Source organism: Bradyrhizobium sp. Kon56 (assembly GCF_055807635.1).
In genome coordinates, this window is record NZ_JBVVOU010000008.1 from 56,219 (window position 1) to 165,029 (window position 108,811).

122 protein-coding genes, 2 tRNA genes and 2 pseudogenes (1 of these 126 only partly in view) are annotated in these 108,811 nt (G+C 63.4%); 55 read left to right on the plus strand and 71 right to left on the minus strand.

Annotated elements, in window-relative coordinates:
- Nucleotides 1–12: 12 nt before the first annotated feature.
- Nucleotides 13–591, plus strand: coding sequence for a hypothetical protein (locus AC0L3B_RS15060; protein WP_473380654.1), 579 nt, complete (start codon nt 13–15; stop codon nt 589–591).
- A 227-nt stretch (nt 592–818) separates the two neighbouring features.
- Here the strand turns inward: AC0L3B_RS15060 and AC0L3B_RS15065 are convergent, their stop codons facing one another.
- The 7 genes from AC0L3B_RS15065 to AC0L3B_RS15095 form a co-directional block, all read right to left on the minus strand.
- Entirely contained in the window at nt 819–1,178 is a 360-nt protein-coding gene (locus AC0L3B_RS15065) for a hypothetical protein (RefSeq protein ID WP_473380655.1), read from the minus strand.
- A 131-nt stretch (nt 1,179–1,309) separates the two neighbouring features.
- Nucleotides 1,310–2,743 (minus strand): SEFIR domain-containing protein, encoded by a 1,434-nt coding sequence (locus AC0L3B_RS15070; RefSeq protein ID WP_473380656.1) that lies wholly within the window; start codon nt 2,741–2,743, stop codon nt 1,310–1,312.
- Nucleotides 2,744–2,913: 170 nt separating this feature from the next.
- Nucleotides 2,914–3,249, minus strand: coding sequence for a hypothetical protein (locus tag AC0L3B_RS15075; RefSeq protein ID WP_473380657.1), 336 nt, complete (start codon nt 3,247–3,249; stop codon nt 2,914–2,916).
- A gap of 638 nt (nt 3,250–3,887) precedes the next feature.
- Nucleotides 3,888–3,964, minus strand: a tRNA-Pro gene (locus tag AC0L3B_RS15080).
- A gap of 111 nt (nt 3,965–4,075) precedes the next feature.
- Complete coding sequence (locus AC0L3B_RS15085; RefSeq protein WP_018457758.1) at nt 4,076–4,561, minus strand: DUF192 domain-containing protein; 486 nt, start codon at nt 4,559–4,561, stop codon at nt 4,076–4,078.
- Nucleotides 4,562–4,672: 111 nt separating this feature from the next.
- Nucleotides 4,673–5,305 (minus strand): cold-shock protein, encoded by a 633-nt coding sequence (locus tag AC0L3B_RS15090; protein ID WP_018457757.1) that lies wholly within the window; start codon nt 5,303–5,305, stop codon nt 4,673–4,675.
- A 198-nt stretch (nt 5,306–5,503) separates the two neighbouring features.
- On the minus strand, nt 5,504–6,265 hold the full coding sequence (locus AC0L3B_RS15095; protein WP_018457756.1) for an SIR2 family NAD-dependent protein deacylase: 762 nt from the start codon (nt 6,263–6,265) through the stop codon (nt 5,504–5,506).
- A gap of 274 nt (nt 6,266–6,539) precedes the next feature.
- On the opposite strand from AC0L3B_RS15095, the gene AC0L3B_RS15100 reads away from it, so the two are divergent.
- A complete protein-coding gene (locus AC0L3B_RS15100) occupies nt 6,540–6,704 on the plus strand; it encodes a hypothetical protein (RefSeq protein WP_018457755.1) in 165 nt (54 codons plus the stop codon).
- Between the two features lie 67 nt (nt 6,705–6,771).
- Here the strand turns inward: AC0L3B_RS15100 and AC0L3B_RS15105 are convergent, their stop codons facing one another.
- Complete coding sequence (locus tag AC0L3B_RS15105) at nt 6,772–7,065, minus strand: hypothetical protein (protein WP_026233439.1); 294 nt, start codon at nt 7,063–7,065, stop codon at nt 6,772–6,774.
- A gap of 278 nt (nt 7,066–7,343) precedes the next feature.
- Between AC0L3B_RS15105 and AC0L3B_RS15110 the strand changes: the two genes are divergently transcribed.
- Complete coding sequence (locus AC0L3B_RS15110; protein WP_026233438.1) at nt 7,344–7,574, plus strand: hypothetical protein; 231 nt, start codon at nt 7,344–7,346, stop codon at nt 7,572–7,574.
- 78 nt (nt 7,575–7,652) lie between these two features.
- Nucleotides 7,653–7,778, plus strand: coding sequence for a hypothetical protein (locus AC0L3B_RS15115; protein WP_256464728.1), 126 nt, complete (start codon nt 7,653–7,655; stop codon nt 7,776–7,778).
- Here the strand turns inward: AC0L3B_RS15115 and AC0L3B_RS15120 are convergent.
- From AC0L3B_RS15120 to AC0L3B_RS15135, 4 genes are all read right to left on the minus strand, one after another.
- On the minus strand, nt 7,775–7,972 hold the full coding sequence (locus AC0L3B_RS15120; RefSeq protein ID WP_247296834.1) for a hypothetical protein: 198 nt from the start codon (nt 7,970–7,972) through the stop codon (nt 7,775–7,777). The two genes, AC0L3B_RS15115 and AC0L3B_RS15120, sit on opposite strands and share 4 nt — an antisense overlap.
- Before the next feature lie 210 nt (nt 7,973–8,182).
- A complete protein-coding gene (locus tag AC0L3B_RS15125; protein ID WP_368508061.1) occupies nt 8,183–8,563 on the minus strand; it encodes a GrlR family regulatory protein in 381 nt (126 codons plus the stop codon).
- 185 nt (nt 8,564–8,748) lie between these two features.
- Nucleotides 8,749–8,877 (minus strand): hypothetical protein, encoded by a 129-nt coding sequence (locus AC0L3B_RS15130; RefSeq protein WP_446480309.1) that lies wholly within the window; start codon nt 8,875–8,877, stop codon nt 8,749–8,751.
- Nucleotides 8,878–9,120: 243 nt separating this feature from the next.
- Nucleotides 9,121–9,270, minus strand: a complete 150-nt coding sequence (locus AC0L3B_RS15135; protein ID WP_018454370.1) for a hypothetical protein — start codon at nt 9,268–9,270, stop codon at nt 9,121–9,123.
- Between the two features lie 287 nt (nt 9,271–9,557).
- Between AC0L3B_RS15135 and AC0L3B_RS15140 the strand changes: the two genes are divergently transcribed.
- Entirely contained in the window at nt 9,558–9,785 is a 228-nt protein-coding gene (locus AC0L3B_RS15140; protein ID WP_473380658.1) for a hypothetical protein, read from the plus strand.
- A gap of 252 nt (nt 9,786–10,037) precedes the next feature.
- On the opposite strand, the gene AC0L3B_RS15145 is transcribed toward AC0L3B_RS15140, so the two are convergent.
- Both AC0L3B_RS15145 and AC0L3B_RS15150 read right to left on the minus strand, forming a co-directional pair.
- Complete coding sequence (locus tag AC0L3B_RS15145) at nt 10,038–10,214, minus strand: DUF2934 domain-containing protein (protein ID WP_018454372.1); 177 nt, start codon at nt 10,212–10,214, stop codon at nt 10,038–10,040.
- Nucleotides 10,215–10,350: 136 nt separating this feature from the next.
- The gene (locus AC0L3B_RS15150; protein WP_007591377.1) at nt 10,351–10,647 is read right to left on the minus strand and encodes an HU family DNA-binding protein; all 297 of its coding nucleotides are present in this window, start codon (nt 10,645–10,647) and stop codon (nt 10,351–10,353) included.
- Nucleotides 10,648–11,054: 407 nt separating this feature from the next.
- Here AC0L3B_RS15150 and AC0L3B_RS15155 point away from each other — a divergent pair, with 407 nt between their 5' ends.
- The 5 genes from AC0L3B_RS15155 to AC0L3B_RS15175 all read left to right on the plus strand — a co-directional run bounded on the left by AC0L3B_RS15155 (nt 11,055) and on the right by AC0L3B_RS15175 (nt 13,311).
- On the plus strand, nt 11,055–11,240 hold the full coding sequence (locus AC0L3B_RS15155; RefSeq protein WP_007591378.1) for a hypothetical protein: 186 nt from the start codon (nt 11,055–11,057) through the stop codon (nt 11,238–11,240).
- A gap of 245 nt (nt 11,241–11,485) precedes the next feature.
- Nucleotides 11,486–11,788, plus strand: coding sequence for a hypothetical protein (locus tag AC0L3B_RS15160; RefSeq protein WP_018454373.1), 303 nt, complete (start codon nt 11,486–11,488; stop codon nt 11,786–11,788).
- Between the two features lie 175 nt (nt 11,789–11,963).
- Entirely contained in the window at nt 11,964–12,236 is a 273-nt protein-coding gene (locus tag AC0L3B_RS15165) for a hypothetical protein (RefSeq protein WP_247368482.1), read from the plus strand.
- Nucleotides 12,237–12,404: 168 nt separating this feature from the next.
- Entirely contained in the window at nt 12,405–12,581 is a 177-nt protein-coding gene (locus AC0L3B_RS15170) for a hypothetical protein (RefSeq protein WP_007610124.1), read from the plus strand.
- Between the two features lie 220 nt (nt 12,582–12,801).
- Nucleotides 12,802–13,311 (plus strand): hypothetical protein, encoded by a 510-nt coding sequence (locus tag AC0L3B_RS15175; RefSeq protein WP_446480308.1) that lies wholly within the window; start codon nt 12,802–12,804, stop codon nt 13,309–13,311.
- A gap of 22 nt (nt 13,312–13,333) precedes the next feature.
- On the opposite strand, the gene AC0L3B_RS15180 is transcribed toward AC0L3B_RS15175, so the two are convergent.
- Together AC0L3B_RS15180 and AC0L3B_RS15185 are read right to left on the minus strand one after the other, a co-directional pair.
- Nucleotides 13,334–13,714 (minus strand): hypothetical protein, encoded by a 381-nt coding sequence (locus tag AC0L3B_RS15180; RefSeq protein ID WP_018454376.1) that lies wholly within the window; start codon nt 13,712–13,714, stop codon nt 13,334–13,336.
- A 168-nt stretch (nt 13,715–13,882) separates the two neighbouring features.
- Nucleotides 13,883–14,098: a hypothetical protein gene (locus AC0L3B_RS15185; RefSeq protein ID WP_018454377.1), complete on the minus strand. Its 216-nt coding sequence runs from the start codon at nt 14,096–14,098 to the stop codon at nt 13,883–13,885.
- Nucleotides 14,099–14,258: 160 nt separating this feature from the next.
- Here AC0L3B_RS15185 and AC0L3B_RS15190 point away from each other — a divergent pair, with 160 nt between their 5' ends.
- Nucleotides 14,259–14,474: a DUF3072 domain-containing protein gene (locus tag AC0L3B_RS15190; RefSeq protein ID WP_026232720.1), complete on the plus strand. Its 216-nt coding sequence runs from the start codon at nt 14,259–14,261 to the stop codon at nt 14,472–14,474.
- Between the two features lie 628 nt (nt 14,475–15,102).
- On the opposite strand, the gene AC0L3B_RS15195 is transcribed toward AC0L3B_RS15190, so the two are convergent.
- On the minus strand, nt 15,103–15,372 hold the full coding sequence (locus AC0L3B_RS15195) for a hypothetical protein (protein WP_018454380.1): 270 nt from the start codon (nt 15,370–15,372) through the stop codon (nt 15,103–15,105).
- 5 nt (nt 15,373–15,377) lie between these two features.
- Nucleotides 15,378–15,620, minus strand: coding sequence for a hypothetical protein (locus AC0L3B_RS15200; protein ID WP_245288382.1), 243 nt, complete (start codon nt 15,618–15,620; stop codon nt 15,378–15,380).
- A 246-nt stretch (nt 15,621–15,866) separates the two neighbouring features.
- On the opposite strand from AC0L3B_RS15200, the gene AC0L3B_RS15205 reads away from it, so the two are divergent.
- From AC0L3B_RS15205 to AC0L3B_RS15215, 3 genes are all read left to right on the plus strand, one after another.
- On the plus strand, nt 15,867–16,265 hold the full coding sequence (locus tag AC0L3B_RS15205; RefSeq protein WP_446480307.1) for a VOC family protein: 399 nt from the start codon (nt 15,867–15,869) through the stop codon (nt 16,263–16,265).
- Nucleotides 16,266–16,493: 228 nt separating this feature from the next.
- A complete protein-coding gene (locus AC0L3B_RS15210) occupies nt 16,494–16,946 on the plus strand; it encodes a VOC family protein (RefSeq protein WP_473380659.1) in 453 nt (150 codons plus the stop codon).
- 308 nt (nt 16,947–17,254) lie between these two features.
- Nucleotides 17,255–17,893, plus strand: coding sequence for a glutathione S-transferase family protein (locus AC0L3B_RS15215; RefSeq protein ID WP_085353458.1), 639 nt, complete (start codon nt 17,255–17,257; stop codon nt 17,891–17,893).
- A gap of 109 nt (nt 17,894–18,002) precedes the next feature.
- Here the strand turns inward: AC0L3B_RS15215 and AC0L3B_RS15220 are convergent, their stop codons facing one another.
- Genes AC0L3B_RS15220 through AC0L3B_RS15230 form a run of 3 tightly spaced genes read right to left on the minus strand, consistent with a single transcriptional unit; the run spans nt 18,003 to nt 18,735 of the window.
- Nucleotides 18,003–18,170 (minus strand): hypothetical protein, encoded by a 168-nt coding sequence (locus tag AC0L3B_RS15220; RefSeq protein ID WP_018454385.1) that lies wholly within the window; start codon nt 18,168–18,170, stop codon nt 18,003–18,005.
- A gap of 6 nt (nt 18,171–18,176) precedes the next feature.
- Complete coding sequence (locus tag AC0L3B_RS15225; protein WP_204511122.1) at nt 18,177–18,422, minus strand: hypothetical protein; 246 nt, start codon at nt 18,420–18,422, stop codon at nt 18,177–18,179.
- A 58-nt stretch (nt 18,423–18,480) separates the two neighbouring features.
- Nucleotides 18,481–18,735, minus strand: coding sequence for a PilZ domain-containing protein (locus tag AC0L3B_RS15230; RefSeq protein ID WP_007591415.1), 255 nt, complete (start codon nt 18,733–18,735; stop codon nt 18,481–18,483).
- 224 nt (nt 18,736–18,959) lie between these two features.
- Here AC0L3B_RS15230 and AC0L3B_RS15235 point away from each other — a divergent pair.
- From AC0L3B_RS15235 to AC0L3B_RS15265, 7 genes are all read left to right on the plus strand, one after another.
- A tRNA-Glu gene (locus tag AC0L3B_RS15235) sits at nt 18,960–19,034 on the plus strand.
- A 98-nt stretch (nt 19,035–19,132) separates the two neighbouring features.
- Nucleotides 19,133–19,780, plus strand: coding sequence for a hypothetical protein (locus tag AC0L3B_RS15240; protein ID WP_446480306.1), 648 nt, complete (start codon nt 19,133–19,135; stop codon nt 19,778–19,780).
- A gap of 165 nt (nt 19,781–19,945) precedes the next feature.
- Nucleotides 19,946–20,572: a pilus assembly protein PilZ gene (locus AC0L3B_RS15245; protein ID WP_018454388.1), complete on the plus strand. Its 627-nt coding sequence runs from the start codon at nt 19,946–19,948 to the stop codon at nt 20,570–20,572.
- A 104-nt stretch (nt 20,573–20,676) separates the two neighbouring features.
- The gene (locus AC0L3B_RS15250; protein WP_247297369.1) at nt 20,677–20,949 is read left to right on the plus strand and encodes a hypothetical protein; all 273 of its coding nucleotides are present in this window, start codon (nt 20,677–20,679) and stop codon (nt 20,947–20,949) included.
- A gap of 582 nt (nt 20,950–21,531) precedes the next feature.
- Nucleotides 21,532–22,572, plus strand: coding sequence for a PrsW family glutamic-type intramembrane protease (locus AC0L3B_RS15255; RefSeq protein ID WP_018454391.1), 1,041 nt, complete (start codon nt 21,532–21,534; stop codon nt 22,570–22,572).
- Between the two features lie 74 nt (nt 22,573–22,646).
- A complete protein-coding gene (locus tag AC0L3B_RS15260) occupies nt 22,647–23,225 on the plus strand; it encodes an HdeD family acid-resistance protein (protein ID WP_473380660.1) in 579 nt (192 codons plus the stop codon).
- 234 nt (nt 23,226–23,459) lie between these two features.
- Entirely contained in the window at nt 23,460–24,545 is a 1,086-nt protein-coding gene (locus AC0L3B_RS15265; RefSeq protein ID WP_473380661.1) for a 3-deoxy-7-phosphoheptulonate synthase, read from the plus strand.
- Nucleotides 24,546–24,599: 54 nt separating this feature from the next.
- On the opposite strand, the gene AC0L3B_RS15270 is transcribed toward AC0L3B_RS15265, so the two are convergent.
- Genes AC0L3B_RS15270 through epmA form a run of 3 tightly spaced genes read right to left on the minus strand, consistent with a single transcriptional unit; the run spans nt 24,600 to nt 27,050 of the window.
- Nucleotides 24,600–24,851 (minus strand): hypothetical protein, encoded by a 252-nt coding sequence (locus AC0L3B_RS15270; RefSeq protein WP_473380662.1) that lies wholly within the window; start codon nt 24,849–24,851, stop codon nt 24,600–24,602.
- A gap of 43 nt (nt 24,852–24,894) precedes the next feature.
- The gene (locus AC0L3B_RS15275; protein WP_473380663.1) at nt 24,895–25,989 is read right to left on the minus strand and encodes a lysine-2,3-aminomutase-like protein; all 1,095 of its coding nucleotides are present in this window, start codon (nt 25,987–25,989) and stop codon (nt 24,895–24,897) included.
- On the minus strand, nt 25,986–27,050 hold the full coding sequence (epmA, locus tag AC0L3B_RS15280; RefSeq protein WP_247390569.1) for an EF-P lysine aminoacylase EpmA: 1,065 nt from the start codon (nt 27,048–27,050) through the stop codon (nt 25,986–25,988). Before epmA ends, AC0L3B_RS15275 begins: the two co-directional genes overlap by 4 nt.
- A 162-nt stretch (nt 27,051–27,212) precedes the next feature.
- On the opposite strand from epmA, the gene efp reads away from it, so the two are divergent.
- The 3 genes from efp (at nt 27,213) to AC0L3B_RS15295 (ending at nt 30,493) form a co-directional block, all read left to right on the plus strand.
- On the plus strand, nt 27,213–27,779 hold the full coding sequence (gene efp, locus AC0L3B_RS15285; protein WP_473380664.1) for an elongation factor P: 567 nt from the start codon (nt 27,213–27,215) through the stop codon (nt 27,777–27,779).
- 43 nt (nt 27,780–27,822) lie between these two features.
- Entirely contained in the window at nt 27,823–29,424 is a 1,602-nt protein-coding gene (locus AC0L3B_RS15290) for a M23 family metallopeptidase (protein WP_473380665.1), read from the plus strand.
- An 82-nt stretch (nt 29,425–29,506) separates the two neighbouring features.
- On the plus strand, nt 29,507–30,493 hold the full coding sequence (locus AC0L3B_RS15295; RefSeq protein WP_473380724.1) for a DUF808 domain-containing protein: 987 nt from the start codon (nt 29,507–29,509) through the stop codon (nt 30,491–30,493).
- A 30-nt stretch (nt 30,494–30,523) separates the two neighbouring features.
- Here the strand turns inward: AC0L3B_RS15295 and AC0L3B_RS15300 are convergent, their stop codons facing one another.
- Nucleotides 30,524–31,021, minus strand: a complete 498-nt coding sequence (locus tag AC0L3B_RS15300; protein ID WP_204511119.1) for a cupin domain-containing protein — start codon at nt 31,019–31,021, stop codon at nt 30,524–30,526.
- A 21-nt stretch (nt 31,022–31,042) separates the two neighbouring features.
- Complete coding sequence (locus tag AC0L3B_RS15305) at nt 31,043–31,522, minus strand: carboxymuconolactone decarboxylase family protein (protein WP_018454401.1); 480 nt, start codon at nt 31,520–31,522, stop codon at nt 31,043–31,045.
- A gap of 54 nt (nt 31,523–31,576) precedes the next feature.
- On the opposite strand from AC0L3B_RS15305, the gene AC0L3B_RS15310 reads away from it, so the two are divergent.
- On the plus strand, nt 31,577–32,098 hold the full coding sequence (locus AC0L3B_RS15310) for a MarR family winged helix-turn-helix transcriptional regulator (protein WP_473380666.1): 522 nt from the start codon (nt 31,577–31,579) through the stop codon (nt 32,096–32,098).
- Nucleotides 32,099–32,168: 70 nt separating this feature from the next.
- Here the strand turns inward: AC0L3B_RS15310 and AC0L3B_RS15315 are convergent, their stop codons facing one another.
- The 3 genes from AC0L3B_RS15315 to AC0L3B_RS15325 all read right to left on the minus strand — a co-directional run bounded on the left by AC0L3B_RS15315 (nt 32,169) and on the right by AC0L3B_RS15325 (nt 32,947).
- On the minus strand, nt 32,169–32,291 hold the full coding sequence (locus AC0L3B_RS15315; protein WP_473380727.1) for a hypothetical protein: 123 nt from the start codon (nt 32,289–32,291) through the stop codon (nt 32,169–32,171).
- A gap of 85 nt (nt 32,292–32,376) precedes the next feature.
- A complete protein-coding gene (locus AC0L3B_RS15320) occupies nt 32,377–32,628 on the minus strand; it encodes a hypothetical protein (protein WP_018454404.1) in 252 nt (83 codons plus the stop codon).
- Nucleotides 32,629–32,686: 58 nt separating this feature from the next.
- Entirely contained in the window at nt 32,687–32,947 is a 261-nt protein-coding gene (locus AC0L3B_RS15325) for a hypothetical protein (RefSeq protein WP_007591459.1), read from the minus strand.
- Nucleotides 32,948–33,076: 129 nt separating this feature from the next.
- On the opposite strand from AC0L3B_RS15325, the gene AC0L3B_RS15330 reads away from it, so the two are divergent.
- On the plus strand, nt 33,077–34,297 hold the full coding sequence (locus AC0L3B_RS15330) for a lytic murein transglycosylase (protein ID WP_018454406.1): 1,221 nt from the start codon (nt 33,077–33,079) through the stop codon (nt 34,295–34,297).
- Between the two features lie 6 nt (nt 34,298–34,303).
- Here the strand turns inward: AC0L3B_RS15330 and AC0L3B_RS15335 are convergent, their stop codons facing one another.
- The 3 genes from AC0L3B_RS15335 to recJ form a co-directional block, all read right to left on the minus strand.
- Nucleotides 34,304–35,101 carry an aldolase gene (locus AC0L3B_RS15335; RefSeq protein WP_018454407.1) on the minus strand — a complete coding sequence of 266 codons (798 nt, stop codon included), beginning with the start codon at nt 35,099–35,101 and terminating at the stop codon, nt 34,304–34,306.
- A gap of 109 nt (nt 35,102–35,210) precedes the next feature.
- On the minus strand, nt 35,211–36,020 hold the full coding sequence (locus AC0L3B_RS15340) for an SDR family NAD(P)-dependent oxidoreductase (protein ID WP_247390562.1): 810 nt from the start codon (nt 36,018–36,020) through the stop codon (nt 35,211–35,213).
- Nucleotides 36,021–36,065: 45 nt separating this feature from the next.
- A complete protein-coding gene (gene recJ, locus AC0L3B_RS15345) occupies nt 36,066–37,907 on the minus strand; it encodes a single-stranded-DNA-specific exonuclease RecJ (RefSeq protein WP_247297386.1) in 1,842 nt (613 codons plus the stop codon).
- A 277-nt stretch (nt 37,908–38,184) separates the two neighbouring features.
- Between recJ and AC0L3B_RS15350 the strand changes: the two genes are divergently transcribed.
- Nucleotides 38,185–39,261 (plus strand): methyl-accepting chemotaxis protein, encoded by a 1,077-nt coding sequence (locus AC0L3B_RS15350; protein WP_085385271.1) that lies wholly within the window; start codon nt 38,185–38,187, stop codon nt 39,259–39,261.
- Between the two features lie 126 nt (nt 39,262–39,387).
- Here AC0L3B_RS15350 and AC0L3B_RS15355 read toward each other — a convergent pair whose 3' ends face one another.
- The gene (locus AC0L3B_RS15355) at nt 39,388–40,407 is read right to left on the minus strand and encodes a helix-turn-helix domain-containing protein (protein ID WP_247371072.1); all 1,020 of its coding nucleotides are present in this window, start codon (nt 40,405–40,407) and stop codon (nt 39,388–39,390) included.
- 381 nt (nt 40,408–40,788) lie between these two features.
- Between AC0L3B_RS15355 and AC0L3B_RS15360 the strand changes: the two genes are divergently transcribed.
- The 3 genes from AC0L3B_RS15360 (at nt 40,789) to AC0L3B_RS15370 (ending at nt 43,186) form a co-directional block, all read left to right on the plus strand.
- Complete coding sequence (locus AC0L3B_RS15360) at nt 40,789–41,781, plus strand: formylglycine-generating enzyme family protein (RefSeq protein WP_256465054.1); 993 nt, start codon at nt 40,789–40,791, stop codon at nt 41,779–41,781.
- A 234-nt stretch (nt 41,782–42,015) separates the two neighbouring features.
- Nucleotides 42,016–42,759 carry an SDR family oxidoreductase gene (locus tag AC0L3B_RS15365; protein ID WP_085353473.1) on the plus strand — a complete coding sequence of 248 codons (744 nt, stop codon included), beginning with the start codon at nt 42,016–42,018 and terminating at the stop codon, nt 42,757–42,759.
- A 10-nt stretch (nt 42,760–42,769) separates the two neighbouring features.
- Nucleotides 42,770–43,186, plus strand: coding sequence for a cupin domain-containing protein (locus tag AC0L3B_RS15370; protein ID WP_085353474.1), 417 nt, complete (start codon nt 42,770–42,772; stop codon nt 43,184–43,186).
- Between the two features lie 42 nt (nt 43,187–43,228).
- Here AC0L3B_RS15370 and AC0L3B_RS15375 read toward each other — a convergent pair whose 3' ends face one another.
- From AC0L3B_RS15375 to AC0L3B_RS15420, 10 genes are all read right to left on the minus strand, one after another.
- The gene (locus AC0L3B_RS15375) at nt 43,229–44,227 is read right to left on the minus strand and encodes a L,D-transpeptidase family protein (protein WP_085353475.1); all 999 of its coding nucleotides are present in this window, start codon (nt 44,225–44,227) and stop codon (nt 43,229–43,231) included.
- A gap of 12 nt (nt 44,228–44,239) precedes the next feature.
- Nucleotides 44,240–45,301 carry a glycosyltransferase family 4 protein gene (locus AC0L3B_RS15380; RefSeq protein WP_085353476.1) on the minus strand — a complete coding sequence of 354 codons (1,062 nt, stop codon included), beginning with the start codon at nt 45,299–45,301 and terminating at the stop codon, nt 44,240–44,242.
- Nucleotides 45,302–45,314: 13 nt separating this feature from the next.
- The gene (locus AC0L3B_RS15385; RefSeq protein WP_018454416.1) at nt 45,315–45,443 is read right to left on the minus strand and encodes a hypothetical protein; all 129 of its coding nucleotides are present in this window, start codon (nt 45,441–45,443) and stop codon (nt 45,315–45,317) included.
- Entirely contained in the window at nt 45,437–45,646 is a 210-nt protein-coding gene (locus AC0L3B_RS15390; protein WP_083926364.1) for a hypothetical protein, read from the minus strand. The genes AC0L3B_RS15385 and AC0L3B_RS15390 overlap by 7 nt, the downstream gene beginning before the upstream one ends.
- A gap of 130 nt (nt 45,647–45,776) precedes the next feature.
- Nucleotides 45,777–46,781: a 4-hydroxythreonine-4-phosphate dehydrogenase PdxA gene (locus tag AC0L3B_RS15395; protein ID WP_018454417.1), complete on the minus strand. Its 1,005-nt coding sequence runs from the start codon at nt 46,779–46,781 to the stop codon at nt 45,777–45,779.
- Nucleotides 46,778–48,364, minus strand: a complete 1,587-nt coding sequence (locus AC0L3B_RS15400; protein WP_473380667.1) for a tripartite tricarboxylate transporter permease — start codon at nt 48,362–48,364, stop codon at nt 46,778–46,780. The genes AC0L3B_RS15395 and AC0L3B_RS15400 overlap by 4 nt, the downstream gene beginning before the upstream one ends.
- 11 nt (nt 48,365–48,375) lie before the next feature.
- Nucleotides 48,376–48,858, minus strand: coding sequence for a tripartite tricarboxylate transporter TctB family protein (locus AC0L3B_RS15405; RefSeq protein WP_085353478.1), 483 nt, complete (start codon nt 48,856–48,858; stop codon nt 48,376–48,378).
- Nucleotides 48,859–48,959: 101 nt separating this feature from the next.
- Nucleotides 48,960–49,952, minus strand: a complete 993-nt coding sequence (locus AC0L3B_RS15410; protein ID WP_085353479.1) for a Bug family tripartite tricarboxylate transporter substrate binding protein — start codon at nt 49,950–49,952, stop codon at nt 48,960–48,962.
- Nucleotides 49,953–50,004: 52 nt separating this feature from the next.
- The gene (locus AC0L3B_RS15415; RefSeq protein WP_204511108.1) at nt 50,005–51,264 is read right to left on the minus strand and encodes a CaiB/BaiF CoA transferase family protein; all 1,260 of its coding nucleotides are present in this window, start codon (nt 51,262–51,264) and stop codon (nt 50,005–50,007) included.
- A 9-nt stretch (nt 51,265–51,273) separates the two neighbouring features.
- Complete coding sequence (locus tag AC0L3B_RS15420) at nt 51,274–52,068, minus strand: enoyl-CoA hydratase/isomerase family protein (RefSeq protein ID WP_018454422.1); 795 nt, start codon at nt 52,066–52,068, stop codon at nt 51,274–51,276.
- Nucleotides 52,069–52,186: 118 nt separating this feature from the next.
- Here AC0L3B_RS15420 and AC0L3B_RS15425 point away from each other — a divergent pair, with 118 nt between their 5' ends.
- The 4 genes from AC0L3B_RS15425 (at nt 52,187) to AC0L3B_RS15440 (ending at nt 56,125) form a co-directional block, all read left to right on the plus strand.
- Entirely contained in the window at nt 52,187–52,852 is a 666-nt protein-coding gene (locus AC0L3B_RS15425) for a GntR family transcriptional regulator (protein WP_473380668.1), read from the plus strand.
- A gap of 309 nt (nt 52,853–53,161) precedes the next feature.
- Complete coding sequence (locus AC0L3B_RS15430) at nt 53,162–54,133, plus strand: MBL fold metallo-hydrolase (RefSeq protein WP_085353482.1); 972 nt, start codon at nt 53,162–53,164, stop codon at nt 54,131–54,133.
- 172 nt (nt 54,134–54,305) lie between these two features.
- Nucleotides 54,306–54,812, plus strand: coding sequence for a peroxidase family protein (locus AC0L3B_RS15435; protein WP_473380669.1), 507 nt, complete (start codon nt 54,306–54,308; stop codon nt 54,810–54,812).
- Between the two features lie 44 nt (nt 54,813–54,856).
- Nucleotides 54,857–56,125 (plus strand): peroxidase family protein, encoded by a 1,269-nt coding sequence (locus tag AC0L3B_RS15440; protein WP_473380670.1) that lies wholly within the window; start codon nt 54,857–54,859, stop codon nt 56,123–56,125.
- Between the two features lie 60 nt (nt 56,126–56,185).
- Here AC0L3B_RS15440 and AC0L3B_RS15445 read toward each other — a convergent pair whose 3' ends face one another.
- From AC0L3B_RS15445 to AC0L3B_RS15465, 5 genes are all read right to left on the minus strand, one after another.
- Entirely contained in the window at nt 56,186–56,905 is a 720-nt protein-coding gene (locus AC0L3B_RS15445) for a haloacid dehalogenase type II (RefSeq protein ID WP_473380671.1), read from the minus strand.
- 87 nt (nt 56,906–56,992) lie between these two features.
- A complete protein-coding gene (gene glpX, locus AC0L3B_RS15450) occupies nt 56,993–57,994 on the minus strand; it encodes a class II fructose-bisphosphatase (protein ID WP_018454427.1) in 1,002 nt (333 codons plus the stop codon).
- Nucleotides 57,995–58,074: 80 nt separating this feature from the next.
- On the minus strand, nt 58,075–59,391 hold the full coding sequence (locus tag AC0L3B_RS15455) for a homoserine dehydrogenase (RefSeq protein WP_204511104.1): 1,317 nt from the start codon (nt 59,389–59,391) through the stop codon (nt 58,075–58,077).
- A gap of 29 nt (nt 59,392–59,420) precedes the next feature.
- Nucleotides 59,421–60,641 (minus strand): LL-diaminopimelate aminotransferase, encoded by a 1,221-nt coding sequence (locus tag AC0L3B_RS15460; protein WP_018454429.1) that lies wholly within the window; start codon nt 60,639–60,641, stop codon nt 59,421–59,423.
- Nucleotides 60,642–60,855: 214 nt separating this feature from the next.
- Nucleotides 60,856–61,131 carry a hypothetical protein gene (locus AC0L3B_RS15465; protein ID WP_085353486.1) on the minus strand — a complete coding sequence of 92 codons (276 nt, stop codon included), beginning with the start codon at nt 61,129–61,131 and terminating at the stop codon, nt 60,856–60,858.
- Between the two features lie 253 nt (nt 61,132–61,384).
- Here AC0L3B_RS15465 and AC0L3B_RS15470 point away from each other — a divergent pair, with 253 nt between their 5' ends.
- From AC0L3B_RS15470 to AC0L3B_RS15480, 3 genes are all read left to right on the plus strand, one after another.
- On the plus strand, nt 61,385–63,193 hold the full coding sequence (locus AC0L3B_RS15470; RefSeq protein ID WP_473380672.1) for a PHA/PHB synthase family protein: 1,809 nt from the start codon (nt 61,385–61,387) through the stop codon (nt 63,191–63,193).
- A gap of 65 nt (nt 63,194–63,258) precedes the next feature.
- Nucleotides 63,259–63,657, plus strand: a complete 399-nt coding sequence (locus tag AC0L3B_RS15475; protein ID WP_018454432.1) for an MAPEG family protein — start codon at nt 63,259–63,261, stop codon at nt 63,655–63,657.
- Between the two features lie 182 nt (nt 63,658–63,839).
- Nucleotides 63,840–64,607 (plus strand): outer membrane protein, encoded by a 768-nt coding sequence (locus AC0L3B_RS15480; RefSeq protein ID WP_473380673.1) that lies wholly within the window; start codon nt 63,840–63,842, stop codon nt 64,605–64,607.
- Nucleotides 64,608–64,672: 65 nt separating this feature from the next.
- Here the strand turns inward: AC0L3B_RS15480 and argC are convergent, their stop codons facing one another.
- The 3 genes from argC to AC0L3B_RS15495 form a co-directional block, all read right to left on the minus strand.
- Nucleotides 64,673–65,656, minus strand: coding sequence for an N-acetyl-gamma-glutamyl-phosphate reductase (gene argC, locus AC0L3B_RS15485; RefSeq protein WP_473380674.1), 984 nt, complete (start codon nt 65,654–65,656; stop codon nt 64,673–64,675).
- Nucleotides 65,653–66,321, minus strand: a complete 669-nt coding sequence (locus AC0L3B_RS15490; protein WP_473380675.1) for an FMN-binding negative transcriptional regulator — start codon at nt 66,319–66,321, stop codon at nt 65,653–65,655. The genes argC and AC0L3B_RS15490 overlap by 4 nt, the downstream gene beginning before the upstream one ends.
- Before the next feature lie 223 nt (nt 66,322–66,544).
- Nucleotides 66,545–67,075, minus strand: a complete 531-nt coding sequence (locus tag AC0L3B_RS15495; protein ID WP_018454436.1) for a DedA family protein — start codon at nt 67,073–67,075, stop codon at nt 66,545–66,547.
- 272 nt (nt 67,076–67,347) lie between these two features.
- On the opposite strand from AC0L3B_RS15495, the gene parE reads away from it, so the two are divergent.
- The 4 genes from parE to AC0L3B_RS15515 all read left to right on the plus strand — a co-directional run bounded on the left by parE (nt 67,348) and on the right by AC0L3B_RS15515 (nt 71,827).
- Entirely contained in the window at nt 67,348–69,390 is a 2,043-nt protein-coding gene (gene parE / locus AC0L3B_RS15500) for a DNA topoisomerase IV subunit B (protein ID WP_018454437.1), read from the plus strand.
- Between the two features lie 455 nt (nt 69,391–69,845).
- On the plus strand, nt 69,846–70,628 hold the full coding sequence (locus AC0L3B_RS15505) for an outer membrane protein (protein WP_247368531.1): 783 nt from the start codon (nt 69,846–69,848) through the stop codon (nt 70,626–70,628).
- 221 nt (nt 70,629–70,849) lie between these two features.
- Nucleotides 70,850–71,035, plus strand: coding sequence for a hypothetical protein (locus AC0L3B_RS15510; RefSeq protein ID WP_007591540.1), 186 nt, complete (start codon nt 70,850–70,852; stop codon nt 71,033–71,035).
- A 21-nt stretch (nt 71,036–71,056) separates the two neighbouring features.
- The gene (locus AC0L3B_RS15515) at nt 71,057–71,827 is read left to right on the plus strand and encodes an SDR family NAD(P)-dependent oxidoreductase (protein ID WP_247368534.1); all 771 of its coding nucleotides are present in this window, start codon (nt 71,057–71,059) and stop codon (nt 71,825–71,827) included.
- A 108-nt stretch (nt 71,828–71,935) separates the two neighbouring features.
- Here AC0L3B_RS15515 and AC0L3B_RS15520 read toward each other — a convergent pair whose 3' ends face one another.
- Together AC0L3B_RS15520 and AC0L3B_RS15525 are read right to left on the minus strand one after the other, a co-directional pair.
- Nucleotides 71,936–72,706, minus strand: a complete 771-nt coding sequence (locus AC0L3B_RS15520) for an outer membrane protein (RefSeq protein WP_204511099.1) — start codon at nt 72,704–72,706, stop codon at nt 71,936–71,938.
- 179 nt (nt 72,707–72,885) lie between these two features.
- Nucleotides 72,886–74,142, minus strand: coding sequence for an FAD-dependent oxidoreductase (locus AC0L3B_RS15525; RefSeq protein WP_247297404.1), 1,257 nt, complete (start codon nt 74,140–74,142; stop codon nt 72,886–72,888).
- A gap of 119 nt (nt 74,143–74,261) precedes the next feature.
- On the opposite strand from AC0L3B_RS15525, the gene AC0L3B_RS15530 reads away from it, so the two are divergent.
- A complete protein-coding gene (locus AC0L3B_RS15530) occupies nt 74,262–74,396 on the plus strand; it encodes a hypothetical protein (RefSeq protein WP_007591544.1) in 135 nt (44 codons plus the stop codon).
- 156 nt (nt 74,397–74,552) lie between these two features.
- Here AC0L3B_RS15530 and AC0L3B_RS15535 read toward each other — a convergent pair whose 3' ends face one another.
- Nucleotides 74,553–76,067, minus strand: a complete 1,515-nt coding sequence (locus tag AC0L3B_RS15535) for a caspase family protein (protein ID WP_473380676.1) — start codon at nt 76,065–76,067, stop codon at nt 74,553–74,555.
- A gap of 210 nt (nt 76,068–76,277) precedes the next feature.
- Here AC0L3B_RS15535 and AC0L3B_RS15540 point away from each other — a divergent pair, with 210 nt between their 5' ends.
- The 4 genes from AC0L3B_RS15540 (at nt 76,278) to fabA (ending at nt 80,971) form a co-directional block, all read left to right on the plus strand.
- A complete protein-coding gene (locus tag AC0L3B_RS15540; RefSeq protein WP_473380677.1) occupies nt 76,278–77,243 on the plus strand; it encodes a helix-turn-helix transcriptional regulator in 966 nt (321 codons plus the stop codon).
- A gap of 271 nt (nt 77,244–77,514) precedes the next feature.
- Nucleotides 77,515–79,101: a DEAD/DEAH box helicase gene (locus AC0L3B_RS15545; RefSeq protein WP_473380678.1), complete on the plus strand. Its 1,587-nt coding sequence runs from the start codon at nt 77,515–77,517 to the stop codon at nt 79,099–79,101.
- Between the two features lie 166 nt (nt 79,102–79,267).
- Nucleotides 79,268–80,335, plus strand: coding sequence for a GGDEF domain-containing protein (locus tag AC0L3B_RS15550; protein ID WP_446480288.1), 1,068 nt, complete (start codon nt 79,268–79,270; stop codon nt 80,333–80,335).
- Between the two features lie 105 nt (nt 80,336–80,440).
- Entirely contained in the window at nt 80,441–80,971 is a 531-nt protein-coding gene (fabA, locus tag AC0L3B_RS15555; protein WP_085353496.1) for a bifunctional 3-hydroxydecanoyl-ACP dehydratase/trans-2-decenoyl-ACP isomerase, read from the plus strand.
- A 60-nt stretch (nt 80,972–81,031) separates the two neighbouring features.
- Here the strand turns inward: fabA and AC0L3B_RS15560 are convergent, their stop codons facing one another.
- From AC0L3B_RS15560 to AC0L3B_RS15595, 8 genes are all read right to left on the minus strand, one after another.
- Entirely contained in the window at nt 81,032–81,472 is a 441-nt protein-coding gene (locus tag AC0L3B_RS15560; protein ID WP_204511095.1) for a TfoX/Sxy family protein, read from the minus strand.
- Between the two features lie 181 nt (nt 81,473–81,653).
- Entirely contained in the window at nt 81,654–82,064 is a 411-nt protein-coding gene (locus AC0L3B_RS15565; protein ID WP_007609828.1) for a HesB/IscA family protein, read from the minus strand.
- 74 nt (nt 82,065–82,138) lie between these two features.
- Nucleotides 82,139–82,510, minus strand: a complete 372-nt coding sequence (locus AC0L3B_RS15570; RefSeq protein ID WP_007591551.1) for an SUF system Fe-S cluster assembly protein — start codon at nt 82,508–82,510, stop codon at nt 82,139–82,141.
- A complete protein-coding gene (locus tag AC0L3B_RS15575) occupies nt 82,507–83,754 on the minus strand; it encodes a cysteine desulfurase (protein WP_473380679.1) in 1,248 nt (415 codons plus the stop codon). The genes AC0L3B_RS15570 and AC0L3B_RS15575 overlap by 4 nt, the downstream gene beginning before the upstream one ends.
- The gene (gene sufD, locus AC0L3B_RS15580) at nt 83,751–85,055 is read right to left on the minus strand and encodes a Fe-S cluster assembly protein SufD (protein WP_018454452.1); all 1,305 of its coding nucleotides are present in this window, start codon (nt 85,053–85,055) and stop codon (nt 83,751–83,753) included. The genes AC0L3B_RS15575 and sufD overlap by 4 nt, the downstream gene beginning before the upstream one ends.
- Before the next feature lie 11 nt (nt 85,056–85,066).
- Nucleotides 85,067–85,819 carry a Fe-S cluster assembly ATPase SufC gene (gene sufC / locus AC0L3B_RS15585; protein WP_007609807.1) on the minus strand — a complete coding sequence of 251 codons (753 nt, stop codon included), beginning with the start codon at nt 85,817–85,819 and terminating at the stop codon, nt 85,067–85,069.
- A gap of 62 nt (nt 85,820–85,881) precedes the next feature.
- Entirely contained in the window at nt 85,882–87,378 is a 1,497-nt protein-coding gene (gene sufB, locus AC0L3B_RS15590; protein WP_007609805.1) for a Fe-S cluster assembly protein SufB, read from the minus strand.
- A gap of 116 nt (nt 87,379–87,494) precedes the next feature.
- Nucleotides 87,495–88,634, minus strand: coding sequence for a cysteine desulfurase family protein (locus tag AC0L3B_RS15595; RefSeq protein ID WP_204511092.1), 1,140 nt, complete (start codon nt 88,632–88,634; stop codon nt 87,495–87,497).
- Between the two features lie 344 nt (nt 88,635–88,978).
- Here AC0L3B_RS15595 and AC0L3B_RS15600 point away from each other — a divergent pair, with 344 nt between their 5' ends.
- Together AC0L3B_RS15600 and AC0L3B_RS15605 are read left to right on the plus strand one after the other, a co-directional pair.
- Entirely contained in the window at nt 88,979–89,626 is a 648-nt protein-coding gene (locus tag AC0L3B_RS15600) for an alpha/beta hydrolase (protein WP_007591562.1), read from the plus strand.
- Between the two features lie 7 nt (nt 89,627–89,633).
- A pseudogene (locus tag AC0L3B_RS15605) lies at nt 89,634–90,144 on the plus strand (DUF1697 domain-containing protein).
- On the opposite strand, the gene AC0L3B_RS15610 reads toward AC0L3B_RS15605, so the two are convergent.
- From AC0L3B_RS15610 to AC0L3B_RS15620, 3 genes are all read right to left on the minus strand, one after another.
- Entirely contained in the window at nt 90,141–90,464 is a 324-nt protein-coding gene (locus AC0L3B_RS15610) for a DMT family transporter (protein ID WP_039799056.1), read from the minus strand. The pseudogene AC0L3B_RS15605 and the gene AC0L3B_RS15610 overlap by 4 nt on opposite strands.
- Nucleotides 90,465–90,474: 10 nt before the next feature.
- Nucleotides 90,475–91,152, minus strand: coding sequence for a glutathione S-transferase family protein (locus AC0L3B_RS15615; protein WP_018454457.1), 678 nt, complete (start codon nt 91,150–91,152; stop codon nt 90,475–90,477).
- Nucleotides 91,153–91,250: 98 nt separating this feature from the next.
- Nucleotides 91,251–92,354, minus strand: coding sequence for an anhydro-N-acetylmuramic acid kinase (locus AC0L3B_RS15620; RefSeq protein ID WP_368508141.1), 1,104 nt, complete (start codon nt 92,352–92,354; stop codon nt 91,251–91,253).
- Between the two features lie 164 nt (nt 92,355–92,518).
- On the opposite strand from AC0L3B_RS15620, the gene tyrS reads away from it, so the two are divergent.
- The 4 genes from tyrS (at nt 92,519) to AC0L3B_RS15640 (ending at nt 97,803) form a co-directional block, all read left to right on the plus strand.
- The gene (tyrS, locus tag AC0L3B_RS15625) at nt 92,519–93,772 is read left to right on the plus strand and encodes a tyrosine--tRNA ligase (RefSeq protein ID WP_473380680.1); all 1,254 of its coding nucleotides are present in this window, start codon (nt 92,519–92,521) and stop codon (nt 93,770–93,772) included.
- Nucleotides 93,773–93,829: 57 nt separating this feature from the next.
- Nucleotides 93,830–95,101, plus strand: coding sequence for an MFS transporter (locus AC0L3B_RS15630; protein WP_085353503.1), 1,272 nt, complete (start codon nt 93,830–93,832; stop codon nt 95,099–95,101).
- Nucleotides 95,102–95,320: 219 nt separating this feature from the next.
- Nucleotides 95,321–95,725 (plus strand): DoxX family protein, encoded by a 405-nt coding sequence (locus tag AC0L3B_RS15635; protein ID WP_018454461.1) that lies wholly within the window; start codon nt 95,321–95,323, stop codon nt 95,723–95,725.
- 383 nt (nt 95,726–96,108) lie between these two features.
- Nucleotides 96,109–97,803: a methyl-accepting chemotaxis protein gene (locus tag AC0L3B_RS15640; RefSeq protein WP_473380681.1), complete on the plus strand. Its 1,695-nt coding sequence runs from the start codon at nt 96,109–96,111 to the stop codon at nt 97,801–97,803.
- 32 nt (nt 97,804–97,835) lie between these two features.
- Here the strand turns inward: AC0L3B_RS15640 and AC0L3B_RS15645 are convergent, their stop codons facing one another.
- Entirely contained in the window at nt 97,836–101,633 is a 3,798-nt protein-coding gene (locus AC0L3B_RS15645) for a YhdP family protein (protein WP_085385291.1), read from the minus strand.
- A gap of 204 nt (nt 101,634–101,837) precedes the next feature.
- Between AC0L3B_RS15645 and AC0L3B_RS15650 the strand changes: the two genes are divergently transcribed.
- The 3 genes from AC0L3B_RS15650 (at nt 101,838) to AC0L3B_RS15660 (ending at nt 104,584) form a co-directional block, all read left to right on the plus strand.
- Nucleotides 101,838–102,530: a peroxiredoxin gene (locus tag AC0L3B_RS15650; protein WP_446480282.1), complete on the plus strand. Its 693-nt coding sequence runs from the start codon at nt 101,838–101,840 to the stop codon at nt 102,528–102,530.
- Between the two features lie 110 nt (nt 102,531–102,640).
- On the plus strand, nt 102,641–103,999 hold the full coding sequence (locus tag AC0L3B_RS15655; protein WP_198957644.1) for a M23 family metallopeptidase: 1,359 nt from the start codon (nt 102,641–102,643) through the stop codon (nt 103,997–103,999).
- Nucleotides 104,000–104,098: 99 nt separating this feature from the next.
- Nucleotides 104,099–104,584: a low affinity iron permease family protein gene (locus tag AC0L3B_RS15660; RefSeq protein ID WP_473380682.1), complete on the plus strand. Its 486-nt coding sequence runs from the start codon at nt 104,099–104,101 to the stop codon at nt 104,582–104,584.
- A 117-nt stretch (nt 104,585–104,701) separates the two neighbouring features.
- Here AC0L3B_RS15660 and AC0L3B_RS15665 read toward each other — a convergent pair whose 3' ends face one another.
- The 5 genes and pseudogenes from AC0L3B_RS15665 to prfB all read right to left on the minus strand — a co-directional run.
- Nucleotides 104,702–105,937 (minus strand): ABC transporter substrate-binding protein, encoded by a 1,236-nt coding sequence (locus AC0L3B_RS15665; RefSeq protein ID WP_018454467.1) that lies wholly within the window; start codon nt 105,935–105,937, stop codon nt 104,702–104,704.
- Between the two features lie 106 nt (nt 105,938–106,043).
- Nucleotides 106,044–106,955: a DMT family transporter gene (locus AC0L3B_RS15670; RefSeq protein ID WP_473380683.1), complete on the minus strand. Its 912-nt coding sequence runs from the start codon at nt 106,953–106,955 to the stop codon at nt 106,044–106,046.
- 80 nt (nt 106,956–107,035) lie between these two features.
- Nucleotides 107,036–107,911: a DMT family transporter gene (locus AC0L3B_RS15675; protein ID WP_204511085.1), complete on the minus strand. Its 876-nt coding sequence runs from the start codon at nt 107,909–107,911 to the stop codon at nt 107,036–107,038.
- 13 nt (nt 107,912–107,924) lie between these two features.
- Nucleotides 107,925–108,805, minus strand: a pseudogene (locus AC0L3B_RS15680) (NAD(P)-dependent oxidoreductase).
- The gene (gene prfB / locus AC0L3B_RS15685) for a peptide chain release factor 2 (RefSeq protein WP_143273426.1) occupies nt 108,805–108,811 on the minus strand; it runs 1,125 nt beyond the window's last position. Within the gene, nt 108,805–108,811 belong to an annotated coding region that runs on past the window's edge; the region does not span the whole gene. The pseudogene AC0L3B_RS15680 and the gene prfB overlap by 1 nt, the downstream one beginning before the upstream one ends.

The following is a 108,811-nucleotide window of genomic DNA, read 5'->3' on the forward strand; positions in this document are numbered from 1 at the left end:
CGAGAGACCATTATGAAACCCACCCTAGAACGGCCAGCGGACTCCGCTGGTGAGCTTTGCCGTCGGACCGGCTGCAACGTCATCCAGTTGTCCGCCCGCCGTCCACCGCGCGCGCTGCCTCCTCAGAACGTGTCCGAAGTCGAACTGACGCCGGGGGAGATACGAAGGCAATTGCGCCTGCAGCAAGAGCCGCAAACCGAAACCGGCAGGAATGCGAAGCTGCGCCTTCAGCGCCGTGAGGCATGGTGGCAAGCCGAGCGGCAGGTCGAATACTGGAAGGCGTGCATGAAAATGCATAGTGCCATCTACTCCGTTCAACGGGCAGAATTGCCCGAGGGCGCAAACCACCAAAAGGCCGAGCACCGGCATTGGCATCCGATTGTCGAGAGTTACCGAGCAGCAATCGCCAGGCTGCTCTTGACCCCCGCTCACAGGTCCTCGGACATCACATGGAAGCAAAAGGCGCTGGCGGCCGGAGAGCACAAGTACACCGGTCTCACATCCGAGCACATTGAGTTGGCTATCTCTCAGGATCGAGCGTTTCTGGCGTCGCATCCGGTGCGCCGGGTGCGCGAGGAGCGCGAAGCATGAAGCGCCGGCGCAAGATCCACCGAAAGCGCGACCGGCAGCGGCTGATGACGCATCGCCGGCGCCTGAGAGGGTGACCTGCGACTCTGCTAACCCGATCCTGTGATCGGTGCCCGCCGATGCCAATATCTCAGTCTCAACTCCCCGCCGGCTCCCAGGTCGGCGGGCTTCTTTTCTTCACGCTCCATTGCGAAGGTTAGAAGCTCTGGAGCTTCATCCAAAGCGACAGGTTAGCCTTTGGGACTTCCCAGAAGTGGTTGACAGACTTGGGCACCGGTTTGACAAACCTTGCTCTCTCGTCTTTCTGCGAGCGCGCCGACGCCGTTAGCAAGGCCCTGTAGCAAGACCACGATCGCCGTCGCAACGGCAGCGAGCTTGTTTAGGCGCGCTCCCTCCGCCATCGTCCCTACAAGATCGATCGGCTTGCCCATCTTTATTGACCAGGGATGTTTCATGCCCAGCAAATACCCGCCCAGAGCCTTCGGGTCGCCCTCGCACACCGCTACTTTGGATGCCCAATACCAAAGGAGTGCCGATAAAAATCCAACCGGCACTGAAAGCCAAGTGAGAACTGTTTGCGCGATCATCATCGGTCTCAAATTCCTAAATTGAGCTTGCGCGGGTGCTGCGCGTCTGGGTCGGGGAAAAGCAGATCGACGGTTCACAATGGCGGGCCTTACCGTTTCCCGCGCAGCCCCGTGTTGCGCTTATGCTCGCACCATTATGGCTGTGTTGCCAACTTTGCTAGGTTTGACAGCGCGGGGATATTTAAAGACTCGAATTGCCATCGGGGCAAGGGCTGCGCTCCATCATTCTTGAATCCCTCTACCATGGTCTCCAACGGACGCTTGTCTGCGATCCCCAGCACGGGACAAAACTGGTTGAAGTAAGCGGTCGATTCCGATCGCGCAAAAGGCTCGAAGGGGGGCCGAAAGCGGAAGGTCGTGTAGAGTAGAGTGTCGGGAAACCACCGAGCACCCTCTATGGATGCTCGCAGGAAGAGTACGAAGTCAGCTAGCATCACATCAGCGAACCTAATCATACTGATGACGTGGCTCCGCTCCTCCAGGAGATCAGCCCGTAGCGATAACCGACGCAGTTCCTGTTCTTTGGCTGCAAGGCTGCGCATGTAGCGCCGAATGATCTGGAAATTTTTCATCGGCTCGTCTCGGCGATCATCAGGAACGTAGAAGCGCTGCCCAATGAAATTCGAGGCGTCAGCGAACCGCTCATACTTCAGCAACGCTGCGAGCGTATACAAGAACAGCTCGTGCACGATGAAGAGATAGTTGTCGAAATCCCACTCCCGCCAAGAATGCACGTCTTCCGGTTTGTCCATGAGTGGGATGATGCGCTCGAAGAAACGTTGTAACGTCCTGATCAGATCCGGATCTGACTTGGGTGCCGCGGACGCAATGAACTCGATGTATTCATTGCGATACGGCAGGAATCGCTCGATATTGTCGAGAACGGCCTGCGGAAAAACATCCGGAGCACCCGGTGCCAACTTGAAGTCGGCCTTCAACACGTCGACCAGCGTGTCTAGGTAGCTGTTCATGGAGGCGGATGGATTGGCTACTGATCGGCGGATGATTTCAATCGACTGCCGCGCCTTGGATCGCGTTGGACTGGAAGAGCTGTCCTCCGCCAGAAAAGCAGGCATCTCCCCGAGCGATGGCTTCACGTACAGCGGTTTGTCGTAGATCCAACGGAGCAGTTGCTCGAAGTTTGTCCCGTAGAGTTCCGGCGTCATTTCAATGTAGAGACGCGATCCAAGAAACTTCGGCAGGTACGGCTCCCCATTCTCATCCACTTCAGAGACGATTGCCGTAAACTTGGTCTGATCGGCCTTTTTGTAGATCTCCGGGGACATGATTTGCGACTCTGCCCCGACGCCGCCCTTCCGTCCGTCCGCCTTTTCGGCGTACCTCTTGTCACAAACAATGATGACCTTTTTGACTGCAGGGTCGGTGACCATCAATTCCATGAACTGATATGCGTCGTTTCCCTCCCTCAAATTCCATTTGTCCAGGACGACGTCGACGCCGCCCTCAACCAACTGAGTGGCAAGATCCATCACCCATCGCTCGTGCTCCGGTGAGGACCAACTGTAAGAAACGAACGCGCGGGGCGCGGAAGGCTTGTCGCTGGTCAAGGGGCGCTCCGAAAACTGCCGAATCGGGATCACCAATGGTGACACGAAGCTTGGCAACCTACTTGTGATTGTGGAGGTTCGTCCCGCTATTCACAGATCAAGCCGGCCCGGTCATCCGCGAGAGCGAACTGCGCGAGCTACTGCGCCTCGTGGGTGTGAGGATGGTTAGCCTACTCGTCGTCCTCGCCTGCAAGGAAGCTGTCGACAGCGCGAGCCACTTCGGCCCGAGGTACGGGCGGCCGTGCCATTTTCTTTCGAGACCACACTAACGCCTGGTATGTGCCACCTTCCGCTTTCGCTTGTTCAATGTTCAGCGAAAGGAAGCGGTCAACGGAGAAGTGGTCCCAATGGTGTTGATCGCTTTTGTCCTGAAGAAATATTGGCTTCTTTTGATCGATGGAAATGGCTAGGTGCACGAGTGGCAGCTGCTCGACCTCCTTGAGCATGAAGTGAAGCTCAAGCGCACGTCGATCGGCGTCCCGAACCGGCACGAAGCGTGTCCCCATGTCTGGCCTCCCCGAAATAAACAGTGCCGCCAGTATACCGGGACCGGTCGGGCTTGACGATGCAATCCCTCGGAGCCTCATCAGATCGGGGCGCGACATCAGCACAAAACCCACCGCGTGAAGCCTCACGGGTGGTGATCAGGTCGGCGCCGTTTCCTGCGATGCAGGGGGCATCTATCGGATCGTTTCCCTTGCGGGGGATCCTCGCCTTCCAGGCCCTTATCCTCGCGGAGGGCCAACAACATCCAGGCTTTCCCGACAAGCGGAGGCTGGTACTGGATGCTCAGGGGCGTGTCCCTTGCGGGAGCCTTGTCCGAGCAAATCGGGTCTAGAGGCGTCGCCTCTGCTTCGCAAGAAGCCTTGACGGACATCCCCTAGCCGGAGTCTGATCCGCCGCATGGGGCAGCATCAGCAGGACATCGACGAACTCGCACGCATGGAGCGCATCTGCCGGGATTTGGCCGGCGAAAGCACCCTGCCCCTCGAACGCGCCGCCCTGATCGAGATGGCCGGCCGCTACAGCGCCGCGGCTGGCGAGCGCGCGCAGCAGCTATGCGTTCGACCTTCCCATGACCTTCCCAATCAGAATTCCTGGGAAGGAAAGACGCTGCTTTTGTGCGGTAAGTGCTTGAAAAAACTGGTCGGGGCAGCTGGATTCGAACCAACGACCTGCAGTACCCAAAACTGCCGCGCTACCAGGCTGCGCTATACCCCGAATGTCCGGCGAGCCCCGTCGATACACGCTTCCCAAAGCGCCAGCAAGCCTTCCAAAGGCGCGAGCAAGCTTCCCAAAAGACCGCCAGGACGGGGCAATAAGCCCTCCCGCCTACTTGCTGCCGAACAGCGGGTGGCCCACGCGGTCGCCGGCGCGGATGCCATATTTCTGCGCCGTGCCTGCCACCACCTCCAGAACAGCCCGCGCGGGCCCCCTGGATGAGATGATCTTTGTCGACATCGGCTCGGTATTTTCGGCGATGCGCAGAATTCGGCCGTCGGCGCGAATGAAGATCATGTCGAGCGAGACGTAGGTGTTCTTCATCCACATCGACACCTCCTGCTCGGGATTAAAGTCGAACAGCATGCCTTTGCCGTCCGCCAGTTCCTTACGGTACATCAGGCCAGTCTGCTTCTCTTCCTCCGTCGTCGCGACCTCGACCGAGAACACCTGCACGCCGTTCCTGGTGACGATCTCGAGGGGCTGGAAGCTGGCGGCGCGCACGGGTGCGCTCGCGACGGCACAGCCGGCGATGACAAGGATGGCGGCAAGCCAGCCCTTCGCAAGGGCGAAGACGGCCTTTCGATCGAAATTCATGGATGGCTCTCGAGGCGTGGGACTGGACCAGTCCTTACGTGGCGGTCACCGGAAAAGCCAGAGGCGCGCCGGCCAGCCAGCGCGCCTCTGCTCACGATCGCGGGAATGGAATTAGTGGGACGAAACCGGCGATCCCGTCTCGGGATGGATCTCGGCCGCCATCATGCCCTTGGAGCCGGGCCCGAACCGGACCAGGACATACTGGCCGGGCCGCAACTCGGTCATGCCGAAGCGGCGCAGCGTCTCCATGTGCACGAAGATGTCGGGGGTGCCCTCGCCGCAGGTCAGGAAACCGAAACCGCGCAGCCGGTTGAACCATTTGACCTGAGCCCGCTCCAGCCCGCTGGTCGCCGTCACCGTGACATGGGTGCGCGGCGGCAGCATCTGCGCCGGATGGATCGCAGTCGACTCGTCCATCGAGACCACGCGGAACGCCTGGTAGCCCTTGGCGCGCTGGATGCACTCGACGACGATGCGGGCGCCCTCGTAGGCGGTCTGGAAGCCGTCGCGCCTAAGCACGGTGACGTGCAGGAGCACGTCGGGCCAGCCATTGTCGGGAACGATGAAGCCGTAGCCTTTTGAGGCGTCGAACCATTTGATGACGCCGTGAACCTCGACGAGGTTGGCGCTGCTCTCACCAAGTCCGGTGAACGGACTGAGTGCACTGTCGCGACCGCCACCGCCGTGTTCGCCCACCGCGGGAACTCCGACCTTCTTGGACTCAAATCCGTCCGACGACCCCATAACCCCGGACCCCACACATGCCATGCAACCCGCCTGAATGGCGGCGCCGAATCACGCGTCTTTAGAGAATCTTCTCAACTCGACGCGACGCGAATCTTTCGACTCAAAAGATAACACTCCCGGTTGCGACGCATAGACAAAAAAGAGATTCGGCGGAACCTATGAACAGCTTGCACAGCCGCGAATCAAATTGCTGCCTCAATTACCGACAAAGGGCCCCAGCGTTTCGCCGATGTCGTGGCGGATCACAAGGTCGGCGATGTCGTCCTGCTCGGTTGGCTCGCGATTGACGATCACCAGGCGTGCACCTGATTCCTTCGCCATCATCGGAAAGCCCGCGGCCGGCCATACCACCAGCGAGGAACCGATCGCGATGAAGAGATCGCAGGCTTGCGACAGCGCCGTCGCGCGCTGCATCTCGTCCTCGGGCATTGTCTGGCCGAAGGAGATCGTGGCGGTCTTCACCGGCTCGTCGCACACGGTACAGTTGGGCGCGGCGCCCTCCTCGTCGAAGCGGCGCTTCACCCAATCAAGCGGATAGGCCTGCCCGCATCCAATGCAGCGCGCATACGTGGTGTTGCCGTGAAGTTCGATCACGTGATCGCTTGCGACGCCGGAGGCCTGATGCAGATTGTCGATGTTCTGGGTGATGATCGCGGGAACCTTGCCGGCGCGGTAGAGTGAGGCGAGCGCGCGATGGCCGCGGCCGGGCTTGGCCGCCGCAAAGACCTCCTTCATGGCGAAGCGCCGGCGCCAAGATTCGTCGCGCGCCTCCTGGCTGGCGACGAACTCGTCGAACGGGATCGGGCGGTTGCGCGTCCAAATTCCGCCCGGCGAGCGAAAGTCGGGGATGCCGCATTCGGTCGAGATGCCGGCGCCGGTGAACGGCACGATCCGTTTGGCTTCGGCGATCATGTCGCCAAGACGCTCGACGCCGCTGCGAAGATCCGATGCAATCAACGCCGCCTCCCGTTTTGCTTTTGTTTTACTGATTTGTTTTTGCGCTAGCTGCAACATGCGCAAGCGACAAGATTATTGACGCTGTTCTCCACCGCCACGCAAGACATGGTCGGCAATTTTTTCCGACCCTCGCTTATCACAATCCTGCAATGCCTCCTCCCCATTGACGCCCCAATCAGAAGCGCCAATGCATATGTTGACGCGACTCAACGTGATTGCGGCGGCAGTGCTTGGGTTCAGTAGGACACATACTCACGTGCAGAGGGGATTTAACATGACCGAGGACGAACAACGCAAAATCCGCGAACGCGAAGAGATCGCCGCCCGTGTCGCCGCCTTCCGTGCCACCCAGGAAAAATTCAAGCGCGAACGTGAAGAGTATTTCGTGTCGACGCTCGACAACGCGCGCAAGGCGGAACGGCCCTCGCTCTGGCCGTAACGACACCGGATCACCGAGCATGAAAAAAGCCCGGAGCATTGCTCCGGGCTTTTCGTTTGTTCAGCCGTTACCAGTGACGGTAATAATGGTGGCGGCGGTAGTATGGTCCATCACCGTAATAAGCGTAGGGACCAGGGCCGTAGGCATAAGCGGGGCCGCCATAGTAGCCATACCGCGGGCCGTAGCCATAGCCGTAAGGATGCGACGCGGCGACGGCGCCCGCGGTGATGGCGCCGGCGGCAAGACCGAACGCGAGGCCCGGACCGATGCCGCGGCCGCGCGCCTCGGCAGGCGAAGGCGCCGCGACCGCGGTCACGCCAACGGCCGCGACGGTAGCCAGAACTGCCAGTGTCTTCCTCATCATGAATCTCCTCCTTCGTATCTCGCACAGAAAACGCCGGCGCGTTGCTATGGTTGCGCGCAAGCCTGTGGAACCGAGTTCGGAATAAATCCGGCCACGCATGGAACGGGCACGCGTTCCGCGAATTGTTTGCTCAAGTGCGGAAGCCTCCGCCGTCCGGTTGAGGCAACAGCACGAAGACCCCGTCAGCATCACCGATGCTGGCGGGGTTTTCAGTTCCACGCACAGCATTGGCAATGCGCCACAATTGCTGCCAGCGGGGAGCCGAGGAGGATAAAGTGCCGATATCCACGTTGCTGGCCCGTATCCGCAGGCTCGTTCCCAGATCCGGAGATCAGCATTACGACGAGATCGTCCGCAGTTTCGGTGTCGGTACGCTGCGCCCGCCGCCGACCCCGATGAGCGACGGCGAACTGGCGCGGGCGATTGCCGAGTTCCTTAAGGAACAGCCGTCGAGCGAGTCCGTAGGCGCCCTCGGCCGGCGGCTCGACCCCACCACCCCACTTTGAGGCGCCGGTCCGCCTTTGTCCGGGAACATGCGCTTCGCGCGCACGTTGGCGTAGCCTTCAAGGAGAAAGGAGGCCGACATGCCCGTTTGGCTCGAAATCCTGCTCAACCTGTCCGGCTATGCCGGCTTCGTGGCGCTCGCCTCACACGGCACCGCGTGCCCAAGCAATTGCGCCGACCATCAGACCTCCACCGACGACCGTTAATTCGTGTGCGGTAGCTGGCCCGCCGTACGCATCAGCCTGTCGGCTTTGACCGCGACACGCGTGTCCTCGAGCTGTGGCCGCAGCGAGACGCTGATCACCACGAAAGCCAGACAAAAGAGCGTGCCGACGATGGCGATGCGCCGGTAGGTGTGGCGGTCGCCCTGATAAAAGGACGGTTCTGAAAAAGGTGTCATGAATTCGTTCTTGGCAAAATTGCTTGTTGGCCAAAGTCGCTTGTTGGCCAAAGTCGGATCGCGTCTTCGCCAGACACCTATCGCAAGTGGCGGCAAGTGCAACGCGATTGCGCTTTTAACCTAACCGAATAGGGTTATCGGCTTCGCGGCAAGCTTCCGTTAGGAGTTCGCCAAGCCTCTTCAGAACAAGCGTCTTCAGAACACGCGTCTTCAGAACTCGGCGAGCCGCTTCAGGCTCGCGCGAAAACCGAGGCTGCGATGGCCTGCGACCAGCACGGTGCCGAACACCTCGGCCGTGTCGTCGCTGAACGTCCCGGAGAAGCCGCTCGTTGCCTCCACTCCGCCGAACAGCGGCCGGGCGAAGCCATCCGCAAACGGCGTGTGCTGGTTGGTGACAAGCTCGCCCTTCCAGGTCCCGTGTTTCGAAGGGCCGTTGTTCGAATTGCCGTTCCGGATCGTGTAGGCGCCGCGCGACCAGAAATACGGCCCGCCGCCGAGCAGAACGCCGTCACGCAGAATCAGCACGCCGCTGTCGCGGCCCTTCACGCCGTCGAGCATGTGGATGTGGATGGAATAAAGCCCGTTCTTCATGTTGCGTCCGCCGGGGCAACGATAGCGCCGGAGACGGAGAGCGTCGAGAGAGTGAAGCGAAGGTGTGGTGATCCGTCGTCCGGCATTGTTCCAGCTTCGCCTGCCTTTCGTTCTAGGAGAACGAATCGGAATCGCAGAAATCGGCAGTCGCATGCAAACGAGCGCCGTCGCCAACGATCGCGCGCTCACATGGCGTCTTCGGACTTCGACCGCGGTGGCACCTGCGACACCGAGGGCCTGTCGTTGCGCAAGCGCGGGTGCCGGTCGTACCAAAACACTTTTGCGATCTCGGCGAACATCTCGAGCAACAGCACGCATCCATGTCGCGTCTCCCTCGCCTCACTCGTAGCGAGGACAGGCGAACGGGACTGTGCGAAGCATCACGCCGGCTTGGTCAGGAAAGGCGTGTCCCGGATCGACACAGAAGCCACGACTTGTTCTGGATCCGACTCCATTTCGTTCGCAAGGAACGAATCGGAGTCGAGAAATCCAGCGCAAAACGATCCCTAACGATCGGTGAAGGCGCGCGCGATTGCATCGAGATAGTGCGATGCTCATCACGCCGCTCGCTTCGCCGTATCCTTCGATAGAGCCTTCTCCGAAAAGCATTCGAGGATCTGGATGCGGAGTTCTTCCGCGGCCGGACCATCAAGCTTCCTGAGCTGATTCCAGAGCCTGATCACTTCGCGTTGTTTCTCGACAGTCATGGGCACCTCCAAAGAATGTCGCTGCCAAAAGAGATGCCTCACTAGAACAAAATGGGAACAACAAGTCCAGCCCCTCCCGTGAAATTCGCCGGGCACATCGCCTTGAGCCTTCCGCGCGCCGACGGTTGCTTTTTAGGTTTTCAACCTTAAGTTCGAGCCACGGCGCGGCGGCTAGGCGCTGAAATCCCTTCCCCGCCAGCCAAGAAGGCCCCGTGCGAAAGCGCGGGGTTTTTCTTTTGGGGAACGCGCCACCGCCCTCCCCGTTAGTCATTCCGGAGCTAGGGATCGTGACCAGAAAATACTACGCCGTCGAAGTGGTGCGTCAGATCGAAGAGACCGTGGAGATCATGGTCGAAGCGCCGGATCAGACCTCCGCACATGATGCAGCGCTCGCGCACCTGAAGGCGCGCGGCTCCGAATATCAGTGGCTCAATCCCAAATGCGATCTCATCGTCTGGCGCGAGCGCCAGGTCGATACGCCGGCGATCATCGACGTGTCCGTATCGCCGGACTAGCGGCCGGAACGAGTTTTCCCGCCCCGCGTTGTCAGGTCGAATTCGGTGGTGCTGGCGGCATGTCGCAACGCGGCCGACCAGCTTGAAGAGCCCCGGTCCCCAAGACCGGGGTTTTTCTTTGAGGCGGCCGCACGGAGGCGACTCGATTCGAACGAGGGCCCGAACAGCAAAGCAGCCACCCGGGTGTTATGCCGGGTGGCTGCTTTGAGAACTGTCGACGCTCGCCCCTGTCCGCCTGTTAGACCAGCAAAGTCAGACCGACAAATTGTCGGTCATGCCGGGTGGGACTTCGCCTTGCTTGGTCCGCTCGGCGAGAAGCTCCTTTTCGGCCTCATACCAGAAGGTGTCCATCGTGCCTGCGGGCTCGCCAGCCTCCTTCCAGAGGTGATAGGCCCGATTTCGAATCTCTTCTTCGCTGAGACCAGTCATGTGATTTCTCCCTTTCGGAAGCAAAGCCTGACGACGCCCTAGAGTTCCTTAAGAGAGTTCCTTATTGGTTCAGCACAAGCAAGCAATCATTGCAGCGCTCCGCGAAAAGAAGCCTCCGCAACGAAAACGCGAGCCCTTAGACGGAGTCTTTGGCCACCTTCAGCGGCGAGGCCTTCACCGACTTGCTCGCCGGCTTCGCGGCGAACTGCATCGGCTCCTTGGTGAAGGGATTGACGCCCATGCGAGCTTCGGTCGCCGGCTTGTTCACCACCGACATCTTCACGAAGCCGGGAATGACGAACTCGCCGGACTCGTTGAGCTCCTTGTAGCCGACCGTCGCCATGTACTCGATGACCGACTTCACGTCGTTCTTCGACAGCTGCGTGCCCTCGGCAATTGCATCGATCAACTGAGTCTTGGTCATCTTCGCCATGTCTGAATTTCCTTCTGTGCGCGCGAGCAGGCTTTGCTCAAGACGCGGTCCGACCGCGCAACGCGCTTCTGTTTCATGCCAACTTTCATGAAGTGACGGGGCTTAGAACCCATCGACGCCCAAAACGCAAGCAGGGGTTCTGCGGAGGGCCGGACGCCCCGGCAAAGATGCCGCAGCTTGCGCCGTTTTCGCGTTGAACCATTTTCTCCCTGAGCCGTCTAACTCTTTGAAGTCCCCAAGCTTCACCCCCATCAGAGAGCCCCGCTTCCCCCAGGCGGGGCTTTCGTCTTTGCCTGGACCCGGCCCCGCACTGCCGATCAGGCTGGCCCCCGAGGTCTGCGCCCGGCCACCCCGGTGACCGTCACAAGGCAGGTTCTCTTTTTCGGCCATCTCCTGCATAATGCGGCATGGCAAAAACAAAAGTGACCTTCAAAACCGTCCGCATTGCAGACAACGACTGGAAAATCCTGGCGGATTACCCGGACAGCGAACAGCGCGAAATCAAGGGCTTCACCAGCAAGGCAGACGCCGACGACTGGATCAATGGCGACCGCAAGATCGCGTGGCTCCGCTCCCAGGGATACGCCAAGTAAACCGCACATGAGTCACGCGCGTATCGCGTGACACCCGTATGGGTATGAGGCGCGCTTCGTCCCTCCCGCTCCATAGGTTCTTTCCGTGCCGGCGCCTTGCCGAGCAAGCGGCAACGCCCGCGCGTCCTATCGGCTGGACGGGAGCGCCTGGTCGATAAACCTTTGGCTGGGCATGCGCCGTTGAGACTTCAGTAACCTAACGCCTCCAAACTCCTCTTAGTATCGTTGCGTTGGAGTACCCCACAGTGCTGGATTTTAACGAGCTGCGTGAACTCGCGGCCGATGTTCGCGTGTTCGTCGACATTGCCGAAGACAAGGCCGAAGCGCTTCGCGCCGTCATCACAGCCTATGACGTGGTGCTCGCGATCTTCCCGTCGGGAGAGGGCATGGGTCTCCACGTCATCAAGGGCGGCGAGATCCTGGACAGGATTGCAAACTCACGAACCAATACGAGCTACAGCCACACGGCCATTGCGGTTCCCGACCTGGAGCACGCGGAAGTGCTCAAGCACCTGACGGGCCCGGCCGATCAGCGGCTTGCGGCTTAGAGCGTTTTCAAGTTCGCGCGACGAAAACGCGTCACAACAATCTGGAGCGGTTCTGATTCAAGCAGAACCGACAACGCCTCGTTGCAGACGAGAATTTTTGCACTCCGGAACGCCTTGTTTTAGGAACACGGTTTCTGCGCTCCCGTTGGCCCACACAACCAACCAGGAGTTTGAGATGAAGAAGCTCGTCATTGCGACCGCCGCCCTCGGCCTCATGTGCGGCTCTGCCTTGGCCCAGACCCAGACCGGCCCCGCCGCGCAGTCCGACAACATGCAGAAGCCCGGCATGACCAACACGGACAAGGGCACGATGAGCAGCGGCACGACCGGCGTGAGCCATGACGGCATGAGCAAGGGCGGAATGGTGAGGCCCGACGCCTCCGGCCAGGGCGGCTCCGGCCCGGGCAGCGACCAGGGCGGTACCAAGACCCGCAGCAACAAGAAGTAAGCCGGTTTCCTGTACGGCTCGCTTCCCGGCCGCGTCGCTTCCACAAGCGGCGCGGCCATTTCATGAGAAGGGTCTTTGGAACCTGTCGAATGCACTCCTCACAATCGTGCGCGCACCGGAACGGTCAGGTCTTGCCGCGAGTTGCCCATCTCCAGCAAGGAGATCGTCATGAGCGTTGAAGGTAAAGTGAAGGAAGGCGCCGGATTCATCAAAGAAGAGATGAACGAACACGGCAAGTCCCCCGAGAGCCAGAAGAAGGCCCAGGAAGGTCGCGACTTGCGCAACGAAGGCCGGATCGAAGACGGCAAGCCGCCGAAGACGACGAAGCCGGGCACCGGTCACTAGATCGCGTTCGAAACCCCGTTTGGTGAAAGCCGCCCCTGGTCATGTCAGGGGCGGTTTTTCACGTTCATGACCAGCCGATACGTGCCCATGCGATCTTCCGAAGCTGTGATCCTCCGAAGGTGCAGTCCTACAAAAATAGCCGGAGGCTCGAAGCATGCAGGGCGATGGCTGGTAGAACGCTCCGGCTGTTGTATGGTCGAACGTTTCTTGTGAGGGGCTGATGAAGATTGCCATTGTTGTCGCCGGCTTGATCGTTGTTGTTGCCGCCGTTCTCGTGGCGGTACAGCCCGGCTTTCTAAAGCCTGCGTCTATGGCGCTCGTGAAGAAGTCCGACATCCTCGGCTTTTCGCCATGGATGACATTCGACGAAACCAACAAGCTCGTCACGCAACGTCGCTACCGCTGCCGTCAGATTCGCGATTCCTACGTCCTGGAGTGCGCAGTCGACGGCGCCAAGGTCACGATCTTTGCCGACGACGTTGACCCTGGGAATCCCGATCCCAAACATCCCATCTGGCGCGTCATTGCGGAGTTGAACAATCCGGGTCCCCAAGACGCTGCCGTCAAATCGATCTCCGACCAGTTCAACGCCCAGCCAACCAGGGACGCCCGGGACGGATGGATATGGACTGTCGGCCGTGGGCTCAAGCTGAGCTACGACGGCGCCGCCTTGAAGCTGGTGGACGAGGCTGAGGAAATCAGGCGTGGCAAGCAGGAAGGAAAGCGCTAGGGAGCGCGACGCCGGGTGCCCTTCAGTGACGAAACCGGTTGACGGCCAACAGCGGCAGCCATGATCCCAGCACCATGCAGATCGCAATGGCTGCGACTAGGACGTATTTCAGGGGATGTTGCGAGGACGCGAGCGAACCTTCGAGGTGAAGGTATGGCAGCATCGCCTCCACGGCCATCCCGATCAGGGCAACCGCAACCAGCCCGCCAACCGCCGAAGCGAACAGGTTGACGATCCATCCGATCGCGCCGCGCTCGTTCGACCAAGCCTCGTAGATCGCGACAGCCAGCATCACGAGCACAAAGACCAGCATGAAGCTCATCGAGCCGCCGACGCTCGCCTTCGACCCGAAGATTTCCACCAGCAGCATGGCCGCCACCGCGAGCAGTGTGATCGCCTTCACGACTTTCCTCTTTGGTGTCTCAGCACATAGGCCGCGAAGCCAATTCCGATGCCGAGCAGGCTTTGCAGCATGGCGGTTGGTCGCGCCGGGCTTCGCCGGGGTTCAACAAATTGCACTCGGAGAACTGCAGGACCGCCGCGCAGTGACGACCGAAGGCCGGGGACCGATCTATGCAGCTTGCCTATTGGAAAGCCGCTCGAACGCCGTGATGGCCCGGTTGGCCAGCATGAGGCGTCTGTGCTCGCCCTTGCGGACCATCTCTTCGACGGCGGCCGAGAGAAAGCGGCTGGTGAACGGCGCGTCGCTGACTTGTCCGGTGCGCTCCAGATAATCCCAGGCGATCTGCACGGAATGTTCGATGAGATGGGACAGGTTCTCGCTCATGCAGAACCTACGCTTGGCGGGAGCGCTTGTTCCGCGCTGGCCAGTAGGTCGGTTCTTCATGGCAGATCTCGAGACGTTCAATTTCCGCACGTTTTCGACTGACGAACAAATGAGGAACGACAAGCGCGCGCCGACGTTAGGTGGAAAAGGAGAGATCGCGATGGCTGACAAGACAGCTGACAACACCGGGGACAACACACAAAAGGATCCGAAGGATTGGGTTTCCGGCGACGACCCGATGACCGGCGCCCAGGAATCCTACCTCAAGACCCTCGCCGAGCAGGCGCACAAGCCCCTCCCCAAGAAGGATCTGACCAAGGCAGAGGCGTCAGAGCTGATCGACACGATGCGGCAAAAGGCCGGGCTCGAGAAGTAGACAGCGGGCATGTACGCCCCGCCCCTGCGAGACGGAAGAACATGACTCACCGATGATCAGCAGTGTCGCGGGAAGGTTGCAGGCGTTCGGCCAACGCTGCATTCACAAACGTTGAGCGCGCTGCATTTCGTCGGGCACAGACAGCGTCGATTGAGCGCACGATCCCGCAATGTCGATTCCACAACTTCAATGCCGGGATCGCGGCCTGTCGCTTTGCGAGCCGGGCACTCATCCTGCTTTGCCTTGCTTCACGTCATGTACGATGTCACCGATGGTGCTTCCCACGACAATCGCGGCAACAACAGGCCAACCGGCGGCTACCATAAGGATGGCCCCGTAGCGCATGTCTTCGCCGGGCCGTTTGTAACTGTCTCGGCCCGAGAACAGGAGCACCGCGATCAGGCAGCCAACTGCGTATCGTCTAAACCATTTCACGACGAGAGACCTTCGTTTACGGGCATTCGTCGCCTCGAACTCCGTCGTGGTTCATGATGTCGGCCGTCCGGCCGCTCGCCGGCAGGCGAAATTTCAGACGATCATGCAAGGCGCGTCAGGCGCCTTGCATGACCTGCTGCCGCTCATTTTCTTGAGCGCGCTGAGCATCGGCTCCGCGCCGAGCTCAGTTCTGTCACTTCGGCAGATCGCGGATTGCCAGCTTGATGACTGTAAGGACAACGAAAGCGGGCGCCCCGTAAACGATGGCGTTCACGGCCCAAGTGATGGCGACGCCCAAGAAAACGGAACTGCCGACAGCTCCCCAGAAAAGGTAAGCTGCGGATATACCCGGCATCTCCCATGCCATCACAGGGGTGGAGTAGTCGGTTAGCTGCTCCATGACGAGCAGCACCGTCGAGACGAGGGCCCCGATTGCCAGTGCGACGGTGAGAACGGATTTCATTGTCTTCAAAGGCCCAACAGCGCCATCACGATCGGAATCATAAAAAAGGCTGCCAGGCCGAGGAGGCCTCCTACGGCAATCTTCACCCAACGCCGTTGAATTTTCGGCTCGAGCCATGTCGCCAGTTTGACCCAGAGCGCATACGCCCATCCGGCAACAATCGAGCGGATAAGTGCAAACAGAAGCTCGCCTAGAATATTGGCCATAGCGGTTAGTCGCGTCAGTTCCGCGGGGAGTTCATCTGCCAACGGCTAAACAACCCCGTGTCCCCCGTGAGTGAGGTGGCCCAGTTCTGCGATTTGCGTCACGTTCTGAGGACCCGGTTAGCGCTGTGGGGCTTCGTGAAGGGCTCGTTTTCTAGCGCTTGAGCAATGCCATCGCCATTCACGGCGCGCTCGGCGCGGCATCGTGACTGCTGACATCAGGGTGGCAGCAGCGGTGTGCGACGAGCCCCGCGATGCCGCTCAAATCTGCGGTCAACCAAAGGACATGCCATGAAGTTCGCCTCCACTCGCCTGATCGCTACTGACATCAAAATCATGGTTTCGTTCTACGAAATGGTGACCGGATGTTCCGCCGAATGGCTCGCGCCGGTGTTCGCCAAGATCGTGACGCCGGGCGCCAACCTCGCAATCGGCGCAGCCGAGACGGTCACGCTCTGGAAAGAAAACAGTGCCGAGCCCGGCGCGAACCGCACCGCCGTGATCGAGTTTCAGGTTGAAGACATCGATGCGGATTATCAGCGCCTGAAAGACAAGGTTACGCTGGTGCACGAGTTGAAAACGATGCCATGGGGCAACAGGACGTTCCAGTTTCGCGACCCCGAAGGCACGGCGGTATCGCTCCTCATGCCGCCGATCGAGCAGGCCGGACACCGCCTCGCGGCGCAATAGGTCGCGGCAGCAGACCGCCCCGCACACACAGCCAATGGCGCGTGTGCGGCACTGGATTTTCGGTGAGAGTGCATTGAAATTTCGCCGGCTGATTTACTTCATCAGCCGGCTTCACCCTCATGCACATGTGCACCCGCCCCCTGCCCCTCCCCGGATTTTCCTGCTATCTCCTACTCCCTTCGGCTCGGCCGAACCAAAAACCCTCCATCCACCCAGGGAGCAACAACCATGCGATACCTCCACACCATGCTGCGCGTGCGCAATCTCGATGTCGCGCTGAAGTTTTACCAGGAAGCGCTGGGGCTGAAGGAGGTTCGGCGGATCGAGAACGACAAGGGGCGTTTCACGCTGGTGTTCCTGTGCTCGTCGGACGATCTCGAGGCGCTGAAGAAGCAGCCGCAGACGCGCGGCGCGCCGCTGGTCGAGCTCACCTGGAATTGGGACGAGGAAAAATACGGCGAGGATCGCTTCTTCGGCCATCTCGCCTATGAAGTCGACGACATCTACGCGACCTGCGAGAAGCTGATGAAGGCCGACGTCACCATCAACCGTCCGCCGCGCGACGGCAACATGGCCTTCGTCCGCTCGCCGGATTTGCACTCGATCGAGCTGTTGCAGAAGGGCGATCCGAAGCCGCCGCAGGAGCCGTGGTCGTCGATGCCCAACATCGGCCATTGGTAGGCCTTTTTGCCGGAACCAGCCCCTCTCCTAAGCGTTCTCTCTTCGACAATGCAATTGGAGGAGGACGCGATGGGACGCGGAATTTTGTTGTGGATGCTGGGCGTGCCGATCCCGGTGATCATCTTGCTGTGGCTGTTCTTCGGCCGCTGATCGCCTGACCAGGCTTTGCCTTGCAATGAAAGCTCCGCCTCGGGCGGAGCTTTTTGCATGCGGACCTTTTGCATGAGAGGATCGGCGCAATCGCCCGTCGCTCGCCGCAGTGAATTCCGCTATTACCCGCGCCGAAAGAAGCGCCGCGGGAGGATGATGTGCCGGACCAAAAACTGACGATCTGGGGCCGCGCCAATTCGGTCAACGTGCAAAAGGTGCTGTGGTGCCTCACCGAGCTCGGCTTGGCTTACGAGCGCATCGACGCCGGCATGGCGTTCGGCAAGACCCGCGACGCCGACTATCTCGCGATGAATCCCAATGCGCGGATCCCGACGCTGGTTGAGGGCGACTTCACGCTGTGGGAATCCAATTCGATCATGCGCTATCTCTGCCTCGCGCATGGGCGCGGCACGCCGATCTATCCCGAGGCGCCGAGGCTGCGCGCCAGCGTCGACCGCTGGCTCGACTGGACGCTGTCGATGGTGCAGCCGGTCGACCGCCCGGTGTTCTGGGGCATCGTGCGCACGCCGCCCGCCGAGCGCGAGATGATCCAGGTGCAAAAGGATGCCGATGCCGCCGCCGAGGTCTGGGCCATCGCGGACCGCCTGCTCTCCACGCGTCCGTTCATGGACGGCGATGCGTTCACGCTCGCCGACATCGCGGTTGGCGCCTATGCGCGGCGCTGGCTCGGCGTCGAGGGCATCACCCGGCCCGCGCAGCCGCATCTGACGCGCTGGCTCGCCGAACTCGGCAAACGGCCCGGTTTTGCGCAATTTGTGGCACCGCCGATGTCGTGAGCGGTGGCGCGGCTTAAAGTCCGTTACGAGCACGATGAATCGGCATTTTGCCGCGCGGCGCCGGGAGATGGCGGCTACTGTGCATGGGGTTGTTTTCGCGTCTTTTTGTTTAGGGCCAGCCGCGCTCGAACAGCAGCACGCAGAAAATCAGCACGAGCGTGACCGCCGCGGTGCCCAGCCGCGCAGTCCAGCTCAGGCCGCGGCCGACCCACCACAGCAGCGCGCAATACATCACGAACGGGACGATGATCTCGGGCCGCATGATGTCCGGCGGCATGGGGGCTCAGCGCCTGACCGTGGTCTCGACGCTGATCGAGCCGCCGATCTTGACGCAGGTGCCGGTGCTCTCGACCAGATGGAAGCCGCGGCCATAGGCGGCGCAGGAGCCCGCTTTCGCGCTCCCGCCGGCACCCTTCAGCGGCAAGGCCTTGCCAGCCTGTGGGCGCTCCGGAGGCGGCAGACGCAAGGCTTCCGCCGCGGCCGCGGACGTCGTCAGCAACGAGATCAGGATGAGGAGCGGCGCACGCATGCAGGCCGTTCTAGCCCGGACCGGCGTCGCGCGCCATCGGGGTCGCTTTGCCCGGGGATCAGATGAACTTGATGCCGGCCGATTTGCCGCGGCGCCACACCACCTGGCAGCTCCGCCCGGTCCGCGCATCGCGCGCGAACGCCATCCGGATCACGCCCGGGAGCTGGCTCGCATCCTCGTCCAGCGTGATCTTGGCGCCCGTGGCGGAGATGTCCTGGACCAGGCATTGCCGCGCTGCGAATCCGCCGTCGAGCGTGATCCAGGCATGCTGCGACAGCGACTTGCGGGCTGCGCGCTTCTTGGGCGGTGGCATCGGCTTAAATTCTCCCAGTCCAGCGCTAGCTCAGGGAACCTAAGAAACCGTTGAATTCGGCCGACCGATCCTTGGGTGGGATGCTATCCACCGGTGCCAAAAGACCGTTCCCGAACCGCTTGCCCAGGGCGCCAAAGGCCATTATAGGTTCGCCCGCTGCAGCCGCCGGGCATGACTCGGGCGGCCAGCGGCCGTGCCGCGAAAAGCGGCGGGGCCCTGGGTTTGCTCCCTTCGTCTATCGGTTAGGACGCCACCCTTTCACGGTGGAGAGAGCGGTTCGATTCCGCTAGGGAGCGCCATCATCCGGCGTTAGATGACAGGGCGAATCTGCCGCCCCGCATGAACCTCCCTGCCCCTCGCCTCCGACCAATGTCCAGACTGAACCGGATGCAGGCCGATGGCGCAGCACAAATCTCCCTCGGACGACCAGGCCGGGATTGCCTCGCCGGCGCTGCCGCCATGGATCCACCGCACGGCAGCCTACGTGCCGGAGCGGCGCGCCAGAATGCTGGAGCACATGGCGCGCGCCAGGTCGCTGCCTCGGGCAACGCCTGCGTCGGAGCCGTCGCATACGGCCGGCACGAACATTCTCGGGGACGCCTGCGGCTACGCCGTCCTGTTCGGCATCATCGCGCTGCTGTTTCAGTCGCGCGTTCCTCTCTACCTCGGCGCCTTTCTCTTCTTCACCGATGGCGAGCGCATCGAACTCGCTCTTGCAAAGATCGGCATCCGTCTCGAGCTTGGTACGATCGGGCCCGACATCATCAAGGGCTTCGTATCCCTGTTCGGATGGTTCGCGCTGCTGGCATCGCTGAAAGCGTCCGTCCCCGCCTGGCTCGCGACATGGATGCTTCCAGACACATCGTGGTCCTTGCTCGCCGGAATCGCTCTTTTGTTCGCCATCGTCGAAGCATTCGCAACGCGCGCGATGCAGCATGCATTGCCGTGGTTCGGATTTGAGAGGCGACCGAGCGGCCTGGCCTGCGCGACGATCAAGCTCGCTATGGCCCTTGGCGTGCTGGCTCTGCTGGTGCTGCTCGGATGACGCGATCGTGAGGTCACGGGCCTGACAATCGCGGCGCTATGCCGCCCGCCCCGATCTGCGCATTTACCGGAAATTTACCCCTGCTCGTGAGCGCCGGTATCATTTGCTTAGAATTTGATTGCTACCGTGGAATTACGGAAAACCTCCGAAACACGATTGGCGCCCATGTCCGTCGCAGAGTTCCTCAGACAGCGTGCCGTGCATGTCACCGTGAGTGGCAGCTACTCGCTGCCGCGTTGGTACGATTGCGAGGGCAAGCTCCGTACCTTCGCCTGCCGCACCAGCCGCGTTTCACCGTTCCGCATGATGGTCGACGTTCCCGTAGTCGGAAAGGTCGGCGAGCGCGTGACCTCCTACTTCCAGGATTTTGGCGAATTCCAATGCACCATCAGCGCGACGCTGAAATCGGGCTTCCTGATGGAGCTCGACATGACGCGGGCCCGGCGCGCCTGGATGTCGGAAAAGCTGACCTGGCTCGAGAAGAAGCAAAAGGACGCCAGCGTCCAGGAGCTGCGGAATGACGCGCGCTTCGTTCCGCAGGTCGCGCACACCTTCCTGACGCTCGCCGACGGCAGCACCCATGCCTGCTTCATCATCGACGTCTCCACGGCCGGTGTCGCGATATCCTGCGAATACGATCCGCCAGTGGGAACCCCGCTTGCGGTCGGCGCTTGCGTCGGGCGCGTGATCCGCAAATTCGAAAACGGCTTTGCTGTCAAATTCGCCGAAAAGCAGTCGCGGGACGACGTCGTCCGGCTGATCGTCCGCACGGCCATGCTGCAATCGGCCTGATCCTCCGGCCGCGCTGCCCTATCGCAGCCCTATTTCGAGATAAGCTTTTGAAGGTCCGCGCCTCGTTCCGGACGTCATTTGCAGACTTGCGATCGGGGGACCGAATGGCAGTCGAGAAAATTACAGTCGATAAGGTCAGAGTCGACAAGATCACCTGGGACAGGGTCGGCCGGGTCACCGAGCCCGGACGCTACATGTACACGTTCGGCTGGCTCACCATCACCGCCGACGATCTCGATATCTGGAAGCAATACCCGCAGGCCGCGTTCACGCTGATGGCGCAGCATTCCGAGCCGGACGCGTCCACCGGCGAGGAATTCCATCTCGGCGCCTTCGACGTGGCGCCCGACGCGCCGCCGCCGTTCACCACGCATTGAGACAGTCAAAGCGGGCTACGATCGGCGGCCATTGCAGATGGAGCAAGCCGCGGCAGGGCGCGTGGCGGGAACGCGTGGCAGGCCTGTTGCTTTATCATTGCCATGACTCACATCCCCGCCTTCGATCAGGCCTTTCTGCTGTTGCTCATCGTGCTCTGCCTTGGTACGTGCCTTATCCGCGCCTTCTGGGAGGTGGAGCAACTCCGGGGCCGCCGCACCGCGTCGCCATCCCGCGCGACCAGGCGTGACTAGACAGGCTCGGCCGGCCGTGCGTAGCCCGGACGAGGCAATTCCGGCTCTGGACTTGCCGCGGCGACACGTGCATCGTCAATCGAAGAAACCTGCACATTGCCTTGATCTGACTTACCAATCGCGATCCGATGACGGGCGCGCGACCGTTGTCATGGGATGACGAGGTGGTTCTGTCATGCAATTGATTGCGCTCGTTATTCTGCACCTCGGCGACTGTCCTGATGAATGCAGGCTGTCACGCTTGTTAAGAGACGCGACAGCAAGCGCATGACACAAGGTCGCATCGGTGAATGTAGATAAGCGGATCAAGGGAACCTATTTTCGGCGCCGATGTACCTGATTGAAGCGTTGCCCACCGTCATCGGAACGGCCGCCATTGCCCCGGCGCTGCTGATGCTGTGGCTCGTCATTGCCGCCGAGGAACGCCCCGGACCGCCGGCCCAGGTCTGGACCGCGTTCCTGCTCGGCGCGGCCAGCATTTCGCTGCTGGGCCTGGCCCGCGCCCCTTTCGCCAAGATGGTTGCGGCCCCGGACAACCCGTGGGCGGCACTGGCCATGCATTCGATCTTCGGCGTCGCGCTGCCGGAGGAAGCGGTCAAGGTGATCGCGATCGTGCTGGTCGCCTCGACCAAGCGGCGGACCTTCGCCAATCCGATGGACACCGTGGTCTATGGCGCCGCGGTTGGCCTGGGCTTCGCCGCCTACGAGAACCTCGCCTATCTCGTCCAGCACGCCGAGATGTGGCGCTCGCTGGCCGCCTTGCGCAGCGTGCTGACCGTGCCGTTCCACGGCGCGCTCGGCATCATCGCCGGCGCCTATCTGACCATCGCGCGCGCCGGCACGGCGCTGGGTGCCAACCGCCATCATCGCGACTGGGCTCGTCTCTCCAGCCGGCTGCTGATCTTCGCAGGTCCGCTCGCCCTGCATTCGGCCTTCGACTTCCCCCTGCTCACGCTTCAGCGCATGCCGGATCTCGATCCGGCGCTGCGGATGTGGTTGGGCGGCGCGAGCCTGCTGATCGGCTTCAGCTCGATCGCCTTCGCTATCCGCCTGGTACGGCGCGTCGCGCGCCATCACGCGCCCCGAACCGACGTCGCGCGCGAGCGCCTCAGCCAGCTCCGCCGGATGTGGGCGCTGCTGCTTGCCGGTGGCGGCGTCGGCTTTCTCGGGCTCGCCTTCGTGCTGACCTCGATCCATCACTGGCTCATCAATCCCGAGCGCAATCTGACGCTGGCCCTGATCCCGATCGGCCTGGTCTCAATCCTGCTCGGCCTCGCACTTCTGATCGTCACAACCGCGATCTATGTTCTCGGCCGCAACCGCATCCGCACCAGCGGCGAAGGTTTTTCGTCGGCGCACGGCGGCGGCTGAACCGCGGGATGGCAAGCGCGGTGTGCACGTACTAGACTAGATTGAGCACACGCCTCTCGATCCGGAGCTTGCCCATGACATCGCCTGAGGATTTTTCCCGGCTGCAATCCGCCATGGGGCGGACGGTCAAGGCACATTGGAAGGCCTTCCTGTTCGAAGGCATCCTGCTTGCGGTGCTCGGCGTCGCCGCGCTGATCCTGCCGCCGCTCGCAAGCCTCGCCATTGCGATCTTCCTCGGCTGGATGTTCCTGATCAGCGGCATCGGCGGATTGATCGCCACCTATTGGGCGCGCAGCACGCCGGGCTTCTGGTGGTCGCTGATCTCGGCCGCGCTGGCCGTTCTTGCAGGCATGCTGCTGCTGGCGCGGCCGATGCAGGCCGTGCTGACGCTGACCATCGTGCTCGGCGCCTATTTCCTCGCCGAGGGCGTCGCCACCATCATGTACGCGCTGGAGCATCGCCGCGAGCCGGGCGGCCGCTGGTCGTGGCTCCTGATCTCGGGCCTCGTCGACATCGCGATCTCGTTCATGGTGATCACGGGATTGCCGAGCTCGGCGGAATGGGCGATCGGCATCCTCGTCGGCATCAACCTGCTGTTCGGCGGCGCCACCCTGATCGGCATGGCGCTGGCGGCACGCAAAAGCAACAGTTGAGGCGCCGCGTGGCCGTCACGTCTATTGGGGGGTGACAAGCCGCCGATCGCACGCTATATGACGGGCCATGATCACCCTCGTCACCAGCTATTTTTGGTACTTTAGCTACGACAGCTCGCTGGCGGCAGGAGGATCGCGCTCAATCTGAAACATTGCAGCAAACGTCCGAACAAGCCGCCAGACCTGGCGGCTTTTTTATTGGCCGGCAGGGTCTCAAAATGACAGGAGCCCGCCGTGCTGAGCACGACCGACGATCTTCGTATCCGCGAACTGAAAGAGCTGAACACGCCCGAAGAGGTGATGCGGGAAGTCCCGCGCACGCTCACCGCGACCCGCGTGGTGATGGCCGCACGCAACGCCATCCATGCGATCCTGAATGGCCAGGACGACCGGCTTCTGGTCGTGGTCGGCCCCTGCTCGGTGCATGATCCCAGGGCCGCGCTCGAATACGCCGAGCGCCTCGCGAGCTTGCGCGAAGAGCTTGCCGACCAACTCGAGATCGTGATGCGGGTCTATTTCGAGAAGCCGCGCACCACGGTCGGCTGGAAGGGCCTGATCAACGATCCTGATCTGGACGGCAGCTTCGACATCAACAAGGGCCTGCGGCTGGCGCGCAACGTGCTCTCGGCGGTGAATAATCTCGGCCTGCCCGCCGGCACCGAATTCCTCGACATGACGACGCCGCAATACATTGCGGACCTCGTGTCCTGGGCCGCAATCGGCGCGCGCACGACCGAAAGCCAGATCCATCGCGAGTTGGCCTCGGGGCTGTCCTGCCCGGTCGGGTTCAAGAACGGCACCGACGGCAATGTGCAAATTGCGGCGGACGCTGTGAAGTCGGCCTCGAATCCGCATCATTTCATGGCGGTGACCAAGCTCGGCCGCTCGGCGATCGCCTCAACCGCGGGCAACGAGGATTGTCACATCATCCTGCGCGGCGGCAGCACGCCGAACTACGATGCGGCAAGCGTCGCAGCGGCCTGCAACGATCTGGCGAAAGCAAGCGTCGCACCGCTCGTGATGGTCGATGCGAGCCACGCTAATTCGAGCAAGAAGCCGGAAAACCAGCCGCTGGTGACGGCCGACATCGCCGGGCAGATTTCTGGCGGCGAGAACCGCATCATGGGGGTGATGGTCGAGAGCAATCTCGTCGCCGGACGCCAGGACGTGGTGCCGGGCAAGCCGCTCACCTATGGCCAGAGCATCACCGACGGCTGCATCGACTGGGCGACCACGGCAACCGTGCTCAAGCAGCTCGCTGACGCGGTCGAGATCCGGCGCAACATCAAGCGCGCAGGGCTGCACGAGCGCTCCGCCTGACCAAACGATTGCGGGCGGAGTGGGGCTGTCGCACCCTGCCCGCTTTCCCGGCGCCTAGCAGCCGCGGCAGATGCTCTTGATCTTCTTGTCGAGCGCCTGATTTTCCTTGCTGAGGGGATCGTTCGGGTCGCTCAGGTTCTTCTCACTTGGCACGTCGCCAGCGCGCGGCTGCCGATGACCGACGGGCGCAGGCGGCAAAGAACCCGCCGATTGTCCCGAGGTCGTCGATCCCTTGCTTCCCGTTTGCGCGAAGCCGGCGCTGCCGAACACCGTCAGAAGCGACAGTGCCAGGATGATCCTTCTCATTTTGCTTCTCCATTCCTCGGGCCAGCATCTCCATCACGACCAATCAGGTCTCGGGCGGATAGAGGTGAACGTCGCCGCAATAATCCACGATACGATAGCGCGTTTCCGATGCCGCATCACCCGCATCAGGTGCGGTATTTTGCATCGGCAACACGTAATTCGGTCCCACCGGCGACTTGCCGGCGCCGCCGGGAATGTCGATGACATAGTCGGGCTGACACAGTCCTGACAGCCGTCCGCGCAGCTGCCGCATCAAATGCTGCCCCTCGGCGAGTGTCGTTCGCAGATGCGCCGTGCCCGGCGCGAGATCACCGTGATGCAGATAATAGGGCTTGATCCGGCATTCGACGAAAGCTCGCATCAAATCCGACAGAGCGGTCGCGTTGTCATTGACCCCGCGCAAAAGCACGGACTGGCTTACCATGGGAATTCCGGCATCGATCAGCCGCGCGCAGGCGGCACGCGCCGGCCCCGTCAGTTCGCGCGCATGGTTGGCATGCAGCGCCACCCAGGTGGTGGCGCCTTCGGCCTTGAGCGCAGCCACCATCTCGTCGCTGATGCGCGCGGGATCGGCCGCCGGCACGCGGGTGTGAAGGCGGATGATCTTGACGTGATCGATTCCGGCCAGATCGGCCATGATCTCGCCCATCCGCCGCGGCGACAACATCAGGGGATCGCCCCCGGTCAGGATCACCTCCCAGATCTCGCTGTGCGAACGGATATAGTCGACCGCCGCGCGATAGGCGGCGTCCGAGAGCGCGTTCTCCTTGCCGGGACCGACCATCTCGCGGCGGAAGCAGAAGCGGCAATAGACCGCGCAGACGTGAACGAGCTTGAACAGCACGCGGTCGGGATAACGATGCACGATCCCGGGAACCGGCGAGTGCGCATGATCGCCGATCGGATCTGCATTCTCGCCCGGCTGCATCTCCAGCTCTGCGGCAGTTGGAACGAATTGGCGCGCAATGGGATCGTCGGGATCGGACCTGTCGATCAGATCGACCAGCGCCGGCGTGATCGCAACCGCATAGCGTGCGGCAATGCGATCGAGCACCGGCAGCGCTGTGGCTGACACCAGCTGCTCGGCCACAAGTTCGGCCGGCTCGCGCAATGTGCGCGCAAGATTGCTCTTCATCATGTCTCGCTCAACGTTTCATTTGCAGGCGGCGTCCACACCACCTGATCAATTCGCGATGCGCCGCTCGCCAGCATTACCAGGCGGTCGAATCCGAGCGCGACGCCGCTCGCCTCCGGCATCGCCGCGACCGCGGCCAGAAAGTCCTCGTCCAGCGGATAGGCTTCGCAGTAGCGGCGTTGCTTCTCTGCCATGGATTGCGTGAAGCGCTTGCGCTGCTCCTCGGCGTCGGTCAGTTCGCCAAAACCGTTGGCGAGCTCGACACCGCAGGCATAGACCTCGAACCGCTCGGCGACTCGGGGATCGCCCGCCTTCACGCGCGCCAGTGCCGCCTCTGGAGATGGGTATTCGAACAGAATGGTCAAACGGCCCTGCCCCAGATGCGGCTCGACATGCTCGACCAGAACCTTGCTGAAGATGTCGGACCAGGTGTCATCCTCGGCCACGCGGACCTTGCCGGCAGCTGACCGCGCGAGCGCGGCGCGGTCGCCCTCGCCGCCGGAAATGGTCGCAAGCAGGTCGATTCCCGCAAACTGCTCGAAGGCGCTGGCAACCGTCACAAGCTCCGGCTCGGCGAAAGGATCTGCGGTCCGGCCGCGGAAGGTGAAGGCGCCGATACCGGTCGCCTGGGCCGCGCGGGCGATGAGGACGACGCAGTCGGCCATGATGGCGTCATAGGGCGCGCCTGCCCGGTACCATTCCAGCATGGTGAATTCGGGCAAATGCAGGTCGCCGCGCTCACGGTCCCGGAACACCCGGGCGAACTCGAAAATCCGGGTCTCCCCGGCCGCCAGCAGCTTCTTGCAGGCGAATTCCGGCGAGGTCCGCAAATATCGGCTCACACGGCTGCCGTCGGGCCGCATGATCTCGGTCCGGGGGGCGTGCAGGTGGGTCTCGTTGCCCGGGGAGACCTGGAGAACGGAGGTTTCGACCTCGACGAAGCCCTGCTCGACGAAAAATCCCCGTAGAGCCCCAGTGATGGCTCCCCTGGCCTGCAAGAAGGGCCGGCGGTCGAGATGCCGCGAGGGGGACCAGAACGGCGACATCGGCTTGTCCCCAGCCATTAACCGGCTGTCCCGCAGGCCAGCAAAATGCTGGCATCCAACGGCAAAACCAGTATGTTGCGGCCCGAAACGGGTGCCGCGGTCTGATTTGGGGCCCCAGGTCCCCCATCAATTTGACCACGTCCTGGCCCGAGCCGGGCCAAGCAAGCAGGAAATACAGCTTTGAGAGTCATCGCCAGTTCTATTCGCAAGGGCAACGTGATCGAGCAAGACGGCAAGCTATATGTCGTCGTGACCGCCGAGAACATCCATCCCGGCAAGGGCACCCCGGTCAGCCAGATCGAAATGCGCCGAATCTCGGACGGGGTAAAGATCTCCGAGCGCTACAAGACCACCGATCAGGTCGAGAAGGCCACAATCGAAGAGCGCAACTACACCTTCCTGTATGAAGATGGTGACGGCTATCACTTCATGAACCCGGAGACCTATGACCAGGTCCAGGTGTCCAAGGATGTGATCGGCGATGCGGCGGCCTTTCTTCAGGAGAGCATGACGGTCAAGCTATCGCTGCACGGTTCCAACCCGGTATCGATCGCCCTGCCGCAGCGCGTGACGCTGGAAGTGATCGAGACCGAGCCCGTGACCAAGGGGCAGACCGCCTCCTCGTCCTACAAGCCCGCCGTGCTCTCGAATGGCGTTCGCACCACGGTGCCGCCGCACATCGCCGTCGGCACCCGAATCGTCGTGATGACCGAAGACGGCTCCTACTCCGAGCGTGCCAAGGACTGACGGGACCAAAGCGAGCGCAACAGGTGCCGCCGGGGGCGAGACAGTGGTTGGGAAAAGTTTCCGCTTCGTCTCGCAACTTCTGGCGTCGCTTTCGCTCCTCATTGCCTCTCCACTTGCTGCGGATGAGTTCCGCAGCCCCTCACTCACGGCGCTGCGCGTCGATTGGCGCGCGGCGCTTGACCAGCTCCGCACCGAAATCAACGTCCATCCCCGGGCCGCGGAAGACTTCATCTTCGCACCCCGTCGTTCGGTGCCGCGCTACGATCCGCGCGCGATGCCGGCGCTGGTGCAGCTCAACGCGATCTCCTCGCAATTCTTCACCGGCATCGCCCGCAGCTCCGTGCCCGTGCTGCTGCCGTTCGACGCTGCCGCGTATCTCGAAGCTCGGCGCAATGGCGCGCCGGCGACCGTCGCGCTGTCGCGCTACCAGGCTGACTTCAATTCCGTCGACCTGTTCGATGCCGGTCCCGCCGGCTACAGCGCGACCTTTTCGTTCGAGCCTGGTACCGGAGACGGCATGCCGAGCCGGGTCTTCGCAAGGCCGGTCGAGGTGCAGATCACGGGCTCGGCGCTGGTCTATGACATTGCCGATCCCTCGGGCGGCAAGGGCGAGCCGGTCAAACCGCTCGCGGCGCTCTACCCGGACCTGCGCAAGTTCATCCGGGAAGGCTATATGCGCTACGCTTTCACCCGTTTCGGCGTCGCCTATGTGGTGTCGATCCAATGCCTCGACAGCGTTGCCAAGCCGCGGCGGCTTGCCTGCAAGGAGGCCTATCCGATCGCCGAGCGCTTCCTGAAGGCGCTGCGCGTGGCGGGCGGCCAGCGCATGCGGCCGCTCACGGACATCGCTTCCAACATTCTCGATCGTCCCAGGGCACGTTCCCCGGACTTCACCTACCGGCCGAGCGGCGACATCATCCCGAACACCGGCTATCGCAAGCAGGGCGGCCATCCCGACGTGATGGCCTACGCACAGATCCGGTTTCCTCTCGAGAAGGCGCCCGCGTTCGTACACTCGCAATCCTATGCCAAGCGCGACAAGATGGAGAGCACGACCGCTTACCCCTGGCGCGACAATTTCTGCGAATCCCGCAGTTTCGAGGTCTGGCAATGCGGCGGCGGTTATGGCCATCAGGGCGAGGACATCCGCGCGGCTGAGTGCCCATCGCCTGGTGAAGGCCGCCACGCCTGCGATCCAAAGCAGCGCGCCGTCGTCGCCGTGCGCGATGCGAGGGTCATACGCGCTGCCAAGGATCAGGCCGTGACGCTGCAAATCAACAGCCGGACCGAGCACATCCGTTTCCGCTACATGCATATGAACCCGCAGGCGCTGAACGCCGACGGCCTGCTCAACGGCCGCATCGTATCGGAGGGCGAGAAGATCGGCGTGGTCTCGAATTATCTCGACCATCCCGCCGGCACCTCGATGCACCTGCATTTCGACGTGCAGGTGTTCACCCGCGACGGCTGGATCTGGGTCAGTCCTTACGTCACGCTGGTCTCGGCCTATGAGCGCCTGATCCGCGCCCGCGGCCGCGAGGTCGGCCCGGAGATCGCCGGCACGCCACAGCCCGTGGCGCATGCGCTGCCGGAGGACGTGCTCAAGCCGGACCTGCGCGAGGGATCGGGCGGCGACGAGAACTGACGGCTTGCTCTTTCCAATGCCAGGCAGCGCAAAAGCGTGTTGCCGCACACACGGCCCACTGAAGGCAGAAGGAACTGGGTTGATGAGTGCCGGACTGATTGGTCTCCTCGATGATATCGCCGCGATTGCAAAGGTGGCGGCAGCCTCGCTCGACGATGTCGCGGGCCAGACGGCCAAGGCGGGAGCAAAGGCGGCTGGCGTGGTCATCGATGATGCAGCCGTCACTCCGAATTACGTGATCGGCTTTGCCTCGAAACGCGAACTGCCGATCGTAGGCAAGATTGCGGTTGGGTCGCTGCGCAATAAATTGCTGATCCTGCTGCCCATTGCCCTGTTGCTTGGTTATTTCCTTCCCGCCGCGGTCACGCCGCTGCTCATGCTGGGCGGCGCCTTTCTGTGCTATGAGGGCACCGAGAAGGTGCTCGAAGCCGCGATGCCGCATGATGCGCGCCACCACGAAGCCCAGCCCCAGCCAATTGCATTGAACGCGCGGTCGGTCGAGGACGAGAAAGTCGCAAGCGCCATCAAAACGGATTTCATCCTGTCGGCGGAGATCATGGCGATCACGCTGGCGGCCGTCCCGGCGGGCAGCATCTGGACCCAGGCGCTCGTGCTCGCACTCGTCGCCATTTTCATCACTGTTGGAGTCTACGGCGTGGTCGCCTTGATCGTGAAGGCGGACGATGTCGGCCTGGCCCTTGCGCGGTATGACAGCGCCTCGCTTGTTGGCGGCGCAATCCGATTGCTTGGACGTGCGCTGGTCCGCGGCATGCCTGTCTTCCTGGCGGTGCTGAGCACCATCGGCACCGCCGCGATGATCTGGGTCGGTGGCGGCATCATCCTGCACGGCATCGAACAATACGGCCCACCGGTAGTCGGCCATACGGTTCATGCCGCGACCGAGGCTGCCGCGCACCGCCTTCCCTCCATTGCCGGCACCGTCGGATGGGCGGTCGAGGCAGCCATTTCAGGCGTTATTGGGCTCCTTGTCGGCGCAGTTGCGATACCGGCCGTCACATACGGTCTTTCACCGCTATGGAAACGTCTGAAGCGATCGCAGCCGACCTGAACAAAAGCGGCTGCAGATTGCGGGTGCCGGCTACTCCAGCAACGTCGTGAGTTGCGCGCCCTCGTCCGCCACGAACACGGCAATCAATTCCGCCGGCTCCGTGGTGCTGGCATTGGCCGAGACCAGATGCGTCGAGCCGGGCGGCTCGAAGAAGGACTGGCCGACGCCGAACGTCTCGACCGGGCCGCCGCCGAGTTGGGAGCGGATCTTGCCCTTGGTTATGTAGGCGGTGACGGATCCTGCGTGACGATGCGGCCGCGAGAACCCGCCAGGGCCGTAGAACACGCGCACGATGGTGACGCGCTTGCCCGGCACGTTCGGCAGCGCGTAGGAGTCGATCGGCTCGACCTTGTCCAGCGGCGAGCTTTCGGCGGCGGTGGCGCAGAGCGGCGCGAGTGCGCCGGAAATGGTGTCCATCGTCACCGGCAACGCCTTGCCGATCGCAAGCGCGCACGCAAGCCCGCCGACGACGGCGATCGCCATCGAACGCGATGGCGCCAATGTGGTGGGCAAACTTACTACCGTCATCACGATCTCCCTTCGTTGCAATCAGGATGCCGCCGCATTCGCTGCGACCGGTCGCTTCGCCGGTGTCCAGCGAAACGCCGCACCGAAACGATTCCAGACGTTGATCGAGGCAACCGCAGAGGTCAGGTACGTCAGTTCGGTCTCGGAGAATTCACGGCTCGCCTCGGCATACACGCCCTCGCCGACTCCGTCGGGCAGGCAGGTCAGCGCCTCGGTCCAGGCCAGCGCGGCACGTTCGCGCGCGGAAAAGATCGGCGCCTCGCGCCAGACCACGACCAAATTGAGCTTGTCGACGGGCACGCCGATCCGCTCCGAAAGCAGGATGTGATGCTGCACGCAGAAGGCGCAGCCGTTGATCTGCGATGCCCGGAGCTTGACCAGTTCGAGAAGCTGCTTGTCGAGACCGGCCTTGGCCGCCACCTGGCCGAGCGCCAGCACCAGCTCATACGCATCCGGCGCGATCTTCTTGAAATCCTCGTATTCGCTGCGGGCGTGTGACATTGCCGTTCACCTCGTGGTATTGTAAGACCGCTTACATCTTATAAGAGCACTTACATGTTTCGCAAGTCGCCCAGTATCACGAGATCGAAATCCCGGCGCAAGACTGCCAAGCCTGACGCCGTGCGCGTGCCAGCCCCAGGGGAAGGCAAGCGCGGCGAGCAAGGCTATCTCGGCTATCTCTTGCGCCAGGCCCACGCCGCAGTCCGTCTGACGATGGAGCGGTCGCTCGCCGATCTCGGTGTCACCTCACCGCAATTCGCGGTGCTGACCATGCTCAACGCCTATCCGGGCCTCTCGGGCGCCGACGTTGCCCGCCTCACCTTTCTGACGCCCCAGACCGTCGGCGTCATCATCCGCAATCTCGAGCGTGACGGCGCGATTGTGATGACGCCGCATCCCGTCCACGGCCGCATCCAGCAATGGACGCTGACGCCGCGCGGCACGGCGCTTTTGAAAGCGTGCCGGGAAAGGGTGATTGCGTTGGAGAAGCGGCTGGCCGCCGGGCTCGATGTCAAGGCCGAGGCAAGCATTCGCCGCTGGCTCGCAGGCATCGCGGCCGATTTGCAGGAGGACTAGGCGAAGCGCGCTTGCCGCTGGCGGGACCTAGTCGCCGCCTCCGCCGTCGCCACCGTCCGAATCCGGGAAGTCACTGACGGCGCCGTGGAATACCGCGCCCAAAGTTCTCCGCGAGGATCATCAGGACGACGACGAACAACCCGGCGCCGAACGGCCAGGGATTGGCGCGGATGATGTCGAACAGCTCCTGCATTCACGCATTGTGCGCAGACGGAAGCGAATCGACCGTAAAGTGACAGGCTCAAAATTGGGGATATCCGACCCGTTGCAGGCGCGCCCTACCCGCCCTTCAACACTTTCTTAACCTCGCCATCGGGCCAGGTCTCGCCCGCTGCGATCACCCGCACGCGGCTTTGATCGGCGTCGTTCACCAGCTCATGCGAACTCACCCGCTCGCCGCTTCGCTCCAGGTGCAGATCGGTTTCGGGCTTCCAGCTCAGTGTGGTGGCGAGATCGCCAGGGAAAATCTGCCATTGTGATCCGTCGTCGAGCTCGACGACGTGGCTCTCTGCATGCGCGCGTATCTTCATTCGACCCCGAATTCTCGACGGAAGGCGGGCCCCGACCATCGGCCGGGGCCCCGCTCCGTTAGTCGTTGTCGTGATGAATCACGGTCTTTTCGCGGTTACCGAATTCATCTTCCTTCTTGATGACGGTGGTGCGGTCGGCAGGCTCGCGCTCCTTGATCACGGTGGTGCGATCACGATCGCGGTCACGCTCTCGATATTCCGGGGACTGTCCGACGGTCACGCCGGCGCCGACCGGACCAACATGAACACCGACTTCGTCGGCGAATGCGGGGGCTGCGATAGCGGTGACCATGGCGGCCGCAAACAGATATTTCCTCATCTCGTCCTCCTCGATTGCATGCGGAGGGAATGCGTGAGTGCGACAATTTGTTCCGGAAGGAACAGGACGGACGTCCCGACCCTCCAGGAACCGACTCACAGGAGCCGCATTTCCCGCTACAATAAGTCGATGAAACACGCTGATTCCTCGATCCATCATACCCGCCGCGCCTTCACGATCGGCGCCGCCACCCTGCTCGCTTTCCCGACGCATGTCTTCGCCGCACCTCCAGGCTTCGACGAATGGCGTGAGGGTTTTCGCGCTCGTGCCATGGCCAAGGGCATCTCGGCTGCGACATGGCAGCGTGCGATGGCGCGGGTCGAGCCCGACATGAGCGTGTTCAAGCAGATGCGGAACCAGCCCGAATTTCATGAGCAGGTCTGGCAATACATCAACCGTCGCGTCTCCGACTGGCGCATCATCAACGGCAAGATCGCGCTGAAGAACAACGAGGCGCTGCTCGCGCGCATCGAGCGCGATTTCGGCGTCGAGCGCGGCACGCTGCTGGCGCTGTGGGGCGTCGAGTCCGCCTATGGCGATCCGCTGGTGCAGCAGAACCACATGACGCCGGTGTTTCCCTCGCTCGCCGCCCTCGCCTGGAACGAACCGCGACGCAAGGCCTATTGGGAAACCGAGCTGATCAACGCGCTACGCATCGTCGACAAGGGCTGGAGCACGCCGGAGCAGATGCAGGGATCCTGGGCCGGCGCGATGGGGCATTCGCAATGGATGCCGGAAGTCTGGCTCAATGTCGGCATCGACTATGATGGCGACGGCAAGGTGTCGCCGTTCGGCAAGCCCGACGACGCGCTGGGCTCGACGGCAAAATATCTCGTCAATCGCGGCAAGTGGCACCGCGGCGAGCATTGGGGCTACGAGGTGCGCACGCCCGGTGAGATGAGCGGCAGCCGGACCTATGCGGCTTGGCAGGCGGCCGGCGTCACCCGCGCCGACGGCCAGCCATTCCCGCAAGCCTCCGCATCCGCGCAGATGTGGACGCCGGTTGCGGGCGGGCCGACGTTTCTGCTGGGACCGAATTTCAACGCGGTGAAGAGCTACAATCCCTCGATGAACTATGCCCTGGCGATCTGCCATCTCGGCGACCGCTGCCTCGGCGCCCCGCCTTTCATCCAGCCGTTCCCCGGCTCCGAGCGCGCGCTGACACTCGCCGAGGTGCAGGAGATGCAGACGCGCCTGACCAAGGCGGGCTTCGACACCGGCGGCACCGACGGCCGCGTCGGCAACGACACGATGAAGGCAATCAAGGATTTTCAGCAGAGGGCCGGTATCGTGCCTGCGGACGGCTATGGCGGGCTGAAGGTGCTGGCGAAGCTACGCCAGGGGTCTTAGGCCGGCTCAATGCCGGTATTGCGGCTCCTCCGCATCGAGCTGCCGCCGGATCGCCGCAAGATGCAGCCGTGCAGATTCGGAATCGCCCTCGCGCATCTGCCTGTAGGTCTCGGCTGCAATCGCGGGATCGACCGGCAGCATCTGTCGCCCGGTCGACATCGCCAGCACCTGCACCTCGGCGGCGCGTTCGAGATAGTAGAGATCGTCCCAGGCTTCCGCGATGGTCGGTGCCAACACCATCACGCCGTGATGCTTCATGAAGATGATATCGGCATCCCCAACGGCGGATGCGATGCGCGCACCTTCGCGGTTGTCGAGCGCAAGGCCATTGTAGTCGCGGTCCACGGCCGTGCGACCATAGAACTTCAGCGCGGTCTGGCCGGCCCAGATCAGCGGATCGCCTTCGGTCATCGACAGCGCCGTGGCGTAGGGCATGTGGGTGTGGAAGGCGACCTTGGCGCGCGGCAGGCGCTTGTGCATCTCGGCATGGATGTAGAACGCGGTCGCCTCGGGTACGCCCTCGCCGTCGAGCACGCTGCCGTGGAAATCGCAGATCAGCAGCTTTGACGCGGTCAGCTCGCGGAAGGCGTAGCCGTAAGGGTTGACCAGGAAGAGATCGTCATGGCCCGGCACCACGGCCGAGAAGTGGTTGCAGATGCCCTCCTCAAAGCCGTTGCGCGCAGCCATCCGAAAGCAGGCGGCAAGATCCTCGCGCGCGCTGCGGATCGCGTCGGTGACGAGGTCCGGACGGTTCGAGCGGAACGTTGCCGGCGTGGAGGACGAAGAGTGAAGGCTGTGCGCCATGGCGGAAGGACACCTCTGTCGTTCGGAAGACGCCCGCGTTGTACAGGTCCGACGCCTGCGCGTCAGCCCCCGCGCGCGCCACCCTGCCCTTCGCAGCCCGCGAGGCGGTCTATTGCCGCCGCGGCACGCCGCCGGCATTCATGCCGCCGTCGATGACGAGCTCGCTGCCGGTGACGTAGCGCGAGGCATCGGAGGCCAGATACAGCACGCCGGAGGCAATTTCAGAAGCATGGCCGGCGCGGCCGAGCGGCGTGACGAGGCGCGCACGCTCCTCGGGATCGATCGGTGCATTGCCCTGGTTGCCGGTCGCGCCGGTCGGGATCTTGCCCCAGATCGGGGTGTCGATGATGCCGGGATGGACGGAGTTGACGCGGATGCCGTCGCCGGCGGCCGCGCACTCCATCGCGATCGACTTCGCGAACAGCCGCACGCCGCCCTTGGTCGCCGAATAGGCCGACAGCCCAGGCGCGCCGCGCAGGCCCGCGAGCGAGGACATCATGACGATCGAGCCGCCGCCGGTCTTGCGCATCAAGGGCAGGCAATGCTTGACCGAGAGGAAGACGCCGTCGAGGTTGATCGCGTTCTGCTTGCGCCAGTCGCTGAGCGTCATGTCGACGATCGAGGGCACGGCGATGCCGATGCCGGCGTTGGAGACGAGAATATCAAGCCGGCCAAAGCGCTTCGCGATCTCGGCTGTGATCTCGATCCAGCGCTCTTCGCTGGTGACGTCCTGCTCCAGGAAAATCGCCTTGCCGTCGGCCTTGGTGATGCGATTGGCGAGCTCGGGGCCGCGCAGCTCGTCGATGTCGGTGGCAATGACGGTGGCGCCCTCGCGCGCGAATAGCTCGACGACGGCTTCGCCGATGCCGGAGGCGCCGCCCGTCACCAGCGCCACTTTACCCTCAACCTGCCCTGCCATGTTCACTCCCAGTTTTGCTGTTAGCTTTTTTGTTGTTTGCCGGGCCTATCTAATCATGGATGGTCCCTGATCGGGTAGCGCGACGTCGATGACGCGGAATTGCACACGCTCGGCGCCCTGATAGCGATCGACCGACAATGATCCCGCGACATGCAATTGCTGGCCGCGATTGGCAACGAGCGCGTTGCCGAGCTTCTGTCCGATCGAACGGAACGCGATGCCGTTGACGATGGCGCCGTCGCCCGACTTGAAGCGTAGCCTCAAATGTGCCTGTCCCACCTCGTCGGCATAGACGAGCTGGTGCGCCGGCAGCGCCAACACGACTTCCGGATTGCCGCTGCCGAAGGGACCCGCGCGGTTGAGCGTCGCTGCAAGCTCGGTCGTCACCGCGCGCGCGGAGACCGCGCCGTCGATGTAGAGCTCGTTGACGTGGCGCGCCTCGGCAACGTCGCGCCCCAACGCATTCTCGAGGTAGGCGCGAAACTCGGCGAGTTTTTCCTTCCGTAGCGTGACCCCCGCAGCCATCGCGTGGCCGCCCCCCTTCAGCAGAATGCCATCGGCGACCGCCTGCCGCACGGCCTTGCCGATATCGACGCCGGCAATCGAACGGCCGGAGCCGGTGCCGATGCCGCCGGGCTCCAGCGCGATCGCAAAGGCGGGCCGCGAGAACTTCTCCTTCAACCGGGACGCAACGAGACCGACCACGCCGGGATGCCAGCCTTCGGAGGCCGTGACGATCACGCCGATCTTGTCCTCGAGCCCGATCGAGGCGAGCGCCTCGGCTTCGGCCTGCGCTTCGGCCGCCTGCTCGATGACCCGGCGCTCGCTGTTGAGGCGGTCGAGTTCGGCGGCGATCCGCGCGGCCTCGACGCTGTCACCCTCCAAAAGCAGGCGCACGCCGAGATCGGCGCGGCCGATGCGACCGCCGGCATTGATGCGCGGCCCCAGCATGAAGCCGAGATGCCAGGCCTCCGGCGGGCCGTTGAGCCGCGCCACGTCCATCAGCGCTGTGTGGCCGACATGGTCGCGCCGCCGCATCGCGATCAGGCCCTTGGCGACGAACGCGCGGTTGAGACCGATCAGCGGCGCGACATCAGCAACCGTGCCGAGCGCGACGTGATGCAGCATGCCGAGCAGATCCGGCTCGGGCATCTCCGCATTCCAGAAGCCGCGCTGGCGTAATTCACGATTGACCGCGACCAGCGTCACCAGCACGAGGCCGACGGCGGCGAGATGGCCGAGGCCGGAGAGATCGTCGAGCCGGTTCGGATTGACCAGCGCGTCGACCTCCGGCAGCTCCGTGCCGGCCTGATGATGGTCGATCACGACGACGGACATGCCGATACGTTTTGCTTCGGCGAGCGGCTCGATGCTGGTGGTGCCGCAATCGACGGTGACGAGCAGCGTGGCGCCCTTTTCGGCCAGCGCGCGCACGGCTTCCGTGTTGGGCCCGTAGCCCTCGAAGATGCGGTCGGGAATGTGGATCAGCGGATCGAGCCCGCAATGCCGCAGATGCCAGGTCAGCAGCGCCGCCGAGGTCGCGCCGTCGACATCGTAGTCTCCGAAGATCGCGACCTTCTCGCCGTTCGCTGCGGCATCCGCGATCCGCTTCGCGGCGGCCTCCATCTCCGTCACCGTGAACGGGTCCGGCAGAAGCTTGCGGATGGTGGGATCGAGGAAATCTGCGACGGCGTCGCTGTCGACGCCGCGGCCTGCCAGCACCCGCGCCAGGAGCTCGGGCAGTTGGTGGCGCTGCACGATGGCAAGCGCTTTCGCCGCCCCGCGGGCATCCAGCCGGTCGCGCCAAAGCTTGTCGGTGAGCGAGCGCGCCACTCCCAGGAACGCCTGGGGCGCTTCGACGGGCAAGGCGGTAGCGGGCGGCGTCATGAACAGCTGTCGGTTTGAGGAACCTGGGAGCCGGAGGGATTGCATCGTCCGGCCGACGGACGATTGGCCCGCAATCCCTCGGGATTTGCAACGTCTGCGCGGCACAAAGCGGTGGATTGCCGCTTTGCTACCCGGACTGACTATCATTTGAGCATTCCGCAAAACAGCAAATTAAGCAGGCGTTAGGCGGAATCTTCGAAAAAGAATCGTATTCGATCTGTCAGTGATTGTTCCGGGTTCGTTGCAGATCAGACCTCATTGCCAAGGGAAGCCCCCGATGTCTGCTGCGCTGGGTCTCAAAGCCAAGCCGATCGCAAATGAACCCGCTAATGATGATTCCGACATCTCCGCGCTGATCAACCGCCTCACGGCGGAGGTCAACCAGATCGCGGTCGACAAGACCAAGGCGATCCAGCAGATCACCAACCAGATGAAGATGCTGGCGCTGAACGCGTTGATCGAAAGCTCGCGCGCCGGCGCGCAGGGCGCGGGCTTCGCGGTGGTGGCGCAGGAGGTCCGCGGCGTCGGCCAGCAGGTCGAGACTATCGCCCGCGAACTCGAAAGCCAGCTGACCAAGCGCACCGGCGACCTCGTCGCCTCGATCGACCGCATGAGCCAGCGCTCGCGCGGCGAGCGCATGGTCGACCTCTCGCTCAACGCCATCGAGCTGATCGACCGCAACCTCTATGAACGGACCTGCGACGTGCGCTGGTGGGCGACCGATTCCGCGCTGGTCGATTGCGCGGCCTCGCCCGACGCCGCGGCCGTGTCCCATGCCTCGCAGCGTCTCGGTGTGATCCTAGGAGCCTACACCGTCTATCTCGACCTCTGGCTCTGCGATCTCGACGGCAACGTCATCGCCAACGGCCGCGCCGACCGCTTTCGCGCTGTCGGCCAGAACGTCGCCCACACCAAATGGTTTCGCGAGGCCAAGACCCTGCGCTCCGGCGACGACTATGTCGCCGGCGACGTCGAGAACCAGCCGCTGCTCGGCAATGCCCAGGTCGCGACCTATTGCGCCAGCGTCCGCGCGGGCGGCCAGGCCAACGGCGCGCCGATCGGGGTGCTCGCCATCCATTTCGACTGGGAGGCGCAGGCCCGCGCCATCGTGCAAGGCGTGCGCGTTGGCGACAGCGACAAGGCGCGCGTGCTGCTGGTCGACTCCAATCTTCGCGTGATCGCCGCTTCCGACGGACAAGGCATTCTCAGCGAACGCATCTCGCTGTCGCTCAACGGCCAGCGTTCCGGCTTCTACCAGGACGGCTCGGGCACGCTGGTCGCGTTCCATGCGACGCCCGGCTACGAGACCTATCGCGGCCTGGGCTGGTACGGCGTGATCGTCTGCGGGGCCTGAAGCTGGAGGCGGCTCGCCTATCCAACTCAAAACCGTGAAAACAACCCCATACACGGTAGCCATCCGGTTGTTTTCATGACAGTTTTTTCGCCGTTTGACGCCTGCAAAACACTGGCATGCATGCCATCATGGCGTCGTTCGCGGTCCAGGCTCAAAGCGCGAGGCTCTGGCGATCTCGTCTTCGGCGGCCTGCACCGCCGCGATTCCGAGCGTTTGCGACGGACGCTCTCCGAACATTGCCAGGTAGTATTGCGAGAACCGGCCGAGTTCGTAAAAGCCCTGCTGCATGGCGACCGCTGTCACGGTGGTCGAGCCGGGTGCGCTCTGGTGCAGGATCGAATGAACAGCGCAAAGACGCTTGTGCCTGAGGAAGCTGACCGGGCCGAGACCGAATACCTCCTGAAACGCGCGGTGTAGGGTGCGCCGCGATACGCCGAGCGCCGCGCAAATTTCCGACACGTGCATCGGACGGGTGCCGGCGTCGTCGAGAAACTCCTCGACCTTGCGGATCAGCCGTCGCGCGGAAGGGAGCCAGCCATTGCCGTCGGGTGGCAGCGACGACGCGACGTTGGCAGCCATGCATTCGGCGATCGATCGTTTCCAGAAATCGGCTGTTGATGGCGTCAGTCCGTATTTGTTGTCGCGCAGGTGCGACATGATCCGGACCAGGCGGCGCGAGGCGATCGCGCCGCTCTCGATGTCCGCGCGGAAATGACCGCGGCTGCGCCAGGTGTCAGGATCACTCAGCCGTGCTTTTCCGGCGAACAGCGTCGCGACCTCGTTGAGGTCGAACCGCATGGCGGCGTAAGCGGAGCCGCCGTGAAAAACACCGTCATGTTCGAGCAGCGGCGGAATGACGAGCACATCGTTGAGCTGCATGTCGAACGACCAGTGGGCGACGCGCTCTTCGGCCGCGAGCAGCATCCCGATGATCAGCTTGTCGTCGCTGGAAACCCGCTGCGTGCGCATGCCGACGTTGAACGCACCAATGCTGAGCGAGAAGTCGCCGATGCCGACATGGGACAACGTTCCGCGCAACCGACCGCGGCCGAGTTGCATCACATCGACATGCGAGCCGTGGACGGCCTGCTGAAGTCCTTCGAAACCGTCCAGCTTGCGCGAATCAACCAGGAGGACTTGCCCCATGGCTGTACCGTGTTACTGAAGCGCGACAATTCTGCGGCACGCGAGGCCTCACCAACTCCCCCGCAGACTGGCACAAACTGCACATCACAGCCGTCCAATCTTCGGGTACCGTTTGCAACCTTAGCGATATTGAGCGGACGCGCTTTGGGGATGGCAGAGCGCACGCGGCATGGATTTGCCGCGTGGTCGAAAACGTGCGTGCAAAAGAAAGAGATGTTGACGCAGCGTCCTTCTCTCCCCGAGTGCCAAAAAAATGGGGCTAGACAATGCGTCTAATGGGCCGGGCAGAGAGCTATCGTCGAAGTCTGCCAGGTTGGCGCAGTAGCATCAGGTGGACTACGAGCATCGGAGCTTCCACCATGTTGCGAGCAGATCTGCGAGATGGTCTTCATTCCCGGCGGAACCTTTCGCATGGGATCCGACCATCATTATCCCGAGGAAGCGCCGAGCCATCGCGTTGCTGTCGACGGCTTCTGGATAGACCGCACGCCCGTGCGCCGGTCTTCAAATCATCCGGCAACCACTCGCAGTGATCCAGACCGGCAGTTCAAGCAGTTCGTCGACGCAACCGGCCATGTCACCGAGGCGCAGATCGTTCCCGATCCGAAGGACTATCCGGGCGCGCTGGCAGAGATGCTCTACGCGGGATCGCGGGTGTTCTCACCGCTGCCGCGCATCACCGATCTCACCGACTGGAGCCAGTGGTGGACATTCCTGCGCGGCGCCAACTGGCGTCATCCCTATGGTCCTGGCAGCAACATCGAGGATCTCGACGATCATCCCGTCGTCCACGTCTCCTTTAGCGATGCGGCAGCCTATGCCCACTGGGCCGGCAAGGGCCTGCCGACGGAGGCGGAATGGGAATTTGCGGCGCGTGGCGGCCTCGAGGCGGAGGAATACGCCTGGGGCGATGCGCTGATGCCGGGCGGCAAACACATGGCCAATATCTGGCAGGGCAACTTCCCCGTCCAGAATCTCGGCGAGGATGGGTACGAGCGTACCTCGCCGGTCATGGCCTTCCCGCCGAACGGCTACGGCCTCTACGACATGATCGGCAATGTCTGGGAGTGGACCTCCGACTGGTGGTCGTCAAAACACGCCGCCGACGCCGCAAAACCCTGCTGCATCCCCAAAAATCCCCGCGGCGGCGGTGAGCACACAAGCTACGACCCTCGCCTCCCCGACATCCAGATTCCGCTCAAGGTCCTCAAGGGCGGCTCGCACCTCTGCGCGCCGAACTATTGCCGCCGATACCGCCCGGCCGCGCGGCACGCCGAGCCGGTCGATACCTCGACCAGCCATGTCGGGTTCCGCTGCGTAGTGCGATTGCCGTCTGTAACCGAACGCCGACACGAAGGACGTGCTGCAATCTAGCGCGCGCCGCTGGTGGTGGCTGGCGCCAGCGGTGCGCTCCGCGCGTCGGGCTATTTCGATATGCAACTTATCTATCGGCGATCGATAAACATCTTCATCATTTTTGGACAAGGCGGGCCGGTTACAGGCAAGAGCCTGCCCCATTTCCCCGGTAAGAGTCGCCTCATCGCATCGCGACGCGCGCGCCGTCGACCCTGAAACGCTCGCGCCCGCAACGTGCCGAGGAGATAGGCCATGAAGATCGTCGTGATCGGCGGGACCGGATTGATCGGATCCAAGCTGGTGGCGAAGCTCAAGCAGCAAGGCCACGACGCGGTCGCGGCTTCGCCGAAGTCGGGCGTGAACGCGGTGACCGGGGAAGGTCTCGCAGCAGTGCTGGCGGGCACCGATGTCGTCGTCGACGTTGCCAACGCGCCGTCCTGGGAGCCCGCGGCCGTGCTGGAATTCTTCGAGCGTTCGAGCAAAAACCTCGCTGCGACTGAGGCCGCAGCGGCCGTGAAGCATCATGTGGCGCTCTCGATCGTCGGAACCGAGCGCTCGCCCGATAACTCCTATTTTCGCGCCAAGCTGGCGCAGGAGACTATCATCAAGTCTTCGCCGGTCCCCTACTCGATCGTCCGCGCCACCCAGTTCTTCGAATTCCTCAGCGCCATTGCCGAGATGGGTGCGGCCGAGGGTGGGATCGTTGTTCCCTCGGCATTGTTTCAGCCCATCGCGGCCGAGGACGTGGCCGATCGCCTCGCAGAAGTCGCGATTAGCCCGCCGCTTAACGGCACGATCGATATCGCAGGACCTGAGAAGGCGCCCTTTAATGAATTCATCGCACGCCGCCTGAAGGCGTCCGGCGACCCCCGACCGGTGGTGGGAGACCCAAAGGCGCCGTACTACGGCGCTCCCATCGACGACACATCGCTGAACCCTCTTGGCGAGGCGCGGCTTGGCACGACGCCGCTCGCAACATGGCTCGCGAGACTTTGAGGAGACCCCCATGCGCAGATTGCTGATCGCAACCGCTGTTTATGCCGCATCATTCCTGACAGCCCATGCCGCCGAGACGGCGACGCCCACGGCCAAGGTGACGGTCGTGTTCGACCAGGCGCTGCCCAATGTCCCGGGCAAGAGCATGAAGGGCGTGCTGGTCGAGTATGGTCCCGGAGGCTCCTCGCCGGCCCACATCCACGCGCCCTCGGCTTTCATCTACGCCACCGTCCTGGAAGGAGCGATCCGCAGTCAGGTCAATGACGGCCCGGTCAAGGTCTTTCACAAGGGCGAGAACTTCTCCGAAAAGCCCGGCGACCGCCATGCCGTCAGCGCCAATGCCAGCGAGACCGAACCCGCAAAATTGCTGGCCGTCTTCGTGGTGGATACGGCCGACAAGGAGCTGACTATGCCGATCCCGAAATAGCGCACAATCGGCGAGCGGCATTGCCACCTCGAGGCGTTGATTTCATCCGGGGCTGCCTACGAATGCCACCGGCGTGCCTTTCGAGACACGCCCGGCGACGCGCTCGGCATCCCAATTGGTCAGACGCACGCAGCCGTGAGATTCCGCCTTGGAAATCTTCTCCGGCGAGGGCGTGCCGTGAATGCCGTAGCCCTCGGCAGACAGGTTGATCCAGACCGTGCCGACCGGATTGTTCGGGCCGGGCTTGATGGTGAAGGGCTTGCGGGAATGGACGCCCTTGAAGCGATAAGCGGGATTGTAGCGATAGTACGGATTTCGGCTGACTTCCGTGACCTTGAGCGTGCCTGAGGGCGACGGCTTCTCCTCGCTGCCGACCGTCGCGGGATAAAATCCGATCAGCGCATTCGTTTTGTCGAACAGTTTTACGGTCTGCCTGACCTTGTCGACCTCGATCCTCTCGGCCTTGGTGGGGATGCCCTCGCCTGCGCCTGATGTGTCCACCACGACGATGGTGTCGCCGGCGCGATCGAAATGGCGCCCGGAGTTGAGCGCGGCCAGGAGCTGCTCGCTCATGTGAAATTTCTCGGCCAGGGCCTCGCGCGCACTGGTGAAGCCGAGCTTTGTAAGCTCCTTCATGTCCTCCATCTTCGACGGCAGCTTTTTCAGGAAAGGACCCGCCACGTCCTGCTCGGTGATGGCATAGGTCATCGTCACCGGCCGGTCGTCCGCCCGTAACGCGGTCCAGACATCGTCCGTCACGGCGTCCGAAACCGGCAGCTGCCGTGCTTCGGCATAGGCCCGCAACGCCTTTTTGGCGTTCTCGCCGAATCTGCCGTCGATCGCGCCGGGCGAGAAGTGCGCGCGGTCCAGCAGGACCTGCAACCGGACCCCGGCCGCGGTCGGCTTATCGTTCGACAGGGTTTTCTTCGACGGCTCGGCGACGTTGATGGCAGCGGCGTTGATCTCCGCGGCGAACGCCGGCGGCGCAGCCAGAGCGAAGACCAGAAAGATGCAAATCTGCCCCGCTTTTCCGAGCGACATCGCCGGGTCCTTTCACGTTTCCGACGGTTCAGTGATCAACTCCCGAGCCGCGGCGCTAGCGAGCTTGCGGTATTGGTGTTCGTACTGCCTCGCCATTCGGCTCGCAGAGAAGCGCTCCTCGAAGCGGGCGCGCACCTTCCTTCGATCCAGTTTTCCCAGTTCGCCGATCGCCTTGACGGCCTGCTCCTCGTTCTCGACGATGAAGCCGGTCAATCCATGCTCGACGACTTCGGGGACGGAGCCGGAGCGATAGGCGATCACGGGCGTTCCGCATGCCATCGCTTCGATCATGACCAGCCCAAACGGCTCCGGCCAATCGATCGGAAACAGCAGAGCAGCGGCTTCGGCAAGGAAGGGCTGTTTCTTTGCGTCATCGACTTCACCAACAAGCCGGATATCCTTGCCGTCGACGTTCGGCTCGATGTGGTTCCTGAAGTAGGCCGTCTCGGCGCGCGGGACCTTCGCGGCGATATGGAGGGGCATCTGGACTGCGCGCGCGATACGGATGGCGTCCTGCGGACCCTTGTCTGCGGTGAGCCGCCCTAGAAACGCCAAATAGGACCCCTGTTCGTAGGACGGCCGAAACAGATCGGGCGGCAGCCCGTGCTGGATGGTTCCGATCCATTTCGCATCCGGAAGCGGCAGCCGCTGATGATCGGAAATCGACACGAAACATGCTTCAGGGAAGTGCCTGACGACGTCGGGTAGTCCGGGCAAGTCGAGGCGACCGTGCATGGTCGTGAGGAACGGCACGCCGAGACGACTGAGCAACGGCAGGGACAGCCAGTCGACATGCGCGTGGATTACGTCGAATTCTTTCGCACGCCTTGCGATTGCCTCCATCAGCATCGCGCTTGCGGCGGTCGGGTCCGCCCCCTTTTGTCCGAGCCGCAGCGCGCGGGGCCAGACCGGATGAAGCGCACCATTCGTCCTGGAATCGCCGCTCGCAAACAGCGTGACTTCGTGGCCGAGCTCCACCAGCCCATCCACCAGCCAGGCCACCACCCGCTCGGTGCCCCCGTAGAGCTTCGGAGGGACGCTTTCGGCCAGGGGAGCAAGCTGAGCGATGCGCATGGCAGGCTACCCGTCAAGCCGCCGCACGCACGATCAGCACGATCGCGGCGGACAGAAGGTTCGAAATCGCGAGCAGCGTCCAATTCGGCCTGGCACTTGCGGCCGCGACCCGGCAGACGAGCCCTTCCACGAGCCTTAACATTCGTCCTCGGGAAGCCGATCGAGGTAGGCAATCCCGAATCCCGTGAGTTCTTCGGCATCGCTCCCGCGCGCTTCCCATCTCCCTTGCAGATGACGCTCGAGCAGGCAGCGACGGCAATCTGCGGCATCGACGTGGCGATGCCGGGCGCGGTAAACGGACCAAGCAATATCCACCGCCGTTCGCAGCGGGTCGTCGTCTACCATGTTCCAACTCCGAGATGGAGACGTTCATGGGACAGCAACTCGTTACGACGGCGGAAGTTTCCACTTTTTCCCGGTGGGGCCCGAAGCTGCGCACGGCCACCGCGGGCACAAGCAGGCGCCCTCGGAGAAATCAGGCGACGCGACGAGCCGCCATCTCTCCGGCTAGCACCAGCGCGGCGCGGCTGGCCCCGATTGATGCAATGCCCTGCCCGGCAATGTCGTACGCGGTGCCGTGCGCGGGCGTGCAGATCGGGAACGGGAAGCCGCCAAGCAAAGTCACGCCACGATCAAAACCCATCAGCTTCATCGCGATCTGGCCCTGGTCGTGATACATCGTCAGCACCGCATCGAAGGCGCCGCCCTTGGCGCGCAGGAATACGGTGTCAGCGGGAAATGGCCCTTCCGCGGCAATACCATCGCGCTGGCCGGCGGCGACCACGGGCGCAATGATGTCGATCTCTTCGCGGCCGAAATTGCCGCCGTCACCGGCATGCGGATTGAGACCGGCGACCGCGATGCGCGGCCGTGCGAAGCCGGCGTTGCGCATGCAGGCATCGGTCAGCTTTAGCGCGCTATGGATGCGTTCGCCGGACAGTCGCGCGGCGACGTCCTTGAGCGGGATGTGGGACGTCACGCGGGCGTTCCACAGCCGGTCCAGCACATTGAACTCGCTTGCGGGGGTTTTGAGTCCGACCACTTCGGCGGAGAATGCGATCTCGTCGTCATACTCGGCGCGGGCCAGCCGCATCGCCTGCTTGTTGAACGGCGTGAAGCAGACGGCATCGACCCGGCCGTCGCGGCCGAGCTCGAGCGCGTGCTTGTAGTTGGCAAGCGCGAACCTGCCGCCGGCAAGGCTCGCGATCCCCTGCTGGATGTCGCCGGGATCGAGATGGCCGAGGTCGACGAACAGAGTCTCGCCCTCCGCCGCGCGCAGATCGGCCCCCTGCTCCACTGTTGTCAGCTCCGGCTCGACGCCGGCAACGCGCGCGCCCGCGTCGAAGATGCGGCGGTCGCCGATCACGACAATCTGGCTGCGGGCGCGGATATCGTCCTGCACCACGAGCTTTGCGGTCAATTCCGGGCTGATGCCGGCGGGATCTCCCATTGCCAATGCAATGAGCGGCTTTGCGGTCATATGATCACTTTCTCCCGAGCGGTCTCTTGAGCGGTCTCTTGAGCTCTCTCTTGCGTTCTCTCTTGGGCTGTCGTCTCGTCGGTGGACGGCGCAGGCTTGCGCAGCAGGCGCGCAAGCTGCAGCACGAGCGGAAGCAGCAAAAGTGCGATGCCGGCCACGATCAGGCATGTCACCAGCTTGTTGGCGAAGAAGATCCCGAGCGATCCCTTGGACATCAGCATCGACTGCCGGAACGCGTCCTCGGCCTTGTCCCCGATGACGATCGCGAGCACGAGCGGCGCCAGCGGATAGAACAGCTTCTTGAAGAGATAGCCGACGATGCCGAAGCCGAGCATCATGACGACATCGAGATAGGAGTTCGATACCGAATAGGCGCCGACGACGCAGATGATCACGATCAGCGGCGCGATGATCACGAAGGGAATCCGCATCAGGGCCGCGAAGACCGGAACGGTCAGCAGCACGAGTGCGACGGCGACGATGTTGCCGACATACATCGAGGCAATCAGGCCCCAGACAAAGTCCTTCTGGTCGACGAACAGCATCGGCCCGGGATTGAGGCCCCAGATCATCAGCCCGCCCATCATGACGGCCGCAGTGGCCGAGCCGGGAATGCCGAGCGAGAGCATGGGCAGAAGCGCGCTGGTGCCAGCCGCATGATCGGCCGTCTCCGGCGAGATGATGCCTTCAAGCTCCCCGGTGCCGAAATATCTGCCACGGCGCGAGAAGCGCCGGGCGATGCCGTAGCTCATGAACGATGCCGCAGTCGGGCCACCGGGCGTGATCCCCATCCAGCATCCGATCGCCGCGCTGCGCAACAGCGCAACGCTATGCCGCGGCAGGCGACCGATCGCGCGAAACACCTCGCGCCACTCTATCTTCGACGAGACCGCGCGGGCATGAAACTCCTCTTCGACGGCCACGAGCAGCTCGCCGATGCCGAACAGGCCCATCACCGCGACGACGAAGTTGACGCCCTTGACCAGCTCGTCGACGCCCATGGTGAGGCGCACGCTGCCGGAGACGGTGTCGATGCCGATGGCGGCGATGGCAAAGCCGATCGCCAGCGCGACGACAGTCTTGATCGGAGCAGCCCCGCCCATGCCGACGAAGCTGGCGAAGGCAAGAAAATAGACCGCAAAATATTCCGCCGGCCCGAAGGCGAGTGCGACTTGCGCCACCCATGATGCGAGGAAGGTGATCAGGATGACGCCGATCAGCGCGCCGAATGCCGCCGAGCCGAAGGCGGTGGCGAGCGCCGTCGTCGGCCGTCCATCGCGCGCCATCGGGTAGCCGTCGAAGGTGGTGGCGACAGACGACGGCTCGCCCGGGATGTTGAACAGGATCGAGGTCACGGATCCCCCGAACAACGCGCCCCAATACATGCTGGAGAGCAGGATGATGGCAGAGACCGGCTGCATGCCGAAGGTCAGCGGCAGCAGCAGCGACACCCCGTTCGGAGCACCCAGCCCAGGCAGCACGCCGACGAAAATGCCGAGCAGCACGCCGATCACCATCAGCGCCAGATGCGGCAGCGTGATCGCGATGCTGAAGCCGTGAAGGAGTTCTCCGAGATTGTCCATCGGCCTCTCCGTCAGAAGCCGAACGCCGCGGCGAGCGCGCCGTGCGGCAAGCTCACCTGGAACAGGCGCTCGAACACGACGTAGAGCGCAAGCGCTGTCGCCGCCGCCATGCCAAGCGCGCGCGGCACGGATTGTTGTCGGGGGATCGCCAGCACCGCGAAGATGTACAGGGCCGAGGCGACGTACATCCCGGCCAACGGGATCGCAGCCACGAAAATCGCGGCCGGCACGAACAGGCCGGCAAGCCGGCGCAGCTCGATCGATGTGATGGCAATTGGGACGCTGGCGAGCGTCGCGGCCGGCATGACACCTCGAAACAGGTTGTAGAGGCTCCCGAGCACGATGATGATCCCGGTCAGGAACGGAAACGTCCCGGCGTCCACGCCCGCGCTCGACCAGCCGATGCCGTTATCGAGGCTGGAAATGACGACCGCCACACCGAAGCTGCCGGTGAGAACGGCTGTCGCAAGTTCGAGAGCGCGGCGCGATATCATCGAGGGCTCCGGTCAGGCCACGTACAGTGTCCGATTATGGCGCACGTGTTTTCCCAGCGTTCGCTGTCGTTCCGGCGGAGGGGTTTGAGGCGTGCGCCGCCTCACTTGACCAACCAACCCTGCTCGCTCGCAACCAGCCTGACGCGCTCGAGATCCTCCTTGATGAACTTGTCGAACTCGGCACCGGTCAGGAACGTGTCGACCTGGGAGGTTTTCTCGATGTAGTCCTTCCAGTCCGGCGTCGCCTGCACCTTCTTCATCAGGTCAACATAGAACGCGGCCTGGTCCGGCGTGACCTTGCCGGGGAGCCACACTGTGCGCGGCTGCTCATACTGCTTGATGTCGAGGCCCTGCTCGACGCAGGTCGGAACATCGCCCCAGCCTTCGGTCGCGGTGACCTTGGCGCCCTGCGGCAGCCGCTTCGGGCTGAAGACGCAAAGCGGGCGCTGGGTGGCGCCACGCCATTGCCCGAGACTCTCGCTGGGATTGTTGACGTGAGAGTCGAGGTGTCCGCCGGCGAGCTGCACGGCGGTCTCGGCGCCGCTCTTGAAGGGAATATAGGTCAGCTTGATGTGGCCGGCCTTCTCGATCATGCGGGTCAGCACCTCGTCGGTATCCTTTGACTGCGCGCCGCCCATCTTGAAATCGCCTGATGCGGCCGCCTTCAGATAATCGCCCGCCGTCTTGTAGGGCGCGTCCTGCTTGACCCAGAGCAGGAACTCGTCCTGCGCCATCGCCGCGATCGGGGTGAGATCGGTGTAGTTGAAAGCGACCTTGGAGACGAGCGGCTGCTGCCAGGCATTCGACGTGCCGAAGATCACCTTGTAGGGATCGCCGGCGGACGCCTTGCCGTAGACATAGCCTTCCGCGCCGCTGCCGCCGCCCTTGTTGACGACGACGATCGGCTGCTCCACCAGCTTGTGCTTGGTGATGATGTTCTGCACGGCGCGCGCGAGATTGTCCGTGCCGCCGCCGGGCCCGGCGGTCGCCACGAACTCGATCGGCTTTTGCGGCTGCCAGGCCGAGAGCGCCGGCGTCGTGCCGGCGAGCACAATTACGGCTGCGGAGAGCAGAAGTTTTGATGTCTGACCCATGATGTCCTCCAGCTTATTTTTGTCTCTTGTTCTTGTTGTTTTCGACGTCCGGTCAGGCGACCCGTTCCTCGCCTCTTCCCGATGCCAACACGATTGCGCCTTCTTGTTCGAGCGCGTCGATCTGCTTCCGGTCGAACCCATGCTCGGCCAGCACCTCGCTTGTATGCTCACCGTAGACCGGCGCGCCCGTGCGCACTTTGCCTGGGGTCTCCGAAAACTTGACCGGCAAGCCGATCGTCTTCACGGGCCCGAGCGTGGAATGCTCGACCTCGACAACCATCTCGCGCGCCAGCGTCTGCGGATCGCTGAGCGCCTCCAGCATGTCGTGCACGGGGCCGCACGGCACGCCCTTCTCGTCCAGTGCCGCCAGCCAGTGCGCGCGCGTGCGGGTGCGGAAGCGCTCGCTCAGAACAGCTTCGAGTTCCTTCAAATTGGCCATGCGGTCGGCGCCGGTGACGAAGCGTGGATCGGCTGCGAGCTCGCTTGCGCCGAGCGCCTCCAGCATCAACAGCCAATGCTTCTTGTTGGCGCCGCCGACCACCAACCAGCCGTCCGAGGCCTCGAACGCCTGATATGGCGCGTTGAGCGGATGCGCCGAACCCATGGCCCGCGGCGCGGTGCCCGCGGCCAGCGCGATGGTCGACTGCCAGTAGGTCTGCACCAGCGCGGCCTCATAGAGCGAGGTCTCGACCCACTGCCCTTCGCCGGTCTTGAGACGGTGCGTGTAGGCCGCGAGGATGCCCATGCTCGCCAGCAGGCCGGCGGTGATGTCGGACAGCGGCGGGCCGCATTTCACGGGCGGACCATCGGGACGTTCGCCGGTAAAGCTCATGATTCCGCTCATGGCCTGGGCGACCAGATCGAAGCCGCGGCGATGCTTGTAGGGTCCGGTGCGGCCGAAGCCAGACAGCGAGCAATAGATCAGCGTTGGATGCTGCTTGTGCAGGTCGTCATAGCCGAAGCCGAGGCGCTCCATGGCGCCCGGCGCAAAATTCTCGACCAGCACGTCGGCGCCCGCGATCAGCCGCCGCAACACCTGCTTGCCGCCATCGGTCTTCAGATCCAGCACGATGCCGCGCTTGTTGCGGTTCATCATCAGGAAGGAGGCCGCCTCGTCGCCGATCTTCGGCGGCACCGAATGGCGGGTGTCGTCACCGTTCGGCGATTTCTCGATCTTGATGACGTCGGCGCCCATATCGGCCAGCATCAAGGTGCAGGTCGGCCCTGCCATGACATGGGTGAGATCGATGACCTTGAGGCCGGCAAGCGGCCCCGAACGGCCGGAGGTTGATTGCGAGCGATCGCTTTGCATCGGGGCGTCCTATTGGCCGCGCCATTGCGGCGCGCGCTTGGTGAGGAAAGCATCGAGCCCTTCGCGAAAATCCTGGCTCGTGTAGCACATCAGGATGAGGTCTTCGCCCTCGTCGGGCGTCAGGCGCCTTTGCAGGCGCGCCACGGCCTGCTTGGTCGCATTCAGCGTCAGCGGCGCGTGGCTGGCGAGCAATTTGGCAACCTCGTCCGCGCGCCTTTCGAGCGCGGCGATATCCTCGACGACCTCGCCGAGCAGCCCGACACTGGCAGCCTCGGTCGCGTCGACGAGCCGCGCCGTGAAGATCAGATCCTTGACGCGGGCGGCGCCGATCAGCGCGGTGAGACGACTGACATTGGACATCGACAGGCAGTTGCCGAGCGTGCGGGCAATGGGAAAGCCGATTTTCGCGCTTTGGGTGCCGATGCGGAGGTCACATGCCGCGGCAATGCCCGCGCCGCCGCCGGTGCAGAACCCGTTGATCGCCGCGATCGTCGGCACGCGGCACTGTTCGAGCGTGGTCAGCACCCGATCGATGCGGTTCTCGTAGTCGATCGCGTCCTGCGGCGACTTGAAATCGCGGAACTGATTGATGTCGGTGCCCGCGGCAAACGCCTTGTCGCCGGCCCCGCGCAGCACCAGTACCTTGATCGCGTGATCGTCGTTGATCTCCTCGCAGATCGCGGCGAGCCGCTCATACATCGCGAAAGTGAAGGCGTTGCGCGCCTGCGGGCGGTTGAAGGTGATCCGCCCGATCCCGTCCTGGCGCTCGAAAACGAGGTCTTCCGCCTTCACCTGCTGGTCCATTTCCTCGATGTCCTTCTGCTTTTCTACATTTTTGAATGCAAAATGATCGATTTACAAGCCGGAACTTGCATTAATGCGTATATAGCTCCATTTTTGCATTCAAATGGACTTCAGACCCATGCTTCATGAGGAAGTCGTCGGCCGCATCCGGGCCATCCTGCTCGACGGCGAGATCCCGCCGGGCGCGCGGATTCCCGAGCGCGAACTGTGCGAGCGGCTACAGATATCGCGCACGCCGCTCCGCGAGGCGCTCAAGGTGCTCGCCGCCGAAGGTCTCGTGCAACTCCTGCCGCATCGCGGCTCGCGTGCGGCAAAACTGACCGACAAGGATATGCGCGACCTGTTCGAGGTCTGCCAGGGCCTCGAGGCGCTCGCCGGCGAACTCGCCTGCGAACGCATCACCGATGCCGAGATCGACGCGATCGCTGCCGCGCACGCGGACATGGTGCGGCATTATCGCGAACGCGATCTGATCCAGTACTATCGCGGCAACCGCGCCATTCACGAAGCCATCGTCGTTGCGGCCGGAAACCCGGTGCTCGCGGGGCTGTATACGTCCGTGACCGCGCGCATCCGCCGCGCGCGCTATGTCACGCCGATGACGCCCGAACGCTGGGCGGTCGCCGTGAAGGAGCACGATGCCATCGTGAACGCACTGCAGAGGCGCGACGGCGTCGGCCTCGCCCATATCCTGCGAGCGCATTTGCGCCACAAGCGCGAAGAGGTTTTGCAGGCGGGCTTTGCCGAAACGGAAGGGAGCGAGCTCGCGCCGAGAATTGCGTGAGCCATAGGTCGCGGCGTACAAAGAATCTTGCGGTCACGCCGTATCGGGCGGCCAGCAGACACAATCACGACACAATCATTGATTGCTTTTGGCCGTACTGGCACGGATCGTGCTGACGAGGCTCGTCGGCAACGGACGTCTTTTGTCGCGCGCCGGAATTGCGCATCCAACTTCGACAAACCGAGATCATCGCCAAATCAATTCCACTTGCTCGCCTGCCTGAACCGGCGCAGCATTCGACCATCGGCGCGGGCCGAATGTAACGCGCAAGCAATTGCGCAAAACAAAAGACAAAAGCGGAGGAAACGCATGACAATCGATGTCTCACGTCGGTCCTTGTTGACCCTCGGGGCTGGCCTTGGTGCCAGCGCAATGCTCGGCGGCAGCGCCTTGGCGCGCGCTCCCAAGCTCGGCACCCAGACGCCCTACTGGCACCGCTTCGTTCTCGGCGACGCCGAAGTCACCGTCGTGTCCGACGGACCGCTTCCCCTGGGCGATCCCTCGGGCACCTTCACCGGTGTTTCCAAGGAAGAGGTGAAGAAGATGCTCGTCGACAATTTCCTGTCGCCGGACAATGTCGTGCTCGAGCAGAACTCGCCGATCGTCAACACCGGCGACAAGCTCATCCTGTTCGATACCGGCATGGGCTCATCCAAGATGTTCGGCGCCACCACCGGTCGGCAGCAGAAGAGCATGACCGAGGCCGGCATCAAGCCCGGCGACATCGACGCCGTGGTTTGCTCGCATGCCCATATCGACCACATCGGCGGCATCGTGGACGACGGCGGCAAGCCGCTGTTTCCCAACGCGCAGATCTACATCTCGCAGACCGATTTCGACTTCTGGACCGACGAAGGCAAGCTCGGTAGCGCGGCCAAGGATTTCGTCGTTCACGCCCGCAAGAACCTGCTGCCGGTCCGCGACCGCATCGTGTTCTTCAAGGACGGCCAGGAATTTCTGCCTGGCGTGCAGGCAATCGCAGCGCCCGGTCATACCGTCGGCCACACCATCTTCATGGTCTCGTCGGCCGGCAAGTCCTTCGCCTTCCTTGGTGACCTGTCGCATCATCCCGTCCTGCTGCTCGAGCGGCCGCGGATGGAATTCTCCTACGACACCGACCCGAAGCAGGCGGCCGAGTCACGCGTAAAACTGCTGACCATGCTTGCTGCGAACAAGACGCCCGTGATGTCCTATCACTTCGCCTGGCCGGGCTATGGCCATGTCGCCAAGGCGGGTGAAGGATTCCACTATTATCCCGAACCGATGCAGATGACTTTGTAATCGCCGGATCTGGTCCGGGCGACGCACGCGCCGCCCGGACCATCCGAACGATCACCGCCGTCCGACTGGCCGGTAAAGAACTTCAAATTCGTGATGCCTCCGGCGGCGTTGGCAAACATTACTTCCTGTTGCAAGTTAAGTTCATTTCGCTCAATTGCGTTTGGGAGCGTCAATGTCCCGCGAGAACGATGGTTTTGTCTTCCATCGCGACCTTCTCCAATGGGTCCCGGATGTTATCTATCGGGCCGTCAACTTCTTTGTCACATGGGACAAACTGCCGACCCTGCTCGGAGCCGCCAATCTCTCGGCGTTCCGCGACCGTCTGCGGGAGCGCAATCTGCACCATACCGGCTACGGCACGACATCGCCTCGCTGGAACACGGGCAATGACCGGTGGCGTTCCGCCGACGGCTCGTTCAACAGCCTCGACCATCCGCGCATGGGCATGGCTGGCGCCCGGTTCGGACGCAATTTCGCGCTGTCAGAATGCGTACCGGACAGCCTGGACGACCTGCTCGAACCCAGTCCGCGCGTGATCTCGGAGGAATTGCTGGCGCGCCACGAATTTATTCCGGCGACCAGCCTCAATCTGCTGGCCGCCGCCTGGATCCAGTTCGAAACGCATAATTGGTTCAGCCATGGGCCCCTAAGTCGGGAAACGAGTTCAAAATTCCGCTGACGCCAAACGACGAATGGCCTGCGGATGAGCGGATCGACGACTGCATGAAGATCCGTCGGACCGTTTGCGACGAGACGCCACGTGAACCATGGCTCGGCGCGACCCCCACGTTCCGCAACCTCAACTCGCACTGGTGGGACGCCGGACAAATCTACGGCAGCGACCGCGCAAGGCAGATGCAGATCCGTTCCGGGGCAGATGGGAAGATCGCGGTCGGCGATGATGGGATGCTTCCAGCCGATCCGGTGCATCCCGGCGCCGATCTCACCGGCTTCAACGACAATTGGTGGGTGGGGCTCAGCCTGCTGCACAATCTCTTTGCACGCGAGCACAATGTCATCTGCGACGGCTTGAAGGCGCGGTATCCGACCTGGAAGGACGAGGAGCTATTCCAGCATGCGCGCCTGATCAACGCGGCCCTGATCGCCAAGATCCACACCGTCGAATGGACGCCAGGCATCCTCGGCCATCCCGCACTGGACTTCAGCATGCACGCCAACTGGTCGGGGATCCCGTGCCGGGTGCTGCGCGCCGTGCTCGGCAAGAACAGCGAAGCCGCCTTTGGCATCATCGGCTCTCCGACGGATCAGCACAGCGCGCCCTACGCGATGACCGAGGAATTCACCGCCGTGTACCGCCTGCACCCGTTGATCCCGGAAAACCTTGATGTACGGCGGCTCGATAGCACAGAGATTACCGCTAGCGACTTGGTCAAAATGCAGGGCCCCGCCTCCCGCAAGTTCATGCAGACTCACGGCTTCGCCAACCTGCTGTACTCGTTCGGCACCGCTCATCCCGGCGCCATTCGCCTCCACAATTTTCCCAACTTCCTGCGCCGGTTCACGAAAGACGGCCAGCCGCTGCTCGACGTGGCCGCGATCGACATCATGCGTGATCGCGAGCGCGGCGTGCCGCGCTACAACCGGTTTCGCGAGCTGGTCGGCAAGAAGCGGGTCAACACATTCGAAGAAATCACCAGCATCCCCGGTGCCGCCAGGAAGATGCGCGCGATCTACAAGGGCAACGTCGATCGCGTTGATCTGATGGTCGGATTATTGGCCGAGGACCTGCCGGAGGGTTTCGGCTTCAGCGATACCGCCTTCCGCATTTTCATCCTGATGGCATCGCGGCGTCTGAAGAGCGACCGGTTCTTCACCGATGACTACCGCGCGGAAGTCTACACCAACTTCGGTCTGGACTGGATCCACAACAACGGAATGAAATCGGTGCTGCTGCGGCATATGCCGCAACTCGGACCGGCGCTCGAGGGCGTCAACAATGCCTTCGCCCCGTGGAACGTCCTGCGAGGCTGAGCCTTGGCCCATATGTTCAGCATTCCGGGCCTCGTCCGCCTCGGATGAGCGTCAGCCGCCCTAGCACCCGAGCTTGTCGGCGATCCCACCAAAATCCTTGGCGACGATGTCCCAATTGCCGGTGGCCTCGAAATCGACCTTCTGAAGCGGACCGTATTCGGTCGGCCGCGCCACGAAGGCCGTCTTCAGCCCGTTCTTCTGCGCGGCGGCGAGATCGCCGTTGTGGGCCGCGACCATCATCACCTGCTCCGGCTTGAGGCCGAGCAGGCGCGCGGCGCCGAGATAGGTTTCGGGATCGGGCTTGTAGTGCTCGAACAGCTCGGCCGACATGATGAGGTCCCAGGGAAGCCCTGCGAACTTCGCCATGTTGGTGAGCAGCGCGACATTGCCGTTCGACAGCGGCGAGATCACGAATTTCGTCTTCAGTCGGGTCAGGCCGGCGACGCTGTCGGGCCACGGGTGCAAGCGGTGCCACCCCTTGGTGAGGTGATCGAGATCGGCCTCGGTCAGGTTTGGAATCGAAAATTGCGCGACCAGTTTTTCGAGCGAGCGGCGATGCAGATCATCGAGCATGACGTAGCCGCGCTCGGGATGTTTGCGCACGTCATCCATCGAAGCCATGTACATGCCGCGCCAGCCGTCGACCAAGGCGGTCCAGTCGGCGCTGATGCCGCGGCCCTTCGTCCACCACATGAAGTCGGTGATCAGGCTGGTGCGCCAGTCGACGACGGTGCCGAACACGTCGAAGACCAGGGCTTTGACGGCGGACAGATCGGACATGGGCGCTTTCCCGTATGTTACTTATTCTTGGTCATTCCGGGATGCACCGCGAGGCGCTGGCCCGGAATGACGGCAGCGTGTCGTGACCTAGTCCAGGTGGAATTTCGCCAGCTCGCGGTGCTCGGCCTTGATGTAGCGCACGGTGCCGGTGACGGAGCGCATCACCACCGTCTCGGTCTCGATCACGCCGTCCTTGCGGAATTTGACGCCTGACAGCAGCGAGCCCGTGGTGACGCCGGTGGCGGCGAACAGGCAGTCGCCGCGCGCCATGTCCTCGATGCCATAGATCATCTTGGGATCGCTGACGCCCATCTTGGCGGCGCGCTCGCGCTTCTCGTCGGAGTCGAGGATGAGACGGCACTGCATCTGGCCGCCGATGCAGCGCAGCGCCACGGCCGCGAGCACGCCTTCCGGCGCGCCGCCGGTGCCGAGATACATGTCGACGCCGGTATTGTCGGGGTCGGCGCAGTGGATCACGCCGGCGACGTCGCCGTCGGTGATCAGGCGCACGGCGGCGCCAGTCGATCGCACGCTCTCGATGATGCTGGCATGGCGTGGCCGGTCGAGCACGAGAACGGTGATGCCGTCGGGCTTGACGCCCTTGGCCTTGGCGAGCCGGCGGACGTTTTCGGCCGGTGTCGCATCGAGCTCGACGACGCCCTTGTCGTAACCGGGACCGATCGCGAGCTTCTGCATGTAGACGTCGGGGGCGTGCAGCAGAGTACCGCCGTCGGCCATCGCCATGGTGGCGATCGAGCCCGGCATGTTCTTGGCGCACAGCGTGGTGCCTTCGAGCGGGTCGACCGCGATGTCGACCTGCGGGCCGGCGTTCATGCCGACCTTCTCGCCGATGAAGAGCATCGGCGCCTCGTCGCGTTCGCCCTCGCCGATGACGATGGTGCCCTCGATCGGGAGCTTGTTGAGCTCGCGCCGCATCGCGTCCACCGCGGCCTGGTCGGCCGCCTTCTCGTTGCCGTGCCCGCGCAGACGCGCCGAAGACACCGCCGCCCGCTCCGTCACACGCACGATCTCCAGCGTGAGAATGCGCTCGAGCAATGCTTGCGGCGGGACTGAAATATGGGTCGACATCGGCTCACTCCTTCGAAACAGTTTTGGACGGACATCTCCGCCGCATCAACTCGTAACACCCACAGTTCGTTCGAACCGTGTCAGTTCTTCTCGATCCTGATGACCTGCGGCCGTCCGCTGATCACCTTGTCCTTCTGCACGGCCGCGAGCGCACGGCGCACGGCGTCCTCATGCGTGGCATAGGTGATGAGAATGACAGGCACCGGGACCGCCTTGCCGTCTGCCAGCGCAGCGCCGCCATTGGGATGGCGCTGCACGATCGACTCGATTGAAATCTTCTGCTCCGCGAGCCGGGTCGCGATCGCAGCCGCGGTGCCCGGGAAATCGCGTGCCAGAAGGCGGATGTAGTAGCCGCCCTCGTGGCGCTCCATCGGCGCCTTCTTGGTGTCGCGCAGCTGCGAAATCGGCCGGCCGAACGGATTGGCGCGAATGCCGCGCGCAACGTCGGCGATGTCGGCGACGACGGCGGATGCGGTCGCGGCGCCACCGGCACCGGGGCCGACCAGCGTGATCGGCGGGATGCCCTCGCCATCGATCGTGACCGCGTTGGTGACACCCATCACCTGCGCTATCGAGGAGGATTTCGGAACCATGGTCGGATGCACGCGCTGCTCGATGCCCGTGGCGGTGCGAACCGCGACGCCGAGCAGCTTGAGCCGGTAACCGAGATCGTCAGCGGCACGGAGATCTTCCGGCGCGATGGAGGAGATACCTTCGACATACACCGCGCTTTGAGCAACTTTCGTGCCGAAAGCGAGGCTGGCGAGAATGGCGAGCTTTTGCGCGGTATCGTGGCCGTCGACGTCGAATGACGGATCGGCCTCGGCATAGCCGAGCCGTTGCGCGTCCTTCAGGCATTCGGCGAAGGACAGGCCCTCCTGCTCCATCCGGGTCAGGATGTAATTGCAGGTGCCGTTGAGGATGCCGTAGACCCGGTTGATGCCGGTTCCGGCAAGACCTTCGCGTAACGTCTTGATGACAGGGATCGCAGCGCCGACGGCTGCTTCGAAATTCAGCGCGCCGCCGTGCTTTTCGGCGGCCTTTGCCAGCTTGAGGCCGTGCTTTGCCAGCAACGCCTTGTTGGCGGTAACGACGGACTTGCCGGCGGCGAGCGCGGCCTCGACCGCCGCCAGCGCGGGATCGCCCGCGCCGCCCATCAGCTCGACGAAGCAGTCGATGCCCGGATGCGTGGCGAGGGCAAGCGGATCCTTGACCCATTCGATGCCGCGCAGATCGACGCCGCGCTTCTTCGCCTTCGAGCGTGCGGTGACGGCGACGACACGGATGCCACGGCCGCTGCGGCCGGCAAGCACCCGCGCCTGCGTTTCGATCAGACGGACAACTTCGGCGCCCACGGTGCCGAGCCCCGCTATGCCCACTTTCAGGGGTGCAACCATGATGCCTTGGAAAACCTGCGGAAGAGAACTTAACGCCGAGTGGCGAGCGGAACGACGTTGTGCAACGTTTCGATGCCGCTTTCAAGGAAGCGGCGCACGCCACGCGCGGCCTGCCTGATCCGTTGCTCGTTTTCCACCATGGCGATGCGGACATATCCTTCGCCATGCTCGCCGAAGCCGACGCCGGGCGAGACCGCGACACCGGATTTCTCCACCATCAGGGTCGCGAACTGCATGCTGCCGACGCTGCGGAAGGCTTCCGGCAGCGGCACCCAGGCGAACATCGATGCTTCCGGCGGCGGGATCTCCCAGCCGGCACGGCCGAACGATTCCACCAGCGCGTCGCGCCGCTTGCGGTAGGTGTCGCGCATCTCCTTGATGCAATCGTCCGGTCCGTTCAGCGCGGCGGTCGCTGCGACCTGGATCGGCGTGAACGCACCGTAGTCGAGATAGGATTTGACGCGGCCGAGTGCCGCAATCACGCGCTCGTTGCCGACCGCGAAGCCCATGCGCCAGCCAGCCATCGAATAGGTCTTCGACATCGAGGTGAACTCGACGGCAACGTCCATCGCGCCCGGCACCTGGAGCACCGAGGGCGGCGGGTTGCTTTCGTCGAAATAAACCTCGGCATAAGCGAGATCCGACAGGATCAGGATCTCGTGCTTCTTCGCGAACGCGACCAGGTCCTTGTAGAAGTCGAGGCTCGCGACATAGGCGGTCGGGTTCGAAGGATAGCAGACCACGAGCGCCAGCGGCTTCGGGATCGAATGCACGATCGCCCGCTCGACAGCCTCGAAGAATTGCGGCGTCGGCTCCGAGGGCACCGAACGGATCACGCCGCCCGCCATCAAGAAGCCGAAGGCGTGAATCGGGTAGCTCGGATTGGGACAAAGGATGACGTCGCCGGGCGCGGTGATCGCCTGCGCCACGTTGGCAAAGCCCTCCTTGGAGCCGAGCGTCGCCACCACCTGGGTGTCGGGGTTGAGCTTCACGCCGAAGCGGCGGGCGTAGTAGCCGGCCTGGGCCCGGCGCAGCCCGGGGATGCCGCGGGAGGCCGAGTAGCGGTCGGTGCGCGGCTTGCCCAGCGTCTCCTTCAGCTTCTCCAGCACGTGCGCTGGCGCCGGCAGGTCCGGATTGCCCATGCCGAGGTCGATGATGTCGGCGCCGGCGTTCCGCGCAGCCGCCTTGGCCCGGTTGACCTGTTCGAACACGTAAGGCGGAAGGCGGCGGATGCGGTAAAATTCTTCCATGGCTCTCTCAGCTCCGGGCAACCGGTCAGGACAGAATCGACAGGCCATGAAGACCAGGCGGAAGGCGCCCGCATCTCTCGCGAAAATTACTCAAGATCAAATACTTAGAGCAATCATCGACGATGTTGACTGAAGTCGTTCGCCACGACTCTCGGCTGAACTAAGGTCTTTTAGCACGGCGAGGCGGAGGCGCCAGCGATTACCTTGCGGCGCCCTATTTCGCGTCCTTGGTGGCAACCGCCTGACGGTCGCGCGCGGCAGCAAGTTCGGCCTCGATCTTGGCGCGTTGGTCCGGCGGCATGACGGCCTGATCGCGATCCGGCGGCAGATCGTGCACCGGCAGATAGCTACCGGCCTCTCTGGGATGCGCTTGAGCATCGGAAGGCGTCATATCCGCGAGCTGGCTCGAGCAGCCGCCCAGGGCGAGCGTCGCCATCAGCAGCGCGCCACAGATCCGCCGCCACTTTTGCAGGTCCCTCAACGCCAACACTAGGGAAATCCCCACTTCGTCCCAAAGCACGGCCCCGGGCAACCTTACCCAAGTCCGCGCCCAAGCTCAAACCATTGCTGCCCAAATGGTGCGAGCGAGAAAATAGCCCCAGTCCATCAAGTCGAGCGGTGCGGCTCGATTGTGACGGAACCAAGAAAATTTGTCGCACTGCAACACATCTTCGAGAGTGTTTAACGCCAAACATGCGAGCTTCGCGGTGACGAATACGGAATGAATCGTTACTGTTCTCCTCATGAGTATGGCCACCACCGATACGCCCAAACCCGAGACGAAGTTCGATGCGGAAGCCTTCGCGATGAATGTCGCGCGGGCGATGGAAAGCGGCGGCAAGGCGCTTGCCGCGTACCTGAAGCCGCGCGAGAGCGGCGAGGTGCAGGATCGTCCGCCGGCGGAGCTTACCGAGGTCATCAAGACCTTCACCGCCGTCGCCGAATACTGGCTGTCGGATACGTCGCGGGCCTCCGCACTCCAGACCAAGCTCGCCAAGGACTATCTTGACCTCTGGGGCTCGGCGGCGCGCCGCATGGCCGGTCAGGACGCACCGCCCGCGATCGCACCCTCGCCGCGCGACAAGCGCTTTGCCGATCCGGAATGGAAGTCGAACCAGTTCTTCGATTTCATGATGCAGCTCTATCTGCTCACGACCAGATTTGCGCAGGAGCTTGTGCGCGAAGCCGAGGGCCTCGATCCGCAGACCCGCCGCAAGGCCGAGTTCTACGTCCAGCAGGTCACCAACGCGATATCGCCCTCCAACTTCGTGCTGACCAATCCGGAAGTGCTGCGCGCGACGGTGGCCAGCAGCGGCGAAAATCTCGCGCGCGGCCTGAAGATGCTGGCCGAGGACATCGCCGCCGGCAAGGGCACGCTGAAGATCCGTCAGTCCGATCCGGACAATCTCGTCGTCGGCGTGAACATGGCGACGACGCCGGGCAAGGTGATCTACCAGAACGAGATGATGCAGCTGATCCAGTATGCGCCGGCGACGGAGAAGGTGCTGCGCACGCCGCTCCTGATCATCCCGCCCTGGATCAACAAATTCTACATCCTCGATCTCAAGCCGGAGAAATCCTACATCAAATGGTGCGTCGATCAGGGCATCACCGTGTTCGTGATCTCATGGGTCAATCCCGACAAACGCCTCGGAGCCAAGAGCTGGGAAGACTACATGAAGGAAGGCCCGCTCACGGCGATGGACGTGATCGAGAAGGTCACCGGCGAGATGAAGGTGCACACCGCGGGCTATTGCGTCGGCGGCACCATGCTCGCGACCACGCTGGCCTGGCTCGCCGAGAAGCGCCGCCAGCGCGTGGCGTCCGCGACGTTCTTCGCGGCACAGGTCGACTTCACCCATGCCGGTGATTTGCTCGTGTTCGTCGACGAGGAGCAGATCGCATCCCTCGAGCAGGACATGAAGGCGGCGGGCGTGCTCGAAGGCTCGAAGATGGCGATGGCCTTCAACATGCTGCGCTCCAACGATTTGATCTGGTCCTATGTCGTCAGCAATTACCTCAAAGGCCAGCAGCCGAGCGCGTTCGACCTGCTGCACTGGAATTCGGACGCGACCCGCATGACCGCGTCGAACCATTCGTACTACCTGCGCAATTGCTACCTTGAGAACCGGCTCTCGACCGGCACGTTGGTGCTGGACAACACCTTGCTCGATCTCTCCAAGGTCATGGTGCCGATCTACAATCTCGCAACCCGCGAGGACCATATCGCGCCGGCTGAATCGGTGCTGTACGGCTCCCAGTTCTTCGGCGGCCCGGTGAAATACGTGCTGTCCGGCTCGGGCCACATCGCCGGCGTGGTCAATCCGCCCGCCTCGAACAAATACCAGTACTGGACCAACGACAACGTGAAGTCCGCCAACGTCGCCGAGTGGATGAAGGGCGCGGTCGAGCACAAGGGCTCGTGGTGGCCGGACTGGCGGCAATGGCTGGGCGCACTCGATCCCGAGGAAGTCCGGGCCCGCACGGTCGGCAGCGAGGCGTTTCCCCCGATCGAGGACGCGCCCGGCAGCTATGTCAGGGTTCGCGCATAGCAGAATCTTCCGCGCTTTCGTATAAGCTCCATGCCTGCAGCAGAAATTGATGAGGGGACCGGGTTATGACGCGTGAATTGTTCTGGCTGACACTGACGGTGGTCCTGACCGGAATCCTCTGGATTCCCTACACCATCAACCGCTGCCAGATTCGCGGTCTTGGTGGCGCGATGGCCAATCCCTCGCGCACCGACAAGCCGCAGTCGGAATGGGCGAACCGCCTGATGTTCGCGCATGACAACGCCGTCGAGAACCTCGTGCTGTTCGCGCCGCTGGTGCTGATCCTGAACGCGATCGACTACTCCTCGAAGTGGACGGTGCTTGCCTGCGCCGTCTATTTCTGGTCGCGCGTTGCGCATCTGATCGTCTATGCGATGGGTATTCCCGTCTTCCGCACCCTCGCCTTCACCGTCGGCTTTCTCGCCCAAGCCGTGCTGGCGCTAGCGATCTTCAAGGTACTCTGATCGGCCCCGGATGGGTTGGCGCCCGCAACGAACGGGTGAAATCTCAAAGGCCTATCGCGGCTGCCGGTGTTGCCGAATGACGACAGTGCGTAAAAAAGCAGCAATGCCCTCTTGGGCTGACGCGATGGATCGCACATCCAGAGGTATATTCGCCCATCGCAATTGATTGATTCGGGGCAGACATGAATTGGAAGATTGCATCCGCGCTCGCCGGCCTCTCGCTCGCCGCCGTCGCGACCCAGGCTAACGCCGCAGATCTCGCCGCCCGTCCTTACACCAAGGCGCCGCCGATGATCGCCGCGATCTATGATTGGAGCGGCTTCTACATCGGCGCCAACGGCGGCTATGGCTCGTCACGCAATTGCTGGGACCAGACGGTTGGGTTCGCGGCCGGCGTTGCGGAAGGCTGCCATGACGCGACGGGCGGCGTCGCCGGCGGCCAGATCGGTTATCGCTGGCAGAGCAGCGCCTTCGTATTCGGCCTCGAAGCGCAGGGCGACTGGGCGGACCTCTCCGGCCGGAACGCCAGCACCGTGCTCGGCGTCGCGAACCGCACCCGTGTCGATGCTTTCGGCCTGTTCACCGGCCAGATCGGCTACGCCTGGAACAGCGCACTGCTTTACGCAAAGGGCGGCGCCGCCGTCACCCGCAATCGCTACCGCGGCATCGGAACCGGCGGTCTGGCCGGAGCCGAGTTCGACGGTGCCGACGACACCCGCTGGGGCGGCACGGTCGGCGTCGGCATCGAATACGGCTTTGCGCCGAACTGGTCGGTCGGCCTCGAATACGACCATCTGTTCATGGGCCGGCGCGACGTTACCCTCACGGCAAACGGCGTGCTGGCACCCGTCGGCACGTTCTCACGTACCGACCGCATTGGCCAGGACGTCGACTTGATCACCGCCCGCATCAACTACAAATTCGGCGGCCCGATCATCGCGAAGTACTGAGAAAGCGCCCTCGCAGCCGTCATGACCGGGCTTATCCCGGCCATGACGAGCAGCGACTCTTGCGCCTACGCCTCCGGCAGTCCCAGCATCAGTCGCATGTTCTGCACGGCCGCGCCGGACGCGCCCTTGCCGAGATTGTCGAGCCGCGCGACCAGCACCGCCTGATGGTACTTGTCGCTGGCGAAGACGTAGAGCTCGAGCGTGTTGGTCTCGTTGAGCCCTTCCGGCTCGAGCTTGCCACCCTTGGTCGTCTCGTTCTGCAGCGGCATCACCGAGACATATTTTGAGCCGGCGTAACGTTCTGCCAATGCGGCTTGCAGGTCCGCACCGCTCGGCTTGCCGGGCAGCGTGTCGAGCTGGAGCGGCACCGACACCAGCATGCCCTGCCGGTAATTGCCGACCGACGGGATGAAGATCGGCCGCCGCGTCAGGTTCGAATAGAGCTGCATCTCCGGCAGATGCTTGTGCTCGAAGCCGAGGCCGTAGAGTTCGAAGGACGGCGCGCTGCCGTCCTCGAAACTCGCGATCATCGACTTGCCGCCGCCGGAATAGCCGCTCACCGCATTGATGGTGACGGGATAGTCGCGCGGCAGCAGGCCGGCATCGACGATCGGTCGCAGCAGCGCGATCGCGCCGGTCGGATAGCAGCCGGGATTGGACACCTTCTTCGCAGCCTTGATCTTGCCAGCCTGATCCGGCGTCAGTTCCGGAAAGCCATAGGCCCAGTCGGGCGCGACCCGGTACGCGGTCGAGGCATCCAGCACCTTCGGGCCCGACGGCCCCATGCTGTCGATGAGCGCAACCGTTTCCCTGGCAGCATCGTCGGGCAGACAGAGGATGACCAGATCAATCTTCTCCATCAGCGCCTTCTTGGCCGCGGGATCCTTGCGCTTGTCGTCGGCAATCGTCTTCACGACCACGTCGCTCTGCAGCTTCAGCCGCTCGTTGATGCCAAGCCCGGTGGTGCCGGAGCCGCCGTCGACGAAGACGGTGGCCGGCTTTGTCGCAGCGCCAGTGGTCGGTGCTTTCGTCGTTTCAGTGAGGCTCATGGCGCGCTCCTTTCGAGCATGTTGGTTTCGGATGCGAAGGCCTCCGGCCTTACGTCCTGCATCAGTTGCGCGATCTCCCTGGCGTCGGCATGGGCTTGCGCGCCAAGCGCATTGGCGATCGCCATATAATCGGCGTCGGACTTGTGCTGGTTGAGCTTGAAGCTGGCTTCGACCTCCTCAACCGTCATGACCAGACCCACGATCGCCTTCTTCATCGCCTCGAGCCGCCCGGCCGTCATCTTGCCCGACGTCCACGGCTTCTTCGGCAACAGCCAGTTTTCGAAGTTGTTACTGAGCGTATCGATTTGCACGGCCAGTTCACCATCCGACAACAACCGCACCGGCCCGGTCAGATGGACCGACTGGTACAGCCAGGTCGGCACCTGATCCGGCGAGACGTACCAGTCCGGCGACACGTAGGCATCGGGGCCGTTGACCGCGAGGAGCCAGGAGGTCGTCCCGTCCGCAAGCTTTAGCAGCGGATTGTGACGGGCGACATGAAACGCGGCCTGCGGCGTGCCGTCCGCGGCATAGGTCAAATAGAACGGCAGCGGCGAGGCGATCGGCTTGTGGCCGTCGAAGGCGCACATGGTGCCGAAGCCGCGCGTGTCGGCGAATTTCAGGCTCGCGGCGCGGTCCTGCTTGAAAAAGGGTGGCGTGTACATCGTAGTCTCCTGCTGGCCTCCTTGGTGGCCGCCGGATCAGATCGCACTGACAGGAGAGAGAATGCCGCGGATCGGATCCAGCGGCAAAGACGATGATCTCAAACGCGATCGACCGCCCAAACCGCAAAGCTGCGGCGGCGGCGACGGGCGAACAGGATGGTCGCGGCGTTGATCATGGCGCGGTGCTATAAGGCCAGTTGCGGTCGCCGTCAAGGTTCCGACGTCACACCACGCCCCAGATCCATTCCATGATCTTGGCGATCACATCTCCGAACAGCAGCAGCGCCGCCGACCAGATCAGTGCCGAGACGAAATTGGCGGCCTGGAAGCTCCAATAGGGCATCTCGAAAATGCCGGCTGCAAGCGGCACGGAGGCACGCAAGGGGCCGAAGAAGCGGCCGATGAAGATGCTCGGCACGCCCCAGCTGCGCACGAAGGCCTCGCCTCTGGGCAGGAGTTCCGGATAACGCGAGAGCGGCCACATCTGCGCGACCTGCTCCTTGTAGCGATAGCCGAACCAGTAAGAGACCCAGTCGCCCAGCGCCGCCCCGATGCCACCGGCGATCCAGACCGGATAGAAGCTGATGCCACTCGCGCCGATCAGCGCGCCGATAGCGACCAACGCGCCCCAGGCCGGGATCAGCAGCGAGATGAAGGCGAGCGACTCCCCGAAGGCGAGCACGAACACGATGGGAGCTGCCCACGTCTGGTGAGCGCGCACGAAATCGGCGAGCCCGTGCGCAAACTGCTCCATTCAAAAATAGCCTTTCCGTCCTGCCCGAAGGTGCTGCTCGATGAAAAGGACTGGTAAGCCAATGACTTGTGTGACATCAAGTCACAAAGCCAGGTCCAGCCGGACCGGACCGTCACATTGCCGGGAATTGATGGGATGCGGCGTAAAATCGCCGGGATTGGCTCCCAACCACACCGCCCGGCCCGCCCCGCGATAACCTTTCCAAGTCAGAAGTGGCATAGTCGGCCCAACCGATTCGCCGCTCATGCGGCCCTCAAAACGCATAAAGATATATGTCCAAGCAGTTGAAGCCCAAAGCAAAAGACGATTTTTTCGGCGGCGATGAGCCCAAGCCCCGCGCCGCCAAGGCCGCCCCGCGCGCGGGCGGTGCCGAGGCCGACTACACCGCAGCCGACATCGAGGTCCTCGAAGGTCTGGAACCGGTGCGCCGCCGGCCCGGCATGTATATCGGCGGCACCGACGAGAAGGCGCTGCATCACCTCTTCGCCGAAGTCATCGACAACTCGATGGACGAGGCGCTCGCGGGGCATGCGACCTTCATCGGAGTCGAATTGAGCGCGGACGGCTTTTTGACCGTCACGGACAACGGCCGCGGCATCCCGGTCGATCCGCATCCAAAATTCCCGAAGAAGTCGGCGCTCGAAGTCATCATGTGTACGCTGCACTCGGGCGGCAAGTTCGACTCCAAGGTCTACGAGACCTCGGGCGGCCTGCACGGCGTCGGCATCTCCGTGGTGAACGCCCTCTCCTCGCTGCTCGAGGTCGAGGTCGCGCGCAGCCAGAAACTCTATCGCATGACGTTCGAGCGCGGCCACCCAAAGGGCAAGCTCGAGGATCTCGGCAAGATCAACAACCGCCGCGGAACCCGCGTGCGCTTCAAGCCGGACACCGACATCTTCGGTGCCAAGGCAGCGTTCAAGCCGCAGCGCCTGTTCAAGATGACGCGTTCGAAGGCGTATCTGTTCGGCGGCGTCGAGATCCGCTGGAATTGCGCGCCCGAACTGCTTAAGGGCGTCGACGACGTGCCGGCGGAAGCGACGTTCCACTTCCCCGGTGGCCTCAAGGACTATCTGGCCGCCGCGATCCATGCCGACACGCTGGTGCATCCCGACATCTTCTCCGGCAAGTCGGGCCGCAACGGCGCGCATGGCGCCTGCGAATGGGCGGTGGCCTGGACCGCGGATGCCGACGGCTTCCTGTCTTCCTACACCAACACTGTGCCGACGCCCGACGGCGGCACGCACGAATCCGGCCTGCGCAGCGCGCTGCTACGCGGCCTCAAGGACCACGCTGAACGCGTCGGCCAGGGCAAGCGCGCGTCGTCCATTACGTCCGAAGACGTGATGGTGGGTGCAGCCGTGATGCTCTCGGTGTTCGTGCGCGAGCCTGAATTCCAGGGCCAGACCAAGGACCGTCTCGCCACCGCCGAAGCGCAGCGCATCGTCGAACAGGCGATGAAGGACCCGTTCGACCATTGGCTGTCGGGCAATCCGAACCAGGCCAACAGGCTGCTCGACTTCGTGGTCGACCGCGCCGAGGAGCGGCTGCGCCGCCGCCAGGAGAAGGAGACCGCGCGCAAGACCGCCGGCAAGAAGCTGCGCCTCCCCGGCAAGCTCGCCGATTGCAGCGATGCAGGGTTGGAAGGCTCAGAACTCTTCATCGTCGAGGGTGACTCGGCCGGCGGCAGCGCCAAGCAGGCGCGCGACCGCAAGACCCAGGCCGTGTTGCCGCTGCGCGGCAAGATCCTCAACGTCGCGTCCGCCGGCAAGGACAAGCTGACGGCGAACACGCAGCTCGCCGACCTCGTGCAGGCGATCGGCTGCGGCATGCTCGCGCAGTATCGCGAAGAGGATCTGCGCTACCAGCGCATCATCATCATGACCGACGCCGATGTCGACGGTGCCCACATCGCGTCGCTGCTGATCACCTTCTTCTACCGGCAGATGCCGCGGCTGATCGATGAAGGCCATCTCTTCCTCGCCGTGCCGCCGCTCTACAAGCTGACCAACGGCACGAAGTCGGTCTACGCCCGCGATGACGCGCACAAGGCAGCGCTGATCAAGAGCGAGTTCAACGCCAACGCCAAGGTCGAGGTCAATCGCTTCAAAGGCCTCGGCGAAATGATGCCGGCGCAGCTCAAGGAAACCACCATGGATCCGGCAAAGCGGACCATGTTGAAAGTGGTTCTGCTCGCCGACGACCGCGACACCACGGCGGATTCGGTGGAGCGCCTGATGGGCACCAAGGCCGAAGCGCGCTTCGCGTTCATCTCGGACAAGGCCGAATTCGCCAACGACGACCTGCTGGACGTCTGATCCGCAGGCGCTGCCCGGTCGTATCCATCCAGAGCCCCGGCATGATGCCCGGGGCTCTTTTGTTTTTGGGAGATGACAACCGCTCTTTCCCGCCAATCCTGCCAACGTTCGCCTCGATTTCGTTGATTCCCGGCCTCATCGCGCCGCGACTCGGCCAACGACTCACCGAGCCATGACTGATGCAGGACTGCCTCCATTTCGGACAAAGCCGGATTCGCTAACGAGAAGCTACCAAAACGCAAATCGCAAAATTCGACGTACTGCATTGATAATGCGTACTTATTTCACATTTCCACGACGGCACCCAGAATCCCTGCCGTGCGGCGTTTCCCGGCGACTGTGCCTGCTCTGCAACAGCATTTCGGAGAGAAGCAGGTATAGTCCGGGACATCAGATCACACGGACTTCAGTGCGCTCGCGCCTGCCAGACAGACCAAAGCTTGGGGATTTTTAAGATGAAGAAGATTTTGCTCGCACTGACCGCGGTTGCCGCGATGACCGCTTCGGCCTCGGCCGCTGACCTTGGCGCCCGTCCCTACGCGAAGGCGCCGATGGCGGCTCCCGTCGCCAACTGGACCGGCTTCTACATCTTCGGCGGTGGCGGTGGCGGTCTCTCGAACGCCGACCAGCACGTGCAGACCACGGTTGGCGCAGTTCCCCTGACGATCGATCAGCGCCAGGGTGGCTCGGGCTGGTTCGGCACCGTCGGTCTCGGCTACGACTGGCAGTTCAGTGGCACCTGGGTCGCCGGCGTGTTCGCTGACGGTCAGTTCGGCAGCATCCGTGCTACCATTCAAGATCCCCTGCTCGGCATCACCGGCAACCAGAAGCTGGAAGACTCCTGGGCCGCTGGTGTGCGCCTCGGCTGGCTGGTCGCTCCGAACGTTCTCTCCTACGTCAACGGCGGTTACTCCGGCGCCCACTTCGGCAGCACCAACTTCATGACCTTGGCTGGCGCTCCGGCCGGCGTTCACCTCAACGGCTACAACCGCAATGGCTGGTTCATCGGCGGCGGCGTTGAGAACAACCTGAACATCTTCGGCATCCAGTCGCCCGGCTGGTTCATGAAGACCGAGTACCGTTCGGCCTTCTACAATGCCAAGACCCAGGACATCCTGTTCGATGCCGGTAACCTCCCGGTCGGTCAGAGCATTCGCGCCAACAGCTGGAACCAGACGATCTCGACTTCGCTGGTTTACCGCTTCAACTGGACCGGTCCGGTCGTCGCGAAGTACTGATCCGAACGCAAGTCCAGACGTCAAAGCCCCGGCATCGTCCGGGGCTTTTTCGTTGTACGGTGCTTCAGCGGACCTTGCGTATGGACATGCATCCGCCCTGCGGCCTGCATCAGCGGCCATTGTATCCGAACCACGGCTACGGCTAGTCTCCCGCTAAGTTTTCGGGCCGCGGCTATCGTCATGCCGCGTCACGACAGAAGCGGACTAATGGGGAGGAATGCATGCGCAGATTTCTGCTTGTAGCAGGCCTGTTTGCCCTTGCCGTCGGGCTGCTCTGGATCGGACAGGGTACGGGCACCGTCGCGTGGCCGCGATCGAGCTTCATGGTCAACCAGCTGCAATGGGCCGGCTATGGCGCAGCCATGGCCGGCTTCGGGCTGGTGCTGATCTGGCAGAGCAACCAATAGAAGAAACCAGGGAATAGCAGCATGACATCCAGTCGGTTCGATCTGCGCGGCAAGGTCGCCATCGTCACGGGAGGCAATGGCGGCATCGGGCTCGGCATGGCCCGTGGCCTCGCCGATGCCGGCGCCAACATCGCCGTGGTCGGGCGCAACGAAACCAAATCCGCCGCCGCCGTCGCTGATCTCAGCCAGCGCGGCGTGAAGGCGATCTCTGTTCCCACCGACGTCACCGACAAGGCGGCCATCGCCGCGATGATCGATCGCGTCGTCAGGGATTTCGGCCGCATCGACATCCTCATCAACAATGCCGGCATGAGCATCCGCAAGCCGCCGCACGAGCTCGAGCTCGACGAGTGGAACACGGTGATCAACACCAATCTCACCAGCGCCTTCCTGTGCTCGAAGCTGGCCTATCCGGCGCTGAAGGCGTCCGGCAACGGCAAGGTGATCAACATCGGCTCGATGATGTCGATCTTCGGCGCGAGCTTCGCAACGGCCTATGCGGCGAGCAAGGGCGGCATCGTTCAGTACACGCGCGCCTGCGCCAATGCGTGGGCGCCCGACAACATCCAGGTCAATGCCATCCTGCCGGGCTGGATCGACACCGACCTGACCCGCGGTGCGCGGCAGCAGGTATCGGGATTGCACGAGCGGGTGCTGGCACGCACGCCTGCGGGGCGGTGGGGCGACATCGACGACTTCGCCGGCATCACCGTGTTCCTCGCCTCATCCGCCTCCAACTTCGTCACCGGCACCGCGATCCCCGTCGATGGCGGGTTCTCGGTGATGGCGTAGGCCGCACCAATAAATCTGCACACAAAAAAGAAGCCCCGGACAATGCCGGGGCTTTTGAATTTGGGCAGTGATCGTCTTTTATGGCTGCTTGGTCGTTCGTTGACCCACTTAGTAGCGGGCGATGACCGGCGCGTCGAACTTGTAGCTGGCGCGCACGACGGCCCACTGCAGGTCGCGCGGCTTGGCATCGAAGCTGTAATTGCCGGAGGTGCCGCCGAGTTGATAGGTCTGGCTGGCGAAGGCTGCGTAGTTGTACTCGAGGCCGACGATCCAGTTGCGGGTGATGCCGTATTCCCAGCCGGCACCGACGGTCCAGCCGTTGGCCCAATGGGTCTGACCGCCGGAACCGGTGGCCGGACCGACCGTATCGGTGACCGACAGACGGTTGTTCACGCCGGCATAGCCGCCCTTGATGTAGAACAGGTTGTTCTGCACGGCGAAGCCCGCGCGACCGACGACGGTGGCAAGCACATTGGTGCGCCAGGAGAACACGTCGTCACCCGCGCCGAACGCGGTGTTCAAGAACGAGCCCTTGTTGTCGAGGCCCGAGATCGTGCCTTCCATACCGAACACGTAGTTGTTGGCCTGCCAATTGTAGCCGATCTGGGCGCCGCCCAGGATGCCGGAGTTGCGCTGACGGTAGCCCTGCCCCGGGGTCAGATCGCCAAACGGTGCGCCGGTCCCGTTGTTGATGAACTGCTCGTTGGTCCATGCACCGCCGATGTGGCCGCCGACATAGAAGCCGGTCCAGTTGAACATCGACTCCATATAGGCCGGCGCCTTTGTGTAGGGCCGAGCACCGAGATCGGCGGCGGAAGCGGCGCCGGTCGAAATCAGAGCGGTCGTGCAGGCGAAGGCGGCAATCAACTTGTTACGCATGGTACACCCCGTGTCCTTTGATGGGTGCACGCTCACACGCAGGTCTTACTCAAATTTGAATCAAGACAGTTAAGACGTCGGATTGGCAAGCAGCGCGCCTTCAATCCGTTTGCGCTGTTGCACGCAGGCAACGCGTCGAGCGCGATTTAACGCCGCGTTATCCCTACCGGGCCCTTGCGCTACCGTGCCGGCGCAGCCTTCGACTGCACGTGCTCGGGCCGGACGCCAAGCGCGAGCAGGCGCGCCGGAATGCCCTGGAGCCACGGCAGCGCGGTGATGAGGCGCAGGACCAGCGGCACTTTCAGCGGCCGGTCGCCGCCCTGCAAGGCGCCGCTGATGATGTTGTTCTGCACGATCATCTGCATCCGCTGCGTCATCTTCACCGGGAATTCGCGGCGACGGCGCACGGCATCGAGTTCGTCCTCCGACGGGCAGCCGCGCTGCAGCTCGTCCGCCAGCAGGTTTGCGGTCGCGACCGCATCCTGGACGGCGAGATTGACGCCGACACCGCCGACCGGCGACATCGCATGTGCGGCGTCGCCGATCAGAAGCAGGCCCGGCCGCGTCCAGCGCGGCAGGCGGTTGATCGCGACGGTGAGCAGCTTGACATCATCGAAGTTCTTCACCTCGGCTATGCCGCTCTTCAGGACCGGCGCCATGCGAACGACGTCGTCGAGCAGCGCCTGCAATCCCCTCGCCTTCACCGCGTCGTATTGTCCCTTGGCGATGACATAGGCGCACTGCCAATAGTCGCCGCGGTCGAAGGTGATCATCATCTTGCCGGGCTCGACGCGCGCGAACAGGTTCTCGGTCTCGTTCGCCTTGCGTCCGACGCGGAACCACAGCACGTCCATTGGCGCGCCGATCTCCTCGACCTCGAGGCCGGAATGCTGGCGCACGGTCGAATGCCGGCCGTCACATGCGATGGTGAGATCAGCTTCGATGTCCACGATACCGTCAGGCGTATTCGCCCGCACGCCGGCGATGGTCTCGCCGCGGCGGATCAGATCGACGGCCTCCGTGTTCATCATCACCTGCAGCGAGGCGAAGCGCTGGCCGGCCTCGCGCAGGAAATTCAGGAAATCCCATTGCGGCATGAAGGCGATGAAGGGGTACTTGGTGCGGAGGCGGCTGAGATCGGCGATGCGAACGGGGGTACTGCCGAACAGGCCGTCCAGCTTTTGCAAGCGCTGATGCGGCAGCTTCAGGAATCCGTCGATCAGGCCGAGCTCGTCCATCACCTGGAGCGTCGAAGGATGCACGGTGTCGCCGCGGAAGTCGCGGAAGAAATCCGCATGCTTCTCCAGCACCACGACATCGATGCCGGCGCGCCCGAGGAGATAGCCGAGCATCATGCCCGCCGGTCCGCCGCCGACGATGCAACACCGCACCTTCAGCGGGGAGCCCTGGGGACGCTGCAACGTATCGGGTTTCACGGTCGGGTCCTCCTTCACGAGCCAAGCATTCTGTGCAGTGCAGCAAGCAAGATTCATTTGCTGCGGTTGTGAATGGCCGTTAGCCTTGCCTCCAATTCCGACTCATTCGGGAAATTGCAGTGCAGACAATCCTCATACTGCTCGGCGTCTGGATCCTGATCAACGTGCTTTTCGTCTTGATCATGATCGCACCGCGCAGGCCGCCGCTTGCGCCGGTGCGCATCGAACAGAACGGTTATCCGTACGAGGAGTAGGTCAAGCTCCACGAGGAGTAGGTCAAGCTCCTGCCGCGCCAAGTCATCATCTCGATCGCGATGGGCGCTTTCTTCCCGCTGACCCCGTCCTTGATCGAGGCCCTCAAACGCTTCATCCGGAAGCGCCGCGAATAGCTACGCGGCCTGCTCGACACCTCAGTTGTTGCCGCGGTTCGCGCTGCGGAAGCTCTTGATCTCCGACACGCTGCCGTCGCGATAGGTCAGCTCCACCGAGATGAACTGCGTTGCCGGCGCGAGCTTCATGGAGAGCGGCATGCCGGCGCTGATCGCACTGGGATCGCGCATGTCGCAGCCCGGCATCTTCAACACCTGGTTCGGAACGGCGGTATCGATGCCGATGCGCACCTCGCGGATGGCGCAGCGGTAGGACACGAGGTGCGTGTAGTAGACCAGCAGCCCGTTGAACTCGCGGAATGACAGCCAGCTCGTCGCGGTCATGTCCAGGATCTTGCGCTGGTCACGGATCAGCGCGGCTTCGGGATCGAACCTGATCGGGAACGGCCCCTGCATGTCACCGGATTGGTCGACATAGCGAACCTCGATGGTGCCGGCCTGCGCGTCCGGCGGCAATTCGATCGACGGGTTCGGCATCCTCTTGCGCGTGCGCGGGTCGAGCGTATCGATGAAGCCGGTTTCGCGGAAGTCGCCGTTGCCGGCCATGCGCCAGGAAACGCCGAGGGTCGGATCGGCAAAGGAGAACACCACGCTCCAGCCGCCATTGTGACGCGAGAAGCTCGCGATCGGCGCGTTGGTGGTCTCCTCCTTCGGCACGCGCGGCACCGACACCGGTGGCAGCGCCGCGAGCTTCTGCGCCGGCGGATCGGCCGGGCGCGCGGCGGCATCCTTGGCGATGCCGCTGAGGAAGACGTCATCGACCATCTGATCGAAATAGACCGGCACCTGCCTGTGCTTGACAGTGTCGGCCATCTCGCTGACGAGACGGCGCGTACGCTGCGCCACCTGCACCAGGTTCTCGCCGGGCTGGAGCAGTTCCTTGGCGAAGGTGCGCGTGAATACCGAATTGGGATTGGCGTCGTCATTGGAGAGGCGGTCGAGCGCGGTCTGGCGCGGGCCCGCCGAGAAGACCGAGAACACGCCTTCGGGCAGCTGCACCATCGGGGCAAGCCCGCCGCCACCGGAGACGGCGCGGGTACCCTTGCGCTCGAACGGGTTGTTGCGGCAGGCGTCGAACACCAGGATCGAGGTCCGCGCCTTCTTGTTCTGGAGGCGCTCGACGATGCGATCGGCCAGGATGGAGGCGTCACGCACCAGTTCTTCCTGCCCTTCCGTCGCCGCGGGCACGTCCGTCGGCAGCAGATAGTTCTGGCCTGCGATCTCGAAGCCGTGGCCGGCATAGAAGAAGAACGCGGTGTCGCCGGGCTCGATCGTCCGATCGAACGCGAGCAGCGTCTCCGAAAATTGCTGCCGGCTCTGGTTTTCGGCGAGCATCACGGAGAATCCGAGCTGCTTCAGCGTATCGCCCATGGTGCGGGCGTCGTTGACCGCCTTGAGCAGCTTCGGAACGTTCCTGTAGTCGTTGTTGCCGACGACGAGCGCAACGCGCTTCTCGGCACAGGCGGGAAGCGCGAAACCGCTGAGGCCGGCCGCAAGGCCAAGCGCTGCCAGTACTCTGAGAAGCCGACGCGTCATCGAAAATCCCTCAAGAACGGCCCACGCCGGTTCCCTCGAACAGCGGTTCATGGAAACCGCGCCGTTGATGTGATAGTCGGCCCAGCCACATCGCTGGTTCAACCGCCCTGAGGACTCAGGTCTGTTGTCTAGCCTATGGTAGATGCCACCGGAATTTGCTTTTTCTCGGTCAATTCTTGTGGGCAATTCCGCTGGAAGCGAGGGGCCGCCGTGTATCGCTGGTGCACCGACGAGGTCGAGCCGCACGACCGCTTCGACTTTTGGCGCGAGGTGCGCGCCAAGGGCCTGTTCGGCGTCACCGTCGAACTCGAGCCCGAACGCCGCGCGAACTTCTTCGGCGAATTCTCGCTGCGCCGGCTTGGCGGAGCCGGCTTCGTCGAGCTGAAGGCCTCCCATTACACGGTCGAGCGCAGCGTGACCGACATCGCTCACGCGCCGGGCGACAGCCTCTGCGTCTATCAGCAGTTCGGCAGCGGCGCGTGGTTCGGCGGCATGCGCGGCAGCGACTTCACGATCGCCAATGGCAGCTTCGCCACCAGCCATACCGACCAGACCTATCGCGCCACGCCGCTGGGCACGGACGGCTTCCACCTGCGGATCCTGAAGATTCCCGTGAGCGGCCTCTCCATGCAGGACAAGCGCATGCGCGAGCTTGCGCCCCGGACGTTCGACGATCCCGGCTTGAAGCCCCTGCTCGACGCCTGCTTCGCCGATCTCGGTACGGTTGCCGCGGGTGATGACGGCGCCGCCGATGCCGCTTCACTCGTCGAGGCTTTAGCCCATCTGGCGCTGATCGAGCGCGGCATGCTGCGGGCCGGCAGCCGCCTCGGGCAGGCCGCGCTGCGGACCGCCCGGCTCTCGCAGGCACGGCGCCTGATCGCGCGGCACCTGCAAGACCCAAATCTGGCGCCGGCCATGGTGGCCGACCTGCTCGGTGTCTCCGTGCGTCACCTGCACATGCTGTTCGAAAGCGCGGCAAGGAGTTTTTCGCAAACCGTGACGGACGAACGCCTGAACCAGAGCCGCCGCCTGATGCGCGAAGCCCCGGACCGGTTGATTGCCGACATCGCGACCTCCTGCGGCTTCGAGAGCGTCGCGACCTATTACCGGGTCTTCAACGCCGCCTACGGGATCGCGCCCGGCGACTTCCGCGCGCAGGGGCCGGAGGGGCGCTAGCCGACGTTTGGGCGGAAAACCGCAGCCGCTCCCACTATTTGGCGAAAACCTCAGGTTTTTTAGGGCCTTCCCGCGCCCGCTCCATTGACTTTGGCCGATTCCCCCCTATGTTCCGTGGCGACGCGGCTCAGATCGAAGAGCGATTCCTGAGCTTGGCGCTTTGTTCGCGTGAGTCAGCACCCCCAGCTTCTTTGAGAGCGCGCCGTTTTGGGGTGGAACGCGACAGCCTTATTACCCTCGATTCCGAACGGCGGTTTCGACCAGAGGCTCAATGTCTTTTACCCATCTCGGACTATCCGAAAAAGTCCTCGCTGCAGTGGCGGCCACCGGTTACACCACCCCCACCCCCATTCAGGAACAGGCGATCCCTCACGTCCTCGCTCGCAAGGACGTGCTCGGCATCGCCCAGACTGGCACCGGCAAGACCGCGGCCTTCGTGCTGCCGATGCTCACCATCCTCGAAAAGGGTCGCGCCCGGGCGCGCATGCCGCGCACCCTGATCCTTGAGCCAACCCGCGAACTCGCGGCGCAGGTGAAGGAAAACTTCGACCGCTACGGCGCGGGTCAGAAACTCAACGTCGCCCTCCTGATCGGCGGCGTTTCCTTCGGCGACCAGGATGCCAAGCTGACGCGCGGCGTCGACGTGCTGATCGCCACTCCCGGCCGCCTGCTCGACCACACGGAGCGCGGCGGCCTGCTGCTCACCGGCGTCGAGCTGCTCGTCATCGACGAAGCCGACCGCATGCTGGACATGGGCTTCATTCCCGACATCGAGCGCGTCTGCAAGCTCGTCCCGTTCACGCGGCAGACCCTGTTCTTCACCGCGACCATGCCGCCGGAGATCCGGCGCATCACCGAAACCTTCCTGCACAATCCGCAGAAGATCGAGGTATCGAAGCCCGCCACCACCGCTGTCACCGTTACGCAGTGTCAGGTCCCGGCCGGGCGCGAGGCGCACGAGAAGCGCGAGCTGCTTCGCCGATTGCTGCGCGAGGCCAAGGATCTCCAGAACGCGATCATCTTCTGCAATCGCAAGCGCGAGGTCGCCGTCGTTCACAAATCGCTGCAAAAGCACGGCTTCAGCGTCGGCGCGCTGCACGGCGACATGGACCAGTCGGCCCGCACGGCGGCACTCGAGCAGTTCCGCAAGGGCGAGCTGCCCCTGCTGGTCGCATCCGACGTCGCCGCCCGCGGCCTCGACATCCCCGAGGTCAGCCACGTCTTCAATTTCGACGTTCCTCACCATCCCGACGATTATGTCCACCGCGTCGGCCGCACCGGTCGCGCAGGTCGGTCCGGCATGGCGATCTCGCTCGTCACGCCGCTCGACCAGAAGTCGATGGTGGCGATCGAGAAGCTGATCGGCCAGAGCATTCCACGCGCCGAAGGCGATTTCGAAGTCCGCACCGATGCTTCCGACGCGAGCGAGCGTCCGCGCGAGCAGCGCGGCCGTGAACGGTCACGCGGCGGACGCGGCAAGCCGCAGCGCGGCCGCGATCGTGAGCGCAGCCACGAGCCGCGCGAACCGCGTGGCGAGGCACAGCCTTCGGCCGAAGCAAGGCCCGCTTCCGAAGCAAGGCCCGCGCGCGAGGCAAGGCCCGCGCGCGAGGCAAGGCCTCCGCGTGAAGCAAGGCCTTCGCGTGAAGCAAGACCACCGCGTGAAGCAAGCGCCCCGCGCGAAGCCAAGCCATCATCCGAGCCGCGTGACGGTGCGCGCCAGCAGGCCAATCCGTCGCATGTGCCGTCGATCGGCCGTCCCGAGCCGCGCCGCCAACGCGAAGCCGACAGCGAGCCGGGTGACCACTCGCATCTGCCGGCATTTCTGCTGCGTCCGGTTCGCTCCCCCGCCGGCGCCTGAAGCACGATGCGCGCCCGGCTTTGGTTGAAACCAAGCCGGCGCGCACTTTTTCGGATGCATTCGTGGACGTATATTTACGGGGCGTTCACGATCGTCCGTTAGCCTACGAACATAATTTAAGTATTGCTGCGGTCGTCGGCACGCCGATCGCTGTGGGGTATGTTCCGTGGTCAAGGTGCTCGACGAACACGAACGCACGATGGCGTTCGCCCAGGTAGCGCTCGGTCAGATCCGATCGCTACGGCAGACGGCAATTCCCCGCAATTACGAGATCTGGTACGTCTACGCCACCGGCTACAACGCCCCGCTCAACAAGATCATCAACGAGACGCTGGCGCGAAGCGGCAAGCTGACCGAAGCCGATCTCGATCACATCTACGAGACCTACCTCTCCCACATCAAGACCACCGAGCGCATCGACAAGGTCGGCGCGCGCGTCATCGGCGAGATCGACGACGTCATAAAGGTTCTCGGCGACGCGCTCGCGATGACCGGCTCCTACGATGCGAGCCTGTCGGACGCGACCAAAAAGCTGTCATCGGCCGAAAGCCGCGAGCAGATCAAGTCGATCGTCGAGACGCTGCTGCATTCGACCAGCGAGATGCGCGAGACCAACAAGGCGCTGGAAGACCGGCTGACGCTCTCGAGGAGCGAGATCAGCAACCTCCAGCAGAGCCTGGAGGCGATCCGCGCCGAGAGCCTGACCGATCCGCTGACGGGGCTCGGCAACCGCAAATATTTCGATCGCATGATCGACATGGCCGTGCAAGGCGCGCTCGCCTCCGGCGAGCCGCTGTCGCTGCTGCTGGTCGACATCGATCATTTCAAGTCGTTCAACGATTCCTACGGCCATCTCACCGGCGACCAGGTGCTGCGGCTGGTCGGCCTGTCGCTGAAGCAGACCATCAAGGGCCAGGACATCACCGCCCGCTATGGCGGCGAGGAATTCGCGGTCGTGCTGCCCAACACCGCGCTGCGCCAGGCCCTCACGGTGGCCGATCACATCCGCCGCGCGGTGATGGCGAAGGAACTAAAGAAGAAGTCCACCGGCGAAATCCTTGGCCGGGTCACCATCTCCGTCGGCGTCTCCATGCTCAAGCAGGGTGACGACACCGATGCGCTGATCGAACGCGCGGATGCCTGCCTGTACGCCGCCAAACGCAACGGCCGCAACCGCGTGATCTGCGAGGCCGATCCGGAATTCACGGTCGAGACCCATAACCGGGTGGCGTGACGCCGAAGCCGCGCACCGCCAGCGCTTGACATTCTGACCCGACGAACGACATCTCCCTCGCCGTCTTGAGGCGTCCGACTGCGAAGATCCGGAGGACTTGTCGTCTTGCCCAATCCGCATGATTTTCACTCACCGCAACCGTCCTACACCAGGGACGAGCTGCTGAGATCGAGCGAGGGCGGCTATTTCGGGCCGGGCAATGCGCAATTGCCAGCGCCGCCGATGCTGATGATGGACCGCATCACGGAGATCAGCCTGGATGGCGGAGAGTTCGGCAAGGGCCATATCGTCGGCGAGCTCGACATCGCGCCGGGCCATTGGTTCTTCGATTGCCACTATCACGGCGATGCCACGATGCCAGCGTCTCTGGGTTTGGATGCCATGTGGCAGATGGTCGGCTACTGGCTGGGATGGTCGGGCTCGCCGGGCAAGGGCCGCGCCATCGGCGTCGGCGAAGTCGCGTGCACGGGCGAGGTCACACCGAACGCGCAACGCGTGCGCTACGAGGTCTCCATGAGGATGGTCCGGCGCGGCAAGCTGGTGCTCGGAATTGCCGACGGTCGCGTGCTGGCCGACGGCGTCTGCGTCTTCACCGCCAGGGACATGCGGGTTGGTCTGACCAAGGCCGTGGAGTGAAGTCCCATCGGGTGGGCAAAGGCGCTCAGCGCCATGCCCATCATCTCCCACACCAGCACCTCAGCGGAGGGCACGCTTCGCTTTGCCCGCCCTGCGCATTGTTTTCTTCTTGGTCGGCCGCTTCGTTGCAACGGGCTTCTTCGCAACCTTCTTCGCCGCCTTCTTCACCTTGGGCGGCTTCTTCACCTTGGCGCGCTGGGCAGCAGCAAGCGCGGCCCTCGCCCATTGCGCGAGTTCCGCGGAATCGTCGAACAGGCGGGCCGGCAGCTCCCAATAGGAGTTCACCACCACGGTCTTGGCGCGGGTCGAGTATTGGAACGGCTTCGAGCCTTCCGCCTCAAAATCCGGGATGGTCATCTCGTCAGCGCGAAAAAACAGGCCGGCGCGCAAGGCCAGCGCGAAGTTGACGCCGTCGGCGGAGATGCCGTAGCCGGAGAACATTTTCCGGATGGCGACGGGGCCGAAATCGGCGAACAGGTCGATCAGAAATTCGCGGTCCATGGCTGAACTATTTCCGCACGGTCGTCTTGGCGAAAGCCAGGACCCATTCCACGGGAGGGAGTTTAGCGAAGACTGCCAGTCGTGCCAGCGTCGGTATTGGCACCGACGATCACCGCGAGATCACGCGGTATGGATCCTGGCCTTCGCCAGGACGACAGCGGAGCGATTTGCGAGAAACGAGCTACCCGTCGATCTGCGCCGGACGCAGCTCGACCGACTCGCCACAGCCGCAGGCGGAGATCTGGTTGGGGTTGTTGAAGACGAACTGGGCCTGCATCTTGTCGGCCTTGTAGTCCATCTCGGTGCCGAGCAGGAACAGCACGGCCTTGGGATCGACCAGGATCTTGACGCCCTTGTCCTCGACGACCTCGTCGGTCGGGCGGACATCATGGGCGTATTCGACGGTGTAGGACTGTCCGGCACAGCCGCCGTTCTTGACGCCGACGCGCAGGCCAACGATCTCGGAATCGGCCCGCTGGGTCAGCTCGCTGATGCGCTGGGCGGCAGCGTCCGTCAGCCGCATGACCTGCGGGCGGGGCCGCCTCGGCTTTGGAGTGGATGCTGGTGTCGAGCCCGACGATATCTGTGTCATGTCAATGATGTGGTCCGTTGCCGAGCGAATTCAATGCCAAGGATCTAACAAGGATCTAAAGCCGAGGTTACGCGTCACCACATGTTGAGCACGAGGCGGGCCTCGTCGCTCATGCGTTCCGGCGTCCATGCCGGCTCCCAGACCACCTTGACGTCGACCACGCCGACGCCGGGGACGCTGGCGACCGCGTTCTCGACCATGGTCGGCAGCTCGCCGGCGGCCGGGCAATTCGGTGTCGTCAGCGTCATTTGCACATCGACGGAACGATCGTCCTTGATCTCGACCTTGTAGATCAGGCCGAGCTCGTAGATATCAGCCGGGATTTCCGGGTCGAACACGGTCTTGAGCCCGGCGATGATCTCGGTGGTGAGACGCTCGGTCTCCTCAGGCGGCAGCGCCGACTGGGTTTCCATCGGATTGGCTTTGATTTCGGCCGTGTCACTCATGCGAACAAATCCCGCGCCTTCAACAGCGCCTGTGCCAGATGATCGACTTCTTCCCGCGTATTATACATGCCGAACGACGCCCGGCATGTGGCTGTGACGTTGAACCGCTCTAAAAGCGGCATCACGCAATGGGTGCCGGCGCGCACCGCGATGCCCTGGCGGTCGATCACGGTGGCGACGTCGTGGGCGTGCGCGCCCTTGAGTTCGAAGGAGATCACCGGGCCCTTGCCCCGCGCCGTGCCGATCAGCCGCAGCGAGTTGATCTCGCGCAGCTTATCCTGGGCGTAGGTGACGAGATCGTGCTCGTGCGCGGCGATGCGCTCCTTGCCGATCGAATTGACGTAGTCGATCGCGGCGCCGAGCCCGACGGCCTCGACGATCGCCGGCGTGCCGGCCTCGAATTTGTGCGGGGGATCGCCATAGGTGACGACATCGCGCGAGACCTCGCGGATCATTTCGCCGCCGCCGTTATAGGGGCGCATCGCGACCAGGTGGTCGTACTTGGCCCAGAGCACGCCGATGCCGGTCGGCCCGTAGACCTTGTGGCCGGTGAAGACATAGAAGTCGCAGCCGAGGTCCTGGACGTCGACTGGGATATGCACCGCGCCCTGGCTGCCGTCGACCAGCACGGGAATGCCGCGGGCGTGGGCGATCTTCACAACGTCCTTGACCGGGACGATGGTGCCAAGCGCGTTCGACATCTGCGTGATCGCGACCAGCTTGGTCTTCGACGTCAGCAGCTTTTCGAATTCGTCGATGAGGAAATTGCCCTCGTCGTCGACCGGCGCCCATTTGATCACGGCACCATGGCGTTCCCTGAGGAAATGCCAGGGCACGATGTTGGAGTGGTGCTCCATGATCGAAATGACGATCTCGTCGCCTGCTTTGATGTTCGGCTCGCCCCAGGACGAGGCGACGAGGTTGATCGCCTCGGTCGCGTTGCGGGTGAAGATCACTTCCTCGGTCCGCGGCGCGTTGATGAACTGCGCCACCTTGGTGCGGCCGCCCTCATAGGCTTCGGTCGCGGCGTTGGCGAGATAATGCAGGCCGCGGTGCACGTTGGCATATTCGGAGGTGTAGGCCTGCGTCATGCGATCGAGCACGGCGCTCGGCTTCTGCGCAGATGCGGCGTTGTCGAGATAGACCAGCGGCTTGCCGTAGATCTGCATGGCCAGCGCCGGAAAATCCTGGCGCACGCGCGCAACGTCGTAAGAGCCGTTCTTGACTGCCGGATGCGTGCTCATTGGCGCCGCTCCAGCCAGCGCTCGGCAATGCCGATCACGTGCTCGCGCAGATCATCGTCGGCGATCTGCTCGATCGCCTCGCCGACGAAGGCCTGGATCAGCAGCGCCTGGGCCTGCTTCTCCGGCAGGCCGCGCGCCTTCAGATAGAACAGCAGACTGTCGTCCAGCGCACCGGCGGTGGCGCCGTGACCGCAGGAGACGTCGTCCGCAAAGATCTCGAGCTCGGGCTTGTTGTCGGCTTCCGCCTCATCCGAGAGCAGCAGCGCGCGGATCATCATCTTGCCGTCGGTCTTCTGCGCATCGGGACGAACGATGATGCGGCCCTGGAACACCGAATGGGCGCGATCGTCGATCACGGCGCGGAAAACTTCTCGGCTGACGCAGTTCGGCACGGCATGGTCGACCACCAGCGTGGTGTCGCCATGTTCGGTCTTCTGCAACAGGTTCACGCCGTTGACGGAGAGCTCGCTGCCCTCGCCTGCCAGCGTGATGAAGCCCTGCAGGCGGCTGACTGCCGCGCCGGTCGTCATGTTGAAGAAGTTCAGCTTTGTATTCGCGCCGACCGTGACGAACTGCGAGGTGATGTTCACAGCATCCGGCGAATCGTCCATCAGACGGATATGCGCGATGTCGGCATTATCGCCAACCGAGAGGATGACGGCATCGTTGACCTGGTAAGCCTTGGCGCCGGCCGCGACAAAGCTCTCGATGATCGTGGCACGAGCGCCCTTCCCGACCGCAACCTGCGAGCGGGTGAAAGCCGACGCGGAAGATGCAACCGCGATGTGGATGATCTGGATCGGCGCGGACAGCTGCGTGCCGTCGGCGATATCAAGCACGACACCGTCGGTCGCCATCGCCGCGTTCAGCGCGATCACCGCATCGATGGCCGCGGTCCTTAACAGACCGGAATCCTTCTCCAGCGTCTCCCGCAACGTCTTAAAGCTCGCCTCGGAGGCGAGCGCCTTGACGTCGGAGAGATCGGGAGCGAACACACCGTCGACCAGCACCAGCTTGCGGGCGCCGGCGATCGCATGTGCTTTCACCGCGTCCGCGGCGCGCTTCAACGCAGTCGCATCGGGCGCAGCCGCGAGCGGCAGTACCTCGCCGACCAGCGCGCGCAGATCGGTGTACTTCCACTCCTCGATCCGGCGGTGCGGCAGGCCGAGACGCTCATAGGTCTCGAACGCCTCGCGGCGTACCGCGATCACGGAAGGCGAACCCGGCAGCCGGCTTTCGGCGCTGGCGAAGAGATCGCTCACCGCGCGGCCGTTTCCGGTCTTTGCCACAGCAACGTTCATCTCAAAATTCCTTACGCGGCGTCCTCGAACTGGGCGTAGCCGGACGCTTCCAGCTCCAGCGCCAGTTCCTTGCCACCGCTCTTCACGACACGGCCTTTTGACATCACGTGCACGACGTCAGGCACGATATAGTTCAGCAGCCGCTGATAATGGGTGATGACGACCATCGCGCGCTTGGGCGAATGCAGCGCGTTGACGCCGTCGGCTGCAATGCGCAGCGCGTCGATGTCGAGGCCGGAATCCATCTCGTCGAGGATGCACAGGCTCGGCTCGAACAGCGCCATCTGCAGCACCTCATTGCGCTTCTTCTCGCCGCCGGAGAAGCCGACATTGACACCGCGCTTGAGCATGTCCTGCGGGATGTTCAGCGACTTCGAGACTTCGCGGACTTTCTTCAAAAAGTCGGGCGTCGAATATTCGCCCTCGCCGCGCGCCTTGCGCTGCGCGTTCAGCGCGGTGCGCAGGAAATTCATGGTGGAGACGCCGGGGATCTCGACCGGATACTGGAACGCCAGGAACACGCCCTTGGCGGCCCGTTCGTTGGGCGCCATCGCGAGCAGGTCTTCGCCCTTGAACAGGATCTCGCCGTCGGTGACCTCGTAACCAGGCTTGCCGGCGATGACGTGGGACAGCGTCGATTTGCCGGAGCCGTTCGGCCCCATGATCGCGTGGATCTCGCCCTCGTTCACGGTCAGCGTCAACCCATGGAGGATCTCACGCTCCTCGACACGAACCTTGAGGTCTTTCACTTCAAGCAAAGCCATCTTGGTGTCCAGTTTATTCAAATGATGCATAGGGCGCGCGACGCGCGCCGCGAGGGCCGGCGCTAGCCGACCGATCCTTCAAGCGAGATCGAGATCAGCTTCTGCGCTTCCACCGCGAATTCCATCGGCAGTTGCTGCAGCACGTCCTTGACGAAGCCGTTGACGACGAGGCCGACCGCCTCCTCCTGCGTGAGGCCGCGCTGGATGCAGTAGAACAGCACGTCCTCGGAGATCTTGGACGTGGTGGCCTCGTGCTCGAACGTCGCCGACGAGTTCTTGGCTTCGATGTAGGGCACGGTGTGCGCGCCGCATTTGTCGCCGATCAACAGCGAATCGCAGGCGGTGAAGTTGCGCGCGCCGGTCGCCTTGCGATGCGCCGTCACGAGGCCGCGATAGGTGTTCTGCGATCTGCCGGCGGCGATGCCCTTGGAGATGATACGGCTCGACGTGTTCTTGCCGAGATGGATCATCTTGGTGCCGCTGTCGACCTGCTGATAGCCATTCGAGATCGCGATCGAATAGAATTCACCACGCGAATTGTCGCCCCGCAGGATGCAGCTCGGATACTTCCAGGTGATCGCCGAACCTGTCTCGACCTGGGTCCAGGAGATCTTGGAATTGTTGCCGCGGCAGTCACCACGCTTGGTGACGAAATTGTAGATGCCGCCTTTGCCTTCCGAATTGCCGGGATACCAGTTCTGCACCGTCGAATATTTGATCTCGGCGTCGTCGTGCGTGACGAGTTCGACCACGGCCGCGTGCAGCTGGTTCTCGTCGCGCTGCGGCGCGGTGCAGCCCTCGAGATAAGAGACGTAGGAGCCCTTGTCGGCAATGATCAGCGTGCGCTCGAACTGGCCAGTGTTGCGCTCGTTGATGCGGAAGTAGGTGGACAGTTCCATCGGGCAGCGCACGCCCGGCGGCACGTAAACGAACGAGCCGTCCGAGAACACCGCCGAGTTCAGCGTTGCGTAGAAATTGTCCGACGTCGGCACCACGGATCCCAGATATTTCTGCACCAGCTCGGGATGCTCGCGGATCGCCTCCGAGATCGGCATGAAGATCACGCCGGCCTTCTTCAGCTCGGCCTTGAAGGTGGTCGCAACCGAGACCGAATCGAACACCGCGTCGACCGCGATCTTGCGCCTGTTGGGGTCTTCCTCGCCGGGCTTCGGCTCGACGCCTTCGAGCATGGCGACTTCCCGCAAGGGAATGCCGAGCTTCTCGTAGGTCTTCAGAATCTCGGGATCGATCTCGTCGAGCGAGGTGATCGTCTTCTTCGGCTTGGGAGCCGAATAATAATAGAGGTCCTGAAAGTCGATCTTGGGATAGTCGACGCGGGCCCAGGTCGGCTCGGTCATGGTCAGCCAGCGCCGATAGGCCTCGAGCCGCCACTGGAGCATCCAGGCGGGTTCGTTCTTCTTCTCGGAGATGAACTTGACGGTTTCTTCCGACAGCCCCTTTGGGGCCTTGTCGGACTCGATCAGGGTCTCAAACCCATAACGATACTGATCGACGTCGATGCGCTTCACGCGCTCGACCGTCTCTTGCACGGCTGGCATTCTATCCTCCGCTCGCGGTTTCAAGGACCGCGGTGGATCATCAAATTCGGACGACTATTACGATGTTTCTTGGCGGGACGCACGCGCTTAGAACCGTTCAAGCCGTGTTTCATCGCTTATCCCTTAAGTAGGGTATTACCGAGCTTTCGCCAAGCCTCTAACGCCCTGTTGATGTCATCCGGCTCCGTGGACCAGCCCAGACTGAGACGCACCGCTCCTTGGGCGACGGTGGGATCATACCCCATCGCCGACAGCACGTGGGACGGCTGTACCTTGCCCGAGGAACAGGCAGAGCCCGAGGACACCGCGACACCTTCGAGGTCGAAACCGATCACCGCGGTCTCGGCTTTCAAGCCGGGAGCCGTGAAAAGAACGGTATTTGGCAACCGCCTGGCGTCATCTGAGAAGACCGTTGCGCCGGCCATGGAGCGAATGCCATTTTCCAAGCGATCTCTGAGGGTTGCCATCCGTTCCGCATCCTCCGGCAAAGCCTGAAGGGCAGCCCGCACGGATGCGCCGAAGCCGGCAATGCCGGCGACATTCTCGGTTCCGGCACGCCGGTTCAGCTCCTGCCCGCCGCCCCGCAGCACCGGCTCAAGTCCGGCCACGCCCTCGGCCACGACCAGCGCGCCGACCCCCTTGGGGCCGCCGATCTTGTGCGCAGAAAAGGTCGCAAGGTCCGCACCGATCACCTTGATATCGAAGGGGATTTTCCCAAGCGCCTGGATTGCGTCGACGTGCAGGAGGCCGCCGGCCCCGTGAACGATTCCCGCGGCCTCGGCGATAGGCTGCAGCGCGCCCGTCTCGTTGTTGGCCGCCATGATAGAGACCAGCGCCGGCGGGCCCTCTCTGAGCAGCGCCTTCAAATGATCGAGGTCGATCACGCCGGAGCGTGTGACCCTGATCTGACCGATCTCATCTGCCGGGAACCGGCCGCCTGCCAGTACCGAAGCATGCTCGACGGCCGAGACCAGAAGCCGCTCGACAGGCCCCCCAGACGGCCCCCGAAGCCCCGGTGAAAGCGCCAGCGCGTTGGCTTCGGTTCCCGTGGAGGTGAAGACGACGTTCCGCGGCAGCGCGCCTACTGCGGTCGCAAGGATGGCCCGCGCCCCCTCGACAAGCCGTCGCGCCTCGCGCCCCTCGGCGTGAACAGAGGACGGATTGCCGATCAGCTCGTAGGCTGCGAGCATTGCGCCTCGCGCCTCGGAGCGAAGCGGCGTGGTCGCGTTCCAGTCGAGATAAACACGGCTCGGCATGACGTATTATGTTACCATTCGGACCAGGCTGCTTCGCCCGCACTGGTACCCGACATGGGCCCCCGGGCAGCGCTTGGCAATCTCGATTCCCAATCGCCTTCGCGCGATGACGGCCATGACACGCTAACGTCTTGAGCCGATTGCGGGATGTTCAAGATGCTTGCTTTTTGACCCTCGCCTCATGTTAGAACGCGCGCGTCAGTTCGCCGCGCGCCGCTCGCGCATCATCCGAGGGCGCCGCTCCACCCTTCCATTCGCGGCTTGATCGGCCCAGCAGCCGATGAAATCCGCACAATCGGTTGATTGTTGAAGAGCGTCTTCAAGGGATCAATCAAGAGATCATCATGCCTGAAGTTATTTTCACCGGCCCCGCCGGCCGCCTCGAAGGCCGCTACCATCCGGCCAAGCAGAAGAACGCGCCAATCGCGATGGTCCTGCATCCGCATCCGCAGTTCCACGGCACGATGAATCATCAGATCATCTACCAGTGCTACTATGCGTTCGCGCATCGCGGCTTCTCGGTGCTGCGTTTCAATTTCCGTGGCGTCGGCCGCAGCCAGGGCTCGTTCGACCACGGCACCGGCGAATTGTCGGACGCGGCCGCGGCGCTCGACTGGGCGCAGACCATCAATCCCGAAGCGCGCGCCTGCTGGGTTGCCGGCTTCTCCTTCGGCGCCTGGATCGGCATGCAGCTGCTGATGCGCCGCCCCGAGGTCGAGGGCTTCATCTCGATCGCGCCGCCCGCCAACCTCTACGACTTCTCGTTCCTCGCACCCTGCCCGTCCTCGGGGCTGATCGTGCATGGCGAGAAGGACGCGGTGGTGCCGCCCAAGGACGTCAACACGCTGGTCGAGAAGCTGAAGACCCAGAAGGGCATCGTGATCGACCAGCAGGTCATCCCGGGCGCCAACCACTTCTTCGACGCCAAGCTCGAGCCGCTGATGGAAACCATCACCGCCTATCTCGACATGCGCCTCGCCAACGTGCGCTGAGCTTTCCGTGGGTGCGTTCATCGCATTGCTGCGTGCCGTGAATGTCGGCGGCACCGGCAAATTGCCGATGAGCGAACTCAAGGCTATGTGCGAGGAGCTCGGCTACGCCGCCGTGCGCACCTATATTGCAAGCGGCAACGTCGTCTTCACAAGCCGCAAGTCGCAATCTGCGATCAAGACCGCACTCGAAAAGCGATTGCACGCCTATGCCGGCGCGCCGGTCGGCGTGCTCGTGCGCAGCGCCACCGAGATGGCGCAGGTCTTGGCCGATAATCCGTTTCCAAAGGCCGCCCCCAACCGTACCGTCGCGATCTTCCTCGACAAGGCGCCGCCGGCGGATGCGCTCGCCGGCATTCGCGGCCAGAACAAGGAGGAGATCCGCCTCGGCCGCCGCGAGATCTACGTGCATTACGGCGACGGCATGGGCACGTCGAAGCTGGTCATCCCCGCCGCCAACCGGCACCGCGCGCAACATGAAAACGATCGCGACGCTCGCGAAAATGGCCGCAGAGCTCTAGGCCAGCTTGAGCGCCGCGATCCCCGTCAGCACCAGCAGGATCCCCGCGATCTTCATCGCGCTCAGCGCCTCGCCGAACAGCACCACACCCATGACGACGGTGCCGGCGGCGCCGATGCCGGTCCAGACCGAATAGGCGACGCCGACCTCGAGCACCTTCAAAGCACGCCCGAGCAGGACAACGAAGGCTACGAGCAGCACGAGCGAAACGACGCTCCAGCCAGCGCGCGTGTAGCCTTCCGCATATTTCATCGAGATCGCCCAGCCAACATCGAGTGCGCCTGCGATCACCAGCATCAGCCAGGCCATGGATTGCGACATCGGCGTGGGCTCAGGCCGCAAGCTTGAGCAGATGCGCGTCGTGGCGCACGAGGAAGGCGCGCAGCAATTGCGGATAGTCCGCGCCCACCGCAGTACGGACGCTCGGACGCTTCGCCAGTTCGGCGCGCCATGCGCGGACCTTCGGCACATCGCGGAAAATGCCGTGGTCGGTCAGCTCATCGAACAGATCGAAGTAGCGGAAGACGGGGGCGAATACGGCGTCGACGAGACTGAACGCTTCGCCAGCAAAATAAGGACCGGCACCGAGCGCCGCTTCGACCCGGGCGAACTTCACCATCAGCGCCTGGCGCTTGCTCTCGAACGTCGCCGCATCGGTCGTGGTCTCTAGGCCCCAGAGATCGGCGAGCACTGCTGAACCGAACTCCATCCACGCCCGGTGCTCGGCACGCTCCAAGGCATCCGCCGGATGCAGTCTCACGCCGCCTTGCGTCTCCTCGATGTACTCGCAGATCACGTTACTCTCGAACAGCGCGACCTCGCCCTTCTCGCTCGTCACGACCAGCACCGGCACCTTGCCGAGCGGCGACAGTTTGAGAAACCAGTCGGGCTTATTGGCGAGATCGATGTCGACCCGCTCGAACGGCACGCCCTTCTCGTTGAGCGCGATCACCGCGCGCTGCACATAGGGGCAAAGCTTGTGGCTGATCAGTTTCAGTGAAGCGGTCATGGCGAGAATCCCGACGGTTAGATGCAACTGCATCAAAGATAGATGCATATGCATCTACATGTCAAGATCAATGCATCTGCATCATCCCGCCTATGATCTCAAGGCCGCGCGATCACCCCGCCCGTCATCGGCATCGGCACGCCCGTGGTCCCGGGATACGACAGCGGCAGGCCCTTCAGGCCGCGCGCGGCGAGGAAGCCGAAGGCCTGCGCCTCGATGGCGTCGGAGGCCCAGCCGACTGCCTCCGCGGCCTCGACAGTGGCGGACCCAACGCGCTCCCGCAGCATCTGGAGCATGGTCCGGTTGCGGGCGCCGCCGCCGCAGACGATCCAGCTCCGCGGCCTGCGTGGCAGCAGCGGGATGACGCGGGCAATGGCCGCCGCGGTGAAGGCGGTCAGCGTTGCGGCGCCGTCGGCCGGCAGGACATCGCCGAGCTTCAGCGCGGCAAAATCGTTGCGGTCGAGCGATTTCGGCGGCGGGCTTGCGAAGAACGGCAGCTGCAGCGCCCGCGCGATCCAGGCCTCGTCCGCCTTGCCGAGGGCTGCGAGCTTTCCGTCCGCGTCGAACGCCTGATTCATGGTGCGGTACATGAAATCGTCGAGCAACGCGTTGCCGGGTCCGGTGTCGCAGGCGATCAGCGTGTCGTTGCCGTCGATATAGGTGATGTTGGAGACGCCGCCGATATTGACCACGATGATCGGCCCTTCGCGCTCCAGCGAATGGGCGAGCGCGCGGTGATAAACCGGCACTAATGGCGCGCCCTGCCCGCCGGCCTCGACGTCGGCGGCGCGAAAATCATGCATCACCGGGATATGGATCGCCCTGGCCAGCGCCGGCGCGTCGCCGATCTGCACCGTCAGCCGCTTCTCGGGGCGGTGCAGCACGGTCTGGCCGTGGAAGCCGACGATGTCGATGTCTTCCGGCTTCATCCGGTTCTGGGCGACGAAGGCGGCCACCGCCTCGGCATGCGCGAGCGTCACTGCGCGTTCGGCCTCGGCCAGAACTCCCGGCCTAGCATCGCGTTGGGCCAGGTGCACCGCCTCGCTCAGCGCCTGCCGCAGCAGGTTGCGCTCCGCCGGGCTATACGGCCGGTAGCCGGACGGCCCGAATGCCTTCACCTGCTTTCCGTCGGTTTCGATCAGCGCGACATCCACCCCGTCCAGCGAGGTGCCGCTCATCAAACCGAGTGCCGTCAACATCATGGATCAGCGTCCTCAAGCGACCCTTCCGGCATGCCGATCTTGTGCCAGAGGGACACATCTTATAATGCCACAGGCCAAAGTGGCGGGCAGCAACCGAGTTCCCACGGAAGACCCTTAAATTGCTCCCAAAACAGTAAACCAAGAATTGTCAGGCGCGCCGACAAATGAATGCATTCAAATCGGATTTCCTCAACACGTTGCAGGAACGTGGATACATCCACCAATGCTCCGATTTCGAGGGGCTGGACGCCCTCGCCGCCAAGGGCGAGGCGACGGCTTATGTCGGTTACGATTGCACCGCCCGCTCGCTGCACATCGGCAACTACCTGACCATGATGATGCTGCACTGGCTGCAGCAGTCCGGCAACAAGCCGATCACGCTGATGGGCGGCGGCACAACCATGGTCGGCGATCCCTCCGGAAAGGACGAGACGCGCGCGATCCGCACCGTCGCCGAGATCGAGGCCAACAAGGAATCGATCCGCGGCGTGTTCGCAAAGGTGCTGCGCTATGGCGGGGGCAAGAGCGACGCCATCATGCTCGACAATGCCGAGTGGCTGACAAAGCTCAACTACATCGAGATGCTGCGCGACGTCGGGCGGCATTTCTCGGTCAACCGCATGCTGACGATGGACTCCGTGCGCCTGCGCCTCGAGCGCGAGCAGGAGATGAGCTTCATCGAGTTCAACTACATGATCTGCCAGGCCTACGACTTCGTCGAGCTCGCCAGGCGGACCGGCTGCAACTTGCAGATGGGCGGCTCCGACCAGTGGGGCAACATCATCATGGGCGTCGATCTCGGCCGTCGCATGGGCACGCATCAGCTGTTCGCCCTGACGACGCCGCTGCTGACGACGGCGTCGGGGGCCAAGATGGGCAAGACCGCTCAGGGCGCGGTCTGGCTCAACGCCGACCAGTTCTCGCCGTATGATTTCTGGCAGTACTGGCGCAACACCGAAGACGCCGACGTCGGCAAGTTCCTCAAGCTGTTCACGACGCTGCCAATGACCGAGATCAGGAAGCTCGAGGCGCTCGGAGGCTCCGAGATCAACGAGGCCAAGAAGGTGCTTGCCACCGAGGCGACCGCGCTCCTGCATGGCCGCGACGCAGCGAACGAGGCGGCCGAGACCGCGCGCCGTACCTTCGAGGAAGGCGCGCTGGCCGAGAGCCTGCCGACCGTGGAAATTCCGCGCGGCGAGTTCGACGCCGGCCTCGGCGTGCTCAACGCCTTCGTCAAGGCGGGCCTCGTTGCCTCCAACGGCGAAGCACGGCGCCAGATCAAGGGCGGCGGCCTGCGCGTCAATGACGAGCCCGTCACCGACGAGAAGATGGCGTTGTCGGCGGCCGACCTGACGCCGGAAGGCGTGGTCAAGCTGTCGTTCGGCAAGAAGAAGCACATCCTCCTGAGGCCTGCATAGGCGTATGAGCTTTTCGCTGCTTGTCAGGGCGCGCTGAAGCGCGCTCCCTGATCGGCAATGGACCAGAACACGCTAGAGGAACAGTCCAAGCAAGCGACCAGGGAACGCGTCACGGCGACGCCGCAGGGCGTCGTGCGCACCGCGCTGGTGGTGCTCGCGCTCTGCTTCACACTCGCCGTGCTCGGCCGCGGCCTCAGCGAAAGCTTCACCGTCTTCCTGAAGCCGATCTCGGAAAACTTTGGCTGGGATCGCGCCCAAGTGGTCTCGATCTATTCGCTGACGTGGCTCGTCAGCGGACTGACGGCGCCGTTGGTCGGGCGCCTGTTCGATCATTCCGGACCGCGCATCGTCTATGCACTGGGCCTTTTGCTGCTCGGCTCGGCCTTCCTGATCGCAAGCCACGCGCAGTCACTCTGGCAGTTCCAGCTCTCGATCGGACTCTGCGTCGGCATTGGCGTCGCCTTCATCGGCAATGTGCCGAACTCGATCCTGCTGGGCCGCTGGTTCGGCCCAAAACTCCCGACCGCGATGGCGGTGGTCTACTCGGCCATGGGTGGCGGCGTGCTGGCGCTGCTGCCGGCCTCGCAGCTTTTGATCGATCATCTGGGGTGGCGCGAAACCTACCAGCTGTTCGGCTTCGCCGCGCTCGGCCTGCTGGTGCCGCTCATGCTGCTGCCATGGCGGCTGTTCGCCTCGGGCTCGCCGCAGATCGCGAAGAAGACCGATCCGGATTTCGTCGATCACGGCTGGACCCTTCCGAGCGCGATGCGCCATCACGCCTTCTGGGCGCTGTTCTCGACATTCTTCTTCACCGCGGTCGGCATGTATGCGATCGCCGCCCAGATCGTGGCCTATTTGATCGATGCCGGCTTTCCACCGCTGCAGGCCGCCACGGCCTGGGGCTTCTCCGGCATCGTGCTGGTGTTTGGCATGCTAGGCGTGTCCGCGCTCGACGGCCTGATCGGTCGCCGGCCGTCGGTGCTGCTCAGCTACGCGATCTCGATCCTCGGCATCTTCCTGCTGTGGCTGTTGCAATACTCCGCCAATTTCCTCCTGCTCACCGGATTCGTGGTCTGCTTCGGCAGCATGATGGGCTCACGTGGACCGCTGATCACGGCGACCGCGATGAAGATCTTTGGGGGCAAGCGCGTCGGCACCATCTACGGCACCATCTCGATCGGCAGCGGGCTCGGCTCGGCTTTCGGCTCCTGGAGCGGCGGCCTGATCCATGACGCGACCCATGGCTACAACGCGCTGCTCGCCTTCGCACTCGCGAGCGTGGTGCTCGGGATGATCCCGTTCCTGGTCGTGCCCGCCTTGCGGCGGTAGGTCTCCTGAAGGTAACTTGAGCGCATTCGCGTCACCGGGAAATTACGGATGGGCACGACGCGAACAGCTACGAAGATGTGGATCGCACGCGGCTGAAAGTCCTTCCTGCGGTGTTTTGTCCGACATGACAAAAATGTCAGCGCAAATTGCCCTTGGGCGGCTTGCAGGGCGGAACTGAATGCGGTCCTAGTCGCAGCATTGGATGGAGGGCACAAACCAATGAACTTTCCCTATCTCGTTCGCTTTCAACCGGTTCTCTTGAGCCTGTTTCGCTTCATCACCGGCCTGCTGCTGTTCCAGTACGGTGTCGCCAAGCTGTTCAAGTTTCCGGTGCTTCCCTACTTCGCAAACATCCCGCCGATCATCTACGCAGCCGGTACGCTTGAGCTCGTGCTTGGCGCGTTGCTGATGATCGGCCTGTTCACCCGCCTCGCGGCATTCATCCTCTCGGGTGAGATGGCCTTCGCCTATTTCATGGGGCACATGTTCAAGGGCGAAACGCCGGTGTTCCTGCCGCTGCTCAATGGTGGCACCGCGGCGATCCTGTTCTGCTTCGCCTGCCTCTACCTCTCGGCAGCCGGCGGCGGCTCGGTCAGCGCCGATGCGGCGATGGGCAAGGACTAGCGGCGCGTTCGCGCGGCGCTGAGGCGTCAGCGATTGATTCGCGAATGAAGAGATGGCATCCGTATGTTCACGGGTGCCATCTCAGCGCGAGCCCAGCACGTTCCAGACCAGGACGAGGACCGCGACCAGCAGCATCGACATGATGAGGCGGTGAACGAATCGGTTCATTGCCGCTCCCAACGGATTAGGTCGCGACTAAAGACCCACACGATTTTTCTCCGAGTTGACGCGCCATGCGCCCGAGAAGCGCATGGCGACCTGCATGTTTGCGCACGCGGCTGCGCACGCCGCTCGCGCGGCAGCCGTCGCACGCGTCCATTCATGATTGGTAAGATTTTCATGCTACCGACGCGAGCAACAATAACCATTCCGTCGAGGCCGTGATGAAGCTGCTGAGTCACCTCAAGATCCGCACCAAGCTCGCCAGCATGGTCTGTCTTTCGGCACTCACGGTCACGGCCATCATCGGGGTGTCGTCCGTGCTCAGCAAGAGCCGCATGCTGGAGGATCGCGTTCAGCAGATGCGGACCGCGGTCGACATGCTCCACAACCTCGCCCAATCACTCGAAGAGGAGGTCGGCGCCGGCAAGCTGACGCAGGCCGAAGCGAAAATCCAGTTTCATCTGCGCGGCCGCCGCATGAGCTTCAATGGCGGCCAAGGCTATCCGGTGGTCTATAACGCCGATACCTCGATCCTGATCAACGGCGCGAACCAGCAGCTCGAAGGCAAGATCACGGGCGCCAAGGACTCCAACGGTGTCCTCATCGCAGATGCGATCGTAACGGCCGGCAACCAGGCTGCTCAGGGCGGCGTAACCTCATATCTCTACCCCCGTCCCGGCCAGACGGAGCCCGTCCGCAAGACCGTTTTCGCGCGCAAATTCGCGCCCTGGAACGCTACGATCAGCTACGGCCTCTATGTCGACGACATCGACGCCGACGTGCGAGCCTTGACGCTGGAGCTGGGGGCGATCGGCATCGGCTTGATGCTGCTGATGGCGACACTGTCCTGGCTGATCGCCCGCGACGTGCTCGGCGCGCTCGATCGCCAGAAGAACCGCATGCAGGCCATTTCCGAAGGCGCCATCGACACGGCGGTCGAGGAGACCGGTCGCGGCGACGAGATCGGCCGCATGGCCGAGACCCTCGAAGTGCTCAGGCAGACCGCGCTGACGGCGCGCAAGCTGGAGGCCGAGCAGGTCGCCACCAAGAGCCGCAGCGAACAGGAGAAGCGCGACGCGCTGATCTCGCTTGCCGACCGGTTCGATGCCTCCGTCGGCCAGCTCGTCGGCCTGATGGCCTCGGGCTCCGGCGAGCTGGAGGTCACCGCCAAGTCGATGTCGTCGACCGCGGAAGGCACCAACCGCCGCGCCGCCGTCGTCGGCTCGGCCGCCACCGAAGCCAGCCAGCGCGTCCAGACGGTCGCGGCCGCCGCCGAGGAGCTCTCCTCCTCCATCACCGAGATCAGCCGTCAGGTCGCGCAGTCCGCCGTGGTCACCGGCCGCGCCGTGGACAGCGCACGCCGCACCGACACCATCGTGCGCGCTCTCTCGGACGGCGCCCAGCAGATCGAGCACGTCGCCGAGCTGATTTCCAGCATCGCGGCGCAGACCAATCTGCTCGCGCTCAATGCCACCATCGAGGCCGCACGCGCTGGTGAAGCCGGCCGCGGCTTTGCTGTCGTCGCTTCGGAGGTGAAATCGCTGGCGAGCCAGACTGCCGAAGCCACCCGCGAGATCGGCGACAAGATCGCCCAGATCCAGGGCGCGACCAAGGAAGCGGTGGACGCCATCGGCGGCATCACCGCCACCATCGAGGAGGTCAGCCGGATCGCCACCTCGATCGGCGCCGCGATCGAGGAGCAAGGCGCCGCCACCGCCGAGATCGCCCGCAGCGTCTCGCAGACCGCGGAGGCCACCCTGGAAGTCACCACCAATATCGGGGGCGTCAGCACGGCAGCGAACGAGACCGGCAATGCCGCAGGCATGGTGCTCGCAGCAGCCTCGAACCTCTCCAAGCAGGCCGAGCAGCTCTCTGGCGAAGTCGGGACCTTCCTTGCGGGCGTGCGCGCGGCGTAAGGCGGCGCGGAAACCAAGGTGTAGCCTCGCCACTAACGTCGCGCGAGGGTGCAGCCGCTGGATAGCTGGCGCGTCGACCCGGTCGAGCCATCGTTCGACTGCGACGGGAATTCCTCGAACGGCGAGTTCTGTTTGCCGGTGTTGAATTCGAAGATCTTGCGGAACAGACCGGGCGCCATCGCCGAAATCGGATTGACGCGCATTACGGGCGCTGCCGGCGTGCCGACGACCTCGTAGGTCACGCCGATCAATCCTTCATTGTTGCCGCCGCCGAGGAATATGCCGAACAACGGGATCTGGCCGAAGATGTTGTTGACGCCGTACATCGGGACGAAGGTGCCGCTCATACAAACCTGGTTGCCGGGAAAGTCGATTGAGCCCTCGATGGTGGCGCCGATCATCGGCCCCTTGACCACGCCGTCGCGGATCGTGAGCGCGCCGTTCTGCCGCGTGAACTCCGCACGCATCGCCGTGAAGGCTACGCCGTTCTGGGCGCCGTTGGGAGCCCCCGCCGCGACGCGATCGAGTTGCTCCATTCCCTTGACCGAGAAGTCACGCACATTGATCAGTCCTTCCCGTGTCGTAGGCTCGGACGTCGGCGGCTCCATCGCCACCACCATCTGGCCGCCGAAGACCTTGTTGGTGGTGTCTGTGAAGCGCAGGAAGTTGCCGGCATCGCTGGTCTGGAGATAGATCACCTCGCGGTTGCCCTGGGCGCGGCCGCCGCGCAGGTCGGCGGCCACAGGCGTGTCTTTTCCGATCCTGCCGCTCAGCGTGAAGGCTTTGACCGCACCATTGCGCCGCGACATCTTGGCGTCGACGCTGCGCATCGCCTCGCCGTTGAAACCCATGACGGCGCCGAGCTTCACGTCGATGTCGAAATCGAGGTTCTTCGTCTTGCTCTTGGCATCGTCCTTGGAATTGCCTGAGATCGCCGACTTCAGGAAGCCGCGGCCGTCGAATACGTCGCCGCGCATCGTACCCTTGAGCACGCCGTCCTGGCTGCGCTCCACTTTCAGTGAGGCCTTGTCGCCGTCGGATGGCGCGTAGGTCGGGAAGTTCGCGTTCATGAGCTCGCCGTTGGCATCGACCTCGAGCGACCCCTTTATCGAGGCGCCGCCGCCTTCGATGACGATGTCCTCCAGACGCGTCGATTGCGCCGTCGGCACCACCTTGAAGCTGGCCTTGCCCGCTCTTCCCGGCAGCTTGACCCAGCCGGGCAGGATGTTGTCGAGCTTGACCGAGGTCAGGTCGGCCTCGATGCCGAGCTTCGTCGTCTGGTCGGGTCCCCCGGCGATCTTGCCCGACAGTTTGATCGGCACCGATCCGCTGACGGCGGGACCCAGATCGAATCCGAGGCGCGCGCGGCTCGCATCGTCCAGCGTGGTCTGCAGTTTGACGTCCGCATCGCCCTCGGCCGGCTTGCGGTAATCGAGCGAGGCCGCCTGCCCGTTGATCTTGACGTCGCCCTTGACCTGATAGCCCTGGTTGCTCGCGACGATCTTGAGGTTGTTGGCCTCCAGCTTTTGGTTCATCACCAGCTTGTCGGCACCAAAACCGTTGAGATCGGCCGTAACGCTGTAGGTGGTGTCGGCTTTGGTCAGCTCGCCCTTGACCGGCAGCCCAAGCTGGACGTTCGCCGAGAACGTCCCCTTGCTGGTATTGGGATCGATGACGGTCGACGACAGATCGCTCAAGCGATCGTTGGAAAGCATTTCGGCGGCCGCAGGCACCGGACCTTCGACACGAAACCTCGTCCGCGACGGCGACGGCTTGGGCGCCATATCGGGCACCTCGAAAACAAAGTCGGAAATCGTGACCTTGCGCCCCGCCGGCGTATCGGCAATGCCCTGCCCGATATTCACCGTCGCGGTGCGGCCGGTCACGCGCGCCTTCAAATCGGCATCGTGCACCACGGGCAGGCCATCGACGGGGCGAACCGTGACACCGCTCGCCACGATATTGACCGACAAGCCGTCGTCGGGAATGGGTGGGCCCTTGCGCGGAAGATTCTTCGTCGGTGAATTAACGCCGATCTCGATGCGCTGGAGCGTTCCACGCTCGATCCGCTCGATCACCCATTCGCGCAACTCGGGAACGACAAGGGTCGGCCACATCCGCTTGAGCGCGGAGGCCGACATCGGCGTTCCCGCAAAACCCAATGTCAGCCGCGGCTCGCCCGAATAGTCGATGGCACCGGTGCCGGCGACGCCGATCTCTCCGTTGGAGATATCGGCCTGGGTCAACAGCAGCCTCTTGTGGTCGGTATCGAAGCGGAAGCCGATCGCAATGCGGTTGAAGACCAGCGGCGGCTCGTTGTCGATGCCGCCGAGCAGGATCGAACCGCCGCTGAAACCGAGCTGCCAGTCATTGACGGTGCCGTTGGGCGGCTCGACATGAGCCAAAAGCGTCAGGCGGTTCGCGCCCGAGAGGACCTTGAACGGAGCAACCAGCACCCGCCGATTGGCGTCCCACTCGACATTGATCTCGGCCGAGTCGATCGCCATCGGATAATCGGGCGTATCGGTGTCGATGATGTTGCCCGCACCGACCGTGATCTTGCCGCGAAAGAAGGTCGGCACGCCGTCGCGGCCGAGCTCGCCCTTGAGCTCGCCGGTCAGCGGCAGGTCGGCGGTGTAGGTGAGATCCTTCACCCGCAGCGCCAGCAGGATGTTGGCGGTCGAAACCTTGTCGGCGCGGATATCGACCGAGCGCACGCCGTTCTCGGTGGGGCCGATCGTGGCACGCAACGACCACGGACGTGCGCCCTCTTCACCGAGGCTGAGCGCGACGCCGCCACGGCTCGGTCGGCGCAGGCTGAGCGTGATGTTCTCAAACGTCCATTTGCTGCCGCGCTGCTGGTCGTCGACGATCAGATTGCCATTCTTCAGGCCGATCTCGTTGAGATTCTGGCCGTCGAGGCCGGTCATGCTCAGACTGTCGAGCCAGTCGAGGCCCTGAAGAATGCCAGTCGGGGACGTGGCCTGGGGCGCGGCTTGCGGTGCGTCGGAGGTCGCAGGCTCGGTGGCGAATGGCGGCGGTGGCACACCGTTGCGCGGGAAAGTCGGCGGCAGTCCCGCGTCCCTTTTGGAGGCGACGCCGGTTGCGAGCGGCTTTGCGGTGTCGCCGGCCGACACCGTGACGGTGCCGTCAGGCGCGATCCGGATTGCGAGCTCGGCATCGACAAGGTTGAGGCTTTCGGCGCGCAGATGCCCCATCAGCAGGCCCGCACCCGACAGCTTCACCTCGGCCTTCGGCGCGGTCGCGACAATGACGTGATCGTGGTCGCGCACGACGATATCACGGATGCGCACGGCGATGCGGATCCGCCCGGCCCGCTCGATCTGCGTGCCGCCGACCTCCACGGTGTTGCCGTGACCGATATTGTCCTCGATCGCGGCCGCGAGCCACGGCGTCGCAATGTCGAGATTGATGGGACCGGCGCCGAGCCGCCACCACAGCGCGCCGAAACAGCCGACGAAGATGACGACCAGGACACCGACGACCACGGCCACGCGCTTCAGCCAGCGACCGCCGCCCAACCAGCGGCGCAACGGCCCAAACCCGTCAGCGAAGCGATGGAAGCCCGAATTGGAACGCGACAACAGCCGGCGCGCCCGATGGCCCGCCGCCGCTTCCTGATCCGGATCCCAGTCGGCGTCGTCCCATTGCTGCTGCTCTGGTTGGCTGCCGCGCCGATCCAAATCCCGATTGTAATCCTGGGGCGACGTATTCCTTGCCATTGCCTCTCGATACAGGCGCCCGTCGTGGGATTGAGCGCCGCCGGGGCCGCAGCCGTCGACGGGAAGCGAAGCTTCCCGCGCCGGCATTGCCGCCATACCTCGAATATTCCTTCTGTTCGTCATGTCGCCCCGGGAGCGCGTTCAACGAGCAGTGGGGTGGTGCGTGGAATTCCTTGTAACCAGACTCCGGCGTCGTCAGACTCGCCCCGCCGAGGGCACGATTCCGGCATAGCGGAAAAGGGCTGCAATACCGCTTTGGTTGACCCGCCGAAAGCGACGAAAGGAAGGCGTATGTCCAAGAAATCCCGAAAGAAATCGTCCAAAACGCCCTCCGTCACTCCGACGGCTAAAAAGACGCCCGTGAAAGCGCGGGCTGCGACTCAAACCAAGCTCGCGAAAACACAGCGGACACCGGCGAGCAAATCAACTGGGACCATAGCAAAGACAGCATCGCATAAGGCCGCATCGAAACGGTTAAATTCTTCCAAATCGGCATCCGCGCCTGAAACGGCGGCGAAGGCCGGCTTGGCTGAGGGGCAGAAGGCTCCCGCCTTCCGCCTGCCCCGCGACGGCGGCGGCGTCGTCGCGCTGTCGGATTATACCGGCCAGAAGCTGGTCCTGTTCTTCTACCCCCGCGCCGACACGCCGGGCTGCACCAGGGAGGCCATCGATTTCACCCGGCTCACCGGCGCCTTCGCCAAGGCTGGCACCGCCGTGCTCGGTATCTCCGCCGATCCGGTCAAGGCTCAGGACAAGTTCCGGGACAAGCACGGTCTCGGCGTGCCCCTCATCTCGGACGAGACGCACGAGATGCTGGAGGCCTACGGCGCCTGGGGCGAAAAGTCCATGTATGGCAAGAACTTCCTGGGAATTCTTCGCACCACGATGCTGCTTGGCGCCGACGGCAAGATCGCGCGGATCTGGCGCAATGTCCGGGTCGAAGGCCACGCCGACGAGGTGCTGGAAGCCGCAAGGAGCCTTTAACCAATCATTTAAATTCAAGGGGTTCCGTTTCCGGAAAATTAACCATGACCGGCCCAGATTGCCGCGGCAATTAGGCCGCACGGACTCATCCGATCGGCGCGGGAGTGCCGATGTCGAAAAGTTCTGCCCAACTCTCGCAGTACCCCCAACATCACCCGCACGACCATGGACGGGCCTTTCATCGCCGTGCCGCCGCAGTGGCAACCGCGCTTCCCCTTCCGGACACCGACGACGCCTACACCATCGTGCATCACGGCAAGCAGGTTCGCCTGGGACCTGTGGTGTTCTGGATCGTGGTCGGCACTGTCGTGTTGCTCGGGCTCTGGTCGGCCGCAACCGCGACCTATTTCGCCTTCCGCGACGACGTCCTCACCCGGCTGATCGCCCGGCAGGCCGAGATGCAATACGCCTATGAGGACCGCATCGCCGAGCTGCGCGCCAAGGTCGACCGCACCACCAGCCGGCAGCTGCTCGACCAGGAGCAGTTCGACCAGAAGCTCGACCAGATCATGAAGCGCCAGACGGCGCTGGAGTCCCGTGCCACGGCGCTCGGGTCCATGCCGGACGTGACCGGATCGATTCCACGTTCCACCCCGCAGCGTGGCGATGCCAGCCAGACGACGCAGGGCACGCCAAAGCCCTCGCCGATCAGCGACACCGTGATCTTCGTGGCGCCGCCGGATCGCGAAGCGCGGCTCGAATCGCGCGCGCCGACCCTCGCAGCTCCGCCCGTCAATCAATTCGCCAAGAACCAGGGGTTCGACAACGTCGTCGTTCGGCTCACGACCTCGCTGGACCAGGTCGAGCGTCGCCAGATGGCGGCGCTCAACGCCGTCGAGGAAGGCATGGATTCGCGCATGCGCCGGATGCGCGGCGTCGTCAGCGATCTCGGCCTGAACCTCGCAAATCTCGAAGCCGCCGTGCCGCGCACCGCGATGGGCGGGCCGTTCGTGCCTGTTAAAATCACCGCCAGTTCGGGGCCGTTCGAGAAGCAGCTCTATCGCATCAACAACACCCGAGCCGAGATGGACCGGCTCAATCGCACGCTCGCGCTCGTGCCCTATCGCAAGCCCGTCATCGGCGAGGTCGAGTTCACCTCCGGCTTCGGCGTGCGCAGCGATCCGTTCCTCGGCCGGCCTGCGATGCATACCGGGCTCGACTTCCGCGCCGCGAGCGGCGATCCCGTTCGCGTCACCGCCAACGGCAAGGTCGTCTCGGCCGGCTGGTCCGGCGGCTACGGCCGCATGATCGAGGTCGATCACGGCAATGGCCTTGCGACGCGCTATGGCCATCTCTCCGAGATCAATGTCCGGGTCGGCGAGATCGTGAGAATCGGCCAGGTCGTTGGTCTCGTCGGGTCGACCGGCCGTTCCACCGGGCCGCATCTGCACTATGAAACCCGGATCGACGGCGAAGCGGTCGATCCGCAGAAGTTCTTGCGCGCCGGCGTGCGACTCAGCGCGGGCTAGGCTCGTTGAGAGCGCGCTCGTCTCGTCCCAGGTTTACATGGCGGAACTTCGGAGTTCCCTTCGCGTTAGGTCGCAGGTCCTCAATGGCGCGATCTTCTGATGCAACAGATCCATACGAAAGCTCGTCCGGCCAAGGGCAAAGCGGCCCAGCCACGTAACAACGCGGCTCAACTCTTCAGCGATATTGCTAACCGAACATCTCAAGCGGCCGGGCGAGCGCTGACATTCATGATTGCAGCCGGCATCATCCTGGTTTGGGCGGTCACCGGTCCCATCTTCCATTACTCCGACACATGGCAGTTGGTGATCAACACCGGCACCACCATCGTGACATTCCTGATGGTCTTCCTGATTCAGAATTCCCAGAATCGCGATAGCGCGGCCATTCAGGTGAAGCTCGACGAACTGATCCGGGTGAGCGCGGTGCAAAATTCCTTCGTGGGAATTGAGCATTTGACCGACGACGAGCTCGACGAGATCCGCACCAAATGTGAGCTTCGCGCCAAGGCCGAAAAGGTCGGAGACGAGACAGTCAAGAATACCGGCAAGAAGGCGAAACGCGCCGCCGATCTCGTCACCGAATAAGCGGACGGATGCCGGGAACGACGAGGTGCGCAGCTTCGTTCGCAATCGCAACGCTTCGGCAGGCTCGCCCCGTCTTCATCGCACCAGGCAACTGGCCCGCCGCGGAGCCAGCCCTGACTATTGGCCGCGCTCGTGGCCGACCTCACCGGTGATGACGTCGCCGAACAACTCCCAAGCCTGGCCGTTGAAGCGCATCAGCTGCATCTGCTCGATCGGAAAATAATCGTCGGCCGAAGTGTTGACCATGATCCCGGGCAGCATCAGGTCGGTGTGAAAATCCTTCAGGCTGGTGGCCTGCTTCATCACGTTGTCACGGGTGAGATTGTCGCCGCACTGCCTCAGCACCTGCGCCATCGCCTCCGCCTGGACGTAGCCATAAAGGTTGTTGGCGTTGGTCTTGTCCCCTTCGGGATAGTACTTATCCATGAAGGTGCGCCACGCGACGACCGCCGGATCCTTGTCCCAGGTCGGGTCGGTCGGATCCTTCAAATATGCTGTCGAGATGATATCCTTGGCATAGTCGAGCCCGGCGGGCTTGAGCACCGAGGCGATCGAGGTAGCCGTATTGGCGAGGAAGAATTTTGGCTTCCAGCCGAGCTCGCCGACCTTCCGGATCGCCTGTGCCGAGCCTTTCGGCGCGGCCCATGAGAAGAAGATGTCGGCGCCGGAATCGTGAAGCGCAACGATCTGCGAGTCGATCGAGGGATCGCTGACCTCATAGGATTTGTCGGCGATGATCATATCGGCCTTGTCACCGAGTCCGTCCTTCAGGCCCTTGAACTGGTCCTTGCCAGCATCGTCGTTTTGCCAAAGAACTGCGATCTTGCTGTTGGGGAAGTTGTCGCGGATATACTTCGCGTAGATCCGCCCCTCGCTCTGGTAGTTCGGCTGGAAGCCCATGGTCCAAGGGAAATTCTTGGGGTCGCCGAATTTGGTGCCGCCGGAGGCGACGAAGAGCTGCGGCACCTTCTTGGCGTTCATGTATTTCATGATGGCGGAGTTCGAAGGCGTGCCGAGCGGCTGGAAGATCAGCAACACCTCGTCGCTCTCGACCAGCTTGCGCGCCTGCTCGATCGCCTTTGGCGGCGAATAGGCGTCGTCATAGCTGATGAAATTGATCTTGCGACCGTTGATGCCGCCCTGGTCGTTGATCATCTTGAAGAACGCGGCCTCGGTCTTGCCGATCACGCCATAGGACGACGCCGGCCCGCTATAGGGCATGATGTTGCCGAGCTTGATTTCGGTGTCGGTGGCGCCGGGATCGTATTTCTTCTGCGCCAGGGCCGGCGTCGTGACGAGCACGCCGGCAGCAAGAATGGCGAGGGCAGCAAGGTTATTGCGACGACCCAGCATCGTTCTCTCCCCTGTTTTGTAGTCTTGTTTTGCCGAGAGTGTCGCAAGCTCGCTTACGGCTGGCAAGCGCCGCGATTTTCCGTGAGATGAAACGAGCGCTCCAGAACTATGTGCCGCGCCGCAGCAGGTCCAGAACGCGCCCGTCGATCACCAGCAATGCGCTGCCGATCACGATCGCGCCCGCGATCTCTCGCATCCAGATCGGCTCGCCCAGCACAAGCCATCCCAGAAGAATGGCGGTGACGGGAATGAGCAGTGTCACCAGCATCACATTGGTCGCGCCCGACTGCCGCAGGATCTGGAAGAAGACGATATAGGCGAGCGCCGTCGACAACCCGGCAAGGCCAAGCACCGCCAGCCAAATCGTCACTCCCGGCATTGGGAAACGCCACGGCTGCTCCATTGCGCCAGCGACGATCGCCATCATCACCGTGGAAGCCATCAGTTGAAACGCGGCCGTCCCCAGCGGGGCTGCGTCCTTCAACAACCGCCGCGCCGCCAGCGCGGCAAAGCCATAGCTCAAGGCGCCACCGAGACAGAGCAGGATGCCGAGCCCCTGCCCCGCCCGTGTCTCGACGCCCCATCCGCGCAGGATGATCACGCCGGCGAGACCCAGTGCCACGCCGACGACGCGCCGCAGCCGCAAAGCCTCTTCGCCTGCCGCCGCCATCACGATGACCGTGAAGAGTGGCGTGGTGGCATTCAGGATCGACGCCAGCCCGCTCGGAATGAAGGTCTGGCCGACCACTATCAGCGAGAACGGAATGACGTTGTTGAGGAGCCCAATCGCGACGAACGGCTTCCAGCCGGCGATGCCCTTGGGAAAGCCAATACCCTGGATACGGAGCAGCGGTAGCAGAATGGCGGCGCCAAGTGCAACGCGCAAAAGCACCAGCGTGAGCGGCGGCAATTCCCGCAGCGCCGCGCCGTTGAAAAAGAACGAGCCGCCCCAGAGCACCGAGAGCACCGTGAGCAGCGACCAGTCGCGCGCGTCGATACGGTTGTCGTTCGGGGACATGGGCGTCTCACAGCGATGGTCCGATCTGCTAGGACTGCGCGACCAGAATTGCCACCCGATTTCCGGGTAAAGGGCGAGATTCAGGATCGATCGCGACTTCGCGCGTCAACCGCGATATCCGCAACCACCGCCCCAATGACCAGGGCACCGCCAACAAGGGCGTGGACAGCAGGTATCTCGCGAAAGGCAATCCAGATCCAGAACGGCATCAGCGGCGTTTCCAGCGTCGCAATCAGGGAAGCCTGGCTCGACGGCAGGAGGCGCGAGCCGAGCATGTAGAATGTCAGCCCCAGCGCCACCTGAAAGCAGCCGAACATCGCGAGGATCGCGAGGTTGGCGCTGTCGATATGGACGAGGTCGTGCGCAAACGGAAGGCTGACGAGGCTTCCCAGGAAATTCGACAACGCCGCCGCTGCCACCATCGATGTCTCCTGGTAGCGTCGGATCACAACCGTCATCGCCGAGATGGCGAGTACCATGAGGCAACTCAGCGCCACGCCTCCAACATCAGCCCCGGCTTCGATGCCTCCGACCGTGATGGCGACGCCGCCAAAGGCAACGAGGCTCGCGATCAGGGTACGCCATGTTACGGCTTCGCCAAGCCACAGCCACGCCAGCGCCGCGGCCACGAACGGCTGCGTGGAGATCAGCACAGCCACATTCATCACCTTGGTCATCTGGAGCGCGGGGATGAAGGAAACCATGCCGAGCGTGGACAATGAGGCGACGAGCAAGCCGCCGCGTCCCGGCGCCACCAATTGCCGCAGCGCGCCGCGTCCCTGCATCACGACGAGAAACACCGAGATCAGACTGCCGCCGAACACGCCGCGCCAGAACAGAATGGTCCAGGGATCGAACGGCAACAGACGTGTGAAGAACGGCGCCGTGCTCCAGGCAATCGCAGCTGATATGACGAGGGCAATGCCGAGACCGCGTTCCGAACGAGGCTGCCCCATGTCGATGCGACCGCTAGGACGGTTTCTTCGGCCGCGACACCAGTTCGATCATCTTGCCTTCGTCGTCGTCAGGCATCGCGGCCTTCGCTTGCGCGTAGGCTTCCACCGCGGCGCGCGCGACCAGCGGCTTGTCGGCCAGCAGGCTCTCGGCGAGCTTCACCGCGTAGGCGGCATCCTTGTGCCGCAGCGCTGCCGTGAATGTCGCGCCGGAGAAATCGCGGGAGACCATGCGCTTGGAATGACGCTGCACCTGCGGGCTCGCGGCCACGCCAGCCTGAATCGACTCCAGCACGAGGTTCATGTCGAGCCCGGCCTGCTCGGCAATGGCAAGCCCCTCGGCGAGGCCGGCGATCTGGATCGCGCCCATCAGATTGTTGATCAGCTTGTAGACCGTGCCGAAGCCGACCGCGCCGAAATGGCGGATGGTCGAGCCGATCGGCGTCAGATAAGGCCGCGCGCGTTCGAGATCGGCGGCATCGGCACCAACGAGCAAGGTCAGCTTTCCGCTCGCGGCCGCATCCGGCAATCCCGTCACGGGGCAATCGATATAGATCAGCCCGCGAGCGTTCATCTCGCGGCCCATCTCGCGCGCATGGTCATAGGAGACGGTGGAGCATTCGATCGCAATGGTGCCGGCCTTCGCGGTCTTGGCTGCGCCCTCGGGCCCGAGCCAGACCGCACGCGAGGCCTCATCATCGGCGACCATGGTCACGACGGCGTCGGCGTCGATCGCCCGTCCTCAGGCGAGGTCGCCCAGAGCGCGCCGCGCGCGATCAGGTCTTCCGCTTTTGTTTTACTGCGATTCCACAGCGTCACCGTGAAGCCAGCATCGAGATAGCGGCCGGCCATGCCATGGCCCATCCGCCCAAGCCCGATGAAGGCGATCCGGGGCATCAGTCG

Bases quoted from the DNA above. Each gene is read 5' to 3' on its own strand.
- AC0L3B_RS15060 (WP_473380654.1), top strand. From the start codon at position 13: ATGAAACCCACCCTAGAACGGCCAGCGGACTCCGCTGGTGAGCTTTGC.
- AC0L3B_RS15065 (WP_473380655.1), bottom strand. From the start codon at position 1,178: ATGATGATCGCGCAAACAGTTCTCACTTGGCTTTCAGTGCCGGTTGGA.
- AC0L3B_RS15075 (WP_473380657.1), bottom strand. From the start codon at position 3,249: ATGGGGACACGCTTCGTGCCGGTTCGGGACGCCGATCGACGTGCGCTT.
- AC0L3B_RS15085 (WP_018457758.1), bottom strand. From the start codon at position 4,561: ATGAATTTCGATCGAAAGGCCGTCTTCGCCCTTGCGAAGGGCTGGCTT.
- AC0L3B_RS15090 (WP_018457757.1), bottom strand. From the start codon at position 5,305: ATGGGGTCGTCGGACGGATTTGAGTCCAAGAAGGTCGGAGTTCCCGCG.
- AC0L3B_RS15100 (WP_018457755.1), top strand. From the start codon at position 6,540: ATGACCGAGGACGAACAACGCAAAATCCGCGAACGCGAAGAGATCGCC.
- AC0L3B_RS15105 (WP_026233439.1), bottom strand. From the start codon at position 7,065: ATGAGGAAGACACTGGCAGTTCTGGCTACCGTCGCGGCCGTTGGCGTG.
- AC0L3B_RS15115 (WP_256464728.1), top strand. From the start codon at position 7,653: ATGCCCGTTTGGCTCGAAATCCTGCTCAACCTGTCCGGCTATGCCGGC.
- AC0L3B_RS15120 (WP_247296834.1), bottom strand. From the start codon at position 7,972: ATGACACCTTTTTCAGAACCGTCCTTTTATCAGGGCGACCGCCACACC.
- AC0L3B_RS15125 (WP_368508061.1), bottom strand. From the start codon at position 8,563: ATGAAGAACGGGCTTTATTCCATCCACATCCACATGCTCGACGGCGTG.
- AC0L3B_RS15135 (WP_018454370.1), bottom strand. From the start codon at position 9,270: ATGACTGTCGAGAAACAACGCGAAGTGATCAGGCTCTGGAATCAGCTC.
- AC0L3B_RS15145 (WP_018454372.1), bottom strand. From the start codon at position 10,214: ATGACTGGTCTCAGCGAAGAAGAGATTCGAAATCGGGCCTATCACCTC.
- AC0L3B_RS15150 (WP_007591377.1), bottom strand. From the start codon at position 10,647: ATGGCGAAGATGACCAAGACTCAGTTGATCGATGCAATTGCCGAGGGC.
- AC0L3B_RS15155 (WP_007591378.1), top strand. From the start codon at position 11,055: ATGGCAAAAACAAAAGTGACCTTCAAAACCGTCCGCATTGCAGACAAC.
- AC0L3B_RS15165 (WP_247368482.1), top strand. From the start codon at position 11,964: ATGAAGAAGCTCGTCATTGCGACCGCCGCCCTCGGCCTCATGTGCGGC.
- AC0L3B_RS15170 (WP_007610124.1), top strand. From the start codon at position 12,405: ATGAGCGTTGAAGGTAAAGTGAAGGAAGGCGCCGGATTCATCAAAGAA.
- AC0L3B_RS15175 (WP_446480308.1), top strand. From the start codon at position 12,802: ATGAAGATTGCCATTGTTGTCGCCGGCTTGATCGTTGTTGTTGCCGCC.
- AC0L3B_RS15185 (WP_018454377.1), bottom strand. From the start codon at position 14,098: ATGAGCGAGAACCTGTCCCATCTCATCGAACATTCCGTGCAGATCGCC.
- AC0L3B_RS15190 (WP_026232720.1), top strand. From the start codon at position 14,259: ATGGCTGACAAGACAGCTGACAACACCGGGGACAACACACAAAAGGAT.
- AC0L3B_RS15195 (WP_018454380.1), bottom strand. From the start codon at position 15,372: ATGAAATCCGTTCTCACCGTCGCACTGGCAATCGGGGCCCTCGTCTCG.
- AC0L3B_RS15205 (WP_446480307.1), top strand. From the start codon at position 15,867: ATGAAGTTCGCCTCCACTCGCCTGATCGCTACTGACATCAAAATCATG.
- AC0L3B_RS15210 (WP_473380659.1), top strand. From the start codon at position 16,494: ATGCGATACCTCCACACCATGCTGCGCGTGCGCAATCTCGATGTCGCG.
- AC0L3B_RS15220 (WP_018454385.1), bottom strand. From the start codon at position 18,170: ATGCCGCCGGACATCATGCGGCCCGAGATCATCGTCCCGTTCGTGATG.
- AC0L3B_RS15225 (WP_204511122.1), bottom strand. From the start codon at position 18,422: ATGCGTGCGCCGCTCCTCATCCTGATCTCGTTGCTGACGACGTCCGCG.
- AC0L3B_RS15230 (WP_007591415.1), bottom strand. From the start codon at position 18,735: ATGCCACCGCCCAAGAAGCGCGCAGCCCGCAAGTCGCTGTCGCAGCAT.
- AC0L3B_RS15240 (WP_446480306.1), top strand. From the start codon at position 19,133: ATGGCGCAGCACAAATCTCCCTCGGACGACCAGGCCGGGATTGCCTCG.
- AC0L3B_RS15245 (WP_018454388.1), top strand. From the start codon at position 19,946: ATGTCCGTCGCAGAGTTCCTCAGACAGCGTGCCGTGCATGTCACCGTG.
- AC0L3B_RS15250 (WP_247297369.1), top strand. From the start codon at position 20,677: ATGGCAGTCGAGAAAATTACAGTCGATAAGGTCAGAGTCGACAAGATC.
- AC0L3B_RS15255 (WP_018454391.1), top strand. From the start codon at position 21,532: ATGTACCTGATTGAAGCGTTGCCCACCGTCATCGGAACGGCCGCCATT.
- AC0L3B_RS15260 (WP_473380660.1), top strand. From the start codon at position 22,647: ATGACATCGCCTGAGGATTTTTCCCGGCTGCAATCCGCCATGGGGCGG.
- AC0L3B_RS15270 (WP_473380662.1), bottom strand. From the start codon at position 24,851: ATGAGAAGGATCATCCTGGCACTGTCGCTTCTGACGGTGTTCGGCAGC.
- AC0L3B_RS15275 (WP_473380663.1), bottom strand. From the start codon at position 25,989: ATGATGAAGAGCAATCTTGCGCGCACATTGCGCGAGCCGGCCGAACTT.
- epmA (WP_247390569.1), bottom strand. From the start codon at position 27,050: ATGGCTGGGGACAAGCCGATGTCGCCGTTCTGGTCCCCCTCGCGGCAT.
- AC0L3B_RS15295 (WP_473380724.1), top strand. From the start codon at position 29,507: ATGAGTGCCGGACTGATTGGTCTCCTCGATGATATCGCCGCGATTGCA.
- AC0L3B_RS15300 (WP_204511119.1), bottom strand. From the start codon at position 31,021: ATGACGGTAGTAAGTTTGCCCACCACATTGGCGCCATCGCGTTCGATG.
- AC0L3B_RS15305 (WP_018454401.1), bottom strand. From the start codon at position 31,522: ATGTCACACGCCCGCAGCGAATACGAGGATTTCAAGAAGATCGCGCCG.
- AC0L3B_RS15310 (WP_473380666.1), top strand. From the start codon at position 31,577: ATGTTTCGCAAGTCGCCCAGTATCACGAGATCGAAATCCCGGCGCAAG.
- AC0L3B_RS15315 (WP_473380727.1), bottom strand. From the start codon at position 32,291: ATGCAGGAGCTGTTCGACATCATCCGCGCCAATCCCTGGCCGTTCGGC.
- AC0L3B_RS15320 (WP_018454404.1), bottom strand. From the start codon at position 32,628: ATGAAGATACGCGCGCATGCAGAGAGCCACGTCGTCGAGCTCGACGAC.
- AC0L3B_RS15325 (WP_007591459.1), bottom strand. From the start codon at position 32,947: ATGAGGAAATATCTGTTTGCGGCCGCCATGGTCACCGCTATCGCAGCC.
- AC0L3B_RS15330 (WP_018454406.1), top strand. From the start codon at position 33,077: ATGAAACACGCTGATTCCTCGATCCATCATACCCGCCGCGCCTTCACG.
- AC0L3B_RS15335 (WP_018454407.1), bottom strand. From the start codon at position 35,101: ATGGCGCACAGCCTTCACTCTTCGTCCTCCACGCCGGCAACGTTCCGC.
- AC0L3B_RS15340 (WP_247390562.1), bottom strand. From the start codon at position 36,020: ATGGCAGGGCAGGTTGAGGGTAAAGTGGCGCTGGTGACGGGCGGCGCC.
- recJ (WP_247297386.1), bottom strand. From the start codon at position 37,907: ATGACGCCGCCCGCTACCGCCTTGCCCGTCGAAGCGCCCCAGGCGTTC.
- AC0L3B_RS15350 (WP_085385271.1), top strand. From the start codon at position 38,185: ATGTCTGCTGCGCTGGGTCTCAAAGCCAAGCCGATCGCAAATGAACCC.
- AC0L3B_RS15355 (WP_247371072.1), bottom strand. From the start codon at position 40,407: ATGGGGCAAGTCCTCCTGGTTGATTCGCGCAAGCTGGACGGTTTCGAA.
- AC0L3B_RS15360 (WP_256465054.1), top strand. From the start codon at position 40,789: ATGGTCTTCATTCCCGGCGGAACCTTTCGCATGGGATCCGACCATCAT.
- AC0L3B_RS15365 (WP_085353473.1), top strand. From the start codon at position 42,016: ATGAAGATCGTCGTGATCGGCGGGACCGGATTGATCGGATCCAAGCTG.
- AC0L3B_RS15370 (WP_085353474.1), top strand. From the start codon at position 42,770: ATGCGCAGATTGCTGATCGCAACCGCTGTTTATGCCGCATCATTCCTG.
- AC0L3B_RS15375 (WP_085353475.1), bottom strand. From the start codon at position 44,227: ATGTCGCTCGGAAAAGCGGGGCAGATTTGCATCTTTCTGGTCTTCGCT.
- AC0L3B_RS15380 (WP_085353476.1), bottom strand. From the start codon at position 45,301: ATGCGCATCGCTCAGCTTGCTCCCCTGGCCGAAAGCGTCCCTCCGAAG.
- AC0L3B_RS15385 (WP_018454416.1), bottom strand. From the start codon at position 45,443: ATGTTAAGGCTCGTGGAAGGGCTCGTCTGCCGGGTCGCGGCCGCAAGT.
- AC0L3B_RS15390 (WP_083926364.1), bottom strand. From the start codon at position 45,646: ATGGTAGACGACGACCCGCTGCGAACGGCGGTGGATATTGCTTGGTCC.
- AC0L3B_RS15395 (WP_018454417.1), bottom strand. From the start codon at position 46,781: ATGACCGCAAAGCCGCTCATTGCATTGGCAATGGGAGATCCCGCCGGC.
- AC0L3B_RS15400 (WP_473380667.1), bottom strand. From the start codon at position 48,364: ATGGACAATCTCGGAGAACTCCTTCACGGCTTCAGCATCGCGATCACG.
- AC0L3B_RS15405 (WP_085353478.1), bottom strand. From the start codon at position 48,858: ATGATATCGCGCCGCGCTCTCGAACTTGCGACAGCCGTTCTCACCGGC.
- AC0L3B_RS15410 (WP_085353479.1), bottom strand. From the start codon at position 49,952: ATGGGTCAGACATCAAAACTTCTGCTCTCCGCAGCCGTAATTGTGCTC.
- AC0L3B_RS15415 (WP_204511108.1), bottom strand. From the start codon at position 51,264: ATGCAAAGCGATCGCTCGCAATCAACCTCCGGCCGTTCGGGGCCGCTT.
- AC0L3B_RS15420 (WP_018454422.1), bottom strand. From the start codon at position 52,068: ATGGACCAGCAGGTGAAGGCGGAAGACCTCGTTTTCGAGCGCCAGGAC.
- AC0L3B_RS15425 (WP_473380668.1), top strand. From the start codon at position 52,187: ATGCTTCATGAGGAAGTCGTCGGCCGCATCCGGGCCATCCTGCTCGAC.
- AC0L3B_RS15430 (WP_085353482.1), top strand. From the start codon at position 53,162: ATGACAATCGATGTCTCACGTCGGTCCTTGTTGACCCTCGGGGCTGGC.
- AC0L3B_RS15435 (WP_473380669.1), top strand. From the start codon at position 54,306: ATGTCCCGCGAGAACGATGGTTTTGTCTTCCATCGCGACCTTCTCCAA.
- AC0L3B_RS15440 (WP_473380670.1), top strand. From the start codon at position 54,857: ATGAAGATCCGTCGGACCGTTTGCGACGAGACGCCACGTGAACCATGG.
- AC0L3B_RS15445 (WP_473380671.1), bottom strand. From the start codon at position 56,905: ATGTCCGATCTGTCCGCCGTCAAAGCCCTGGTCTTCGACGTGTTCGGC.
- glpX (WP_018454427.1), bottom strand. From the start codon at position 57,994: ATGTCGACCCATATTTCAGTCCCGCCGCAAGCATTGCTCGAGCGCATT.
- AC0L3B_RS15455 (WP_204511104.1), bottom strand. From the start codon at position 59,391: ATGGTTGCACCCCTGAAAGTGGGCATAGCGGGGCTCGGCACCGTGGGC.
- AC0L3B_RS15460 (WP_018454429.1), bottom strand. From the start codon at position 60,641: ATGGAAGAATTTTACCGCATCCGCCGCCTTCCGCCTTACGTGTTCGAA.
- AC0L3B_RS15470 (WP_473380672.1), top strand. From the start codon at position 61,385: ATGAGTATGGCCACCACCGATACGCCCAAACCCGAGACGAAGTTCGAT.
- AC0L3B_RS15475 (WP_018454432.1), top strand. From the start codon at position 63,259: ATGACGCGTGAATTGTTCTGGCTGACACTGACGGTGGTCCTGACCGGA.
- AC0L3B_RS15480 (WP_473380673.1), top strand. From the start codon at position 63,840: ATGAATTGGAAGATTGCATCCGCGCTCGCCGGCCTCTCGCTCGCCGCC.
- argC (WP_473380674.1), bottom strand. From the start codon at position 65,656: ATGAGCCTCACTGAAACGACGAAAGCACCGACCACTGGCGCTGCGACA.
- AC0L3B_RS15490 (WP_473380675.1), bottom strand. From the start codon at position 66,321: ATGTACACGCCACCCTTTTTCAAGCAGGACCGCGCCGCGAGCCTGAAA.
- AC0L3B_RS15495 (WP_018454436.1), bottom strand. From the start codon at position 67,075: ATGGAGCAGTTTGCGCACGGGCTCGCCGATTTCGTGCGCGCTCACCAG.
- parE (WP_018454437.1), top strand. From the start codon at position 67,348: ATGTCCAAGCAGTTGAAGCCCAAAGCAAAAGACGATTTTTTCGGCGGC.
- AC0L3B_RS15505 (WP_247368531.1), top strand. From the start codon at position 69,846: ATGAAGAAGATTTTGCTCGCACTGACCGCGGTTGCCGCGATGACCGCT.
- AC0L3B_RS15510 (WP_007591540.1), top strand. From the start codon at position 70,850: ATGCGCAGATTTCTGCTTGTAGCAGGCCTGTTTGCCCTTGCCGTCGGG.
- AC0L3B_RS15515 (WP_247368534.1), top strand. From the start codon at position 71,057: ATGACATCCAGTCGGTTCGATCTGCGCGGCAAGGTCGCCATCGTCACG.
- AC0L3B_RS15520 (WP_204511099.1), bottom strand. From the start codon at position 72,706: ATGCGTAACAAGTTGATTGCCGCCTTCGCCTGCACGACCGCTCTGATT.
- AC0L3B_RS15535 (WP_473380676.1), bottom strand. From the start codon at position 76,067: ATGACGCGTCGGCTTCTCAGAGTACTGGCAGCGCTTGGCCTTGCGGCC.
- AC0L3B_RS15545 (WP_473380678.1), top strand. From the start codon at position 77,515: ATGTCTTTTACCCATCTCGGACTATCCGAAAAAGTCCTCGCTGCAGTG.
- AC0L3B_RS15560 (WP_204511095.1), bottom strand. From the start codon at position 81,472: ATGGACCGCGAATTTCTGATCGACCTGTTCGCCGATTTCGGCCCCGTC.
- AC0L3B_RS15565 (WP_007609828.1), bottom strand. From the start codon at position 82,064: ATGACACAGATATCGTCGGGCTCGACACCAGCATCCACTCCAAAGCCG.
- AC0L3B_RS15570 (WP_007591551.1), bottom strand. From the start codon at position 82,510: ATGAGTGACACGGCCGAAATCAAAGCCAATCCGATGGAAACCCAGTCG.
- AC0L3B_RS15575 (WP_473380679.1), bottom strand. From the start codon at position 83,754: ATGAGCACGCATCCGGCAGTCAAGAACGGCTCTTACGACGTTGCGCGC.
- sufD (WP_018454452.1), bottom strand. From the start codon at position 85,055: ATGAACGTTGCTGTGGCAAAGACCGGAAACGGCCGCGCGGTGAGCGAT.
- sufC (WP_007609807.1), bottom strand. From the start codon at position 85,819: ATGGCTTTGCTTGAAGTGAAAGACCTCAAGGTTCGTGTCGAGGAGCGT.
- sufB (WP_007609805.1), bottom strand. From the start codon at position 87,378: ATGCCAGCCGTGCAAGAGACGGTCGAGCGCGTGAAGCGCATCGACGTC.
- AC0L3B_RS15595 (WP_204511092.1), bottom strand. From the start codon at position 88,634: ATGCCGAGCCGTGTTTATCTCGACTGGAACGCGACCACGCCGCTTCGC.
- AC0L3B_RS15600 (WP_007591562.1), top strand. From the start codon at position 88,979: ATGCCTGAAGTTATTTTCACCGGCCCCGCCGGCCGCCTCGAAGGCCGC.
- AC0L3B_RS15610 (WP_039799056.1), bottom strand. From the start codon at position 90,464: ATGTCGCAATCCATGGCCTGGCTGATGCTGGTGATCGCAGGCGCACTC.
- AC0L3B_RS15615 (WP_018454457.1), bottom strand. From the start codon at position 91,152: ATGACCGCTTCACTGAAACTGATCAGCCACAAGCTTTGCCCCTATGTG.
- AC0L3B_RS15620 (WP_368508141.1), bottom strand. From the start codon at position 92,354: ATGATGTTGACGGCACTCGGTTTGATGAGCGGCACCTCGCTGGACGGG.
- tyrS (WP_473380680.1), top strand. From the start codon at position 92,519: ATGAATGCATTCAAATCGGATTTCCTCAACACGTTGCAGGAACGTGGA.
- AC0L3B_RS15630 (WP_085353503.1), top strand. From the start codon at position 93,830: ATGGACCAGAACACGCTAGAGGAACAGTCCAAGCAAGCGACCAGGGAA.
- AC0L3B_RS15635 (WP_018454461.1), top strand. From the start codon at position 95,321: ATGAACTTTCCCTATCTCGTTCGCTTTCAACCGGTTCTCTTGAGCCTG.
- AC0L3B_RS15640 (WP_473380681.1), top strand. From the start codon at position 96,109: ATGAAGCTGCTGAGTCACCTCAAGATCCGCACCAAGCTCGCCAGCATG.
- AC0L3B_RS15645 (WP_085385291.1), bottom strand. From the start codon at position 101,633: ATGCCGGCGCGGGAAGCTTCGCTTCCCGTCGACGGCTGCGGCCCCGGC.
- AC0L3B_RS15650 (WP_446480282.1), top strand. From the start codon at position 101,838: ATGTCCAAGAAATCCCGAAAGAAATCGTCCAAAACGCCCTCCGTCACT.
- AC0L3B_RS15655 (WP_198957644.1), top strand. From the start codon at position 102,641: ATGTCGAAAAGTTCTGCCCAACTCTCGCAGTACCCCCAACATCACCCG.
- AC0L3B_RS15660 (WP_473380682.1), top strand. From the start codon at position 104,099: ATGCAACAGATCCATACGAAAGCTCGTCCGGCCAAGGGCAAAGCGGCC.
- AC0L3B_RS15665 (WP_018454467.1), bottom strand. From the start codon at position 105,937: ATGCTGGGTCGTCGCAATAACCTTGCTGCCCTCGCCATTCTTGCTGCC.
- AC0L3B_RS15670 (WP_473380683.1), bottom strand. From the start codon at position 106,955: ATGTCCCCGAACGACAACCGTATCGACGCGCGCGACTGGTCGCTGCTC.
- AC0L3B_RS15675 (WP_204511085.1), bottom strand. From the start codon at position 107,911: ATGGGGCAGCCTCGTTCGGAACGCGGTCTCGGCATTGCCCTCGTCATA.